The sequence below is a fragment of the Rhodococcus sp. ACS1 genome (assembly GCF_002300155.1).
Taxonomy (GTDB): domain Bacteria; phylum Actinomycetota; class Actinomycetes; order Mycobacteriales; family Mycobacteriaceae; genus Rhodococcus_F; species Rhodococcus_F koreensis.
Genome location: NZ_NSDZ01000001.1, coordinates 860,535 through 974,498, shown reverse-complemented (window position 1 = coordinate 974,498; position 113,964 = coordinate 860,535). Strand labels below are relative to the sequence as shown.

The 113,964-nt window shown below is 68.4% G+C and carries 111 protein-coding genes, 2 tRNA genes and 3 pseudogenes (2 of these 116 running past the window's edge); 84 read left to right on the top strand and 32 right to left on the bottom strand.

Going from position 1 to position 113,964, the window contains the following annotated elements; genetic code table 11:
* The 3 genes from ilvC to CJ179_RS04660 form a co-directional block, all read left to right on the top strand.
* Positions 1-337, top strand: the final stretch of a protein-coding gene (ilvC, locus tag CJ179_RS04670) for a ketol-acid reductoisomerase (protein WP_174705454.1). 665 nt of this gene lie to the left of the window's left edge; only the last 337 of its 1,002 coding nucleotides appear in the window; its start codon lies beyond the left edge, outside the window; it ends in the stop codon at positions 335-337.
* 224 nt (positions 338-561) lie between these two features.
* Entirely contained in the window at positions 562-2,157 is a 1,596-nt protein-coding gene (serA, locus tag CJ179_RS04665) for a phosphoglycerate dehydrogenase (protein WP_072937752.1), read from the top strand.
* A gap of 67 nt (positions 2,158-2,224) precedes the next feature.
* The gene (locus tag CJ179_RS04660) at positions 2,225-3,235 is read left to right on the top strand and encodes a 3-isopropylmalate dehydrogenase (RefSeq protein ID WP_095860790.1); all 1,011 of its coding nucleotides are present in this window, start codon (positions 2,225-2,227) and stop codon (positions 3,233-3,235) included.
* Here CJ179_RS04660 and CJ179_RS04655 read toward each other — a convergent pair.
* Positions 3,232-4,476 carry an MFS transporter gene (locus CJ179_RS04655; protein WP_095860789.1) on the bottom strand — a complete coding sequence of 415 codons (1,245 nt, stop codon included), beginning with the start codon at positions 4,474-4,476 and terminating at the stop codon, positions 3,232-3,234. The two genes, CJ179_RS04660 and CJ179_RS04655, sit on opposite strands and share 4 nt — an antisense overlap.
* A 115-nt stretch (positions 4,477-4,591) precedes the next feature.
* Here CJ179_RS04655 and CJ179_RS04650 point away from each other — a divergent pair, with 115 nt between their 5' ends.
* The 4 genes from CJ179_RS04650 (at position 4,592) to CJ179_RS04635 (ending at position 7,278) form a co-directional block, all read left to right on the top strand.
* On the top strand, positions 4,592-5,365 hold the full coding sequence (locus CJ179_RS04650; RefSeq protein ID WP_072937755.1) for a fumarylacetoacetate hydrolase family protein: 774 nt from the start codon (positions 4,592-4,594) through the stop codon (positions 5,363-5,365).
* Positions 5,366-5,438: 73 nt separating this feature from the next.
* On the top strand, positions 5,439-6,914 hold the full coding sequence (gene gltX, locus CJ179_RS04645) for a glutamate--tRNA ligase (protein ID WP_095860788.1): 1,476 nt from the start codon (positions 5,439-5,441) through the stop codon (positions 6,912-6,914).
* Between the two features lie 143 nt (positions 6,915-7,057).
* A tRNA-Gln gene (locus CJ179_RS04640) sits at positions 7,058-7,129 on the top strand.
* Positions 7,130-7,205: 76 nt separating this feature from the next.
* Positions 7,206-7,278, top strand: a tRNA-Glu gene (locus CJ179_RS04635).
* 63 nt (positions 7,279-7,341) lie between these two features.
* Here the strand turns inward: CJ179_RS04635 and CJ179_RS51280 are convergent.
* The 3 genes from CJ179_RS51280 to CJ179_RS04625 form a co-directional block, all read right to left on the bottom strand.
* Positions 7,342-7,509: a DUF5302 domain-containing protein gene (locus CJ179_RS51280; RefSeq protein WP_015890240.1), complete on the bottom strand. Its 168-nt coding sequence runs from the start codon at positions 7,507-7,509 to the stop codon at positions 7,342-7,344.
* Positions 7,510-7,595: 86 nt separating this feature from the next.
* On the bottom strand, positions 7,596-8,114 hold the full coding sequence (locus tag CJ179_RS04630; protein ID WP_095860787.1) for a pyridoxamine 5'-phosphate oxidase family protein: 519 nt from the start codon (positions 8,112-8,114) through the stop codon (positions 7,596-7,598).
* Between the two features lie 38 nt (positions 8,115-8,152).
* Positions 8,153-8,854, bottom strand: coding sequence for an IclR family transcriptional regulator (locus CJ179_RS04625; RefSeq protein ID WP_015890242.1), 702 nt, complete (start codon positions 8,852-8,854; stop codon positions 8,153-8,155).
* A 138-nt stretch (positions 8,855-8,992) separates the two neighbouring features.
* Between CJ179_RS04625 and leuC the strand changes: the two genes are divergently transcribed.
* The 3 genes from leuC to CJ179_RS04610 all read left to right on the top strand — a co-directional run bounded on the left by leuC (position 8,993) and on the right by CJ179_RS04610 (position 11,907).
* A complete protein-coding gene (leuC, locus tag CJ179_RS04620) occupies positions 8,993-10,414 on the top strand; it encodes a 3-isopropylmalate dehydratase large subunit (protein WP_072937758.1) in 1,422 nt (473 codons plus the stop codon).
* A 27-nt stretch (positions 10,415-10,441) separates the two neighbouring features.
* Positions 10,442-11,050 carry a 3-isopropylmalate dehydratase small subunit gene (gene leuD / locus CJ179_RS04615; protein ID WP_072937759.1) on the top strand — a complete coding sequence of 203 codons (609 nt, stop codon included), beginning with the start codon at positions 10,442-10,444 and terminating at the stop codon, positions 11,048-11,050.
* Between the two features lie 158 nt (positions 11,051-11,208).
* Entirely contained in the window at positions 11,209-11,907 is a 699-nt protein-coding gene (locus CJ179_RS04610) for an HU family DNA-binding protein (protein WP_072937760.1), read from the top strand.
* Positions 11,908-12,010: 103 nt separating this feature from the next.
* On the opposite strand, the gene CJ179_RS04605 is transcribed toward CJ179_RS04610, so the two are convergent.
* The 3 genes from CJ179_RS04605 to cofC all read right to left on the bottom strand — a co-directional run bounded on the left by CJ179_RS04605 (position 12,011) and on the right by cofC (position 15,956).
* On the bottom strand, positions 12,011-12,946 hold the full coding sequence (locus tag CJ179_RS04605; protein ID WP_072937761.1) for an NUDIX hydrolase: 936 nt from the start codon (positions 12,944-12,946) through the stop codon (positions 12,011-12,013).
* 35 nt (positions 12,947-12,981) lie between these two features.
* The gene (locus tag CJ179_RS04600) at positions 12,982-15,186 is read right to left on the bottom strand and encodes an RNA degradosome polyphosphate kinase (protein ID WP_095860786.1); all 2,205 of its coding nucleotides are present in this window, start codon (positions 15,184-15,186) and stop codon (positions 12,982-12,984) included.
* A 68-nt stretch (positions 15,187-15,254) separates the two neighbouring features.
* The gene (gene cofC / locus CJ179_RS04595; protein WP_306454235.1) at positions 15,255-15,956 is read right to left on the bottom strand and encodes a 2-phospho-L-lactate guanylyltransferase; all 702 of its coding nucleotides are present in this window, start codon (positions 15,954-15,956) and stop codon (positions 15,255-15,257) included.
* Between the two features lie 170 nt (positions 15,957-16,126).
* Here cofC and CJ179_RS04590 point away from each other — a divergent pair, with 170 nt between their 5' ends.
* The 3 genes from CJ179_RS04590 (at position 16,127) to CJ179_RS04580 (ending at position 19,456) form a co-directional block, all read left to right on the top strand.
* Entirely contained in the window at positions 16,127-17,125 is a 999-nt protein-coding gene (locus CJ179_RS04590; protein WP_072937764.1) for an NAD(P)H-dependent glycerol-3-phosphate dehydrogenase, read from the top strand.
* 4 nt (positions 17,126-17,129) lie between these two features.
* Complete coding sequence (locus CJ179_RS04585) at positions 17,130-18,254, top strand: cystathionine gamma-lyase (RefSeq protein ID WP_095860785.1); 1,125 nt, start codon at positions 17,130-17,132, stop codon at positions 18,252-18,254.
* 95 nt (positions 18,255-18,349) lie between these two features.
* Positions 18,350-19,456, top strand: a complete 1,107-nt coding sequence (locus CJ179_RS04580) for a D-alanine--D-alanine ligase family protein (protein ID WP_095860784.1) — start codon at positions 18,350-18,352, stop codon at positions 19,454-19,456.
* A gap of 19 nt (positions 19,457-19,475) precedes the next feature.
* On the opposite strand, the gene CJ179_RS04575 is transcribed toward CJ179_RS04580, so the two are convergent.
* Positions 19,476-20,072: a DUF3515 domain-containing protein gene (locus tag CJ179_RS04575; RefSeq protein ID WP_095860783.1), complete on the bottom strand. Its 597-nt coding sequence runs from the start codon at positions 20,070-20,072 to the stop codon at positions 19,476-19,478.
* A gap of 2 nt (positions 20,073-20,074) precedes the next feature.
* On the bottom strand, positions 20,075-20,308 hold the full coding sequence (locus CJ179_RS04570; protein WP_072937768.1) for an Lrp/AsnC ligand binding domain-containing protein: 234 nt from the start codon (positions 20,306-20,308) through the stop codon (positions 20,075-20,077).
* A gap of 192 nt (positions 20,309-20,500) precedes the next feature.
* Between CJ179_RS04570 and CJ179_RS04565 the strand changes: the two genes are divergently transcribed.
* The 3 genes from CJ179_RS04565 to CJ179_RS04555 are packed head-to-tail and all read left to right on the top strand — an operon-like array spanning position 20,501 to position 22,683.
* Complete coding sequence (locus tag CJ179_RS04565; protein ID WP_095860782.1) at positions 20,501-21,478, top strand: thiamine-phosphate kinase; 978 nt, start codon at positions 20,501-20,503, stop codon at positions 21,476-21,478.
* 9 nt (positions 21,479-21,487) lie between these two features.
* The gene (locus CJ179_RS04560) at positions 21,488-22,009 is read left to right on the top strand and encodes a gamma carbonic anhydrase family protein (RefSeq protein ID WP_072937770.1); all 522 of its coding nucleotides are present in this window, start codon (positions 21,488-21,490) and stop codon (positions 22,007-22,009) included.
* On the top strand, positions 22,006-22,683 hold the full coding sequence (locus tag CJ179_RS04555; protein ID WP_179377535.1) for a uracil-DNA glycosylase: 678 nt from the start codon (positions 22,006-22,008) through the stop codon (positions 22,681-22,683). The genes CJ179_RS04560 and CJ179_RS04555 overlap by 4 nt, the downstream gene beginning before the upstream one ends.
* Positions 22,684-22,769: 86 nt before the next feature.
* Here the strand turns inward: CJ179_RS04555 and CJ179_RS04550 are convergent, their stop codons facing one another.
* On the bottom strand, positions 22,770-23,558 hold the full coding sequence (locus tag CJ179_RS04550) for an enoyl-CoA hydratase/isomerase family protein (protein ID WP_072937771.1): 789 nt from the start codon (positions 23,556-23,558) through the stop codon (positions 22,770-22,772).
* A 148-nt stretch (positions 23,559-23,706) separates the two neighbouring features.
* Complete coding sequence (rpmB, locus tag CJ179_RS04545) at positions 23,707-23,898, bottom strand: 50S ribosomal protein L28 (RefSeq protein WP_005240429.1); 192 nt, start codon at positions 23,896-23,898, stop codon at positions 23,707-23,709.
* A gap of 236 nt (positions 23,899-24,134) precedes the next feature.
* Here rpmB and CJ179_RS04540 point away from each other — a divergent pair, with 236 nt between their 5' ends.
* The 10 genes from CJ179_RS04540 (at position 24,135) to mutM (ending at position 36,097) form a co-directional block, all read left to right on the top strand.
* The gene (locus CJ179_RS04540) at positions 24,135-25,820 is read left to right on the top strand and encodes a DAK2 domain-containing protein (RefSeq protein ID WP_095860780.1); all 1,686 of its coding nucleotides are present in this window, start codon (positions 24,135-24,137) and stop codon (positions 25,818-25,820) included.
* An 8-nt stretch (positions 25,821-25,828) separates the two neighbouring features.
* On the top strand, positions 25,829-28,087 hold the full coding sequence (gene recG, locus CJ179_RS04535; protein WP_072937773.1) for an ATP-dependent DNA helicase RecG: 2,259 nt from the start codon (positions 25,829-25,831) through the stop codon (positions 28,085-28,087).
* A gap of 134 nt (positions 28,088-28,221) precedes the next feature.
* Positions 28,222-31,626, top strand: a complete 3,405-nt coding sequence (locus CJ179_RS04530) for a pyruvate carboxylase (protein ID WP_095860779.1) — start codon at positions 28,222-28,224, stop codon at positions 31,624-31,626.
* A complete protein-coding gene (gene rsmD / locus CJ179_RS04525; protein ID WP_072937775.1) occupies positions 31,623-32,189 on the top strand; it encodes a 16S rRNA (guanine(966)-N(2))-methyltransferase RsmD in 567 nt (188 codons plus the stop codon). Before CJ179_RS04530 ends, rsmD begins: the two co-directional genes overlap by 4 nt.
* Positions 32,186-32,680, top strand: coding sequence for a pantetheine-phosphate adenylyltransferase (gene coaD / locus CJ179_RS04520; RefSeq protein ID WP_015890262.1), 495 nt, complete (start codon positions 32,186-32,188; stop codon positions 32,678-32,680). Before rsmD ends, coaD begins: the two co-directional genes overlap by 4 nt.
* Before the next feature lie 108 nt (positions 32,681-32,788).
* The gene (locus CJ179_RS04515) at positions 32,789-33,562 is read left to right on the top strand and encodes a DivIVA domain-containing protein (protein ID WP_095860778.1); all 774 of its coding nucleotides are present in this window, start codon (positions 32,789-32,791) and stop codon (positions 33,560-33,562) included.
* 149 nt (positions 33,563-33,711) lie between these two features.
* Positions 33,712-34,272, top strand: a complete 561-nt coding sequence (locus CJ179_RS04510) for a DUF177 domain-containing protein (RefSeq protein ID WP_072937777.1) — start codon at positions 33,712-33,714, stop codon at positions 34,270-34,272.
* A gap of 2 nt (positions 34,273-34,274) precedes the next feature.
* Positions 34,275-34,457, top strand: a complete 183-nt coding sequence (rpmF, locus tag CJ179_RS04505; protein ID WP_005240446.1) for a 50S ribosomal protein L32 — start codon at positions 34,275-34,277, stop codon at positions 34,455-34,457.
* A gap of 19 nt (positions 34,458-34,476) precedes the next feature.
* Entirely contained in the window at positions 34,477-35,235 is a 759-nt protein-coding gene (gene rnc / locus CJ179_RS04500; protein ID WP_072937778.1) for a ribonuclease III, read from the top strand.
* Positions 35,228-36,097, top strand: coding sequence for a bifunctional DNA-formamidopyrimidine glycosylase/DNA-(apurinic or apyrimidinic site) lyase (gene mutM / locus CJ179_RS04495; protein WP_072937779.1), 870 nt, complete (start codon positions 35,228-35,230; stop codon positions 36,095-36,097). Before rnc ends, mutM begins: the two co-directional genes overlap by 8 nt.
* Here mutM and CJ179_RS04490 read toward each other — a convergent pair.
* Complete coding sequence (locus tag CJ179_RS04490; protein ID WP_095860777.1) at positions 36,048-36,752, bottom strand: pyridoxamine 5'-phosphate oxidase family protein; 705 nt, start codon at positions 36,750-36,752, stop codon at positions 36,048-36,050. The genes mutM and CJ179_RS04490 overlap by 50 nt on opposite strands.
* Positions 36,753-36,899: 147 nt before the next feature.
* On the opposite strand from CJ179_RS04490, the gene CJ179_RS04485 reads away from it, so the two are divergent.
* From CJ179_RS04485 to trmD, 14 genes are all read left to right on the top strand, one after another.
* The gene (locus CJ179_RS04485) at positions 36,900-37,340 is read left to right on the top strand and encodes an OsmC family protein (RefSeq protein WP_072937781.1); all 441 of its coding nucleotides are present in this window, start codon (positions 36,900-36,902) and stop codon (positions 37,338-37,340) included.
* Positions 37,340-38,269, top strand: coding sequence for a hypothetical protein (locus tag CJ179_RS04480; RefSeq protein ID WP_083395557.1), 930 nt, complete (start codon positions 37,340-37,342; stop codon positions 38,267-38,269). The genes CJ179_RS04485 and CJ179_RS04480 overlap by 1 nt, the downstream gene beginning before the upstream one ends.
* Before the next feature lie 5 nt (positions 38,270-38,274).
* The gene (locus CJ179_RS04475; RefSeq protein WP_255314957.1) at positions 38,275-38,544 is read left to right on the top strand and encodes an acylphosphatase; all 270 of its coding nucleotides are present in this window, start codon (positions 38,275-38,277) and stop codon (positions 38,542-38,544) included.
* A 22-nt stretch (positions 38,545-38,566) separates the two neighbouring features.
* Complete coding sequence (smc, locus tag CJ179_RS04470; protein WP_095860776.1) at positions 38,567-42,172, top strand: chromosome segregation protein SMC; 3,606 nt, start codon at positions 38,567-38,569, stop codon at positions 42,170-42,172.
* Positions 42,173-42,238: 66 nt separating this feature from the next.
* On the top strand, positions 42,239-43,645 hold the full coding sequence (ftsY, locus tag CJ179_RS04465; RefSeq protein WP_174705453.1) for a signal recognition particle-docking protein FtsY: 1,407 nt from the start codon (positions 42,239-42,241) through the stop codon (positions 43,643-43,645).
* A 258-nt stretch (positions 43,646-43,903) separates the two neighbouring features.
* On the top strand, positions 43,904-45,223 hold the full coding sequence (locus CJ179_RS04460; protein ID WP_371851535.1) for an ammonium transporter: 1,320 nt from the start codon (positions 43,904-43,906) through the stop codon (positions 45,221-45,223).
* Positions 45,224-45,227: 4 nt separating this feature from the next.
* The gene (locus CJ179_RS04455) at positions 45,228-45,566 is read left to right on the top strand and encodes a P-II family nitrogen regulator (RefSeq protein WP_005240467.1); all 339 of its coding nucleotides are present in this window, start codon (positions 45,228-45,230) and stop codon (positions 45,564-45,566) included.
* A complete protein-coding gene (locus CJ179_RS04450; RefSeq protein ID WP_095860775.1) occupies positions 45,556-48,108 on the top strand; it encodes a [protein-PII] uridylyltransferase in 2,553 nt (850 codons plus the stop codon). The genes CJ179_RS04455 and CJ179_RS04450 overlap by 11 nt, the downstream gene beginning before the upstream one ends.
* A gap of 76 nt (positions 48,109-48,184) precedes the next feature.
* Positions 48,185-49,771, top strand: coding sequence for a signal recognition particle protein (gene ffh / locus CJ179_RS04445; protein ID WP_095860774.1), 1,587 nt, complete (start codon positions 48,185-48,187; stop codon positions 49,769-49,771).
* A gap of 3 nt (positions 49,772-49,774) precedes the next feature.
* On the top strand, positions 49,775-50,860 hold the full coding sequence (locus tag CJ179_RS04440; protein WP_095860773.1) for an amidohydrolase family protein: 1,086 nt from the start codon (positions 49,775-49,777) through the stop codon (positions 50,858-50,860).
* A 179-nt stretch (positions 50,861-51,039) separates the two neighbouring features.
* Positions 51,040-51,489: a 30S ribosomal protein S16 gene (gene rpsP / locus CJ179_RS04435; RefSeq protein ID WP_072937806.1), complete on the top strand. Its 450-nt coding sequence runs from the start codon at positions 51,040-51,042 to the stop codon at positions 51,487-51,489.
* Entirely contained in the window at positions 51,486-51,728 is a 243-nt protein-coding gene (locus tag CJ179_RS04430) for an RNA-binding protein (RefSeq protein WP_005240479.1), read from the top strand. Before rpsP ends, CJ179_RS04430 begins: the two co-directional genes overlap by 4 nt.
* A 13-nt stretch (positions 51,729-51,741) precedes the next feature.
* Positions 51,742-52,293 carry a ribosome maturation factor RimM gene (gene rimM, locus CJ179_RS04425; RefSeq protein WP_072937807.1) on the top strand — a complete coding sequence of 184 codons (552 nt, stop codon included), beginning with the start codon at positions 51,742-51,744 and terminating at the stop codon, positions 52,291-52,293.
* A gap of 10 nt (positions 52,294-52,303) precedes the next feature.
* Positions 52,304-52,996 (top strand): tRNA (guanosine(37)-N1)-methyltransferase TrmD, encoded by a 693-nt coding sequence (gene trmD / locus CJ179_RS04420; RefSeq protein ID WP_072937808.1) that lies wholly within the window; start codon positions 52,304-52,306, stop codon positions 52,994-52,996.
* Between the two features lie 21 nt (positions 52,997-53,017).
* On the opposite strand, the gene CJ179_RS04415 is transcribed toward trmD, so the two are convergent.
* The gene (locus CJ179_RS04415; RefSeq protein WP_257015318.1) at positions 53,018-54,076 is read right to left on the bottom strand and encodes a class A beta-lactamase-related serine hydrolase; all 1,059 of its coding nucleotides are present in this window, start codon (positions 54,074-54,076) and stop codon (positions 53,018-53,020) included.
* Positions 54,077-54,151: 75 nt separating this feature from the next.
* Between CJ179_RS04415 and CJ179_RS04410 the strand changes: the two genes are divergently transcribed.
* From CJ179_RS04410 to CJ179_RS04380, 7 genes are all read left to right on the top strand, one after another.
* Positions 54,152-56,491 (top strand): Tex family protein, encoded by a 2,340-nt coding sequence (locus tag CJ179_RS04410; protein WP_179377526.1) that lies wholly within the window; start codon positions 54,152-54,154, stop codon positions 56,489-56,491.
* Between the two features lie 73 nt (positions 56,492-56,564).
* Complete coding sequence (locus tag CJ179_RS04405) at positions 56,565-57,470, top strand: hypothetical protein (protein WP_072937973.1); 906 nt, start codon at positions 56,565-56,567, stop codon at positions 57,468-57,470.
* A 94-nt stretch (positions 57,471-57,564) separates the two neighbouring features.
* The gene (gene rplS, locus CJ179_RS04400) at positions 57,565-57,906 is read left to right on the top strand and encodes a 50S ribosomal protein L19 (RefSeq protein WP_005240490.1); all 342 of its coding nucleotides are present in this window, start codon (positions 57,565-57,567) and stop codon (positions 57,904-57,906) included.
* Between the two features lie 81 nt (positions 57,907-57,987).
* A complete protein-coding gene (gene lepB, locus CJ179_RS04395) occupies positions 57,988-58,770 on the top strand; it encodes a signal peptidase I (RefSeq protein WP_072937810.1) in 783 nt (260 codons plus the stop codon).
* Entirely contained in the window at positions 58,767-59,447 is a 681-nt protein-coding gene (locus CJ179_RS04390; RefSeq protein WP_072937811.1) for a ribonuclease HII, read from the top strand. The genes lepB and CJ179_RS04390 overlap by 4 nt, the downstream gene beginning before the upstream one ends.
* A gap of 37 nt (positions 59,448-59,484) precedes the next feature.
* On the top strand, positions 59,485-59,802 hold the full coding sequence (locus CJ179_RS04385) for a DUF2469 domain-containing protein (RefSeq protein WP_005240496.1): 318 nt from the start codon (positions 59,485-59,487) through the stop codon (positions 59,800-59,802).
* A gap of 34 nt (positions 59,803-59,836) precedes the next feature.
* Positions 59,837-60,880 carry a patatin-like phospholipase family protein gene (locus CJ179_RS04380; RefSeq protein ID WP_095860771.1) on the top strand — a complete coding sequence of 348 codons (1,044 nt, stop codon included), beginning with the start codon at positions 59,837-59,839 and terminating at the stop codon, positions 60,878-60,880.
* A gap of 51 nt (positions 60,881-60,931) precedes the next feature.
* Here the strand turns inward: CJ179_RS04380 and CJ179_RS53745 are convergent.
* A pseudogene (locus tag CJ179_RS53745) lies at positions 60,932-61,141 on the bottom strand (MFS transporter); the annotation flags it as partial.
* Positions 61,142-61,147: 6 nt separating this feature from the next.
* On the opposite strand from CJ179_RS53745, the pseudogene CJ179_RS53740 reads away from it, so the two are divergent.
* The 5 genes and pseudogenes from CJ179_RS53740 to dprA all read left to right on the top strand — a co-directional run.
* A pseudogene (locus CJ179_RS53740) lies at positions 61,148-61,398 on the top strand (Lrp/AsnC family transcriptional regulator); the annotation flags it as partial.
* A gap of 52 nt (positions 61,399-61,450) precedes the next feature.
* Positions 61,451-62,323, top strand: a complete 873-nt coding sequence (locus tag CJ179_RS04365) for an LLM class F420-dependent oxidoreductase (protein WP_072937813.1) — start codon at positions 61,451-61,453, stop codon at positions 62,321-62,323.
* A 198-nt stretch (positions 62,324-62,521) separates the two neighbouring features.
* Complete coding sequence (locus tag CJ179_RS04360) at positions 62,522-62,878, top strand: YraN family protein (RefSeq protein WP_072937814.1); 357 nt, start codon at positions 62,522-62,524, stop codon at positions 62,876-62,878.
* A complete protein-coding gene (locus tag CJ179_RS04355; RefSeq protein WP_095860770.1) occupies positions 62,878-64,386 on the top strand; it encodes a YifB family Mg chelatase-like AAA ATPase in 1,509 nt (502 codons plus the stop codon). The genes CJ179_RS04360 and CJ179_RS04355 overlap by 1 nt, the downstream gene beginning before the upstream one ends.
* Positions 64,383-65,537, top strand: a complete 1,155-nt coding sequence (gene dprA, locus CJ179_RS04350; RefSeq protein WP_072937816.1) for a DNA-processing protein DprA — start codon at positions 64,383-64,385, stop codon at positions 65,535-65,537. Before CJ179_RS04355 ends, dprA begins: the two co-directional genes overlap by 4 nt.
* Before the next feature lie 39 nt (positions 65,538-65,576).
* Here the strand turns inward: dprA and CJ179_RS04345 are convergent, their stop codons facing one another.
* Together CJ179_RS04345 and CJ179_RS04340 are read right to left on the bottom strand one after the other, a co-directional pair.
* On the bottom strand, positions 65,577-66,185 hold the full coding sequence (locus tag CJ179_RS04345; RefSeq protein WP_095860769.1) for an SRPBCC domain-containing protein: 609 nt from the start codon (positions 66,183-66,185) through the stop codon (positions 65,577-65,579).
* Positions 66,182-66,559, bottom strand: coding sequence for a helix-turn-helix transcriptional regulator (locus CJ179_RS04340; RefSeq protein WP_072937817.1), 378 nt, complete (start codon positions 66,557-66,559; stop codon positions 66,182-66,184). The genes CJ179_RS04345 and CJ179_RS04340 overlap by 4 nt, the downstream gene beginning before the upstream one ends.
* A gap of 359 nt (positions 66,560-66,918) precedes the next feature.
* Here CJ179_RS04340 and CJ179_RS04335 point away from each other — a divergent pair, with 359 nt between their 5' ends.
* Positions 66,919-67,698 (top strand): siderophore-interacting protein, encoded by a 780-nt coding sequence (locus CJ179_RS04335; protein WP_095860768.1) that lies wholly within the window; start codon positions 66,919-66,921, stop codon positions 67,696-67,698.
* 21 nt (positions 67,699-67,719) lie between these two features.
* Here CJ179_RS04335 and CJ179_RS04330 read toward each other — a convergent pair whose 3' ends face one another.
* Positions 67,720-68,889 carry a multidrug effflux MFS transporter gene (locus tag CJ179_RS04330; RefSeq protein WP_095860767.1) on the bottom strand — a complete coding sequence of 390 codons (1,170 nt, stop codon included), beginning with the start codon at positions 68,887-68,889 and terminating at the stop codon, positions 67,720-67,722.
* 109 nt (positions 68,890-68,998) lie between these two features.
* Here CJ179_RS04330 and CJ179_RS04325 point away from each other — a divergent pair.
* Together CJ179_RS04325 and CJ179_RS04320 are read left to right on the top strand one after the other, a co-directional pair.
* Positions 68,999-69,620 (top strand): annotated as a pseudogene (locus CJ179_RS04325) (site-specific integrase).
* 76 nt (positions 69,621-69,696) lie between these two features.
* Positions 69,697-70,734 (top strand): MinD/ParA family protein, encoded by a 1,038-nt coding sequence (locus CJ179_RS04320; RefSeq protein WP_373560122.1) that lies wholly within the window; start codon positions 69,697-69,699, stop codon positions 70,732-70,734.
* Positions 70,735-70,788: 54 nt separating this feature from the next.
* Here CJ179_RS04320 and CJ179_RS04315 read toward each other — a convergent pair whose 3' ends face one another.
* A complete protein-coding gene (locus CJ179_RS04315; RefSeq protein WP_373560121.1) occupies positions 70,789-71,406 on the bottom strand; it encodes a M23 family metallopeptidase in 618 nt (205 codons plus the stop codon).
* Positions 71,407-71,648: 242 nt separating this feature from the next.
* Between CJ179_RS04315 and rpsB the strand changes: the two genes are divergently transcribed.
* The 6 genes from rpsB to CJ179_RS04285 all read left to right on the top strand — a co-directional run bounded on the left by rpsB (position 71,649) and on the right by CJ179_RS04285 (position 76,683).
* On the top strand, positions 71,649-72,533 hold the full coding sequence (rpsB, locus tag CJ179_RS04310; RefSeq protein ID WP_095860765.1) for a 30S ribosomal protein S2: 885 nt from the start codon (positions 71,649-71,651) through the stop codon (positions 72,531-72,533).
* A gap of 112 nt (positions 72,534-72,645) precedes the next feature.
* Complete coding sequence (gene tsf / locus CJ179_RS04305) at positions 72,646-73,470, top strand: translation elongation factor Ts (protein ID WP_072937822.1); 825 nt, start codon at positions 72,646-72,648, stop codon at positions 73,468-73,470.
* Positions 73,471-73,648: 178 nt separating this feature from the next.
* Positions 73,649-74,377 carry a UMP kinase gene (gene pyrH / locus CJ179_RS04300; protein WP_015890300.1) on the top strand — a complete coding sequence of 243 codons (729 nt, stop codon included), beginning with the start codon at positions 73,649-73,651 and terminating at the stop codon, positions 74,375-74,377.
* Positions 74,378-74,458: 81 nt separating this feature from the next.
* Entirely contained in the window at positions 74,459-75,016 is a 558-nt protein-coding gene (gene frr, locus CJ179_RS04295) for a ribosome recycling factor (protein ID WP_015890301.1), read from the top strand.
* A gap of 28 nt (positions 75,017-75,044) precedes the next feature.
* Entirely contained in the window at positions 75,045-75,971 is a 927-nt protein-coding gene (locus CJ179_RS04290; RefSeq protein ID WP_095860764.1) for a phosphatidate cytidylyltransferase, read from the top strand.
* A gap of 10 nt (positions 75,972-75,981) precedes the next feature.
* Positions 75,982-76,683: a class I SAM-dependent methyltransferase gene (locus CJ179_RS04285; RefSeq protein WP_072937823.1), complete on the top strand. Its 702-nt coding sequence runs from the start codon at positions 75,982-75,984 to the stop codon at positions 76,681-76,683.
* A gap of 9 nt (positions 76,684-76,692) precedes the next feature.
* Here CJ179_RS04285 and CJ179_RS04280 read toward each other — a convergent pair whose 3' ends face one another.
* Positions 76,693-77,544: a CoA ester lyase gene (locus CJ179_RS04280; protein ID WP_174705456.1), complete on the bottom strand. Its 852-nt coding sequence runs from the start codon at positions 77,542-77,544 to the stop codon at positions 76,693-76,695.
* A gap of 83 nt (positions 77,545-77,627) precedes the next feature.
* Positions 77,628-78,041: a lipopolysaccharide assembly LapA domain-containing protein gene (locus CJ179_RS04275; protein ID WP_072937824.1), complete on the bottom strand. Its 414-nt coding sequence runs from the start codon at positions 78,039-78,041 to the stop codon at positions 77,628-77,630.
* A gap of 114 nt (positions 78,042-78,155) precedes the next feature.
* On the opposite strand from CJ179_RS04275, the gene rlmN reads away from it, so the two are divergent.
* Entirely contained in the window at positions 78,156-79,265 is a 1,110-nt protein-coding gene (rlmN, locus tag CJ179_RS04270; RefSeq protein WP_095860763.1) for a 23S rRNA (adenine(2503)-C(2))-methyltransferase RlmN, read from the top strand.
* A gap of 81 nt (positions 79,266-79,346) precedes the next feature.
* Here rlmN and CJ179_RS04265 read toward each other — a convergent pair whose 3' ends face one another.
* A complete protein-coding gene (locus CJ179_RS04265; RefSeq protein ID WP_072937825.1) occupies positions 79,347-79,616 on the bottom strand; it encodes a DUF2631 domain-containing protein in 270 nt (89 codons plus the stop codon).
* Positions 79,617-79,697: 81 nt separating this feature from the next.
* Here CJ179_RS04265 and dxr point away from each other — a divergent pair, with 81 nt between their 5' ends.
* The 9 genes from dxr to CJ179_RS04220 all read left to right on the top strand — a co-directional run bounded on the left by dxr (position 79,698) and on the right by CJ179_RS04220 (position 88,811).
* A complete protein-coding gene (gene dxr / locus CJ179_RS04260) occupies positions 79,698-80,894 on the top strand; it encodes a 1-deoxy-D-xylulose-5-phosphate reductoisomerase (protein ID WP_373560132.1) in 1,197 nt (398 codons plus the stop codon).
* 6 nt (positions 80,895-80,900) lie between these two features.
* A complete protein-coding gene (locus tag CJ179_RS04255) occupies positions 80,901-82,121 on the top strand; it encodes an RIP metalloprotease (RefSeq protein ID WP_095860762.1) in 1,221 nt (406 codons plus the stop codon).
* 87 nt (positions 82,122-82,208) lie between these two features.
* Positions 82,209-83,351, top strand: coding sequence for an RNA-guided endonuclease TnpB family protein (locus CJ179_RS04250; RefSeq protein WP_095860761.1), 1,143 nt, complete (start codon positions 82,209-82,211; stop codon positions 83,349-83,351).
* Between the two features lie 130 nt (positions 83,352-83,481).
* A complete protein-coding gene (gene ispG, locus CJ179_RS04245; protein WP_072937829.1) occupies positions 83,482-84,639 on the top strand; it encodes a flavodoxin-dependent (E)-4-hydroxy-3-methylbut-2-enyl-diphosphate synthase in 1,158 nt (385 codons plus the stop codon).
* 94 nt (positions 84,640-84,733) lie between these two features.
* On the top strand, positions 84,734-85,570 hold the full coding sequence (locus CJ179_RS04240) for a GNAT family N-acetyltransferase (protein WP_015890310.1): 837 nt from the start codon (positions 84,734-84,736) through the stop codon (positions 85,568-85,570).
* Positions 85,571-85,624: 54 nt separating this feature from the next.
* Positions 85,625-87,439: a penicillin-binding transpeptidase domain-containing protein gene (locus CJ179_RS04235; protein WP_179377534.1), complete on the top strand. Its 1,815-nt coding sequence runs from the start codon at positions 85,625-85,627 to the stop codon at positions 87,437-87,439.
* Between the two features lie 157 nt (positions 87,440-87,596).
* A complete protein-coding gene (locus CJ179_RS04230; protein ID WP_072937830.1) occupies positions 87,597-87,902 on the top strand; it encodes a hypothetical protein in 306 nt (101 codons plus the stop codon).
* A 1-nt stretch (position 87,903) separates the two neighbouring features.
* Complete coding sequence (locus tag CJ179_RS04225; RefSeq protein WP_095860760.1) at positions 87,904-88,386, top strand: GyrI-like domain-containing protein; 483 nt, start codon at positions 87,904-87,906, stop codon at positions 88,384-88,386.
* Positions 88,383-88,811, top strand: a complete 429-nt coding sequence (locus CJ179_RS04220) for a hypothetical protein (RefSeq protein ID WP_072937832.1) — start codon at positions 88,383-88,385, stop codon at positions 88,809-88,811. The genes CJ179_RS04225 and CJ179_RS04220 overlap by 4 nt, the downstream gene beginning before the upstream one ends.
* A 43-nt stretch (positions 88,812-88,854) precedes the next feature.
* Here CJ179_RS04220 and CJ179_RS04215 read toward each other — a convergent pair whose 3' ends face one another.
* Both CJ179_RS04215 and CJ179_RS04210 read right to left on the bottom strand, forming a co-directional pair.
* Complete coding sequence (locus CJ179_RS04215) at positions 88,855-90,276, bottom strand: APC family permease (RefSeq protein ID WP_072937833.1); 1,422 nt, start codon at positions 90,274-90,276, stop codon at positions 88,855-88,857.
* A gap of 53 nt (positions 90,277-90,329) precedes the next feature.
* Positions 90,330-91,196 carry a LuxR C-terminal-related transcriptional regulator gene (locus tag CJ179_RS04210; protein WP_072937834.1) on the bottom strand — a complete coding sequence of 289 codons (867 nt, stop codon included), beginning with the start codon at positions 91,194-91,196 and terminating at the stop codon, positions 90,330-90,332.
* 116 nt (positions 91,197-91,312) lie between these two features.
* Between CJ179_RS04210 and CJ179_RS04205 the strand changes: the two genes are divergently transcribed.
* A complete protein-coding gene (locus CJ179_RS04205; RefSeq protein ID WP_072937835.1) occupies positions 91,313-92,932 on the top strand; it encodes an AMP-binding protein in 1,620 nt (539 codons plus the stop codon).
* 62 nt (positions 92,933-92,994) lie between these two features.
* Here the strand turns inward: CJ179_RS04205 and CJ179_RS04200 are convergent, their stop codons facing one another.
* The 4 genes from CJ179_RS04200 to CJ179_RS04185 are packed head-to-tail and all read right to left on the bottom strand — an operon-like array spanning position 92,995 to position 96,866.
* Complete coding sequence (locus tag CJ179_RS04200; protein ID WP_095860759.1) at positions 92,995-93,780, bottom strand: ABC transporter permease; 786 nt, start codon at positions 93,778-93,780, stop codon at positions 92,995-92,997.
* A complete protein-coding gene (locus tag CJ179_RS04195) occupies positions 93,755-94,660 on the bottom strand; it encodes a 2-aminoethylphosphonate ABC transporter permease subunit (RefSeq protein WP_095860758.1) in 906 nt (301 codons plus the stop codon). Before CJ179_RS04195 ends, CJ179_RS04200 begins: the two co-directional genes overlap by 26 nt.
* Positions 94,657-95,826, bottom strand: a complete 1,170-nt coding sequence (locus CJ179_RS04190; RefSeq protein WP_095860757.1) for an ABC transporter ATP-binding protein — start codon at positions 95,824-95,826, stop codon at positions 94,657-94,659. The genes CJ179_RS04195 and CJ179_RS04190 overlap by 4 nt, the downstream gene beginning before the upstream one ends.
* Positions 95,827-95,828: 2 nt before the next feature.
* A complete protein-coding gene (locus CJ179_RS04185) occupies positions 95,829-96,866 on the bottom strand; it encodes a 2-aminoethylphosphonate ABC transporter substrate-binding protein (RefSeq protein WP_072937839.1) in 1,038 nt (345 codons plus the stop codon).
* 184 nt (positions 96,867-97,050) lie between these two features.
* On the opposite strand from CJ179_RS04185, the gene CJ179_RS04180 reads away from it, so the two are divergent.
* From CJ179_RS04180 to CJ179_RS04170, 3 genes are read left to right on the top strand one after another with little or no spacing between them, the layout of a single operon-like run.
* Positions 97,051-97,758: a GntR family transcriptional regulator gene (locus tag CJ179_RS04180; RefSeq protein ID WP_072937840.1), complete on the top strand. Its 708-nt coding sequence runs from the start codon at positions 97,051-97,053 to the stop codon at positions 97,756-97,758.
* Between the two features lie 58 nt (positions 97,759-97,816).
* Positions 97,817-98,674: a type I methionyl aminopeptidase gene (gene map, locus CJ179_RS04175; RefSeq protein WP_072937841.1), complete on the top strand. Its 858-nt coding sequence runs from the start codon at positions 97,817-97,819 to the stop codon at positions 98,672-98,674.
* Positions 98,671-100,209, top strand: coding sequence for a cobyric acid synthase (locus CJ179_RS04170; protein WP_095860756.1), 1,539 nt, complete (start codon positions 98,671-98,673; stop codon positions 100,207-100,209). The genes map and CJ179_RS04170 overlap by 4 nt, the downstream gene beginning before the upstream one ends.
* 377 nt (positions 100,210-100,586) lie before the next feature.
* On the opposite strand, the gene CJ179_RS04165 is transcribed toward CJ179_RS04170, so the two are convergent.
* Both CJ179_RS04165 and CJ179_RS04160 read right to left on the bottom strand, forming a co-directional pair.
* Positions 100,587-101,360 (bottom strand): ATP-binding cassette domain-containing protein, encoded by a 774-nt coding sequence (locus CJ179_RS04165; RefSeq protein ID WP_257015317.1) that lies wholly within the window; start codon positions 101,358-101,360, stop codon positions 100,587-100,589.
* A complete protein-coding gene (locus CJ179_RS04160) occupies positions 101,357-101,719 on the bottom strand; it encodes a GntR family transcriptional regulator (protein WP_095860755.1) in 363 nt (120 codons plus the stop codon). Before CJ179_RS04160 ends, CJ179_RS04165 begins: the two co-directional genes overlap by 4 nt.
* 103 nt (positions 101,720-101,822) lie before the next feature.
* On the opposite strand from CJ179_RS04160, the gene CJ179_RS04155 reads away from it, so the two are divergent.
* Complete coding sequence (locus tag CJ179_RS04155) at positions 101,823-102,389, top strand: alpha/beta fold hydrolase (protein WP_095860754.1); 567 nt, start codon at positions 101,823-101,825, stop codon at positions 102,387-102,389.
* Between the two features lie 31 nt (positions 102,390-102,420).
* Here CJ179_RS04155 and CJ179_RS04150 read toward each other — a convergent pair whose 3' ends face one another.
* Genes CJ179_RS04150 through CJ179_RS04140 form a run of 3 tightly spaced genes read right to left on the bottom strand, consistent with a single transcriptional unit; the run spans position 102,421 to position 105,139 of the window.
* Positions 102,421-102,750: a YnfA family protein gene (locus CJ179_RS04150; RefSeq protein ID WP_015890329.1), complete on the bottom strand. Its 330-nt coding sequence runs from the start codon at positions 102,748-102,750 to the stop codon at positions 102,421-102,423.
* Positions 102,747-104,132, bottom strand: a complete 1,386-nt coding sequence (gene mtr / locus CJ179_RS04145) for a mycothione reductase (RefSeq protein WP_095860753.1) — start codon at positions 104,130-104,132, stop codon at positions 102,747-102,749. The genes CJ179_RS04150 and mtr overlap by 4 nt, the downstream gene beginning before the upstream one ends.
* The gene (locus CJ179_RS04140; protein ID WP_095860752.1) at positions 104,129-105,139 is read right to left on the bottom strand and encodes an alpha/beta hydrolase; all 1,011 of its coding nucleotides are present in this window, start codon (positions 105,137-105,139) and stop codon (positions 104,129-104,131) included. The genes mtr and CJ179_RS04140 overlap by 4 nt, the downstream gene beginning before the upstream one ends.
* A 121-nt stretch (positions 105,140-105,260) precedes the next feature.
* On the opposite strand from CJ179_RS04140, the gene mqo reads away from it, so the two are divergent.
* The 8 genes from mqo to CJ179_RS04100 all read left to right on the top strand — a co-directional run.
* Positions 105,261-106,805 (top strand): malate dehydrogenase (quinone), encoded by a 1,545-nt coding sequence (gene mqo / locus CJ179_RS04135; RefSeq protein ID WP_072937847.1) that lies wholly within the window; start codon positions 105,261-105,263, stop codon positions 106,803-106,805.
* A 64-nt stretch (positions 106,806-106,869) separates the two neighbouring features.
* Entirely contained in the window at positions 106,870-107,445 is a 576-nt protein-coding gene (locus CJ179_RS04130; protein WP_072937848.1) for a GNAT family N-acetyltransferase, read from the top strand.
* 211 nt (positions 107,446-107,656) lie between these two features.
* Positions 107,657-109,570 (top strand): magnesium chelatase subunit D family protein, encoded by a 1,914-nt coding sequence (locus tag CJ179_RS04125; RefSeq protein ID WP_095860751.1) that lies wholly within the window; start codon positions 107,657-107,659, stop codon positions 109,568-109,570.
* Positions 109,571-109,605: 35 nt separating this feature from the next.
* Positions 109,606-110,220, top strand: coding sequence for a cob(I)yrinic acid a,c-diamide adenosyltransferase (gene cobO, locus CJ179_RS04120; protein ID WP_072937850.1), 615 nt, complete (start codon positions 109,606-109,608; stop codon positions 110,218-110,220).
* Positions 110,214-111,614, top strand: a complete 1,401-nt coding sequence (locus tag CJ179_RS04115; RefSeq protein ID WP_072937851.1) for a cobyrinate a,c-diamide synthase — start codon at positions 110,214-110,216, stop codon at positions 111,612-111,614. Before cobO ends, CJ179_RS04115 begins: the two co-directional genes overlap by 7 nt.
* Positions 111,607-111,987 (top strand): cobalamin biosynthesis protein, encoded by a 381-nt coding sequence (locus tag CJ179_RS04110; protein WP_095860750.1) that lies wholly within the window; start codon positions 111,607-111,609, stop codon positions 111,985-111,987. The genes CJ179_RS04115 and CJ179_RS04110 overlap by 8 nt, the downstream gene beginning before the upstream one ends.
* Positions 111,988-112,034: 47 nt before the next feature.
* Positions 112,035-113,261, top strand: a complete 1,227-nt coding sequence (gene cobA, locus CJ179_RS04105) for a uroporphyrinogen-III C-methyltransferase (protein ID WP_072937984.1) — start codon at positions 112,035-112,037, stop codon at positions 113,259-113,261.
* 101 nt (positions 113,262-113,362) lie between these two features.
* Positions 113,363-113,964: the start of an MFS transporter gene (locus CJ179_RS04100; RefSeq protein ID WP_072937986.1), read on the top strand. It continues 832 nt past the right edge of the window; 602 of the gene's 1,434 nt are visible here — the first part of the coding sequence; its start codon is at positions 113,363-113,365; the stop codon falls past the right edge of the window.

The following is a 113,964-nucleotide window of genomic DNA, read 5'->3' as shown; positions in this document are numbered from 1 at the left end:
CTTCGAGGTCCTGCACGAGCTCAAGCTCATCGTCGACCTCATGTACGAGGGTGGCATCGCCCGCATGAACTACTCGGTGTCCGACACCGCGGAGTTCGGTGGCTACCTGTCCGGCCCGCGCGTCATCGACGCCGGCACCAAGGAGCGCATGAAGGCGATCCTCGCCGACATCCAGTCGGGTGAGTTCACCCGCCGTCTCGTCGCCAACGTCGAGAACGGCAACACCGAGCTCGAGGGTCTGCGCAAGGCCAACGCCGAGCACCCCATCGAGGTCACCGGCAAGAAGCTGCGCGACCTGATGAGCTGGGTCGACCGGCCGATCACCGAAACCGCCTAGGTTTCACCGCTTTACAGCTCCACCGCAACACCGGCCCGATGTCGCGTCGGCCTCGTCGGAGGTCTCCGCAGCGACATCGGGCCGGTGTTGTTTCGTGCCCGTTTCCGTTGTTGCAGGCGTCCACTATGTGGTATCGCAGACCAGGATGCGGTTTCCCTGTGAGGGCGGACTAAGCTGTGTGTGGTTAAAACACCCCCACGCCCACCTATTCAGGGAGTTTGCACGTGAGCCAGCCAGGCCGTCCTGTAGTTCTGATCGCCGACAAGCTCGCGCCGTCCACCGTCGAGGCATTGGGCGACGGTGTGGAGGTGCGATGGGTCGACGGACCTGATCGCCCGGCCCTGCTCGCGGCGGTGCCCGAGGCCGACGCGATCCTCGTCCGTTCCGCCACCACCGTCGACGCCGAGGTCCTGGCGGCCGGTACCAAGCTCAAGATCGTCGCCCGCGCCGGCGTCGGCCTCGACAACGTCGACGTTCCCGCCGCCACCGAGCGCGGTGTCATGGTCGTCAACGCCCCGACGTCCAACATTCACACGGCCGCCGAGCACGCCGTCGCGCTGATGCTCGCCACCGCCCGCCAGATCCCCGCCGCGGACGCCACCCTGCGCGACCGCGAGTGGAAGCGCAGCAAGTTCAACGGCGTCGAGATCTTCGGCAAGACCGTCGGCGTCGTCGGCCTCGGCCGCATCGGGCAGCTGTTCGCGCAGCGCCTCGCCGCGTTCGAGACCCACGTCATCGCGTACGACCCCTACGTGTCGGCCGCGCGCGCCGCGCAGCTCGGCATCGAACTCGTCACCCTCGACGAACTGCTGAAGCGCGCCGACCTCATCTCCGTGCACCTCCCCAAGACCCCCGAGACCAAGGGGCTGCTCGGCACGGAGAACCTGGCGAAGACCAAGAAGGGCGTCGTCATCGTCAACGCCGCCCGCGGCGGCCTGATCGACGAGGCCGCGCTGGCCGAGGCCATCAAGTCGGGTCACGTGCGCGCCGCGGGCCTCGACGTGTTCGAGACCGAGCCGTGCACCGACAGCCCGTTGTTCGACCTGCCCGAGGTCGTCGTGACGCCGCACCTCGGCGCGTCGACGAGCGAGGCCCAGGACCGCGCGGGCACGGACGTCGCGAAGTCCGTACTGCTGGCTCTCGCAGGCGATTTCGTCCCGGATGCCGTCAACGTGTCCGGTGGCGCCGTGGGCGAGGAAGTTGCCCCGTGGCTCGAAATCGTCCGCAAGCAGGGTGTGCTTCTCGGCGCACTGTCGGGCGAACTGCCCGTCAGCCTGTCCGTCGACGTGCGCGGCGAGCTCGCATCCGAGGACGTCGAGGTGCTCGCGCTCTCGGCCCTGCGCGGCGTGTTCTCCGCCGTCATCGAGGACGCGGTCACGTTCGTCAACGCCCCCGCCCTCGCGGAGGAGCGCGGTGTCACGGCAGAGGTCACCAAGGCGGCCGAAAGCCCCAATCACCGCAGCGTCGTGGACCTGCGCGCCGTGTTCGGCGACGGCAGCGTCCTCAACGTCTCGGGCACGCTGACCGGCCCGCAGCAGGTCGAGAAGATCGTCAACATCAACGGCCGCAACTTCGAACTGCGCGCCGAGGGTCTCAACCTGCTGGTCAACTACACCGATCAGCCCGGCGCACTGGGCAAGATCGGCACGCAGCTCGGCAATGCCGGCATCGACATCCAGGCCGCGCAGCTCAGCCAGGACGCCGAGGGCGAGGGTGCGACCATCCTCCTCCGCGTCGACCAGGAGGTGCCGAGCGAGGTGCGGGACGCGATCTCCACCGCCGTCGGCGCCACCAAGATCGAGCTCGTCAACCTGGCCTAATCCCCACTGTGCGCGTGCCACGACCCTGTCGTGGCACGCGCACAGCTCTATGTGAAGTGAGGCGTTCATGAAGCTTGCGGTCATTCCGGGTGACGGCATCGGTGTCGAGGTCACGGCCGAGGCGCTGAAGGTGCTGCGGAAACTCGTCCCCGATCTCGAGACCACCGAGTACGACCTCGGTGCCCGTCGATACAACGCCACGGGGGAGTTGCTCCCGGACGCCGATCTCGCGGCGATCCGCGAGCACGACGCGATCCTGCTGGGCGCCATCGGCGACCCGTCGGTCACGCCGGGCGTGCTCGAGCGTGGTCTGCTGCTGAACATGCGGTTCGCGTTGGATCATCACGTGAATCTGCGTCCGTCGCAGCTGTATCCGGGATCGAAGTCGCCACTCGCGGCGCAGCCGGACATCGATTTCGTGGTGGTGCGCGAGGGCACCGAGGGCCCGTACACCGGTAACGGTGGCGCGATCCGTGTCGGCACTCCGCACGAGATCGCGACCGAGGTGTCGATCAACACGTGGTTCGGCGCCGAGCGGGTGGTGCGGTACGCGTTCGCCCTCGCACAGACCCGGCGCAAGCACGTCACCCTGATCCACAAGACGAATGTCCTCTCCAACGCCGGTGCGATCTGGACGCGTGCGGTGGAGACGGTGTCGGCCGAGTATCCGGACGTGGAGACGGCGTACTGCCACATCGACGCGGCCACCATCTACATGGTCACCGACCCGTCGCGCTTCGACGTGATCGTCACGGACAACCTGTTCGGCGACATCATCACGGACCTCGCGGGTGCGGTCACGGGCGGTATCGGCCTGGCGGCGTCGGGGAACATCGACGCCTCGGGGACGAACCCGTCGATGTTCGAACCGGTGCACGGCAGCGCCCCGGACATCGCGGGCCAGGGGATCGCGGATCCCACGGCGGCCATCCTGTCCGCGGCACTGCTGCTGCGTCACCTCGGCCGGGAGGGCGACGCGGCGCGCATCGAAGCCGCGGTCGAGGCCGATCTGGCGTCCCGGGGTGACTCGAAGGTCGTCACGTCGGAGGTCGGCGACCGGATCGCCGCGGCCCTCTAGGTCCGGGCTTCGGCCCTGTCTCCCTCGATCCCCGTGGACCGGTCTTCGGACCGGGCCACGGGGATCAGTGGTATCGAGGCGGCCGGGAATCCCGCGGCTATCGCGAAAGTCACCGGGAATCCGACGATTCCGATCAGTGCGCCGAACACCGGGGGAACGATCGAGGCCGCGACGAACTGTCCGGTGTTCTGGACTCCGAGGGCGCGCCCACCCCAGAACGGGCCCGCGATCTCGGCGACGGCGGTGAAGGCGAGCCCGTTCGGTGCCACCGTCGCGACGGACGCCGCGAGCAGCGCCACGATCGCGAGAGGCGAATCCATCGCGTCCGTCACGGCGAGCGCCGCCATCGACAGTCCGCCGCCGGCCGCGACCCAGCGGAGCGGACGCATGCGGCTGCCCACCACGTCGGACCAGAAACCGACGCCCATCCGGCCGAACGCGCCGAGGATCTGGGCGAGGGTCACGATCAGGCCCGCCGCCGTTGCTTCCCAGTGCCTTTCGGAGATCAGCCACACGAGTGCGTACGTCCACACCGTGTACTGCGGCACGACGAGCAGCACGGAGACGGCGTGGATGCGCCACAGTGTGCCGCTGCTGCGGTACGGATTCGTGAGCATGCCGAGATCCGCCGCGTCGCTGCGACTCGGCCGGGGCGGATCGACCACCCAGAGTGCGCAGGCCAGCGCGGCGGCGGCGCACAGGGCGGCGGGCAGCGCGAGCGCCCATCCGATGCCGTGGTCGTGGGCGACCGAGGGGAGCGTCAGCGCAGCGCAGGCGATGCCGAGCGGCAGTGACATCTGCCGGATGCCCATGGCCAGGCCGCGGCGCTCGGGAGGGAACCATCCGACGACGACGCGTCCGCTCGCGGCATTCGCCGAGGCCGCCGCCGTGCCGCCGAGCAGCAGGAAGACCGCGGTGGCCGTGAGCGATCCGGCGAGGGCCGCGCCCACGCCCGCAGCCGCGGTGGTCGCCATGCCTGCGGCCAGCACCCTGCGTTCGCCGTAGCGGTCGGCCAGTGCGCCCCACGCGATCAGCGTCACCATGACCCCGAGGGTGGGTGCGGCGACGACGAGTCCGGTGCGGGCGAGGCTGAGCCCGTGGTTCGCCTGGAGTTCGGGGATGAGGAAGGCGACGCCGTTGACGAAGACCGCCTGTGCGGCCTGGGCGAACATCCCGAGGGCGAGCATCCACCATCTGCGAGCAGTTCCGACGGCGGACGCGGTGTCGATCGATGCAGTCATGTCATCTCAATATCTAGGATTCGATTCTCATATAGTGGCGCTGGTTCGGAGTCTATACCCCGCGTCGTCCGGCGTCCCGGCACGGCGGTGAACCCGGGCCGATAGACTCGGCGCCATGCGTCTTGGTCGAGTGGCAAGTCCCGATGGTGTTGCGTTCGTCAGTATCGAAGGAGACGGGGAGTCCCGGATCGCGAAGGAGATCGCCGAGCATCCGTTCGGCAACCCGACTTTCACCGGCCGGAGCTGGCCGCTCGCCGATGTGCGACTGCTGGCCCCGATCCTCGCCAGCAAGGTCGTCGCCATCGGAAAGAACTACGCCGCCCACGCCGCCGAGATGGGGGGAGAGGCACCGGCCGATCCTGTGATCTTCCTCAAGCCCAACACCTCGATCGTGGGCCCCGACGCTGCGATCGTCCTGCCGAAGTCCTCCAACGAAGTTCACTACGAAGGGGAACTCGCGGTCGTCATCGGGCGCCCCTGCAAGGACGTGCCCGCGGCCAAGGCCCTCGACGTGGTGCTCGGCTACACGGCGGCCAACGACGTGTCGGCCCGTGACCATCAGCGCCACGACGGTCAGTGGACGAGGGCGAAGGGCCATGACACGTTCTGCCCGCTGGGGCCGTGGATCGAGACCCAGCTCGACGCGTCCGACGTCGACATCACCACCGAGGTCGACGGGGTGGTGAAGCAGCGGAGCAACACTTCGCTTCTGCTGCACGACATTCCGAAGATCATCGAATGGGTGTCGGCCGTGATGACGCTGCTCCCGGGCGACGTCATCCTCACGGGTACCCCGGAAGGAGTCGGTCCGATCGTCGACGGCCAGAGCGTCAGCGTGACCATCGGCGGCATCGGCACCCTCACCAACCCGGTGACCGCCAAGCGCTGACGGCTCTCGTGTCGACATCGGGAGCGGACTAGCCTGTAGGAGTCCGTTTTCCCAGCGTCGACCCAAGTGAGCCATGACCACAAGCGAAGTTCGCGTCCGTTTCTGCCCGTCGCCCACCGGAACCCCGCACGTGGGGCTCGTCCGAACCGCCCTGTTCAACTGGGCGTTCGCCCGACACAACGGCGGGTCGTTCGTGTTCCGCATCGAGGACACCGATGCTGCCCGTGACAGTGAGGAGTCGTACCAGGCGATCCTGGACGCGCTGCGCTGGCTCGGACTGAACTGGGACGAGGGCCCGGAGGTCGGGGGACCGTACGAGCCGTACCGCCAGTCCCAGCGACGTGACCTGCACCTGGACGTCGTCGCGAAACTGCTCGCAGCGGGCGAGGCGTACGAGTCGTTCTCGACGCCCGAGGAGGTCGAGGAGCGGCACAAGGCCGCCGGCCGCGACCCCAAGCTCGGCTACGACAACTTCGATCGTGACCTGACGCCGGAGCAGCGGCAGGCGTTCCTCGACGAGGGCCGCAAGCCCGTGGTCCGGCTCCGGATGCCCGACCACGACCTGACGTGGGACGACCTCGTGCGCGGTGAGACGACGTTCAAGGCCGGCACCGTGCCCGACTTCGCGCTGACCCGCGGCAACGGGATTCCGCTGTACACGTTGGTCAACCCCGTCGACGACGCGTTGATGAAGATCACACACGTCCTGCGCGGCGAGGACCTGCTGTCGTCGACGCCGCGGCAGCTCGCCCTCTACGAGGCGATGCAGCGGATCGGCGTGGCCGATTTCACACCGAAGTTCGGGCACCTGCCGTTCGTCATGGGGCAGGGCAACAAGAAGCTGTCCAAGCGCGATCCCGAGTCGAACCTCTTCATCCATCGCGACCGCGGTTTCGTCCCCGAGGGATTGCTGAATTACCTGGCGCTGCTGGGCTGGGGTATTTCGGACGACCACGACGTGTTCTCGCTGGACGAGATGGTCGCGGCCTTCGATATCTCCAAGGTCAATTCCAATCCGGCCCGGTTCGATCAGAAAAAGGCCGACGCGATCAACGCCGAGCACATCCGGCTGCTCGAGCCCGCCGATTTCGCCGCGCGCCTGCGTGCGTTCCTCACGCTCCACGGCCACCTCGGGGAGACGGTGGACGAGGCCGTCTTCGCGACCGCCGCCGATCTGGTCCAGACGCGCATCGTGGTCCTGTCCGACGCGTGGGATCTGCTGAAGTTCCTGTTCGTCGAGGAGGCCGACTTCGCGATCGATCCGGCCGCCGCGGCGAAGAACCTGGGGGCCGACTCCGCGCCGGTTCTCGACGCCGCCCTCGCATCGCTGGACGCAGTCGGTGCGTGGGACGCAGCGTCGCTGGAGGAGGCCCTCAAGACCGCTCTCGTGGACGAACTGGGCCTCAAGCCACGTAAGGCGTTCGCTCCGGTGCGGGTGGCCGTCACGGGCTCGCACATCAGCCCGCCGCTGTACGAATCGATGGAACTGCTCGGTCGCGACGTGTCGCTGTCCCGGCTGCGTTCCGCGCGGGCCGGCATCGCCGGCTGACACCGCCGCCCTCGGGCCGAAAAGGGTGCAAAAACAGCCTCTGACCATACGATTTGGTAAATCCCGGCAGTAGGCTGGTAATCTCTTCTTCGGCCCGAGGCGGGCCGCAGAGCCCAGAAGCTCAGCGGTTCGAGAACGGCCATTGGGGTATGGTGTAATTGGCAACACAGCGGTTTCTGGTACCGCCATTCTAGGTTCGAGTCCTGGTACCCCAGCGGAAGTTCGGCCGATTTTGACTCCGAACTTCTGGAAGCTATGCTTGCTGAGCTTCCAAAGCAAGACAAAGTTCCTGGCCCCGTCGTCTAGCGGCCTAGGACGCCGCCCTCTCAAGGCGGTAGCGCGGGTTCGAATCCCGTCGGGGCTACAAAGAGAAACACCCTCCGAGTAATCGGAGGGTGTTTCTTCATATAAACGGACGGTCCGTCGTTTATCCGGTCTTGCGGCGGAATTCGCGTTTGTGATCGGCAGGCCCGTGGGCCTCGTGCACCTTGGAATGCGCGTCCTTGTGATCGGCGGACAGACCGGCCTGATGATTCTTCCGCTCGAGTGCTTCGCGGAATTTCTTTTTCGTGTCCTCGTTATCGGCGTCAGTCACGGTGAACTCCCTCGGGTAGTCGGTTCACTCTGTGAAGCTACGCCGAGGGCACCGAGAATTCTCCTGTTTTTCCGCCCTGCCCGGTGTCAGGAGCGACGGTCGGCCGTCTCCAGGTACGCCGCGGTGGTTCCGCCCACCGGCATCGCGGGAAGGCCGAGCTTGGCGTGGTCCCAGCTCCTGATGCGTTCGGGAACGATCCGCACGACCACCCGCTTGTGCAGCAGCAGATCGATGGCGGGATGCAGATCGTCGGTGTAGGGCCCGGTGTAGCGCTCCCACACGCTGACGCCGACGGCGAACATCGCATCGGGGTCCTCCACGATCTCCGCCCGGCCCTCGACCGAAATTCCACGCAGAGTGTCATACGTCTGGCCGTCCTCGATCAGGACGGTGACCCGGTCGTCGCGGCGCAGGTTGACCGCCTTCTGCGATTTGGACTTCGTCTCGAACCAGATCTCGCCGTCGATCACTGCGTACCACATGGCGACGAGATGGGCCCTGCCGTCCGCTGCCACCGTTGCCAGGGTGGCGATCCGGCTCCGGTCCACGAATTCGGCGATCTCCGAATCCGTCATCGTGATCTGCGATCGTTGGTTCTTCCCCATCGGCTTCTCCTGTCGCGGTGCGTGTCGGTCGTGAGAGGTCAGAGTCTCTTGTGCAGCGCCTCCGCGGCGGCGAGGAGGTCGGCCGCCCACCGGGCGCCGGGGCGCCTGCCCATCCTGTCGATGGGGCCGGACACCGAAATCGCCGCGATGACAGCGCCCGCGGAGTCCCGCACGGGTGCGGCGACACTGGCGACGCCGGGTTCACGCTCGGCGGCGCTCTGTGCCCAGCCGCGGCGGCGGACCTCGAGCAGGACGCGCTCGCCGAACGCCGCGTCGGGAAGAACCGTGCGCTGGGTCTGCGGGTCGGCCCAGGCGAGGAGGACCTTGGCGCCCGAGCCCGCGCTCATCGGGAGGCGTGCCCCGACGAGAACGGTGTCTCGGAGGCCGGTGGGTGGCTCCATCGCCGCCACACAGATGCGTTGCGTGCCTTCCCGGCGGTACAGCTGCACGCTCTCGCCGGTGATCTCGCGCAGACGCGGAAGGACGAGAGCCGCCGCCGAGACGAGCGGATCGTTAGCCGTTGCAGCCAGTTCGGCGAGGCCGGGACCGGGGCACCACAGCCCGTCGGAGTCACGCGTCAGGAGGCGGTGGACCTCGAGTCCGACGGCCAGCCGGTGGGCGGTGGCGCGGGGGAGTCCGGTGCGCGAGCACAGTTCGGTGAGGCTGCAGGGCTTCTCGGCCACGGCGTGGAGTACGCCCACCGCTTTGTCAAGGACCCCGATGCCGCTATGCTGTCTCATAGGTCGATACCACTTTCTCGCATACTGGGATCATAGCGCACCTTCGTTTCACGTCGAGTGCGTGTCCGGGAAGAGGGTAACGACGACAAGCGCACGGCGGACCAGTCCGAAGCCCGCGGTGCGAGAGGACACACAGAGGTGGAGAAGATGGCCGAGAAAGCACGCACCCTGGCAGAGAAGGTGTGGGACGACCACGTCGTGGTCCGGGGTGAGGGAGACAACCCCGACCTCATCTACATCGATCTGCATCTCGTTCACGAAGTGACGAGTCCGCAGGCATTCGACGGACTTCGACTGGCGGGGCGCCCGCTCCGCAGGCCCGACCTGACGATCGCCACCGAGGACCACAACGTCCCCACCGTCGACATCGACAAGCCGATCGCGGACCCCGTCTCCAAGACTCAGGTGGACACGCTCCGGCGCAACTGTGAGGAATTCGGCGTCCGGCTGCACCCGATGGGAAACATCGACCAGGGCATCGTCCACGTCGTCGGCCCGCAACTCGGTCTCACCCAGCCCGGTATGACCGTGGTGTGCGGCGACAGTCACACGTCCACCCACGGCGCCTTCGGTGCGATCGCGATGGGTATCGGCACCAGTGAGGTCGAACACGTCATGGCGACGCAGACGTTGTCGCTGCGTCCGTTCCGGACGATGGCGATCACCGTCGACGGCGAATTGCCCGAAGGCGTGACGAGTAAAGATCTCATTCTGGCCGTCATCGCGAAGATCGGAACCGGCGGAGGCCAGGGCTACGTCCTGGAGTACCGCGGCGAAGCGATCCGGAAGATGTCGATGGAAGCGCGGATGACCATCTGCAACATGTCCATCGAGGCGGGCGCGCGGGCGGGCATGATCGCCCCCGACGAGATCACCTACGAATTCATCAAGGGACGCCCCCATGCGCCGAAGGGCGCCGACTGGGACGCCGCGGTGGAGGCCTGGGAGCAGTTGAAGACCGACGAGGGTGCGGTTTTCGACAACGAGGTCCACATCGACGCGAGTTCGCTGACGCCGTTCGTGACCTGGGGCACAAACCCGGGGCAGGGTCTGCCGCTCGGCGAGACCGTGCCGGATCCTGCGCAGATCGTGGACGAGAGCGAGCGTCACGCCGCGGAGAAGGCGTTGACCTACATGGGTCTCGAAGCCGGAACTCCGTTGCGTGACGTGGCGATCGACACAGTCTTCGTGGGTTCGTGCACCAACGGCCGGATCGAGGATCTGCGGGCCGTGGCCGACGTGTTGCGCGGAAGGCACGTCGCCGACGGGGTCCGGATGCTGATCGTGCCGGGTTCGATGCGCGTCCGCGCCCAGGCCGAAAAGGAGGGTCTCGGCGAGATCTTCACCGCCGCCGGCGCCGAATGGCGGCAGGCGGGCTGCTCCATGTGCCTCGGCATGAACCCGGATCAGCTCGCGCCCGGCGAGCGTTCAGCCTCCACGTCCAACCGCAATTTCGAAGGCCGTCAAGGCAAGGGCGGGCGGACTCACCTGGTTTCGCCGCTGGTCGCCGCCGCGACCGCAGTCCGGGGAACCCTGTCCGCGCCGACAGATCTGGCCTAGGACCCAAGGAATTTAGGAGATTTTTCGATGGAATCCTTTAGCACACACAAAGGTATCGGCGTTCCGCTGCGGCGATCCAACGTGGACACGGACCAGATCATCCCGGCGGTCTACCTGAAACGAGTGACCCGCACCGGTTTCGAGGACGGTCTGTTCGCCGCGTGGCGGAACGATCCGAACTTCGTCCTCAACGTCGCCCCGTACGACAAGGGCAGCGTTCTGGTCGCGGGACCGGACTTCGGCACGGGCTCCTCCCGGGAACACGCCGTGTGGGCGCTATCCGACTTCGGATTTCGGGTCGTCATCGCGTCTCGGTTCGCGGACATCTTCCGGGGCAACGCCGGCAAGGCCGGTCTGCTGGCCGCCCAGGTGTCCCAGTCGGACGTCGAACTGCTCTGGAAGTTGCTCGACGAACAGCCCGGTCTCGAATTGATCGTCGACCTCGAGAACAAGACCGTGACCGCCGGAACCACCGTGGTGCCCTTTGCGATTGATGACTACACACGGTGGCGTCTGCTCGAAGGTCTGGACGACATTGGATTGACATTACGGCAGGTAGAAGCCATTTCCGAGTTCGAAAAGGCAAGGCCTTCTTGGAAACCTGTGACTCTTCCGGAGCCCACTTCCGCCGACTGAAAGTTGGAATCGGAGCCCTGTCTCCCAGATAATAAGTTCCTGAGAATGGTGCCGCGTTGTTTGAGAATTGGCGTGGCACATAGACTCCTGCGGTATTCAGGTTTACCGTAGTTCGTAGTCGGTCCGATGATGGACCATTAGTTCGCGGAGGAATTTCAATGAATAAGGCAGAGCTCATCGATGTTCTGACCGAGAAACTGGGCACGGACAGGCGCACGGCAACGGAAGCTGTCGAGCATGTCGTGGACACGATCGTCCGGGCAGTGCACCGCGGCGACAGCGTGACCATCACCGGTTTCGGCGTCTTCGAGCAGCGGCGTCGCGCGGCACGTGTCGCACGTAACCCGCGCACGGGTGAGACCGTCAAGGTCAAGCCGACGTCGGTGCCGGCGTTCCGTCCGGGCGCTCAGTTCAAGGCGGTTATCGCTGGCGGCCAGAAGCTTCCGGCCACCGGTCCGGCAGTCAAGCGCGGCGCAGCGGCGCCCGCCACCAAGGCCGCCGCCAAGAAGGCTGCTGCCAAGAAGACGGCCGCGAAGAAGACCGCCGCCAAGAAGGCTGCACCGGCCAAGACGGTTGCAGCGAAGAAGACTGTCGCGAAGAAGGTCGCTCCCGCCAAGACTGCGGCAGCGAAGAAGACTGTCGCGAAGAAGGTCGCTCCGGCCAAGACGGTTGCCGCGAAGAAGACTGCAGCCAAGAAGGCTCCGGCCAAGACTGCGGCAGCGAAGAAGACCGTCGCGAAGAAGGTCGCTCCGGCCAAGACGGTTGCCGCGAAGAAGACTGCAGCCAAGAAGGCTCCGGCCAAGACGGCTGCAAAGAAGACCGCAGCAAAGAAGGCTCCCGCGAAGCGCGCCAAGTAAGACAGCGCACACGGGTCTTCCCGAACACAGACAGGCGCCGACCCTGGGGGTTGGCGCCTGTCTGTGTCGTTGTCGTTCCCGGACGAAATCCGGCCGGCGGCTCTCAGTCCTTGCGCGTGGGAGGCAGGGGACTGTCGAGGTGGTCGGCGGCGATGAGTTTGCCCCCGGACAGTGAGAGCACCCAGGTGCTCGCCTTTCTGTTCCGTGCCGGGGGGAGTGCGACGCCGTCGATGTCCGCCCACCAGTCGAGCAGATCGGGAATGACGCCACCCTGGCTGCAGATCACCTGAACCCCGCCGAGTGCGGCGATCTTGCGGACCCGGGTACGGGTGGCCGCCGGGTCGGCGGTGTAACTCTCCTCGGACAGCAGCGGATCCAACCGGACGGTCGTGTCCAGCGCGCGGGCCAGCGGCTCGACCGTCTGTGTGCACCGCGTTCTGTCGGCCGACGTGATGTCGGTGGCCCCGAACGCCTCGAGCTGGGCTACGAGGGCGTCGGCCTGGAGTATGCCGTTCGCATCCAGGGGCCGTGTGGCGTCGTCGCCCCTGTACCGTTTCCGGCTTCCCGCCTTGGCATGCCGGACCAGGAGGACGGTCGCGGTGTCGGGCGGTTGAGCCGTGAAACGGCGGAGCATCTTGCGATCCATGGGATAGGACAGCTGATCGGCCACGTCCGATACGGGAAGCCACCGCATCAGGTCCACCTCGCTGTTGGGGACGAATTCGCCCGCGCGGGCCTCGGCCGCCCAGTATTCGACTCGTTTCAATCGGCGGTGCCCGGGAATCGGATAGGTCAACGCGCCGAGATGCCTCCCGAGACGCCCGCGAATACCCGTCTCTTCTTCCACCTCGCGCAGTGCTGCCACCACCGCGGTTTCGCCGGGGTCGAGTTTTCCCTTGGGAAACGACCAGTCCTCATACTTGGGCCGGTGAATGACCGCGATCTCGATCTCGTCGGGATTCTCGGGAGACTTTCGCCACAACACTGCTCCCGCCGCGAAGATATTGGCTTTGACCGGTTTGCCGGGTGTGCTGCTCACCGAGTTCCTTCCCTACTGCCGCGGGTACGCCGCGATCAGGATCCGGTGCCCATTCGTTTGCGCATCATGGCCTCCTGGTGGTCCCGGACCTCCTCGCCGTGCGCGGGGGACGGAACCCACCGGCCGTCGGGTCCGAGCACCCAGCACCGCGTGACGGGATCGAGCGCCGAATCGACGATCTCGCCGATCTGAGCGGTGAGGCGAGGATCCTTCACCTGCGCCATGACCTCGACGCGTCGGTCGAGGTTGCGGTGCATCATGTCTGCGCTGCCGATCCAGAATTCGTCGGCGCCGCGGAAGTGGAAGACTCGCGAATGCTCGAGGAAACGGCCGAGGATCGACCGGACGTGGATGTTCTCGCTCAGTCCGGGAACTCCGGGCTTGAGGGCGCAGATGCCGCGGACGACGATCTCGACGGGCACGCCGGCCTTGGACGCGCGATAGAGCGCGTCGATCACCTGTTCGTCGACCAAGGCGTTGGCCTTCAGGAGGATTCCGGCGTCTTCGCCCCGCAATTTGTGCGCAATCTCACCGTCGATCCGCTCGATGATGCCCCGGCGCACACCGTACGGCGCGACGAGGAGGTTGCGATACTGCGTTTTCCGCGAGTAGCCGGTGAGCGAGTTGAACAGGTCGGTGAGGTCGGCGCCGATCTCCGGTGCCGCGGTGAGCAGACCGATGTCTTCGTACAGCCGGGCCGTCTTCGGGTTGTAGTTTCCGGTGCCGATGTGGCAGTAACGCCGGATGGTGGACCCCTCGCGGCGGACGACGAGGCACGTCTTGCAGTGGGTCTTGAGCCCGACCAGTCCGTACACCACGTGCACACCCGCGTGTTCGAGTTTGCGGGCCCATTTGATGTTCGCCTGCTCGTCGAATCGCGCCTTGATCTCGACCAGTGCGACAACCTGTTTGCCGGCCTCGGCGGCGGTGATCAGGGCGTCGACGATGGGGGAGTCGCCGGAAGTGCGGTAGAGCGTCTGTTTGATCGCGAGGACTTGGGGGTCGGCCGCGGCCTGCTCGATGAAGCGTTGCACGCTGGTGGAGAACGAGTCGTACGGGTGGTGCACGAGGACGTCGCCGTCGCGAAGGGTGGAGAAGACGCTCTTGGGTGTTTCCCGCTCGCCGAACGCCGGATGCGTTGCGGGCACGAACGGTGCGTCCTTGAGTGCGGGCCGGTCGACGGCGTACACCTGCCAGAGGCACGACAGATCCAGCAGTCCGGGCACCTGGATGACGTCGCCGGGGTCGACGTCGAGTTCGCGCAGCAGGAGGTCGAGCATGTGTTCGGTCATGTCGTCCGCGACCTCGAGCCGGACGGGGGAGCCGAATCGTCGCCGTGCGAGTTCCCGCTCGAGGGCCTGCAGGAGGTCCTCGTCGCGGTCTTCCTCGACCTCGAAATCGGCGTTGCGGGTGATGCGGAAGGCGTGGTGTTCGACGATCTCCATGCCCGGGAACAGCATGTCGAGGTGGGCGGAGATCAGATCTTCCAGGGGCAGGAACGCGTCGATGGAGGACGGTGTCTCGTCGCGGCGGACGCGGACGAACCTGCCCACGTTGTCCGGAACCTTGACCCTCGCAAAGTGTTCGCCACCGGTGAGTGCATCTTTCACTGTCACGGCGAGGTTGAGACTCAGGCCGCTGATGTAGGGGAACGGGTGGGCATGGTCGACGGCGAGCGGGGTGAGGACGGGGAAGATCTGGTCCTGGAAGTGCACCGACAGGCGGTCGCGGTCGTCGTCGGTGAGTTCGTCCCATTTGATGATGGAGATCCCTTCGGCGGCAAGCGCAGGACGCACGGAGTCGAGGAACACCCGCGCGGCCTTCTCCGAGATCTCCTGGGTGCGGGTCGCGATCAGCGAGAGTTGCTCGCGAGGGGAGAGGCCGTCGGCTGACCGCACGGACAGGCCGGTCTCGTCGCGGCGCTTGAGTCCCGCGACCCGGACCATGAAGAACTCGTCGAGGTTGGAGGCGAAGATGGCGAGGAATTTGGCGCGCTCGAGCAGCGGCAGCGACGTGTCCTCGGCGAGTGCAAGTACTCGTGAATTGAAATCGAGCCAACTGAGTTCACGGTTGAGGTAACGATCTTCGGGGAGCCCGTCCGTCAGCGCGCTCGTGAGGGCACTCGTCGCAGCGGGGGGAGCCATCGGAACGTTCGTGGGGCTGGCCGTCACGATGCCGTCGCGGGTTCCGTTCTTTCCGTCGACGTCGGTCGGGTGATCGAGTGCTTCTCGGTTGCTCACTCCACGATCATCCCTCGAGAATTCGGCGGCGGACAATTGATGGGGCAAATTCACTCGGCGTGCGCGGGCTACTCGTTTCCGCAGCGCGAGGGCGCGGTGTGTTCGAGGGCGTCGAGTGCGGCTCGCGTCGCAGGTCCGACGCCGAGCGCCTGCGCGGCATCGAGATCGTCGGCGGTGTCGACGTCGGTCCGCAGCCCCGGCCAGTGGCCGTCGAGGGGACGTGCCCCGGAGTCGAGATGCCGCTTCGCCGATCCCGGTCCGAACCGGGGATCGAGGGGAATCGCCGGGTCGCAGGAGAACAGTGCGGCCGTTCCGGTGCCGTGATGATCGACGACCACCGACCTGCCGCCGGTTCTCGCCGCGGCGAGTGCTTCGCCGAATTCGCCTCCGCGCAGTGACGGAAGGTCTGCCTGCAGTGCGACGACGTCGACTCCGCTCTCGTTGCGGCGGACGTGCTCGGCCGCGGCGGCCAGGGCCGCGTTGAGTCCGTGCTCGGTGCCGCCCTCGTCCGGCAGATTTTCGGCGTCGACGGGGGTGGGGTCGGCGTAGACGTTCGCGCCGACGCTGCGGGCGAGCCGGGCCACCGCGGGATCCGGCGTGACCACGGTGACGCCGACGACCGTCGCGACGTCGCTGACGACGGCCAGGGTGTCGCGCAGCATCGACAGCACCAGTCCGGTGCGGTCGTCCGTGTCGAAGACACCCGACAGTCGCGTCTTGGCCGCGTGGAGTTCCTTCACCGCGACGAGTACGTGCGCGCGCGGCGCCACGGATCGGGTCGCTGTGCTCATGCGGATATCTTGCCAGCCCGCGCGGGGTGGTGCGCCGGACGCCCGGTCGCGGCTGAGCAGCGGACGAGTTCGGTAGCGGAGCGGCGCCCGACCTCGGCATCGGCAATACTGTGGGCGACGCATCGGGTAACGAACGACGAGGGGGCTGTGTGAGCAAGGCTGCGGTACTGGGAGCGGGTTCATGGGGGACTGCATTTGCGAAGGTCCTGGCCGACGCCGGGACCGATGTCACCATGTGGGCGCGACGCGCTGAGGTCGCCGAATCGATCGTGTCGCGGCACGAGAACGAGGATTACCTGCCGGGCATCGCCCTGCCTCCGTCGTTGACCGCCACCGACGACGCGCGGGCCGCGCTCGACGGCGCCGACATCGTCGTCCTCGCGGTGCCGTCGCAGTCCCTGCGCGACAACTTGCAGGTCTGGAGTCCGATGATCCCCGCGAACGCGACCATGCTGAGTCTCGCCAAGGGCATCGAGACCGGCACCCTCATGCGGATGAGTCAGGTGATCATTCAGGTCACCGGCGCGGATCCGGGGCGCGTCGCCGTGCTGTCCGGGCCCAATCTGGCCCGGGAGATCGCGATCGGCCAGCCGGCGGCCACGGTCGTCGCGTGCACGGATTCGACGCGGGCGCTCGAATTGCAGAAGGCCTCGGCCACCGGATACTTCCGGCCGTACACGAATTCGGACGTCATCGGCTGCGAGATCGGCGGCGCCTGCAAGAACGTCATCGCCCTCGCCTGCGGTATGGCATCGGGAATCGGTTTGGGAGAGAACACGATTGCGAGCATCATCACTCGCGGTCTCGCCGAGATCATCCGGCTCGGAGTTGCGCTCGGCGCGAAACCCGCCACCCTCGCGGGTCTCGCCGGGGTGGGCGATCTGGTCGCCACGTGCACGTCGCCCCTGTCCCGGAATCGGTCGTTCGGGGAGCGTCTCGGTCAGGGCGGATCGATCGAGAGCGCTCAGGCGGCCACCCACGGTCAGGTCGCCGAGGGCGTCAAATCGTGCTCGTCGGTGCGTGCTCTGGCCGCCAGTTACGACGTCGAGATGCCGCTGACCGATGCCGTGCACCGAGTGTGCCACGAGGGTCTCGTGGTGCAGGACGCGATCGGACAGTTGCTCGGCCGCCGTACGAAGCCGGAGTGAACACGTGAGTGGTGATTCGACCCGCTGCGTCAAAGCTGTTGCAGCAGAAAAGATTCCTGGTTCGCCGATGCAGAGGGGCCCGGTCTTCGCGGCGCCCTACCAGCTGAGCGCGGACGAGGGGAGTGAATCCGACACCTACGCGCGGGCCTCCAACCCGGGCTGGCGCGACCTCGAGTCGGCACTGGCGGCGCTCGAGGGCGCCGCGGGCGCGCTCGTCGTCGGCTCCGGGATGTCGGCGATCACCGTCGTGCTGCGGAGTCTGCTCACCGCCGGCGACACCGTCGTCGTACCGTCCGACGGCTACTACCAGGTGCGCGCGTACGCGCGGGAGCGTCTGGAGCCGATGGGCATCACCGTGCACGAACTGCGGACCGCCGACATGGCCGGCGAGGCGGCCGCAGCACTGCTGGCCTCCGCCGAGGGGACGACGGTCGTGGTGGCCGAGACCCCGGCCAACCCGTCCCTGGACGTGGTGGATCTGCGGGCCGTGTCCGAGCAGTGCGCGAACGCGGGCGCCGTTCTCGTGGTGGACAACACGACCGCCACCCCGCTCGGCCAGCAACCACTCGAGCTGGGTGCAGACGTGGTAGTCGCCAGCGGCACAAAGACTTTGAGCGGTCACAGCGATCTGCTCATGGGGTACATCGCCGCGTCCGACGCCGACTTCCTGGCCGGCATGGAACGGGAGAGGGCGCTGTCGGGCACGGTGCTGGGCCCCTTCGAGACGTGGCTCGCCCACCGGAGCCTCGGAACGGCGGGGCTGCGATTCGAGCGGCAATGCGCCAACGCCCTGGCGCTCGCGACCCTGCTGGAGACGCACCCGGCGGCCCACCACGTCCGGTACCCGGGGCTGCCCGGTGACCCCGCGCATGCCGTCGCCGCCGGGCAGATGCGCCGGTTCGGCGGGCTGGTGACGTTCGAGGTGGACTCCGCCGAACAGTTCCACCGGCTGGTGGCCGGCAGCGACCTCCTCGTACCGGCGACGAGTTTCGGCGGTATCCACACCAGCGCCGACCGCCGGGCCCGATGGGGCGACCCCGTGCCCGACGGGTTCGTGCGGCTCTCGTGCGGAATCGAGGACACCGACGACCTCGTCGCCGATCTCGAGAGTGCACTGTCCGCATTGTGACGTGCGTGCCGCCCGTCGTGTCCTGAGGTCGGCGAAGAAAACGTGAGGAGAGGTGGGTGCGGTGAGTCGGTCACGGCGACGGTACGGTTTGTGTCGTGAGTAAACCGCGTACCCGGGTAGCCGTCATCTTCGGTGGCCGCAGCAACGAGCATTCCGTGTCCTGTGTGTCGGCCGGAAGCGTCCTGAAGAATCTCGACCCGGAACGGTACGAGGTGGTGCCGATCGGCATCACCACCGAGGGTTCATGGGTTCTCGGCTCCACCGACCCCGAGACGCTGTCCATCCGCGGCCGGGCGCTGCCCAGCGTCGATGCCGACGGGTCCGCACTGGCGCTCACCGCCGACCCGACGCGATCCGGCGACCTCGTCGCCCTCGACGACGGCGAAGCGGGCAAGATCCTGGCGTCCGTCGACGTCGTCTTCCCGGTCCTGCACGGCGCCTACGGTGAGGACGGCACCATCCAGGGCCTGCTCGAACTCGCCGGACTTCCGTACGTCGGTCCCGGCGTGCTCGCGAGCGCGGCAGGCATGGACAAGGAATTCACGAAGAAGCTGCTCGCCGCGGAAGGCCTGCCGATCGGGTTCCAGGTCGTCCTGCGTCCCGGCACTGCGACGCTGACCGACGAACAGAAGTCGCGCCTCCACCTCCCGGTGTTCGTGAAACCGGCCCGCGGCGGGTCGTCCATCGGCATCACCCGGGTGGCCGAGTGGGCCGCACTCGACGACGCCATCGCCCATGCCCGCCGGCACGATCCCAAGGTGATCGTCGAATCGGGGATCGCCGGCCGCGAGGTCGAGTGCGGAGTCCTCGAGTTCCCGGACGGCGAGGTGCGGGCCAGCGTCATCGCCGAGATCCGGATGCCGGAAGGCGCCGACGACGACGAGGCGTTCTACGACTTCGACAGCAAATACCTCGACGACGTGTGCGAGTTCGACGTGCCCGCGAAACTCGAGGACTCGGTCAGCGACGAGATCCGCGAACTCGCGGTGCGCGCATTCTCCGCGCTCGACTGCCAGGGACTCGCACGCGTCGACTTCTTCGTCACCGAGGACGGCCCGGTGATCAACGAGATCAACACGATGCCGGGATTCACGTCTATCTCGATGTACCCGCGCATGTGGGACGCGGTGGGCGTCGACTACGGCACCCTCGTCTCGACGCTGGTCGACACCGCCCTCGCGCGCGGCACCGGCCTTCGATAGCGAAACGGCGGTCCGGCGGTCAGGGATTCGCGACCGGCGCCGGATCGAGGGGCTTCTGCGGCAGTGCCTGCGATACCGCGCCGGAGATGTCCTGGAGCGGAGTCGGGCCCACACCGGTGGGAACGGTGAGTCCGACGTACACGCCGCGGTCGACGGCGAAATAGCTGCTCGCGTCGATTCCGGCGCTCGCACCGGAGATCTCGAACCACTGCACCCCGTCGATCACCTGAAGCGCGGACGCCTGATCGAACTCCGCGGGACGGTCCAGGCCGCACCGCAGCACGAGGGGTTCGCCCTCGGCCGGCTGCCACGCAGCGGTCGCCTCGGGTGCGGGTTCGGTGAGTTCCGCCCGGGTGTAGTCGCCGAGCGCGTCGGGGAGGCCCGCCATCAGGGCGGCGCACTCCGCGGACCCGGACGCCGGCGCCGGCACCGGCCCCAGCGACACGGGTTCCTTGGCAGGGTTCCGGCCGGCGAAGACCGCGGCGACGACGATGCCGATGATCAGGGCAACGGGCAGTGCCACGGCCGTCGCGATGAGCGCCGGATTCCGTCGCTCCGCGGGGGCCGGGCCTGGAGTGCCGTCGGATGCATTCTGTTCGGGTTCGAGATCGGACATGCTCAGTTCTTGTTCGCAGACTTTTCGGGGACGTCGCAGGTGAGGGTGCGGGTGATGCCGGCGACCTGACGGATCTCCTTGACGACGGGAGCGACGTCGTCGGCGGACACCCGCACGATGACGTCGTACGGTCCGACCACGTCCTCGGCGGTCCGCACTCCGGTGATCTTCGCGATCTCGGTCGCGATCGCCGCAGCCTTGCCGACTTCGGTCTGGATCAGGATGAACGCTTGCACTCTCGCTCCGGCCCTTCCCTGCTCCGCCCCGCAGGTATCTCGGTAGAGTCGCGGGTGCTTCGGCGCGCTGATCGGTCACGTGCCGAGTAGTCCCGGCAACAGCTTGAAGGTACCGCAGTCGCACATTCCGTCGACCGGACCCACGGCCGTCGCGCGGGTCACCCGACACTACGGCGCGCCTGGAGGCACACCATCACACCGACGGATTCCCCGGACCCGACTCCGCCCCGCACCGTCGCCGACGTCGGCGAATTCGCCGTCATCGGCCGCGCGGTGCAGGGCCGGGTGCAGCCCCCGACCACCCTGATCGGCCCCGGAGACGACGCCGCTCTCGTTCGGGCGGCCGACGGTCGGGTGGCGGTGTCCGCCGACATGCTGGTGCAGGACAGGCATTTTCGACTCGACTGGTCTTCGCCGCGAGACATCGGTCGCAAGGCGGTGGCCCAGAACGCCGCCGACGTCGCGGCGATGGGTGCGCGACCGACAGCTTTCCTGGTGTCCCTCGGCCTGCCGCCGGACACGCCGATCGACGTGGCGGACGGCATCTCCGCGGCGATCGGGGAGAGCGCCGAGGAACTCGGAGCCGGTGTGGTGGGCGGGGATCTGGTGCAGGCCGCCCAGGTCGTGATTTCCGTCACCGTCCTCGGTGATCTCGGCGGCAGGAGCCCGATCCGGCGGTCGGGCGCGCGGCCGGGTGACGTGGTCGCGGTGGCCGGGGAACTCGGCCGATCGGCGGGCGGTCTCGCGTTGCTGCTCGGCGGATCCACGGATTTCCCGGACCTTCTCGCCGCGCACCGGGTCCCCACCCCGCCGTATGCCGCGGCGTGGGCCGCCGCGCACGGCGGTGTTCACGCGATGACCGACATCTCCGACGGGCTCCTCGCCGATCTCGGCCACATCTGCGAACAGTCCGGAGTCGGGATGTCGCTCAGCCGATCCGACGTGACCGTGTCGCCGGAACTGGTGTCGGCGGCGAAGGGTCTCGGCGCCGACCACTGGGAATGGGTGCTCACCGGGGGAGAGGACCACGGCTTCGCCGCCACCTTCCCCGGCGACGTCCCGCTCCCGGCGGGGTGGACCCGGATCGGTGTCGTCCACGACGGGTCCGGCATCTCGGTCGACGGCGAGACCTGGCCGGGGGCCGGCGGCTGGCAGAGTTTCGCGGTATAGGTTGCACGCATGGCTATCTACGCGCTCGGGGACCGCGAACCCGACATCCATCCGGACGCCTACGTCCACCCCGACGCCGTGGTGATCGGAAACGTGACCCTGGCGGCGGGAACCTCGGTGTGGCCGCAGGCCGTGCTTCGCGCCGACTACGGCACCATCACCGTCGGCGCCGACACCAACATCCAGGACGGCACCGTGATCCACTGCACGGTGTTCGATCCCACCGTCATCGGCTCGGGCTGCGTCGTCGGCCACGCGGCGCACATCGAGGGGTCGACGATCGGCGACCACTGCCTGATCGCGTCCGGTTCGATCGTGCTCAACGGTTCGGTCATCGGCGCAGGGTCGATCGTCGGAGCAGGTGCCGTCGTCCCGTTCAAGTTCGAGGTTCCGCCGCGGAGCATGGCGCTCGGTGTCCCCGCGAAGATCCGGCAGGGCTACGAGGTCCCCGAGGGGCACCTCGACAGGAACGTGAAGATGTACGCCGCGAACGCGGCCTACTACCGCGAGTCGCTGCGCAGGCTCGACTGATGGCGGCGCCGCTGTCGGACCTCGTCGAGGCAGGATGGGCCGAGGCGCTCGAACCGGTGGCCGGGCGGATCACGGAGATGGGCGCGTTTCTGCGCGCGGAGATCGCCGACGGTCGTGAGTACCTGCCCGCCGGGGAGAACGTCCTGAGGGCGTTCACCCACCCGTTCTCCGAGGTCAAGGTCCTGATCGTGGGCCAGGATCCGTACCCCACACCCGGTCACGCCGTCGGTCTCAGCTTCTCGGTGGCTCCGGAGGTGAAACCGGTGCCGCGCAGTCTCGGCAACATCTTCACCGAGTACAGCAAGGACCTCGGTTACCAGACGCCGACCACCGGCGACCTCACCCCGTGGTCCCGTCAGGGCGTGCTCCTGCTGAACAGGGTTCTCACCGTGCAGCCCGGACTCCCGGCCTCGCACCGGAAGAAGGGCTGGGAGGCGGTCACCGAACAGGCCATTCGCGCCCTCGTGGCGCGCCCCGAACCCCTCGTCGCGATTCTGTGGGGCCGGGACGCGTCCACCCTGAAACCGATGCTCGGCGACGTGCCGACGATCGAGTCGGCGCACCCCTCACCGTTGTCGGCGTCGCGCGGATTCTTCGGTTCGCGGCCGTTCAGCCGCGCGAACGAACTCCTCGACGGCCTGGGCGCGGAACCGGTGAACTGGCAGCTGCCGTAAGCCGCCCGCCCGCGGGACGGCGAGGGCGGCGCGGAGGGACCGTCAGCCCTGCGTTTCCTTCACCGATGCGAAATCCGCACGACGCTTCACTTCACTGATGCGAAATCGGCACGCCTCTTCTCCACGAACGCGTCGACGCCCTCGCGTCCCACCGGGCTGTCGGCCGCGGCGGCGATCGACTCGGCCTCCGCGTCGAGTTGCTCGGCGAGCGTGCGTGACCGCGAATCGCGCACGAGTGTCTTGATCCCCGAGTACGACGACGTCGGGCCGGCCGCGAGGGTGCGGGCGAGCCGGAGCGCCTCGTCCTGGACGACGTCGTCGCCGACGAGGCGGCTGAGGATGCCGAGGCGAACGGCCTCGTCACCGCTGAGAACGGCGTCGGTGATCAGGATCTCACGCGCACGGGCGTCGCCGACGATGCGCGGCAGCGTCCAGGACATTCCGCCGTCCGGCGTGTAGCCGATCGACGGGTAGGCGGGGCGCAGCTTGGTGCCGGGGCCGCCGATCGCGACGTCCGTGAGGCAGACGAGGCTCATGCCGGCGCCCGCCGCCCAGCCGTGGACACCGGCGATCACCGGAACGGTCACGGCGTCGAGCGCCCGAACGAAGTCGTGGAAGACGCCCGCCACCTCGGCGACGCACTCGCTGCGCACCGGTGCGGACGCGAAGGCGCGGACGTTGCCGCCCGCGCAGAAGTTCGGGCCCTCCCCGACGAGGAGGACGCTGCCGATCCGGTCACCGACCGCTTCGAGCGCGCGGGCACCCTGCACCAAACCCTCGCCGTCCAGCGAGGTGCCGTTCTCCGCCGTCGCGATCGTGACGCGCAGGACGCCGTCTTCGAGCTGTACTTTGCTGAATCCATCGAGAGAAGTCACCGTTGCACCCTACGTGGGCCCCTGCCGGTGCCCGTCGTGCCCCGATGCGCTGCGACGATGCCGAATCGGGCCGCAGTCGCGACAGAAAAGAACTGCGCCCCCGACACCGAAGTGTCGGGGGCGCAGTGACATCGCACACAGCGTCGGGTCAGCCCCGAGCAACCTTTCCAGCCTTCAGGCAGGACGTGCAGACGTTGACCTTCCGGGTGTTTCCGGGGGCAACCTCGGCACGAACAGTCTGGATGTTCGGGTTCCAGCGACGGTTGGTACGCCGGTGCGAGTGCGAGACCGACTTACCGAAGCCGGGCCCCTTGGCGCATACGTCGCAGACGGCAGCCATAGTCGCGAACTCCTTCAAGATAGTGAATTGTGAAATTTGCTGGCCTCGTGGAAACAGGGCACAGCAAGTGCGCCCGTAACGAGGCAACCGTGCAAGAGTAGCCGCTCGAGTGGGGAATGGCCAAACCCGGTCCCGAACGGCTCGGACCGCGGGCCCGATCACCGTCCCCCGACTAGTCTGGCGGCACCTTCACCATTCCCCGGCCGGAGAGGACGACTGTGGCCCCTGAGCTCCCGATGGACGGTCGAGTGCTCGAGTTGTGGGCGCGGACCGCCGTCGCGGGACTGGAACGGCGGTGCGAGGAGATCAACAGCCTCAACGTCTTTCCGATCCCGGACTCGGACACCGGCACCAACCTGCTGTTCACGATGCGCGCGGCGCTGGGTGCAATCGACGAGTACGCGGGCGCCGACGGCGGCACCAAGGACGTCCGCCAGGTGGCGATCGCCCTGGCGCGGGGTGCGGTCGCCGGCGCCCGCGGGAACTCCGGGGTGATCCTGTCCCAGGTGCTGCGGGGGGTCGCGGAAGCGGCCGTCGCGTCCGCCGTCGACACCCGGACGGTCCGGACCGGACTGCTGATGGCCACCAACCTGGTGACGGACGCGGTGAGCTACCTGGTGGAAGGCACCATCGTCACCGTGCTGCGCTGTGCCGCCGACGCTGCGGCGGAGTTCCCGGACGAGGCTCCGGTCGCGGACACCGCCCGTGCCGCCGCCGACGCGGCGGCGGCCGCGCTCACCAGGACGCCGTCGCAACTCGAGGTGCTGGGCACCGCAGGCGTCGTCGATGCGGGCGGACTCGGACTCGTGGTCATCCTCGACGCGCTCGTCACCGCCGTCACGGGCGCGCCGCCGGACCGCCCGCCGATCGCACTCCACGTCCCGCGACGCACCCCGTCCGCGCGCCGCGCCGAACCCGTCGCCGTCGGCGAGGTGCAGGCAGCGCACGCGCATCCGGGACCCGGACCCGACTGTGATGAGGGCTCGGACCAGGACTTCGAGGTGATGTACCTGGTCGCGGAGTCCGACGAGGCCCGGATGGCCGGGCTGCGCGGCGCGCTGAACGACCTCGGGGACTCGATCGTGATCGTCGGCGACGGCGACGGCGGCTGGTCGGTGCACGTGCACTGCACGGACGCGGGCGCCGCCGTGGAAGCGGGACTCGCGGCGGGACGCATCCACGGAATCCGGGTCAGCAGCTTCCTCGTGGACGCCCGGGACCAGGGGCTGCTCGTTCCGCCGGTCCGGACACGGCCGGATCAGGGCGAGCGGGGAATCGTCGCCGTCGTGGCCGGAGACGGCGCCGCCGAACTGTTCGCGAGCGAGGGCGCGACGATCCTGCGCTGCGACGACGCCCCCGTCACCCGCGCCCAGCTCCTCGGCGTCATCCGGCAGATGGGACGCACAGAGGTGCTCGTCCTCCCCAACGGCGCGTTGACGGCGCAGGAACTCGTCGCGGTCAGCGCCGCGGCGCGCGACGCCCGGCACGAGGTCCTGTTGCTCGCGACGTCCGCGATGGTGCAGGGACTCGCCTCCCTGGCGGTGCACGATCCCGAGCGCGAGGCGGTGGACGACGCGTTCGCGATGTCCGAGGCCGCCGCCGCCACCCGCTGGGGGTCGCTGCGGATCGCCCGCGAACGTGCCCTCACCTACGTGGGCACGTGCGATCCGGGAGACGGCATCGGACTGATGGGTCACGAGGTGATCGTCATCGAACCGGACGCGGTCGCCGCCGGACGCCGGCTCGTCGACCTCGTCCTCGGCGCTGGTGGAGAACTGGTGACACTCCTGATGGGCTCGGAAGCGCCGGAGGGGCTCGACACCGAACTGGCCGATCACATCTCGCAGCGGCACCCCGGCGTCGAGGTGATGATCTACCACGGAGGACAACCTGGAGATCTGTTGCAACTCGGGGTGGAATGAGGAATTCGATGGCCACATTGTCCGACCGGCTCGATCATCTGCTGGGGAAGAAGACCGCCGACGCGCTCGAGGAGGCGTTCGACATCAGCACGGTCGAGGACCTGCTGCGGCACTACCCGCACCGGTACGCCTCGCAGGGCCGGGAGCTCGCCGAGAAGGACCCGCCGGAGGGCGAGCACATCACGATCATCGCCCGGGTCACGTCCGCGGCCGTCGTGAAGATGAAGAACCGGCCGGGCAGCATGCTCAAGGTGGTCCTGTCGACCGACACCCAGAACGTGGACGTCACCTTCTTCAGCCCGCAGAAGGTCAAGCACGTGATCAAGCCCGGCGTGCGCGCGATGTTCTCGGGAACGGTGAAGTACTTCCGCAGCAAGTGGAGCCTCACCCACCCGAGCTACCTCGTCCTTCCCGAACCCCGCGCGGGCAGCGAGGACCCCGTCGTCAACGTCGGCCGGATACGCGGCGCCGGCGACCTCGCGGGCATCGCCCGGGCGTCGCAGGAAGCCGGAGCCGGGGTCGACATGTCGGTGTTCGACCGCGCGCTGATCCCGCTCTACCCCGCCACCCGGGACGTCGAGAGCTGGACGATCATGAAATGCGTCCGCCAGATCCTGGACCAGCTCGACCACGTCGACGACCCGCTGCCGGAGAACGTCCGGGCCGAACGGGACCTGATCGGACTCGACGAAGCCCTGCGGTCGGTCCACCTGCCCGACACCCGCGAGGACGTCGAGAACGCCCACGACCGGTTGCGGTTCGACGAGGCGACCGCGCTGCAACTGGTGCTCGCCCGTCGCCGCCACGACAACGCCGAGCGGGTCGCACCGGCGTGCTCGCCCGTGCCCGGCGGGATCGCGGACGTGTTCGAGAGCATGCTCCCGTTCCAGCTCACCGACGGTCAGCATTCGGTCGCCGACGAGATCTCCGCCGATCTGGCGCAACCACACCCGATGAGCAGGCTGCTGCAGGGTGAGGTCGGTTCGGGCAAGACGATCGTGGCCCTGCGCGCCATGCTCCAGGTGGTCGACGCCGGCTACCAGTGCGCGCTGCTCGCGCCCACCGAGGTGCTCGCCACGCAGCACGCCCGGTCGCTGCGGGCGATGCTCGGCGCCCTCGCGACCGCCGGGGAACTCGGCGCGCACGAGAAGGCGACACGGGTGGCGCTGCTGACGGGGTCGATGGGCGTCGCCGCCAAACGAACGGCCATGAACGAGGCGATCACCGGCGACGCCGGAATCGTCATCGGCACGCACGCCCTGATCCAGGACAACGTCGAATTCTTCAACCTCGGGATGGTGGTCGTCGACGAGCAGCACCGGTTCGGTGTCGAGCAGCGCGACCGGCTGCGGTCGAGGGCGCGGGAGGGCCTGAGCCCGCACCTGCTGGTGATGACGGCGACGCCGATTCCCCGCACCATCGCGATGACCGTGCTCGGCGATCTGGAGGTGTCGACGCTGCGCCAGCTGCCGAAGGGGCGTTCCCCGATCAAGAGCAGTGTGGTACCCGCGTCCCAGAAGCCGCAGTGGGTCGCGCGGGCGTGGGAACGGATCCGCGAGGACGTGGCCGACGGGCGGCAGGCGTACGTCGTGTGCTCACGGATCGGCGACGGCGAGAAGGGCGACGGCGAGGACGCGTTCGACGAGAAGGCGCCCGAGACGAAGTCCGCCGTCGACGTGTTCGAGGAACTGAGCGGCGACATCATGCCCGACCTGCGGGTGGGACTGCTGCACGGCAGGCTGCCCGCGGACGAGAAGGACGCGGTGATGCGCGACTTCACGGCCGGCGACATCGACGTCCTCGTGTGCACCACGGTGGTCGAGGTCGGAGTCGACGTCCCGAACGCGACGATCATGGTGATCGTCGACGCGGACCGTTTCGGCGTCAGCCAGCTGCACCAGCTGCGCGGACGCGTCGGCCGTGGCAAACACCAGGGGCTGTGCATTCTCGTCACGGAAATGAACCCGGGCGGCCCCGCCTACGAGCGACTGTCGAACGTGGCGTCGACCAACGACGGCTTCGAACTCGCGCAGCTCGACCTCGCCACCCGTCGCGAGGGCGACATCCTCGGTGCGGCGCAGTCGGGCACGACGTCGACGCTGCGGCTGTTGTCGCTGCTCGGCCACGAGGACGTCATCGCGGCGGCGTCCGAGTTCGCGCGGTCGGTGATCGCGGACGATCCGCGGCTCGAGAATCACCCGGGGCTGTCGGCGATGGTGACGTCGGCGCTCGACGCCGACCGCATCGAATATTTGGAGAAAACGTGAGAACTTCGCACGTCTGTTTCGGGTCTGTTGCAGAATTCGCACACGTCAGGGGGGTCTTTGTGAAGTTTGTGGAGAATCTTGCAATGTGGGATGCCTGTTCTCCACGGCCGTCTTCGACGGGGTAGTTTGCTCCAATGTTCTCCAAAGTCCTGGTCGCCAACCGTGGCGAAATTGCGATCCGCGCTTTCCGTGCCGCCTACGAACTAGGTGCTGGAACGGTTGCGGTGTTCCCGTACGAGGATCGGAACTCGATCCACCGTCTGAAGGCCGACGAGAGTTATCAGATCGGCGAGGAGGGACACCCGGTTCGGGCGTACCTCTCCGTCGACGAGATCGTCTCCGCGGCCAAGCAGGCAGGCGCCGATGCCATCTACCCCGGCTACGGCTTCCTTTCCGAGAACCCGGATCTCGCCGCCGCGTGCGCCGAGGCGGGCATCACGTTCGTCGGTCCCTCCGCCGAGGTGCTCGAGCTCACCGGAAACAAGGCGCGCGCGATCGCCGCGGCGAAGGCGGCCGGTCTGCCGGTGCTGGCGTCGTCGGAGCCGTCCGCCGATGTGGACGAGTTGCTGGCCGCGGCCGAGACCATGCAGTTCCCGCTGTTCGTGAAGGCCGTCGCAGGCGGCGGTGGCCGCGGCATGCGCCGGGTCGCCGAGCGGGCACAGCTCAAGGAGTCCATCGAGGCGGCCGCCCGCGAGGCCGAGTCGGCGTTCGGTGACCCGACGGTGTTCCTCGAGCAGGCGGTCGTCGACCCGCGGCACATCGAGGTCCAGATCCTGGCCGACGGTCAGGGCAACGTCATCCACCTGTTCGAGCGGGACTGCTCGCTGCAGCGCAGGCACCAGAAGGTCATCGAACTCGCGCCGGCCCCGAACCTTCCGGAAGAGCTGCGGGCGAAGATCTGCGCCGACGCCGTCGCGTTCGCGAAGGAGATCAACTACTCCTGTGCGGGCACCGTCGAATTCCTCCTCGACACCCGCGGCAACCACGTGTTCATCGAAATGAACCCGCGCATCCAGGTCGAGCACACCGTCACCGAAGAGGTCACCGACGTCGACCTCGTGCAGTCCCAGCTGCGGATCGCGTCGGGGGAGACCCTCGCCGATCTGGGCCTGAGTCAGGACAAGATCACGCTGCGCGGTGCGGCGTTGCAGTGCCGCATCACCACCGAGGACCCGGCCAACGGGTTCCGTCCGGACACCGGCCGGATCACCGCGTACCGCACACCGGGCGGCGCCGGCATCCGTCTCGACGGCGGTGCCACCCTCGGCGCCGAGGTGGGCGCGTACTTCGACTCGATGCTCGTCAAGCTCACCTGCCGCGGCCGCGACCTCGAAACCGCGGTCGCCCGGGCCCGCCGCGCGGTCACCGAGTTCCGCATCCGCGGCGTGTCGACGAACATCCCGTTCCTGCAGGCCGTGCTCGACGACCCCGATTTCAAGGCGGGCCGGGTCACCACCTCGTTCATCGAGGAACGCCCCGAGCTGCTCACGCTGCGCAGCTCCGCCGACCGTGGCACCAAGATCCTGTCCTACCTCGCCGACGTGACGGTCAACAAGCCGCACGGCGAGCGGCCGTCGGCGGTGTACCCGCGCGACAAGCTGCCCCAGATCGACCTGTCCGCCCCGCCGCAGGACGGCAGCCGCCAGAAGCTCCTCGCCCTCGGGCCGGAGGGATTCGCCAAGGCACTGCGGGAGCAGAAGGCACTCGCGGTCACCGAGACCACGTTCCGCGACGCCCACCAGTCGCTGCTCGCGACCCGTGTGCGCACCAGCGGTCTGCTCGACGTCGCCGGGCACGTCGCCCGGATGACCCCGGAACTGCTCTCGATCGAGGCGTGGGGCGGTGCCACCTACGATGTGGCGCTGCGGTTCCTGCACGAGGACCCCTGGTACCGGCTGTCGGCGCTGCGTGAGGCCGTGCCCAACATCTGCCTGCAGATGCTGCTGCGCGGCCGGAACACCGTCGGGTACACCCCGTACCCGGAGAAGGTGACGCGGGCGTTCGTCGAGGAGGCCACGAACAGCGGCATCGACATCTTCCGCATCTTCGACGCCCTCAATAACGTCGACCAGATGCGGCCGGCCATCGACGCCGTCCGCGAGACCGGCACCTCGGTCGCCGAGGTCGCCCTGTCCTACACCGGCGACCTGTCGAACCCGAACGAGAAGCTGTACACCCTCGACTACTACCTGCGCCTGGCGGAGGAGATCGTCGAGGCCGGTGCGCACATCATCGCGATCAAGGACATGGCCGGACTGCTCCGCGCCCCGGCCGCCACCACGCTGGTGACCGCGCTGCGGAAGAACTTCGACCTGCCCGTGCACGTGCACACCCACGACACCCCGGGCGGACAGCTCGCGACGTACCTGGCCGCGTGGCAGGCGGGCGCGGACGCCGTCGACGGCGCGTCGGCCGCACTGGCGGGCACCACCAGCCAGCCGGCGTTGTCGGCCATCGTGGCCGCGGCGGCGCACTCGGAGCACGACACCGGCCTGGACCTGCAGGCCGTGTGCGACCTCGAGCCGTACTGGGAGGCGCTCCGCAAGGTCTACAAGCCGTTCGAGTCCGGGCTGCCCGCCCCCACCGGGCGTGTCTACACGCACGAGATCCCGGGCGGTCAGCTGTCGAACCTGCGCACACAGGCAGTGGCCCTCGGGCTCGGCGACAAGTTCGAGGAGGTCGAGGCCAAGTACGCGGCCGCCGACCGGATGCTCGGCCGCCTCGTGAAGGTCACCCCGTCGTCGAAGGTGGTCGGCGACCTCGCCCTGCACCTCGTCGGCTCCGGTGCCTCCACCGAGGAGTTCAAGGAGAACCCCGCGAAGTTCGACATCCCCGACTCGGTGGTCGGGTTCCTGCGCGGCGAACTGGGCACCCCGCCCGGTGGCTGGCCGGAACCGTTCCGCACCCGGGCACTCGAAGGCCGTGGCGACGCCAAGCCCGAGGTGCCGCTGTCCGCGGAGGACGAGAAGGCCCTCGCGGGCACGTCCGCGGAGCGCCGCGCGACGCTGAACCGGCTGCTGTTCCCCGGCCCGACGAAGGAATTCCTCGAGCACCGGGACAAGTACGGCGACACCTCGCAGCTGTCGGCGAACCAGTTCTTCTACGGACTGCGCCGCGGCGACGAGCACCGGGTCCGCCTCGCGCAGGGTGTCGAGCTGCTCATCGGGCTCGAGGCCATTTCCGAACCCGACGAGCGTGGATACCGCACCGTCATGGCCATCCTCAACGGGCAGTTGCGTCCGGTGTCGGTGCGTGACCGGTCGATCTCCAGTGAGATCCCGGCCGCGGAGAAGGCCGACAAGAACAACCCCGGCCACGTGCCGGCGCCGTTCGCCGGTGTGGTGACCCTCGCCGTCACCGAGGGCCAGCATGTCGCCGCCGGCGACACGATCGCCACCATCGAGGCCATGAAGATGGAAGCGGCCATCACCGCACCCCGCGGTGGCACCGTCTCCCGGCTGGCCATCGGTTCGGTTCAGCAGGTGGAGGGCGGCGACCTCCTCGCCGTCGTGGCGACGGGGGAGTCCGCGAGCGAGTGACTCGGATCATCGCGGGACTCGCAGGCGGTCGACGCCTGCGGGTCCCGCCGAGCGGGACCCGGCCCACCTCGGACCGGGTCCGCGAGGCATTGTTCAGCGCCCTGCACAGCAGGATGGACCTCGAGGGCGCGTCCGTCCTCGATCTCTACGCGGGATCGGGGGCGCTCGGCCTCGAGGCGCTGTCCCGGGGTGCGGATCGCGTCGTCCTCGTCGAGTCCGACTCGAAGGCGACAGGCATCATCAAACACAACGTGACGACGGTCGGCCTGCCCGGCGCGGAAGTCCGCGGCGCCCCGGTGGCCGCGGTGCTCGCGGGCACCGCCGACCGGCCGTACGACCTGGTGATGGCGGATCCGCCATACGCCGTCGACGATGCGGCGGTGCAGACGGTCCTCGGTCACCTGCGGGTGAACGGCTGGGTCGGCGACGGCTCGATCGTGGTGCTCGAGCGGTCGTCGAGGTCACCCGAGACGGCCTGGCCCGACGGCTTCGCGCCCGTCAAGGCGAAGAAGTACGGTGAGGCGAGAATCGAATTGGCGACCTGCTACGGTCTGGACTCATGACTGGCGCTGTCTGCCCCGGATCCTTCGACCCCGTGACCAATGGCCACCTTGACGTGATCGGCAGAGCTGCCGCGCAGTTCGACGAGGTCATCGTGACGGTCATGGTCAACAAGAACAAGCGTGGCCTTTTCACCGTCGAGGAACGCATCGAGATGCTCGAAGACTCGACCGCCGATCTGCCCAACGTGCGGGTCTCCTCCTGGCACGGCCTGCTGGTGGATTACGCCAAGCAGCAAGGGATCACGGCGATCGTCAAGGGCCTGCGCGGTGCCAACGACTTCGACTACGAGCTGCAGATGGCGCAAATGAACCAGAAGCTCAGTGGTGTCGACACCCTCTTCATCCCGACCAACCCCACTTACAGCTACCTGTCGAGTTCGCTCGTGAAGGAAGTGGCCACCTTCGGTGGCGACGTCTCCGACATGCTCCCGGAGAAGGTGCACGCCCGCCTTCTCACGAGGATCGCCGAGCGCGCCGCCGAGAGCAGCTGATACCCGACACACCGGCTGCCAGGACCCGCCCGCGGCGTCCGGTCGTGCAGACTTGCACGAGGAAGGCTGCGCCGACCTGCTGAGGGTCACGGACGATTGGGGTTGCTTGTGTACCGGGTTTTCGAGGCGCTCGACGAACTTGTCGCGATTGTCGAAGAGGCACGCGGCGTACCGATGACCGCCGGCTGCGTGGTTCCCCGCGGCGACGTCCTCGAACTGCTGGACGACGTGCGCGATGCGATTCCCGGTGAACTCGACGACGCCCAGGACGTCCTGGACCACAAGGACAAACTGGTGGGGGACGCCCGCGCCAACGCGGAGAAGACCGTCTCCAGCGCCAACGTCGAAGCGAACTCCACCATCGAGAACGCCCGCGACGACGCCGACCGCATCCTGGCGGATGCGAAGGCGCAGGCCGACCGGATGGTCGCCGAGGCCCGCGCGCACGCCGAGCAGTTGGTCGCCGACGCGCGTGCCGAGGCCGAGTCCTCCGTCGCCGAAGGCCAGCGCGAGTACGACACGCTCACGGGTCGGGCGCGGTCCGAGGCCGATCGCATGATCGAGTCGGGCAAGGCGTCCTACGAGAGGTCCGTCGCGGAGGGCACGGCCGAGCAGGCGAGGCTCGTCTCGCAGACGGAGGTCGTCCAGGCCGCCCACGCCGAGTCGGCCCGGGTGATCGACTCCGCGCACGCCGAATCGGATCGTCTCCGCTCGGACTGCGACCTGTACGTCGACACGAAGCTCGCGGAGTTCGAGGACTTCCTCAACGGCACGGTCCGGTCCGTGGGGCGGGGGCGTCAGCAGTTGCGGACGGGTTCGGGTGTTCCCGACTACGCATCCGACTACGACGTCGACGACCGCCGCGCCGAGCGTCGACGCTGAGCGGCGGAACCCTCGATCGAATTTGGCTCCACCGCGCTCATTGCGTATCGTGGAGTGGTTGCCCTTTGTCGTTTTCCTTTTCTCGAAAGTGAAGCCTGTTGTCATCCCATCGCCACAGCTCATCGCGTTCCCGTCGGGACGCGGACTTCGTGCTGGACACGGTCAAACTCGGCCGTCGTCCCGGTTCGATGCGCACCGTGGACCGGGTGGTGACGGCGCCACAGCGCATCGGTCTCGACCTGATCGCCATCGAGGAAGGATCGGAGATCGATCTGGATCTCCGGTTGGAGGCCGTATCCGAGGGGGTCCTGGTCACCGGTTCCTTGCGAGCCGACACCGTCGGGGAGTGCTCGAGATGTCTCGAGCCGTTCTCCGGCACGGTGGACCTGACCCTCACGGAACTGTTCGCGTACCCGGACAGCACCACGGAAGAGACCACGGAGGAGGGGGAGGTCTATCACGTCGTCGACGACGAGATCGACCTCGAACCCGTCGTGATCGACGCCGTCGGCCTTGCACTGCCATTGCAGCCGCTCTGCAGTGACGACTGCCAAGGATTGTGCCCAGAATGTGGCGTTCGCCTGGCGATTGCCGAATCTGGCCACGGGCATGACATACTTGATCCTCGCTGGGCTGGTCTTGCAGCCAAATTTGGCGTGGATTCGGAACCCAGCAAGAATCTTGTGAACAACGAAGCCGAGGAGAAGTAGAAGTGGCTGTCCCCAAGCGCAGAATGTCGCGATCCAACACGAGGTCGCGTCGCAGCCAGTGGAAGACCACTGTGCCTACCCTCGTCACCTGCCCCAACCGTGGCTGCGGCGAGAAGACGCTGCCCCACGTCGCGTGCCCGTCGTGTGGCACATACAAGGGCCGCCAGGTCACTGCCGCCGTCTAATTCTCCACGGAGAGGCGTTGTGACGAGCGACATCAGTAATACACCCGCCGGCGGCGAGGAGGATCACGCATCCCTCCTCGCCGCCCTCGGCGTAGAAATCGAGCCTTCACTGCTCACCCTGGCGCTGACGCACCGCTCGTATGCGTACGAGAACGGTGGTCTGCCCACCAACGAGCGTCTCGAGTTTCTCGGTGACTCCGTACTCGGAGTCACCGTCACGGAGAAGCTCTACCTCGCGCACCCCGATAAATCCGAGGGCGACCTCGCGAAGATCCGGGCGAGCATCGTGAACATGCACGCGCTCGCGGAAGTGGCGCGCAGCCTCGGTGAGGGCGGTCTCGGTGCCCATCTCCTACTCGGGAAGGGCGAGGAGATGACCGGCGGCCGCGACAAGCCGAGCATCCTGGCCGACGGCATGGAGTCGATTCTCGGCGCCATCCACCTCGAGCACGGAATCGAGACGGCGCGACGCGTCGTACTCGATCTCTTCAGCGACCTCCTCCAGCGAGCCCCCCGCCTCGGCGCGGGCCTGGACTGGAAGACGAGCCTGCAGGAGCTGACCGCGGAGCGTGGCGTCGGAGTTCCGGCGTACGAGATCACCGCGACGGGTCCGGATCACGACAAGGAGTTCACCGCCACCGTGATCGTCGGCGGCAAGCCCCTCGGCGTCGGTATCGGCCGCTCCAAGAAAGAGGCCGAGCAGAAGGCCGCGAGCACGGCGTGGAACGCGTTGTCCGACGCGGGCCCCGACGTAGCGACCGACGACGTCAGTGCCTGAACTACCCGAAGTCGAGGTGGTCCGGCGCGGACTCGAACGCCACATCGTGGGGGCGTCGATCGATTCCGTGGACATCCTGCACCCGCGGGCGATCCGGCGTCACCTGCCCGGCGCGGCCGACCTCGCCGGACAGCTCACCGGCGAACGTATTGCAGGCGCCGACCGCCGCGGAAAGTATCTGTGGCTGGTCCTCGAACCCAGCACGGTCGCACTCGTGGTCCATCTGGGTATGAGTGGTCAAATGCTCGTGCAGCCACCGGAATTGCCGACCGAGAAGCATCTGCGCATCCGGGCCCGGCTCGATTCCGGTCTCGACCTCCGGTTCGTGGACCAACGGACGTTCGGAGGCTGGGCGCTCGCGCCCCTCGTCGAGGTCGACGGCTCACTCGTGCCGGACTCGGTGGCGCACATCGCCCGCGACCCACTGGATCCGCGTTTCGACCTCGCGGCCACCGTGAAGGTGGTGCGCGGCAAGCACACCGAGATCAAACGTGTGCTGCTGGACCAGACCGTCGTCTCCGGCATCGGCAACATCTACGCGGACGAGGCGTTGTGGCGCGCGCAGATCCACGGAAATCGGCTCACCGACAGGCTGACCGGTCCCCGGATTCGTGCTGTGCTCACCGCCGCCCAGCAGGTCATGCGCGAGGCACTCACCCAGGGCGGCACGTCCTTCGACGCGTTATACGTGAACGTCAACGGCGAGTCGGGCTACTTCGACCGCTCCCTGTCCGCCTACGGTCAGGAGGATCGCCCGTGCCCTCGCTGCGGCACCGCGATCCGGCGGGAGAAGTTCATGAACCGCTCGTCGTTCAGTTGCCCGAAGTGCCAGCCGGCGCCACGGAGAAGCCCGGCGCGATGACCTGGGTGAGTTCGGCGGGCGCGGGTTCCTCGACGACCTGTCCGTCGGAGTCGTGGCGCGGCGTCGCCTTGGCGTCGAAGTAGTCGCCGCCCTTGCGTTTCACGTCGTCGGTTCCCCATTCGCGGTGGCGGGGAACCGGTGCCATCCTCGGAATGTGCTTGCGGCAGTGGATGTATGCCTCCTCCACGTCCACCACCACCCAGCGTTCGGGGATCCGCCCGCCGGAGTGGTCCATCGGCAGGTCCGCGATCTCGGAGCGAAGGACCTCGTCGTCGACGATCCGGGCCGAACCGTTCACGTGCAGTCCGATGAGGTCCTGCACGAAGTCCACGAGAATGATTCCGACGTGCGGGTTTTCCAGGATGTTGCCGAGGCTCGCCATGACGCCGTTGCCACGGTACTCCGGGTACGCGAGGGTTTTCGAGTCGATGACGTGCATGAATCCCGGTGTCCCGGCACGCAGGCTGTTGTCGCACTCGCCGGACGCGTCGGCGGTGGCGATGAACGCGATCTCCTGGCGTCCGACGAACTCGATCATCGTCGGATTGAGATGGTCCAGCATCTGATCCGAGTAGAACTTGGCGGCCCGATCCCCGGTGCCGTACTCGGATTGGAGTCGGCGTTCTCCCGCACTACCGATCTGGCCCATCTGCATTCCCCGCTACGTCTCGGCGTCATTGGTCGGTTCACCCTACGGCCCACCGGTTCCCACTGCCGAGAATCGGCGTTCACAAATCAGTGGAAACCGCTGCCGCCCACCCGCCTACCTGGCGTTGTGCCCGTCGGTGGCAGGATTGAGCGCATGGCAGAACAGACTTCCGACACGACGGCGCCCACCTCACTGTGGGTCGAGCGAACGGGCACCCGGCTGTACACCGGCCGCAGCTCCCGCGGCGCCGAGGTCCTGATCGGCTCCGAGGGCGTGGAGGGCGTGTTCACTCCCGGGGAACTCCTGAAGATCGCGCTCGCCGCGTGCAGCGGAATGAGCTCGGACTTCCCGCTGTCGCGGCGCCTGGGCGACAACTACGAGGCCACCATCCGGGTGTCCGGCGCCGCCGACCGGGAGAACGAGGTGTACCCGCAGCTCGACGAGGTGCTCGAGCTCGATCTCAGCGAACTCGACGCCGACGCGCAGGAGCGTCTGGTCACGCTCGTGGAACGGTCGGTCGACAAGGTGTGCACGGTCGGGCGGACACTGAAGGCCGGGACGAAAGTGACGTTGACCGTCGAGAAGGAACAATGATGCGGCGTGAGCTCGCCGCACTCGCGGGCGGGTCTGCCCTCTGCGCCGGTCTGCTCGTGGTCGCGCCTGCTGCGGCCGGGCCCGCGTTCTCGCCCCCCGGCGGCGCCTGCACCCCGTGGTCGGTGTCGGAGGTGACGTCCGGCGCGGGCGTACTCGAGAACCTGGCCTTCGACGGCGCGGGCACCATGCTGGTGTCGCGGACGGGCCTGGTGGGCGGCGGAGCCCTGGACGGCGTCAGCCCCGACGGCACCGTCACCCCGATCGTGCCCGAGGTCGAGTCGCCGGGCGGGATCGCCGTGGACGGCGCCGACGCGTACTTCGCCACGGGGAATTCCTTCGCCTCCGGGGTCACGGGTTCGACGACCGGCACCGTCGACGTCGTGAACATCGACACCGGTGACACCAGCACCGTGGCCGAGGGGCTCGTCATGCCGAACGGGCTCGTCCGGCTGAGCAACGGCGACATCCTCACCGCGCGGAATCTCGGCTCCGGCGCCGGACTGACCCGCGTCCCGGCCGAGGATCCCCACACACCGGAGGTCGTGCGCACCGATCTGGGAACGGTCGACGGACTCGCCGTGCACGACGGCAACGTGTACACGGTCACGACGTTCGACACCACGACCACGCTGCGCATCCTCCGCGAGGACGACCTGCGCGGTCCCGTCGTGTCCGTCGAGTTGCCCGGCTCCGGGCCACTCAACGCGGCCGACGACCTCACCGTCGGACCGGACGGGATCGTGTACGTCGCGTACAACGGCGGCGGCAAGGTGGTCCGCGTCGATCCGGCGACGGGGGAGAGCTGCGCGCTGGCGTCCGGACTGCCCCTCGTGTCCTCGGTGCGCTTCGGCGCCGGACCGGGCTGGGACCCGGACGCGCTCTACGCCACCAGCTTCACGGGGAAGATCTACAAGCTCGAACGGTCGTGACGGACATGGAGAGAATGACCGCATGGGTGCACGGGTACGTGCAGGGCGTCGGATTCCGGTGGTGGACCCGCGCCCGCGCACTCGAGCTCGGCCTCGTCGGATACGCGGCCAACCAGAAGGACGGGCGGGTACTCGTCATCGCCGAGGGACCCCGGGACAAGCTGGACACCCTGCTGACGCTGTTGCGGTCGGGAGACACGCCGGGCGCGGTGGATCTCGTCGTGGAGCAATGGGATTCCCCCCGCGGCGACCTCACCGGGTTCGTCGAACGGTGAACCGAAGGTAAAGTTCTCCGTCATGCATCTGAAGAGTCTGACGCTGAAGGGATTCAAATCCTTTGCGTCCGCAACGACTCTGCGATTCGAGCCGGGAATCACCTGTGTCGTAGGGCCGAACGGGTCGGGTAAGTCCAACGTCGTCGACGCCCTCACCTGGGTCATGGGTGAGCAGGGGGCGAAGGCGCTGCGCGGTGGCAAGATGGAAGACGTCATCTTCGCCGGCACCGCCGGGCGGGCGCCCCTCGGGCGCGCCGAGGTGACGCTGACCATCGACAACTCCGACGGCGCCCTGCCGATCGACTACTCCGAGGTATCGATCACCCGGCGCATGTTCCGTGACGGCGCCGGCGAATACGAGATCAACGGCAGCTCGTGCCGGCTGATGGACGTGCAGGAACTGCTCAGCGACTCCGGTATCGGCCGGGAGATGCACGTGATCGTCGGGCAGGGCCGCCTCGCCGCCATCCTCGAATCGCGCCCGGAAGACCGGCGCGCGTTCATCGAGGAGGCCGCCGGGGTGCTCAAGCACCGCAAACGCAAGGAAAAAGCGGTCCGCAAACTCGACGCGATGCAGGCCAACCTGGCGCGCCTGAACGACCTCACGGCGGAACTGCGGCGCCAGCTCAAACCACTCGGGCGGCAGGCCGAGGTGGCGCGCCGCGCGCAGACCGTGCAGGCCGACCTGCGCGATGCGAAGCTGCGGCTCGCGGCCGACGACCTGGTGACGCGGCGTGAGGAGCTGGCCGACCAGGCGCAGGACGAGAAGGTCGCCCGCGAACAGCACGACCAGGTCACCGAGGCGCTCGACGAGGCCAATCTCGAGTTGGGACGGCACGAGCAGGAACTGTCGAGGCTCACACCGGGTGCCGAAGCGGCCGCGCAGACGTGGTTCCAGCTGTCGGCGCTCGCGGAGCGCGTCAACGCGACCATCCGCATCGCCCGCGAGCGGGCGCGCCACCTCGACTCCGAGCCGTCCGCGAACCGCGGTCAGGATCCGGACGAGATGGAGACCCGCGCCGACCGGATCGCCGCGGAGGAAATGGAACTCGTCGAAGCCGTCGAAATGGCCCGCGCGGCGCTGGACGCGGCCAAGGAGCAACTGGCGCTGGGGGAGGAGACCGCTGCCGACGCGGAACGGGCCCACATGGCGGCGGTGCGGGCGATCGCCGACCGCCGGGAAGGCCTGGCCCGGCTGTCCGGGCAGGTCGACACGCTGCGCACCCGCGCCGACTCCGTCGACGCCGAAGTGTCCCGGCTGACCGTCGCGATCGACGAGGCCCGGCAGCGCGGCGACGCCGCGCAGTCCGAGTTCGAGGTCGTCCAGGACGAGATCGGCGACCTCGACGCCGGTGAACTCGGGCTCGACTCCCACCACGAGCGTGCCGTCGAGGCGCTGCGTCTGATCACCGAACGCGTCACCGAACTCCAGGCCGAAGAACGCGCCGCCGGGCAGGAAGTGGCGTCGCTGCGCGCCCGGATCGACGCGCTGTCGATGGGCCTCGAACGCAAGGACGGCGCCGGCTGGCTCGTCGAGAACCGGGGCGAGCACGGAATCCGGGGACCGATCGGTGGCCTCATCACCGTCGAGAAGGGGTACGAGGGTGCCGTCGCGGCAGCGATGGGCCCCGCCGCGGACGCCGTCGTCGCCGAATCCCTCGATGCCGCCCGCGGCGCGGTCGGTGCGCTGAAGGAGACGGACAGCGGTCGGGCGTCCCTGGTCATCGGCACCGATCAGGCCGTGTCGAACGGCGGGCACCTGGATTCCGGTGCCCGGTGGGCCGTCGACGTCATCGACTGCCCCGCCGAACTGCGGACCGGGCTCGCGGCTCTTCTGGGCGGAGTGGTCGTGGTCGACTCCCTCGACGACGCCGTCGCACACGTCCGGCGCAGACCCGACGTGCGTGCCGTCACCCGCGACGGTGATCTCCTCGGGGCGGGCTGGATGAGCGGCGGCTCGGACCGCCAGCCGAGCACCCTCGAGGTCCAGGCCGCCATCGACAACTCGGTGCAGGACCTCGCCCGCGCCGAACGTCGCGCCGAGGAATTGTCCGCGGCACTGTCCGGTGCCGTCGCGGAACAGGCCGACCGCCAGGAGAACGCCGAGCAGGCACTGGCCGCGCTGAACGAGTCCGACGCCGCGATGTCGGCCATCTACGAACGCCTCGGCCGCCTCGGCCAGGCCGCCCGCGCCGCGCACGCCGAATCCGATCGACTCATGGCGCAGCGGGACAAGGCCGAGAGCGGTCGCGAGGACACGCTCACCGCGCTGGCCGAACTCGAGGAACGGTTGCGGATGGCGGAACAGGACGCCTCGCCCGCCGGCGCCGACACGGGTGGTTCCGATTCGACGAGCATCGATCGCGAGATGGCGGCCGCGGCCCTGGCGGAAGTGCGGGCCGTGGAGGTCGAGGCGCGGCTGTCCGTGCGCACGGCCGAGGAACGGGCCGAGTCCGTGCGCGGCAAGGCCGATTCGCTGCGCCGCGCCGCCCAGGTGGAACGCGACGCGCGTGCCCGCGCGGAACGCGCGATGAAGGCCCGGCAGAACGCCGCCGCCGTCGCAGCGGCGGTCGCCGAGTCAGGACAGCGGGTCGCCGAGCACCTCGGAGAGGTCGTCGACTCGGCGATGGCACACCGGGACGAACTCGCCCGGGCCCGCACCGAGCGGACGACCCAACTCGAACAGGTGAAGGAGAGGGTGCGTCAGCTGGCCGGACAGCTGGCGTCGCTCACCGACGCTGTGCACCGCGACGAGGTGGCCCGCGCCCAGGCCGCACTGCGCATCGAACAACTCGAGGAGGCGATCCTCGACCAGCACGGGATCGGCCTGGACGATCTGATCGCCGAATACGGTCCCGATGTCGCGCTGCCGCCGTCCGCACTCGAGATGGAGGAGTACGAGCAGGCGAAGGAGCGCGGCGAACAGGTCACGATGCCCGCACCGGTTCCGTACGACCGAACCACGCAGGAACGTCGCGCCAAACGTGCCGAGAAGGACCTGGCGACGCTCGGGAAGGTCAACCCGCTGGCGCTCGAGGAGTTCGCCGCGCTCGAGGAGCGCTACAACTTCCTCTCGACACAGCTCGAGGACGTGAAGACCGCCCGCAAGGACCTCCTCGGTGTCGTCGCCGACGTCGATGCCCGCATTCTGCAGGTGTTCACCGAGGCCTATGCGGACGTCGAACGCGAATTCGTCCAGGTCTTCGCGAAACTGTTCCCCGGCGGCGAGGGCAGGCTGGTGCTCACCGACCCGTCCGACATGCTGACGACCGGCATCGAGGTGGAGGCCCGGCCGCCCGGCAAGAAGGTCAAGCGGCTGTCGTTGCTCTCCGGCGGTGAGAAATCGCTCACGGCCGTGGCGATGCTCGTGGCGATCTTCCGCGCCAGGCCGTCTCCCTTCTATGTGATGGACGAGGTGGAAGCCGCGCTGGACGACACCAACCTGCGTCGCCTCATCGGATTGTTCGAGCAGCTGCGGGAGAAGTCCCAGCTGATCGTCATCACCCACCAGAAGCCGACGATGGAGGTGGCCGACGCGCTGTACGGCGTCAGTATGCGCGGCGACGGCATCACCACCGTCATCTCCCAGCGGCTCCGTGGCCAGGACATGGTGGCCGCAGACGCCTGATTCCGGCACCGACGGGGACCCTGCGCCCGGCGAGGCAGTGCGCGACGGAATCCGGAGCCTGAAACAATGGGCGGCGTGACTACCGGAGCTTGGATTGCCATCGCGGCCGCACTGGCCGTACTTCTCGTCGTTCTCGTCGTCGGGTCCCTGCTGTATCGGCGTCGCCGGATCTCCCTCAAGGCGCCGGACACCCCGCAGGTCACCACGGCGGAGAAGGACCGTTCGGGCAGTTACCGCGCCGACGGCGGCTTCAACTTCAGCCAAGGGTCGACGGCGACGGCGCCGCCCCGCGAGGTGGTGCCGGAGCCGGTGCTGCCCGAACCGGTGCCGGAACCCACGATCACCCCCGAACCGGAGGTCGTGGCGCCTCCGGAGCCGGAGAAGGCCCCCGCACCGGAGAAGGCACCCGAAAAGGAACCCCAGAAGCCGACTGCCCCGCCGGAGCCGGTCACGTACGAACCGGTGGTCTCCCCGGAGGTCGAACCGGAACCCGAGGTCGCGCCCACGCCCGAGCCCGAACCGGCTCCCGCGGCACCCGCGCTCGACGTCATCGCTCCCACCGAAGGCCGCCTCGACCGTCTGCGTGGGCGTCTGTCCCGTTCGCAGTCCGCGGTGGGCAAGAGCCTCCTGGGACTGCTCGGCGGCGGTGACCTCGACGAGGACTCCTGGGAAGAGGTGGAGGACACGCTCCTCATCGCCGACCTCGGCTCGGCGACCACCACGAAGATCGTCACTTCGCTGCGTGAGCAGATGGCGTCGCGCAGCGTTCGCACCGAGGCCGACGCTCGCGCACTGCTTCGCGAGGTCCTGGTCTCCGAACTCCGTCCGGAACTCGACCGCTCCATCCGCGCCCTTCCACACGACGACCACCCGGCGGTCCTGCTCGTCGTCGGCGTGAACGGCACCGGCAAGACCACCACCACGGGCAAGCTCGCACGTGTTCTCGTGGCCGACGGCAGGCGCGTCCTGCTGGGCGCCGCCGACACGTTCCGTGCGGCCGCCGCGGACCAGTTGCAGACGTGGGCCGAACGGGTCGGCGCCGAAGTGGTGCGCGGGAAGGAAGCCGCGGATCCGGCGGCCGTCGCGTTCGACGCGGTGGCCAAGGGGATCGACAACGGCGTCGATGTCGTGTTGATCGACACCGCGGGCAGGCTGCACACCAAGACGGGCCTGATGGACGAGCTCGGCAAGGTCAAGCGGGTCATCGAGAAGAAGGCGTCGGTCGACGACGTCCTCCTGGTCCTCGACGCGACCATCGGCCAGAACGGCCTGGCGCAGGCGCGGGTGTTCGCCGAGGTCGTCGACATCACCGGTGTCGTGCTCACCAAGCTCGACGGCACCGCCAAGGGCGGCATCGTGTTCCAGGTTCAGCACGAACTCGGGGTCCCGGTGAAGCTCGTCGGACTCGGTGAGGGTGCCGACGATCTGGCGCCGTTCGAGCCGGGAGCCTTCGTCGACGCGTTGCTCGGTTAGCGGGGATCCCGCGGTCTTCTCGGGGTCCCGGACGGCTCCGGGGACCTGAAACCGACTGCAAATCGCCTGGCGAAACGTGTACGCAACAAAATAGGCCAATGCGTTCACGCGCGCGAAACAGTGCAGTGGCACAGCCGAAACACCAACTGAGCACCCTTCTTCTCAGGTCGTCAGCCGCAACCGGCTGGGCAGAGAAGGAGGAGGCTCAAGGTGGATTTCCCCACTATCGGTGCACCGGACACCGGGGACACAGCGTGGATGCTGACCAGCGCCGCGCTCGTGTTGCTCATGACTCCGGGTCTTGCGTTCTTCTACGGCGGCATGGTGCGGGCCAAGAGCGTGCTGAACATGCTCATGATGAGCATCAGCGCGATGGGTGTCGTCGGCATCCTGTGGGTTCTCTACGGCTACTCCATGGCGTTCGGAGAGGACAAGGGGAACCTTGTCGGTGATCCGTTCCAGTACTTCGGCCTCAAAGGATTGATCGGCGGGTCCTACCTCGCCGAGACCGACGACGCCGGTTCGGTCATCGCCGATTCCGCGATCCCGCTCGTCGGCACCATCCCCGCGACGGTGTTCGTCGCGTTCCAGGCCATGTTCGCGATCATCACAGTCGCCCTCATCTCGGGTGCCGTCGCAGATCGCCTGCGGTTCGGTTCCTGGCTGCTGTTCGCCGGGCTCTGGGCGACGGTCGTGTACTTCCCCGTGGCGCACTGGGTCTTCGCCTTCGACGGCGTCACCGCCGAGAACGGCGGGTGGATCGCCAACAAACTCGCCGCGGTCGACTTCGCGGGTGGTACCGCTGTCCACATCAACGCCGGCGCCGCAGGCCTCGTTCTCGCGATCATCCTCGGCAAGCGCAAGGGATGGCCGGGAACCCCGTTCCGTCCGCACAACCTGCCCTTCGTGATGCTCGGCGCAGGCCTGCTGTGGTTCGGCTGGTTCGGCTTCAACGCCGGTTCAGCCGTCGGTTCCAACGGAATCGCGGGCGCAACCTTCATCACGACGGTGATCGCAACGTGCGCGGCGATGCTCGCCTGGCTCCTGGTCGAGCGGATTCGCGACGGCCACGCCACCACGCTCGGCGCGGCTTCCGGAATCGTGGCCGGCCTGGTTGCCATCACGCCTTCCTGCTCCTCGGTGAACGTCCTCGGTGCACTCGCGATCGGCGTCGTGGCCGGCGCACTCTGCGCTCTCGCCGTCGGACTCAAGTTCCGCTTCGGGTTCGACGACTCGCTCGATGTCGTCGGTGTTCACCTGGTCGGTGGCATCGTCGGAACGCTGATGGTCGGCCTGGTCGCGACGGCCGAGGCGCCCGCGGGTGTTGTCGGACTGTTCTATGGTGGAGGCCTCGACCAACTCTGGCGTCAGGCAGTGGGCGCCGGAGCAGTACTGCTTTACTCGCTCGTCGGTACGGCCGTCGTCGCATTGATCGTGAAGTTCACGATCGGGCTGCGGCTCAGCGACGAGGGTGAATCACTTGGAGTGGACGAGTCGGAACACGCAGAAACCGCCTACGATTTCGCCGCTCTCGGCGGAAACTCGGCAGCCGCTCGTGTATCCGGCAAGGAGGGATGAGGAAATGAAGCTGATCACAGCAATTGTCAAGCCGTTCACTCTGGAGGACGTCAAGACGGGACTCGAGCAGGCGGGCGTCCTCGGCATGACTGTCAGTGAGGTTCAGGGGTACGGCCGGCAGAAGGGCCACACCGAGGTCTACCGAGGCGCCGAGTACTCGGTCGATTTCGTACCGAAGGTCCGGGTCGAGGTCGTCGTGGACGACGCTGCTGTGGACAAGGTCGTCGAGGTGATCGTCGAGGCGGCACGCACCGGCAAGATCGGTGACGGCAAGGTGTGGGTCTCACCGGTCGAGTCGGTCATCCGGGTACGCACCGGGGAACGCGGCGCGGATGCGCTCTGACCCCAACGGGTCCGGTAAGACCGGCCCTGGTCCCGTCGCCAAGGCGACGGAACCAGGGCCGGTTGCGTCAGGCGGATCGGACGAAGCGGCGGACCTGGCCCGCGCACGCAGGCAACTGCTCACCGGCGGCCCCGAGACCGGCCCCGGCACAAGGAATCCGGCAGGTCACGGACGTCGGCTCGACGCGGCTGCGCTGCGTCATGCGCTCGTCGACCTGCACGAGTTCTGGTTGACCACAAAGGGTGCCGAACTCGGCATCAAACCGGACAGCGGGTTCGCGCTCGTCGCGGTCGGAGGGCTCGGCAGGCGGGAGATGCTGCCGTACTCGGACCTCGACCTCCTCCTGCTCCACGACGACATGGATCCGGCGGTGGTCTCGCAGGTGGCCGACCAGCTCTGGTATCCGTTGTGGGACGCGCACATCAAGCTCGACCACAGCGTCCGCACCATCCCTCAGGCGCTGCAGGTGGCGGACACGGACATCACCGCAGCCCTGGGAATGCTCGAGGCGCGCCACATCGTCGGCGACGTCGAGCTGACCAATCTGCTCATCAGCGGGGTGCGCAGGCAGTGGCGCACCGACATCCGCAACCGCTTCGACGGCCTCATCGAACAGACGCAGGCCCGCTGGGAACGCAGCGGCCAGATCGCCCACCGCGCCGAGCCCGACCTCAAGAGCGGTCGCGGTGGACTGCGGGACGTGCAGTTGCTCAACGCGCTGTCCATCGCGCAGCTCACCGACGGCATGCCCGGACTCGGTCCGGAGTCGCCCGGCGGGGGACTGGCGCTCGCGCATCGGCGGCTCCTCGACGTCCGCACCGAACTGCACCGGGTGGCGGGACGCTCGCGCGATCAGTTGCGGGCGCAGGACGCCGACGAGATCGGCGCCGCACTCCGGATCGGCGATCGGTTCGACCTCGCGCGCATGCTCAGCGACGCCGCGCGCACCATCAGCTACTCCGTCGACGTCGGGGTACGGACGGCAGGCCATGCACTGCCGCGGCGCGGACTGGCGCGGTTGCGCCGACCACCGGTGCGGCGGCCCCTCGACGAGGGAGTCGTCGAGCACGCCGGTGAAGTGGTGCTGGCCCGCGACGCCCGGCCCGCGAAGGACCCCGGCCTCGTGCTGCGGGTCGCGTCCGCGTCGGCGACGACGGGGATGCCGATGTCGGCGTCCACTCTGAATCGCCTGGCCGACAACGCCCCCGAGCTGCGTGAGCCGTGGCCGAAGGAGGCCCTGAACGACCTGCTGGTGATGCTCGGTTCCGGTAGCCGTGCCGTCGCCGCGATCGAGGCCCTCGATCGCACCGGACTGTGGGGCAGGCTGCTTCCCGAGTGGGGTGCCGTCCGGGACCTGCCGCCGCGGGACGCGGTGCACACGTGGACGGTGGATCGCCACCTCGTCGAGACCGCGGCCTACGCCAGTGGGTTCACCACCCGCGTCGCCCGCCCGGATCTGCTGATGCTCGGCGCGCTGCTGCACGACATCGGCAAGGGCCGCGGCGGCGACCACAGTGTGGTCGGCGCGGAACTGGCCACCCAGATCGGCAAGCGGCTCGGTTTGTGGCCGTCCGACGTCGCGCTGCTGACGGCGATCGTGCGCCACCATCTTCTGCTGCCGCACACCGCGACGCGGCGGGACCTCGACGATCCCGAGACTGTCGAGAGGGTGGTGGAGGCGCTCGGCGGTGACGGCGTTCTGCTGGAACTGCTGCACGCGCTGGCGGAGGCGGATTCGCTGGCGACCGGTCCCGGGGTGTGGGGCGACTGGAAGTCCTCGCTCATCGGGGAACTCGTGCGCCGCTGCCGTCTGGTCATGGCGGGGGAGGTGCTTCCCGCACCCGATCCGCTCGATCCGGAGCACGTCGCTCTGGCGGCGACGGGGGGCGTGCACGTCGCACTGGTCCCCGCCGACAGTCCGCACACGTTTGTGGTCACGGTCATCGCGCCCGACCAGCGCGGTCTGCTGTCGAAGGCGGCGGGCGTGCTCGCGCTGCATTCCCTGCGGGTCTATTCCGCCTCGCTGGGCGGTGCCGAGGGTTCGGCGGTCAACTCGTTCGTCGTGTCCCCGCGGTTCGGGGCGCCGCCGCAGGCGGGACTGCTGCGGCAGGAGCTGATCCGCGCACTGGCGGGGGAGCTGAACCTCTTGGAGATGCTGACCGCCAAGGAGGAGGAGGCCCGCGAGAGCCAGCGCGTGGCCGCCGTCGAGGAACGGGGCGAGGCCGCGGTTCCGGTGCAGTACGCGCAGGCGCCGCCGCGGGTCATCTGGTTCGACACGGCGTCGCCCGGCGAGGTGATCCTCGAGCTCAGGGCCGAGGACCGGCTGGGGCTGCTGTGCAGGCTGGCCGACGCGTTCGACACGTGCGGCGCGGACGTCCGGTGGGCGCGGGTGACCACTCTGGGTTCGTCGGTGATCGACTCGTTCTGCCTCGATGTCGGCGGCGGGGACACCCGGGCGAGCCGGGAACAGGTCGAGAGCGCGATCCTCGGCGTCGTCCCGCTCACCAAGCCGAAGAAACGGGAGGGCAGCGGGGGAGAATGAACGACCGGACGTGAGCGGCTAGGCTGGTGCCCGAGAATATCCACCGCACACTCGTATGACTTCAGGAGCGCACTCGGTGTTCGAATCCCTTTCCGACAGGTTGACCGGAGCCCTCAAGGATCTGCGTGGCAAGGGTCGCCTTTCCGGAGCCGACATCGATGCCACCTGCCGTGAGATCCGGTTGGCCCTGCTCGAGGCAGACGTCGCGCTGCCCGTCGTCCGCTCGTTCATCGCCAAGATCAAGGAACGCGCCAAGGGCGTCGAGGTCTCGGCGGCGCTGAACCCGGCGCAGCAGGTCGTCAAGATCGTCAACGAGGAACTCGTCGGGATCCTCGGTGGCGAGACCCGCCGGCTGGTGTTCGCCAAGACACCGCCGACGGTCATCATGCTCGCCGGTCTGCAGGGTTCCGGTAAGACCACCCTCGCGGGCAAGCTCGCGAAGTGGCTGCGCGACCAGGGGCACACCCCGCTGCTCGTCGCCTGCGACCTGCAGCGTCCCGGCGCCGTCACCCAGCTCCAGATCGTCGGTGAGCGCGCGGGCGCCACGGTGTTCGCGCCGCACCCCGGCACGTCCATCGGCGGCGGCGACAACGAGCTGGGTATCACTGCGGCCGACCCGGTCGAGGTGGCCCGGGCCGGTGTCGAGGAAGCCCGCACCAAGCAGTTCGACGTGGTCATCGTCGACACCGCGGGTCGCCTGGGTATCGACGCCGACCTGATGGCGCAGGCCGCGGGGATCCGCGACGCCGTGAACCCCGACGAGACGATCTTCGTTCTCGACGCAATGATCGGTCAGGACGCGGTCAGCACCGCCGAGGCGTTCCGCGAAGGTGTCGGATTCACCGGTGTCGTGCTCACGAAGCTCGACGGCGACGCCCGCGGTGGCGCCGCGCTCAGCGTCCGCGAGGTCACCGGGCAGCCCATTCTGTTCGCGTCCACGGGTGAGAAGCTCGAAGACTTCGACGTCTTCCACCCCGACCGCATGGCCAGCCGCATCCTCGGCATGGGTGACGTGCTCAGCCTCATCGAGCAGGCGGAGCAGGTCTTCGACCAGAAGCAGGCCGAGGCCACCGCGCAGAAGATCGGCTCCGGCCAGCTGACCCTCGAAGACTTCCTCGAGCAGATGATGGCCGTCCGCAAGATGGGTCCCATCGGCAACCTCCTGGGCATGCTCCCGGGTGCGGGGCAGATGAAGGACGCTCTGGCGAACGTCGACGAGAAGCAGCTCGACCGGGTGCAGGCGATCATCCGCGGTATGACTCCCGCCGAGCGCGACGACCCGAAGATCATCAACGCGTCCCGCCGCCTGCGGATCGCCAACGGTTCCGGCGTGAAGGTCTCCGACGTCAATCAGCTCGTGGACCGCTTCTTCGAGGCCCGCAAGATGATGGCCGCGATGGCCGGGCGCATGGGCATGCCGGGTGCCCGCAAGCCGCAGCGCAGCAAGAAGGGCAAGAAGGGCAAGAAGGGCGGCAAGGGGCCGACGCCGCCGAAGGTGCGCGGAGGATTCCCCGGTGGCCTGCCCGGCGGGTTCCCGGGTATGCCGCCCGGAGGTCTCCCCGCGGGGATGCCCGACCTGTCGAACATGCCTAAGGGCCTCGACGAGTTGCCGCCCGGACTGGAGGGCATCGACCTGTCCCGGCTGAAGCTGCCGAAGAAGTAGCCGATGGCTGCACTGCATTTCCGGGGCACCGGTCTGCCCGACGAACAGCCGGTCGAGTTCTGGGTCGACAGCGGTGTGATCTCGACGGAGCCGATTCCGGGCGCCGATACTGTCTGCGAGTCTGGGTGGATCGTTCCCGGTCTCGTCGACGCCCACTGCCACGTCGGCATCCGGTTCGGCGGCGGTGGTGGTGAGAGCGTCGAGGGGTTGATCGCGCAGGCGGAGACCGAGCGCGACTGCGGTGTCCTGCTGATTCGCGACGCCGGTTCGCCGGTCGACACCCGCTTCGTCGACGACCGCCCCGACCTGCCGAGGATCGTCCGCGCCGGGCAGCACATCGCCGCCCCCAAGCGATACATCCGCGGACTGCCGGTCGATCTCGAGGACGAGTCGCAGCTGCCGGACGAGGTGGTGCGCCAGGCCCGGGCCGGCGACGGGTGGGTCAAGCTCGTCGGCGACTGGATCGACCGCTCCGCGGGCGACCTGGCGCCGTTGTGGAGCGACGACATCCTGGTCGAGGCGATTGCGGCGGCGCACCGCGAAGGGGCTCGCGTCACCGCGCACGTCTTCGCGGAGGATGCGCTCCCGGGCCTGATCAACGCCGGGATCGACTGCATCGAGCACGGCACCGGGCTGACCGACGAGACGATCGAGCTGATGGTCTCGCACGGGACCGCGCTCGTCCCGACGCTGATCAACATCGCGACGTTCCCGGATATCGCCGAGTCCGCCTCGCGGTTCCCGGTCTACGCCGCGCACATGCGCGACCTGCACTCACGGGTGAAGGACACGATCGGCGCCGCGCACGATGCGGGGATCCCGATCTACGCAGGCACCGACGCGGGCGGATCCATCGTCCACGGACGCATCGCCGACGAAGTCGAGGAACTGAAGGCGGTCGGGCTGACCCCGTCCGAAGCACTCGGCGCCGCGTGCTGGGATGCGCGCGCGTGGTTGGGGCATCCGGGTGTCGAAGCGGGTGCGCCCGCGGATCTGCTGGTCTTCCGGAACGACCCGCGCGCGAGCAGCGACACCCTCGCCGCGCCCGACGTCGTGGTGTTGCGGGGCGTCGTCGTCAAGACCCGGTGACCTGGTTTCCCCCGGACGGGGTTCGTCTGGCAGAATGAATCGCTGTTCGTCGCATCCGGTTACGCACCGCGCGGCGGTCACAGATTAGAGGCAAAACCGGGCGCGCTATTCCTGCGCGTCGCCGAATTGCACGTGACACGTGGGCACATTCGTGTGCGCACTGAAGGAGAAGTACAGCAGTGGCTGTCAAGATCAAGCTCACCCGGCTCGGCAAGATCCGGAACCCGCAGTACCGCATCGTCGTCGCCGACTCCCGCACCCGCCGCAACGGCCGTGCAATCGAGACCATCGGCAAGTACCACCCCAAGGAAGAGCCCTCGCTGATCGAGGTCGATTCCGAGCGCGCGCAGTACTGGCTCGGCGTCGGCGCCCAGCCCACCGAGCCCGTCGAGGCCATCCTCAAGATCACCGGTGACTGGCAGAAGTTCAAGGGCCTGCCGGGCGCCGAGGGCACCCTCCGCGTCAAGGAAGCCAAGCCGTCCAAGCTGGAGCTGTTCCAGGCTGCGCTCGCGCAGGCCGAGAACGAGCCCGTCGGCGAGGCCATCACGCCCAAGAAGAAGAAGGCGAAGGCCGAGGACGCCGACGCTCCCGCCGAGGCAGCTGCAGAGTCCGAGGCTGCTGACAAGTGAGTGCCGTCGTCGCCGATGCCGTGGAGCACCTCGTTCGTGGCATCGTCGCCAACCCCGACGACGTTCGTGTCGAGCTGATCACCGGGCGTCGGGGGCGCACTGTCGAGGTGCACGTCAACCCTGACGATCTCGGCAAGGTCATCGGCCGCGGTGGTCGCACCGCGACCGCTCTGCGCACGCTGGTCTCCGGTATCGGTGGCCGCGGGATCCGTGTCGACGTCGTCGACACCGACCAGTAGAGGCCTTACAACAGTGGAGCTCGTGATCGGCCGTGTCGCCAAGTCGCACGGCATCAAGGGTGAGATCGTGGTCGAGGTTCGCACCGACGAACCCGAGGATCGATTCGCCGTGGGTGCCGTGCTGCGGGGACACAAGCCGCGCGAGCAGACTGTGAACACGTACACGGTGGAAGCCGCCCGGGAGCATTCCGGGCGGCTTCTGCTGCGCCTCGAGGGCGTCCCGGATCGCACCGCCGCGGATGCCCTGCGGGGCACGTTGTTCGTCATCGACAGCGCCGAACTCGTGCCCTCCGACGACCCCGACGAGTTCTACGATCACGAACTCGAGGGACTCTCGGTGCGCCTCGCGGACGGCACCGAGGTGGGTACCGTCATCGAGGTATTGCATTCCGCGGCAGGCGAATTGCTCTCGATCCGTCGATCCGGTGAACAGTCCGGCGAACTTCTGGTCCCGTTCGTGGCCGCGATCGTCACGTCGGTGTCCGTGGCCGACGGCGTCGTCCTGATCGATCCGCCGGAAGGGCTGCTCGATCCCGACTTCGGTGAATCCGCCGACGGGAAGTGAGTCGGTAGGCATGCGCCTCGACGTGGTCACCATCTTTCCCGAATACCTCGAACCGCTTCGCGCGGCGTTGCTCGGCAAGGCCATCGACAAGGGCCTCATCTCGGTCGAGGTGCACGATCTGCGGGATTGGACGCACGACGTCCACAAGGCGGTCGACGATTCGCCGTACGGCGGCGGGCCGGGGATGGTCATGAAACCCACCGTGTGGGGGCCCGCGCTGGACGATGTCCTCACCGCCGGCGGCGAGAACACCGACACGCTGCTCGTCGTCCCCACACCCGCCGGTGTCCCCTTCACGCAGGCCACCGCCGAGCGCTGGGCGGGGGAGAAGCACATCGTCTTCGCCTGCGGGCGTTACGAAGGCATCGATCAGCGGGTGTTCGACGACGCCGCCCGCCGGGTGCGCGTCGAAGAAGTGAGCATCGGCGACTACGTCCTCATCGGCGGGGAGGCGGCCGTGCTGGTGATGACGGAGGCGTTCGTGCGCCTGATTCCCGGAGTCCTCGGCAATCAGCAATCGCACCAAGAGGATTCGTTTTCCGACGGCCTCCTCGAAGGTCCCAGCTACACCCGGCCCGCCACGTGGCGCGGACTCGACGTCCCGCCCGTCCTCCTGTCGGGCGATCATGCGAAGGTGGCGGCGTGGCGACGCGAGCAGTCGCTGCACCGCACCGCCGAGCGTCGTCCGGACCTGTTGCCCTGAAACGTTTTCCGGGCCCGGGGGCTAACCCTGGGGCTGCGTCCAGTCGTCGACGACTCCGGTGGGGAACAGGGACTTCACGATCCCGGTCATCGTGTCCCGTGCGTGCTGCGCACTCGAATCCTCGGTGACATCGGTGATCGCGGTGTCCGGATACGACTCCTCGTCGTCCTCGTACCGGATGTCCTCCCGCGACGCGACCGTCACGATGTAGCGGTTGTCCTCCCCGATCACCCCGGTCGACGCGTGGATCCACCGGTCACCCACACAGCACATCCAGCCCTGCTTCACCCCGACGACGTTCTCGCCCGGCAACCCGTCGGGGATGCCGAACCGCTGGTCGTAGCCGTCGATGCCCTCGGGTGTCGACGCGCGCAGGTAGCCCACGAACTCGGCGATGCGCCCGGGGCCGAGGCCGTCACGGTCGTCGAGGAGCCCGGTGTAGAACGTCACGAGGTCAGCGGCCGTCGTCTCGGTGTTCCACCACAACCCGTCCCCGGGCGGTGCGGTGGCGGCGAGTCCGTATCGCCGCGCGATGTCGACGACCAGGTCCGAGCCGCCGAGATCGTCCCAGAGGGTGTTGGCCGCGTCGTCGTCGGAGGATTCGAGCATCCGCTTCAGGAGGAGACGGTCGAAGTCGGACAACGGCCGCTCACCGAGCGCGTCGAGGTGATACATCTGGGCGGCGACGAAGAGCTTGGCCAGCGACGCCGTTTCGACCGGTTCGGTGGCGGCGTCCTCCAGATAGCTGCCGGTGGCACGGTCCAGGACGGCAATCGACACGTCGGCGCCGCGCTCGGCGGCCGCCGTCGCGACTGCCGCCGAGATGCGTTCGGCGAGGGGTGCGGAGACGGGAACCCGCGCGGAGGGGAACGGCTCGGGGTTCACGGTCACGCCGTCACCGGCGGGTTCCTCGGCGGGTTCCTCGGCGGGTTCCTCGGCGGGGAGAACGTCGGGGGTGGCGACCGCCGGTGAGGTCACCGGGATGTCGACCACGGAGTTCGTCTCGGTCGGGATGGTGCAGGCCTGCGTCGCACCCAGCAGGAGGACCATGACCGTCAGGCAGCGGATCAGCCTGGACATGAAATTCTCCCGAGATTTCCGTGACGGCCTCACCGCCGACGATATTGTCCCAGAGTAGCGGTAGGGTCCATTTCCGTGACTCTCAAGACCGTGAACCAGCGCATTGCCGAGGAGCTCGACGTCCGGGAGGGACAGGTCGCGGCCGCCGTGGACCTCCTCGACGGCGGAGCGACCGTGCCCTTCATCGCCCGGTACCGCAAGGAAGTCACCGGAACGCTCGACGACGCTCAGCTCCGCCAGCTCGAGGAACGACTGCGGTACCTGCGGGAACTGGACGAGCGCCGGGACGCCGTGCTCGAGTCGATCGACTCGCAGGGCAAGCTCGACGATCAGCTCCGCGGGCAGATCATGACCGCCGACACGAAGGCGCGCCTCGAGGACATCTACCTGCCGTTCAAGCCGAAGCGGCGCACCAAGGCGCAGATCGCACGCGAAGCCGGTCACGAGCCCGTCGCCGACGCGCTGATCACCGATCCCAGGGCCGATCCGGCGTCCTACACGGCGGAACAGCTCGAGGGTGCGCGCGCGATCCTCGTCGAACGCTTCGCCGAGGACGCCGACCTGGTGGGCGAGCTCCGTGAGCTGATGTGGACCCGCGGGCAACTGGTGTCCGCAGTCCGTAAGGGCAAGGAAACCGAGGGCGCGAAGTTCGCCGACTACTTCGAGTTCTCCGAACCGTTCGGCAAGCTCCCCTCACACCGGATCCTCGCGGTTCTGCGCGGCGAGAAGGAAGAGGTGCTCTCGCTCACCCTGGCACCCGACACGGAAGAAGCCGTCCCGGGCGAGCCCACCGTCTACGAGGGCCGGATCGCCGGACGGTTCGGCATCGCCGACCGCGGCCGACCGGCCGACCGGTGGCTCCTCGACACCGTGCGGTGGGCGTGGCGCACCAAGATGATCGTCACCCTGGGCATCGACACCCGGATGCGGCTGCGGCAGTCGGCGGAGAAGGACGCCGTCGACGTGTTCGCCACCAACCTGCGCGACCTGCTTCTGGCGGCGCCGGCAGGCACCCGCGCCACGATGGGCCTGGACCCCGGTTTCCGGACCGGCACCAAGGTCGCGGTCGTGGACGCCACCGGCAAGGTGGTGGCCCACGAGACGATCTACCCGCATCAGCCGCAGAACAAGTGGGACGCCTCCCTGGCCACACTCGCCGGCCTCGTCGCCAAGCACGGCGTGGAGCTGATCGCCATCGGGAACGGCACCGCCTCCCGGGAGACGGACGCGCTCGCGAGCGAGCTGATCGCCAAGTCCGGCGCCACCAACCTGACGAAGATCGTCGTGTCCGAGGCCGGCGCATCCGTGTATTCGGCGTCCGCGTACGCCTCGGCGGAACTGCCGAACCTCGACGTGTCGATCCGCGGCGCCGTCTCCATCGCCCGGCGTCTGCAGGATCCCCTCGCCGAACTCGTGAAGATCGACCCGAAGTCGATCGGCGTCGGCCAGTACCAGCACGACGTGTCGGAGACACTGCTCGCACGTTCGCTCGGCGCCGTCGTCGAGGACGCGGTGAATGCGGTCGGCGTCGACGTCAACACCGCGTCCGTGCCGCTGCTGTCCCGCGTGTCCGGCATCGCCGGGTCCCTGGCCGAGAGCATCGTCGCGCACCGCGACCAGAACGGCCCGTTCCGCAGCCGCAAGGGTCTCAAGGACGTCGCGCGACTCGGGCCGAAGGCGTTCGAGCAGTGCGCCGGCTTCCTGCGCATCCCCAACGGCGACGACCCACTCGACGCGTCCAGCGTCCACCCCGAGGCCTACCCGGTGGTGCGCAAGATCGTCGAATCCAGCGGCACCGGCGTGCGCGAGATCATCGGCAACACGTCCGCGCTGCGCAGTCTGAACCCTGCCGACTTCGTCGACGACCGGTTCGGACTCCCGACCGTCACCGACATCATCGGTGAACTCGAGAAGCCCGGCCGTGACCCCCGCCCGGAATTCAAGACGGCCACGTTCGCGGCAGGCATCGAGAAGGTGTCGCACCTGAAGCCCGGAATGACCCTCGAGGGCGTCGTCACCAACGTGGCGGCGTTCGGCGCGTTCGTCGACATCGGTGTCCACCAGGACGGCCTCGTCCACGTGTCGGCGATGTCCCACAACTTCGTCAAGGACCCGCGGGACGTCGTGAAGTCCGGTGACGTGGTGACGGTGAAGGTCCTCGAGGTCGACGAGGCGCGTCAGCGCATCGGGTTGACGCTGCGACTCGACGACGAGGTCGGGGCGGGCGGCCGCAAGAACGACGGGCCCCGCGGTGGCGGGCAGCGGCAGGACCGGCGGGGAGGCGGGCAGCCGCAGGACCGGCGCGGCGGAGGCAAGCCGCAGCAGCAGGGTGGACGCGACCGCGGGCGGGACAATCGCCCGGCGCCCGGCGGGTCGATGGCCGACGCGCTGCGAAAGGCGGGGTTCGGCAAGTAGGAGGTCACCATCCCGACACGAGCGACCACTTTCCCGTGGAGTGACCAGTTCTTTACTGGGATAGTGGATGCCGATGTACGAATGGCTGGATAGGGAAATCGTCGGGCACGGGCGCCTGCCTCTGCTCTTTTTCCTGCTCGGGTTTCTCGCGGCATTCCTCTTCATCCGGCTGAGCGTGCGGATGATCCGCGCCGAGGTCTCGTGGTGGCCGGGCAACGTGAAACCCGGCGGGCACCACGTCCACCACGTGGTGTTCGGCGTCGTGACGATGCTCATGTCCGGTGTCGCCCTCATCGCCGTGTACGAGGACGGCACCCAGACCACCGGCGCCGTCCTCGCCACGTTCTTCGGGATCGGCGCCGCGCTGGTGCTGGACGAGTTCGCGCTGATCTTCTACCTGCAGGACGTGTACTGGGCGGACGAGGGCCGGACGTCCGTCGATGCCGTGTTCGTCGCGATCGCCGTCACCGGTCTGCTGCTCCTCGGGCTCCGTCCGCTCGAACTGATCAACGTCACCGACTTCCGGGACTCCCCGGATCCCTGGGTACGGGTAGCGATCGCGCTGTCTTCGGTGATCAACCTGCTCATCGCGGCGGTGGTGCTGCTCAAGGGGAAGATCTGGACCGGACTGCTCGGATTGTTCGTCTTCCCGATCCTGCTGATCGGGGCGCTCCGGCTGAGCAGGCCGAGCGCGCCGTGGGCACGGTGGCGCTACACGTCCAAGCCGAAGCGGATGCTGCGGGCGCTCGAACGGGAGCGCAAGTGGCGGCGTCCGGTCATCAGGGCCAAGATCTTCGTGCAGGACTTCATCGCCGGCACTCCCAGCGCGGTGCACGTGAAGGAAGCCGCGGAGCATGCCAAGGTGGCGGCCGAGGTGGAACTCGACCACGTGGTGCATGCGGCGCCACCGCCGATTTCGCTTCACCCCGTGGCGTCTGGCACAATGGACGGGTTGCCTGGACCAGGCAGCAGTACTTGATCTGGGCACGAACCAGACGAGCACCGGTGTTCTCCGAACGTCCGGGTGCCGCTCGGTTCCTCTGCTCCTGCGAAAACGCAAGGATGGAACACCGATGAACACTCTCGATTTCCTGGACAAGAAGTCCCTCCGCGACGACATTCCCGAGTTCCGTCCCGGCGACACCCTCAACGTGCACGTCAAGGTCATCGAAGGCTCCAAGGAGCGCGTGCAGGTCTTCAAGGGCGTCGTGATCCGCCGTCAGGGCGGCGGCGTCCGCGAGACCTTCACCGTCCGCAAGGTCTCCTTCGGTGTCGGCGTCGAGCGCACCTTCCCGGTTCACAGCCCCAACCTGGCGCAGATCGAGGTCGTCACCCGCGGTGACGTCCGTCGCGCCAAGCTGTACTACCTCCGCGATCTGCGTGGCAAGGCCGCCAAGATCAAGGAAAAGCGCTGACCTTTCCGATGAGCCCGGCACTGCGTACGCGCAGTGCCGGGCTAATCTGATTTCGTGACAGATTCTTCGAAGGAGCGGGCATTGTCGTCGGAATCCGAGACCACCGGCGATTCGGCCGCCACCTCCGCAGCGAACGGCGGTGCGGCGGAGCCCGAGAAGAAGCCCCGCTCCTTCCTCCGCGAGTTGCCGATCCTGATTCTGGTCGCGCTCGTCCTGAGTTTTCTGCTGCAGACGTTCGTCGCGCGGGTCTATCTCATTCCGTCGGAATCGATGGAACCGACGCTGCACGGCTGCGCAGGCTGCACCGGCGACCGCATCGTGGTCGAGAAGATCGGTTACCGCTTCGGTGATCCGAAACCGGGTGACGTGATCGTGTTCCGCGGCCCCGATTCGTGGTCACAGGATTTCGTCTCCACCCGCTCCTCCAACGTGGTGATCCGCGGTGCGCAGGAAGTCGGTTCCCTCGTCGGACTCGTCCCGCCGGACGAGAACGACCTCGTCAAGCGTGTGATCGCCACCGGCGGTCAGACCGTCGAATGCTGCGACGACCAGGGTCGCATCCTGGTGGACGGTCAGCCACTCGACGAGCCCTACGTCGTCATGGACTTCCCGTTCGTCCCCGGCTCCCAGACCTGCGACACCGCGCTGAAGTCGGCGCGCTGCTTCGGTCCCGTCACCGTCCCCGAGGGGCACCTGTGGATGATGGGCGACAACCGCAGCAACTCCGCGGACTCGCGGTACCACGTGGGCGACGACATGCAAGGCACCATCCCGCTCGACAACGTGATCGGAAAAGCGGTCTTCATCGCGTTGCCGCCGTCGCGGATGGGCACGATCAGTTCACCCGATATCCAGGGCAAGTGACTTCCTGGCCTCCACGCATCGTCATTCGCAGGTCGTCCGGTCTGCGGACGATGGAGTCGGCCCTGGTCCGCAGCGGACTCGGGCCGGTGGCCGGTGTCGACGAGGCCGGGCGGGGTGCGTGCGCGGGCCCGCTCGTCGTGGCGGCGTGTGTGCTCGCACCGAAGCCGTATCCGGCGCTGGCGCGGCTCGACGATTCGAAGAAGCTCACCGAACGCACGCGCGAGGAGCTGTTCCCGGCCATCACCCGGCTGGCAGTGGCGTGGAGCGTCGTGTCCTTCCCGGCGGAGGAAGTCGACCGCATGGGCGTCCACGTCGCCAACATCGAGGGCATGCGGCGTGCGGTCGCCGGGCTCTCGATGACCCCCGGTTACGTTCTCACCGACGGTTTCCGTGTCCCGGGGCTCCCGGCCCCGTCGCTGCCGGTGATCGGCGGCGACGCCGCGGCGGCATGCATCGCGGCGGCGAGCGTCCTGGCCAAGGTGTCGCGGGACCGGGTGATGGTCGCGATGGACGAGACGCACCCGGGTTACGGTTTCGCGATCCACAAGGGGTACAACACGCCCGCCCACCTGGCGGCGCTCGAGGAGCTGGGCCCGTGCCCGGAGCACCGCCGCTCGTGGTCGAATGTCGCGGCGCTGCTACACCGAGTGGATAACAGTTCCGGAAGTGCGAGATGATGACAATTCACACCAGAGCAGGAGGACTCCGAGACCGATGAGTGCCGAGGATCTCGAGAAGTACGAAACCGAGATGGAGCTGTCGCTCTACCGCGAGTATCGGGACATCGTCGGTCAGTTCTCCTATGTCGTGGAGACCGAGCGCCGGTTCTATCTGGCCAACTCGGTGGAGTTGCTGCCGCACAACGCAGACGGCGAGATCTACTTCGAGCTGCGCATGTCCGATGCCTGGGTGTGGGACATGTACCGTCCCGCGCGGTTCGTGAAGTATGTCCGCGTCATCACGTTCAAGGACGTGAACATCGAGGAACTCGACAAGCCGGACCTGCGGCTCCCGGACAACGGTCTGTCCTGACGATCCGAAGTTCCCGGCCGCGTACGATCATCCGATGACCGGACCGAGGCGCGTCGCGCTGGCTCTGGGGAGTGGCGGCGCCAGGGGATACGCCCACATCGGCGCGATTCAGGTACTCGAGGAGCGCGGATTCGAGATCGTCGGAGTCGCAGGATCGTCGATGGGCGCCCTCGTGGGTGGCCTCCACGCCGCGGGGAAGCTCGACGACTTCACCCGGTGGGCGATCGGTCTGACCCAGCTGGACGTCGTGCGGCTTCTCGACCTGTCGGTGTCGGCACCTGGCGCCATCCACGCCGAGAAGATCCTGCACCGGGTTCGGGAGATCCTCGGCGAGATCCGTATCGAAGACCTTCCCATTCCGTATACCGCCGTGGCCACCGATCTCGCTGCGGGCCGGTCGGTGTGGTTCCAGCGCGGCCCCGTCGACGCGGCGATCCGCGCGTCGATCGCCATCCCCGGCGTCATCACGCCGTATGTGCTCAACGGCAGGGTCCTCGCGGACGGTGGGGTGCTCGACCCGCTGCCGATGGCGCCGCTGGTCTCGGTGAGCGCCGACCTGACCGTCGGGATCAGCCTGGGCGCGGAGGATCGGGACGGTCGTTCGCTGGCCCCGGAGAACGTCAGCGCGGACTCGCGGCCGGTGGACGAGTGGATGGCCCGCTTCCGTCGCAGCGCCGCGCAGCTGCGTGACCTGGACATCGTGCGGTCGGTGGTCGGACGGTTCGGCGCCGCGCACACCGACCCGGATCCGTCGGAGGAGCCGGACGGCCCCCTGATCGGTGATCAGCCCGTGGTCGAGGGCGACGCGGTGGCCGTCCCGAAGTTCAGCCGGTTCGCGGTGATGAACCGCTCGCTCGACGTGATGCAGGCGACGTTGGCCCGGTACCAGCTCGCCGCGTACCCACCGGACGTGCAGGTCCGGGTTCCCCGGACCGCGTGCCGCAGCCTCGACTTCCATCGGGCCGCCGAGATGATCGAACTGGGCCGGGTGCTCACCGGGCGCGCGCTCGACGACGCCGGACTCACCTCGACGACGGTCGCCGCGTCTCCGGCCGATTCGGACGGCGAGCCCGGCTGACGGCGGAAGGGCCGGTGCTTCGCAGCACCGACCCTTCCCGTCACGGGGGTGTCAGCTGGTGGCCCGCGCCCGCGCGGCGCCGAGGTCACCCACGGATTCGTCGTCGGCGTGATCGACGTGCTGCGGAGCCACGAGCAGGCAGAGGATGCTGACGGCGCACATGCCGATCAGGAGTCCGATCACCGGCCACACGCTGCCGGTGGCCTGGTACATGAGTGTCGAGACCAACGGCGACAGTCCACCGAAGAGCGCGCCGGCACCATTTGCATCGGTGTGAACCCCGGATCGCGGGACCGGGAAGCGTGCGCGCAGATCGAGGCCCTGCCGGGTATCGAATTCCTGATGCGATCGCTCGGCAGATTCGACCTGATCGGCACCGTCGCCGCCGATTCGTCGGGCGATCTCTACTCCCTCGCCGAGCAAATCCGGACGATCGACGGGTGGTGGCGCTGGAGACCTGGACGCACCTCGAGGTGTTCAAGGAGCACTACGCCAGGAGCCTCGACGTGCGCGGATAGGTGCGTCCCGGAACCGGGCACGTCGGCCGGGCAACTGTGAGACGATCGGCCGATGCGCCTCGGGTTGCACGCCCTCGGAATCGGCACCGGCGCTCGCCGCGCCGTGATCGACGCGGTCGCGGTAGCCGCCGAGAACAGCGGATTCGCCACGCTGTGGGCCGGCGAACACGTCGTGATGGTGGACCGATCGGCGTCGCGGTACCCGTACGCGGACGACGGAAAGATCGCCGTCCCCGCTGTCGCGGACTGGCTCGACCCGATGATCGGGCTGAGCTTCGCCGCGGCAGCCACCCGGACGATCGGCGTCGCCACCGGGATAGTGCTGCTGCCCGAACACAATCCCGTGCTCATGGCCAAGCAGGCGGCGACGCTGGATCTGATGAGCGGTGGCAGGCTGACGCTCGGCGTCGGCATCGGCTGGTCCAGGGAAGAATTCGCTGCGCTCGGCATTCCGTTCGAGCGCCGCGGCGAGCGCGCCGCCGAATACGTCGCGGCGATGCGCACCCTGTGGAGTGACGACGTTGCGACGTTCGACGGCGAGTTCGTCCACTTCGACTCGATTCGGGTCAACCCGAAACCCGTCCGCGAGCGCCGGATTCCGGTCGTGCTCGGCGGCAACACCGATGCCGCTCTTCGTCGGGTCGCGGCGTGGGGCGACGGCTGGTACGGCTTCAACCTGGACGGCGTCGACGCCGTCGCCGAACGGATCCGCACGATCCACGCACTGTGCCGCGACGCGGGGCGCGATCCCGCCGGCTTGCGCCTGGCCGTTGCCCTGCGCGAAGTGGACCCGTCCGACGTCGGCGCCCTGGCCGGTGCGGGAGTCGACGAACTCGTCCTGGTCGAATCACCACCCGAGGATCCGGGTGAGGCCGCCGAGTGGGTGGCCGGTCTCGCACGCCGCTGGATGCCGGCCGTCGGCTGACCGTCTTGACAGCCCTGGCCTGGCGTTTCCTCGCGCACGGCCGTCGCGGAATGCCGAGTTGTCCACAACGTGTGATCCATCCACAGCCCAAAGTGTTCGCCCAGTTCGAGCACTTCTTCCGGAATCCGGGTCGGCCACGGTGGTGCGAGAGGCGCGGTTCGCATCGGTGGGCCGCCGCGGGACGGGGTGGAGGCTGCTGTGGCGCACAATCTCGCGCTTGGTGCACATGGGGAGGATCTGGCCGCCCGGTACCTCACCGAGGCGGGCATGGAGATCGTCGAGCGCAACTGGCGATCCCGGTACGGTGAGGTCGATCTCATTGCGACGGAGGGGGACTGGCTCGTCTTCGTCGAAGTGAAGACACGGCGCGGTCTGGGATACGGCACTCCGGCCGAGGCGGTGACGTTCTCCAAGCAGCGACGCATCCGTTTGCTGGCGGTGGAATGGTTGCGGGAGTCGAGCCGGCACTGGTCGCGGGTGCGGTTCGACGTCGTCGCGATCATGATCGGGCACGGTCCGCAACCCCAGATCGAGCACGTCCGGGACGCGTTCTGATGGCATTGGGGCGCGCGCATTCGGTGGCGGTGACCGGGGTGGACGGTCAGCTCGTCGAGATCGAGGCCGACATCGGCCGTGGGCTTCCCGCAGTGCATCTGGTCGGGCTGCCGGACACCGCGCTGTCGGAGGCGCGTGACCGGATCAGGGCCGCGGTCGCGAATTCGGGTGAGGAGTGGCCGGATTCGAAGGTGATTCTCGCGTTGTCGCCGGCGACCCTGCCGAAGGTCGGGTCGGTCTACGATCTCGCGCTCGTCGCCGCCGTGCTCGATGCGGCCAAGCAGGTGAAGCGGCAGCGGCTGCGCGAGACCGTTCTGCTCGGCGAACTGGCGCTGGACGGGCGGCTCCGGTCGGTGCGCGGGATCCTGCCCGCGGTGCTGGCAGCGAAGAACGCGGGATGGGCGACGGTGGTGGTCCCGGTGCAGTCCCTGCCCGAGGCGGGGCTGGTCGGTGGTGTCGAGGTGCTCGGCGCGCACGATCTGAGGGCGGCGATCGCGTGGCTGCGAGAGGAGCGTGAACTCGAGTACCCAGAGCCGGCGCAGTGGGTCGCGCAACCGGTGCGTGCCGATCTGAGCGAGGTGGTGGGTCAGACGGAGGCGCGCTGGGCCATCGAGGTCGCGGCGGCCGGAGCGCACCACCTCATGCTCACCGGCCCACCCGGCGTCGGGAAGACGATGCTCGCGCAACGTCTTCCGGGAGTTCTGCCGCCGCTCACCGAGAGTGAATCGCTCGAGGTGACGGCAATCCACTCGGTGGCGGGGCTTCTGCCGCCCGAGCGCCCCCTCATCGACGTGCCGCCGTTCATCGCACCACACCACACCGCGTCGGTGAGTGCACTCGTCGGCGGCGGCAGCGGTGTCGCGAAACCCGGTGCGGTCAGTCGCGCCCACCGCGGGGTGCTGTTCCTCGACGAGTGCGCCGAGATCGGAACCAAGGTGCTCGAGGCTCTGCGGACCCCACTCGAGGACGGGGAGGTGCGGATCGCGCGACGGGATGGGGTCGCCCGCTACCCGGCGCGTTTCCAGCTGATCCTCGCGGCCAATCCGTGCCCGTGCGCGCCGCCGCGGGAGGCGGACTGCGTGTGCGCGCCGACCGCCCGGCGACGCTATCTCGGAAAGTTGTCGGGACCACTGATGGACCGCGTTGACCTGCGTGTGCGAATGCAGGCCGTCGCGACCGGAGCGTTCATCGACGACGTCGGCGAGAGCACCGAGGACGTCCGGCAGCGGGTGGCCGAGGCGCGCGCCGCCGCCGGCGAGCGGTGGAGCGACTACGGGTGGCGCACCAACGCGGAGGTGCCGGGCCCGGCCCTGCGGCAGAAGTTCCGGTTGGCGCGCCCGGCGCTGGCGCCGGTGGAGCGAGCGCTGCGCAAGGGGCTGATCACGGCCCGGGGGGCCGATCGCGCATTACGAGTGGCGTGGACGGTGAGCGATCTGGCCGGGCTGGGCATGCCGGGCCCGGAGCAGGTGGTCACCGCGTTGGGTTTTCGTGATCGGAGCTTTCAATGACGGTGGAAATTCGAAGTGACGCAACGGATCCGAGTGGAGTTCACGATCCGCGCCGGTTGGCGTGGGCGTATCTGTCGAAGGTGGTGCAGGGGCCGTGTCCGGCGCTGTCCCGTCTCGTGGAGGAGGTGGGGCCGGAGGAGGCTGCGCGGGCCGTGCGGGAAAGGGATCTGTCGGACATGCTGGGGGAGCGGACGGTGGCCCGTGCCCATGTGGACACGGCCGCGGACGATCTCGAACTGGTGGCGGGAATGGGTGGCCGGATCGTGACGCCGGACGACGACGAGTGGCCTCAGTGGCGGCTCCTCGGTTTCGGGAATCTGTCGCGGTCGCGGGACGAGGGTCCGCCGCTCGCTCTGTGGGTGCTCGGTTCGCGCCCGGTGGCCGAACTCACCGATCGGGCAATCTCGATTGTGGGGACACGGGCGGCGAGCGGGTACGGCGAGCACGTGACAGCGGAGATTGCGGGTGATCTCGCCGTCGACGGGTGGACGATCGTGTCGGGCGCAGCATTCGGGGTCGACGGCGCCGCGCATCGTGCGGCGCTGAGTGTCGGGGGCCTGACGGTGGCGGTGCTGGCGTGTGGTGTGGATCGCGCGTACCCGGCGGGGCATGCGCGCTTGCTGCGGCAGATCGCGCAGAACGGTGCGGTGATCAGCGAGTACGCGCCGGGCACGACTCCGGCGAAACATCGGTTCCTGGCGCGGAACCGGTTGGTGGCGAGCCTGTCCGACGGGGTGGTCGTGGTGGAGGCCGGCTGGCGCAGCGGCGCCCGGAACACCGTGAGCTGGGCGCGCAAACTGGGGCGTCCGGTGATGGCGGTGCCCGGTCCGGTGACGTCGGCGTCGTCGACCGGGTGCAATCGGATGATTCGGGAGGGTGAGGCGAGGTTGGTCGCGAACGCCGGTGACGTGGTGGAGGAGGCCGGGCCGATCGGGCTGCGGGACGGCCCCGAGGTGGTCCGCGATCTCGACGCGCTGTCGGGCGACGCCCTGCTGGTGTACGAGGCGTTGCCGGCCGCCGGACCGCGCGGGGTCCGGGAACTGTCCGAACTGTCCGGAGTCGCGGTGGAGCAGGTCCGCGCCGTGCTCCCGCTGCTGGAGATGGAGGGCTTCGTCGGCTCCGACGACACCGGATGGTCGCGGCAGCGGTGAGACGGGGCCGGCTCGGGGGCAGGCGACCTGAATGCATTCTCAGGCGTGGCCGGTGTTCCGCGCGTGCTGTGCCTCGACTTTCGCCCATTCCGTGCCGCGGTAATTGGCGAGGCGCAGTTCCTCGGCTTCGTCGAAGGTGTACCACTCGGTGCTGGGGCGGTCCGGCAGGACGCCGCGCAGGTACTCGCCGAGATAGTGCAGGGGACCTTCCCAGCCCGTTCCGACGCCGTAGCAGCCCGTGTCCGGGTCGTTGCGGAAGACGTCGGCGACGGAGGCGTGTTCCAACTCCAACCACGTCGCGTCCGGACCGTCGGCGGTCAGCCGGACCTCGACCTGGTCGCTGTAACCAGGGTCGCCGGGCGGAGTCCACTGCAGCCGCAGCAGATGTGGGGCGTCGCAGGCCAGGATCTCTCCACTGGCCTGGCCCTGCAGGGCGAAGGAACCGCCCGCGCGCAGATCGCCGCTGAGCGGGAGGAAGAAGCGGTCGACGCGGTCCGGGGCCGTGATGGCATTCCAGACGTCGTCGATCGGCGCGTCGTAGCGTCGCCTGAGCACCGCCGTTCGCGCTGCACCCTCGGCGATGTCCCGGTTGCCCATCCTCCGCTGCACTGTCGTCAGGCTGGTGTCCTGACCGGCGATCTCGTTCACTGTCGGTCTCCTTCTGTCGATGATTCGGGGTGTGCGGCTCGGCTCGGCCGGGGATCCTGACGACTCCCGCGGGCGAGTTCGGTGGCCAGGGCGTCGAGCGGCTGGCTCCAGAACCGGCGGAACCCGTCGAGCCATCGATCCACTTCCTGCAGCGGTGCAGGCTCGACCGCGTAGAGACGTCTGGTGCCTTCGCGCCGGACCGTAGCGAACCCGTTCTCCCGAAGCACCCGCAGGTGTCCGGACACCGTCGGCTGTGAGATCCCGAACTCGGCGGCTGCGACTTCGGTCACCTGACCGGCCGAGAGTTCGCCCTCGGACAGGAGTTCCATGATCCGCCGCCGAACGGGGTCGCCGAGTACGTCGAACGCATGCACACACCCTTTATATCGGTTGTCGCCAATATAGGCAAGGACCGAAGTGTGGCGCGGTTCGACTCTTCGTCACGCTCCGGCCTGCGCAAAGGGTGAGTCGAACCGACCGATCGGCGACGAGGTGGAGTAGAAACGTCTCTGGAACGCACCTCGCAAACCGCATGCGATACCCACAGGTGGATCAGCGTCACGTCAGGAGTGAGATATGGGGTCAGCCGAGGATTTGTGGCGGAACTTCGTCGCGCACGTGTTGAGCTTGTTGTTCGCTTCCGGCTCGTAAACGACTCCGGCCGTTGCCGGCAGTCTCTCCTGTACCGTAGTTAGGTAACACTAACCAACTTGAGTTCATTGGAGAGATGCCTGTGGCAAAGCCGACCGCAACACTGACCGTGCTCCGGACCGAATGGCTGACCCCGCACATGGTGCGGGTCATCCTCGGCGACCCGGGATTCGACAGCTTCGTTCCCAACGCCTGCACCGACGCGTACGCGAAACTCGAATTCGGAAGCCCCGCAGCGCCGGTCCTGCGCACCTACACGATCCGGTCGGTGGACCCGTCGGCGCGGGAGATCGCGATCGACTTCGTGGTCCACGGCGACGCCGGCGTCGCCGGACCGTGGGCTGCGGCCGCGGCGGCCGGTGACATCCTGACGCTGCGCGGCCCCGGAGGGGCGTTCGCACCGGACCCGGCGGCCGACTGGTACCTGTTCGCGGGCGACGAGACCGCGATTCCCGCCATCTCGGCATCCGTCGAGAAACTCGACGCGTCGGCGGTGGGGAGGGTGATCATCGAGGTCGCAGGCTCGGACGACGAGATCGCCTTCGACGCGCCCGCGGGTGTCGACGTCACGTGGATCCACCGCGGCGACACGGCGGACCGGATCGGGGACAAGGCGTCGGGAGACAACGCCCCCCTCGTCGCCGCGGTCCGCGACACCGAATGGCTGCCCGGAGACGCGCAGGTGTTCATTCACGGTGAGGCGCAGGCCGTGATGCACAACCTCCGCTCCTACGTGCGCAACGAGCGGGGCGTCCCCGCTCGTTCCGCGTCGATCTCCGGATACTGGCGCCGCGGTCGCACCGAGGAAGGCTTCCGGGTGTGGAAGTCCGAGCTCGCCGCGAGCGAGGGTGCCTCCCGCTGACACGCTGACCCGGCGGACGCGCTACGACGTGCGCGTCCGCCGCGTCAGCACCAGCAGCGACAGCATGGCCACGGCGCCCGCCGACGGGATCGCGACAGCCATCGGGACGGCACTGTCGGGTCCGGCGATCCCGACCAGCGGCGAGACCACCGCGGCGAGACCGAACTGACCTGCCCCGAGGAGCGCGGACCCGGTGCCGGACGCCTTGGTCACCTCGCCCTGAGCCAGCGCCGTCGCGTTGCCCATCACGAAACCGATGCTCGACACCGAGACGAACAGCGGGATCAGGATCGCCCACCAGGGCGGCGAATCGATCGTTGTCGCGGCGAGCAGCAGTACGGCGCCCGCCGCCAGGAGCAGCGTGACCCCGAAACCGAGCAACTGCCGGGCATGGAACGTGCCGACGAGCCGTGTGTTCACGATCGCGGCGCTCACCATGCCCGCCGCGTTCACGGCGAACACCATCGAGAACTGCCCCGGACTGAGGCCGAGGACGTTCTGCACGACGAACGGGGACGCGGAGATGTACGAGAAGAGCGCGACGAACCCGAACATGAACGTGAACGCGTAACCCAGGTACACGCGGTTGCCGACGACGTAGTGCAGGTTCCGGACGAGTGCCGTGAGCCCGCCGCCGTGCCGGTTCTCCTCGGGAAGCGTCTCCGGGACGAGGATCAGCACGCCCGCGAACATCGCCACCCCGGCGGCGGTGAGGACCCAGAAGATCCCTCGCCAGCCGACCGGCCCGAGCAGGGCCCCGCCCAGCAGCGGCGCGACCACCGGTGCGACGCCGCCGATGATCATCATGATGCTGAAGAGCCGGGCGGCGCTGTCGCCGCGGGCCCGGTCGGCGATGCAGGCGCGGGCGAGCACGATCGCCGCGCCGCCGCTCAGTCCCTGGAAAAGTCGTGCGGCGATGAGGGTTTCGACGGTCGGGGCGAGAGCGCAGGCCATCGCGGCGAGCGTCGTCACGACGGTGGCGCCGATCAGCAGGCGACGGCGACCGAGGCCGTCCGACAACGGTCCGACCACGAGCTGGCCGATCCCGAGCCCGGCCATGAATGTGGTCAACGTCAGCTGCACGCTCGGCGCCGACGTGTTCAGGCTCTCCGTCATCAGGGGGAGACCGGGGAGATACATGTCGGTGGCGAGTGGAGCGATCGCGGACAGTAACGCCAGAACACACAACATCGGGATGGAGATCGTTCGCTGCACAAAAGAACTCTAGCGGCGCGGCTGCTTGATTCATGTCCCGCCCGAGTCGACTGCTGCCTCTGTGAGCAGCGACCTGCCGGCACCGTTGGAGCTGGTACTCGAGGCGTACACCCGGCATCTCGGGCTCGAACGGGGTCGATCGCCGCACACCGTGAAGGCGTACGCCCCGGACGCGAAGTCGCTGCTGCAGCAATGGTTGTCGACGGCACCGGACGAATACCTCGGAGAGCTCGACATCCAGGTGCTGCGGTCGTGGCCGGCGAGCCGGTCCGCGGCCGGCATCGCCGGACCACACTCGCCCGGCGGACGTCGTCGGTGCGCAACTTCACAGTCTGGCTGCTGCGGACCCGGCGCATCGCCACCGATCCCGGCGCCCGGCTGGGCGCCGCGAAGGCCCATCGGGCACTGCCCCCGGTGCTGCGGCAGTCGCAGGCGGCCGACGTGATGGACGCCGCCGAATCGGGCGCGCAGCAGAACGATCCGATCACGCTGCGGGACCGCCTCATAGTGTCCCCGGTGCGCCGAACCTTGAGCCCGCACGGGCCGCGTCACACGGCGGCGACGCACCGACTCGAGGGGCACCGCCGACCTGCGCGTGGTGCAGGAACTGCTCGGGCACGCCGGCCTCGCCACCACCCAGCTCTACTCGCACGTGTCCGTGGCGAGGCTGCGGTGCGGTGCACGATCAGGCGCATCCCCGGGCCTGATCCGGTTTGGTAGCGTCGCCCCACGAATCTGCAGTTGTTTCTGCACTATCCCGGGGGAACAGTGGACCGCGAAGACTTGACTCGATCGCAACCGTCCTGGCTGAACGACGGTGGCGGCACCCCGGTGGGCGATGCCACCGCTCCTGCGCCGAGTCAGCATCAGGTGACCAATCAGGATCTGGTTGCGGATGCGCTCCTCGAGCGAGCGCGCAAGGCGCCGAGCCGGGGATGGCGGCGCGGGCTGCACCGGCTCACCGGGGGAACGGTGAACCTGGGTGAGTCGGCCGGGGAGGCTCGTGACGCCGCACTCCTCGACCGGATCCGGCAGCCGATCCAGGGGGACTATCGAATTGCGTTCCTGTCCTTGAAGGGCGGCGTCGGGAAGACGACCACCACGATCGGGCTCGGATCGACGTTCGCGTCGCTGCGCGGCGACTGCGTGATCGCTGTCGACGCCAACCCCGACTTCGGGACGCTCGCGCAACGGGTTCCAGTGCAGACACATTCGACCGTCCGCGACCTCATCGCGGCCGAGGCGGACATCCGGCGCTATTCGGACGTGCGGGCTCACACGTCGCAGGCGCCGAGCCGCCTCGAGGTGCTCGCGAGCGAGCAGGACCCGGCGATCTCCGAGGCGTTCAGCGAGGACGACTACCGGCGGGCCATCGACATCCTGCAGGTGTACTACAACATCATCCTCACCGACTGCGGCACCGGGATCATGCATTCGGCGATGAACGGCGTTCTGCAACTCGCCAATTCCCTGGTGCTGGTGAGTTCGCCCGCGATCGACGGCGCCCGCAGCGCCGCCGCCACGCTGGACTGGCTGCAGCACCACGGTTACGGGCACCTCGTGTCCCGCACCGTCGTCGTGATCAGTGCCGCCCGGCCCGGCTCGAGCATGATCGACATGACGGAACTGACCAACCATTTCCTGCTCCGGTGCCGTGCGGTGAAGGTGGTGCCGTTCGACGAGCACCTCGCCGAGGGCTCGATCGTGGATCTGGATCTGCTGCGTCCCGAGACGCGCAAGGCGTTCGTCGAACTCGCCGCGATGGTCGCGGACGATTTCCCGGAGTCGGCGGGCAGACACGCCGTCGCTGAGTGGCGCTAGCCGCGACGATCTGCGCTGAGTGGCGCTAGCCGCGACGATTTGCGCTGAGTGGCGCTAGCCGCCGCGATCACGGGGCACGACGGGGAGGAGCCGGACCGGCGCCACCCGGACGAGTCCGAGTGGGTCGAGGTATTCGCGGTCGCGGCGCAGACCCCAGTGCAGGCACGCGGCGACGGGGGCGATGCAGCCCGGGTGCCCGGGTTCGAGTGTGCCGAGGACGGTGCCGCGGCCGACGCGCAGCCCGGCGGTGACCCGGGCGGTCACCGGTTCGTACGTGGTGCGCAGACCTCCCGGGTGGTCGACGGAGACGACGGGTTTACCCGCGACCGTGCCTGCGAACACCACCACGCCCGCGCCCGCGGACAGCACCGCCTCGTCGGGCACGCCACCCAGATCCACGCCGCGATGGCCGGGAAGCCAGTCGTGCTCGGGATTGTCGAAGGCCCGCACCACCCGAGGCCGCGGGTGCAGCGGCCAGTCGAAGTCGCCGGTCGGCGCAGCTTCGGCGGCCGGGGAGAGGAGTACCGCGGCGCTCAGGAGGGTCGTCGCCGTGACCGTCGCGGTCAGGACCCGCAGGATCGCCCCGAACTTCGTCATGGCTCGACGATCCCGCACGTCCGGGGCAAATATCGGGCGGCGGGTGACATTGTGGATGGATCCCGATCCGTCCACAGATTCCGCAGAACCCTTGCACGCGTGGACCGGGTGTGGCAGGGGCGGTTAGGGCGTGGAACGTGGAGGCCGTACACTGATCGAGCGGTCTGTGTTCGCACAGTCCGACTTCGCGCGTCCGCGCAGTATACGGATCGTCGGCTGGTCTCGCATTTCGATGTGAGTCCGACGGTTCACGGGCGCCAGGGCAGAACGTCACCGACGTTCGGCATCAACCGGCAATGAAAGAGAGATACACAGCCATGGCTGTCGTAACAATGAAGCAGCTGCTGGACAGCGGCACGCACTTCGGTCACCAGACCCGTCGCTGGAACCCGAAGATGAAGCGATTCATCTTCACCGACCGCAACGGCATCTACATCATCGACTTGCAGCAGACGCTGACGTACATCGACAAGGCGTACGAATTCGTCAAGGAGACCGTTGCCCACGGCGGCACCGTCCTCTTCGTCGGCACCAAGAAGCAGGCCCAGGAGTCCATCGCGGCCGAGGCCACTCGCGTCGGGATGCCCTACGTCAACCAGCGTTGGCTCGGCGGCATGCTCACCAACTTCACCACCGTCCACAAGCGTCTTCTCCGCCTCAAGGAGCTCGAGGCGATGGAGCAGACCGGTGGCTTCGAGGGTCGCACCAAGAAGGAAATCCTCATGCTCACGCGTGAGATGACCAAGCTGGATCGCACTCTCGGTGGTATCCGCGACATGGCCAAGGTCCCCTCCGCGGTGTGGGTCGTCGACACCAACAAGGAGCACCTGGCCGTTGCCGAGGCTCGCAAGCTGAACATCCCGGTCATCGCGATCCTGGACACCAACTGCGACCCCGACCTCGTCGACTACCCGATCCCGGGCAACGACGACGCCATCCGCAGCGCCGCCCTGCTCACCAAGGTCGTCGCTTCCGCAGTGGCCGAGGGCGTGCAGGCCCGTGCCGGACTGAGCGCCGACAAGGACGCGAAGCCCGAGGCCGGCGCCGGCGAACCCCTCGCCGAGTGGGAGCAGGAACTGCTCTCACAGGCAGCGCCCGCACCAGAGGCCGCTCCCGCAGCGGAGGCCGCTCCCGCAGCTGAGGCACAGGCGGCTCCGGCTGCCGAGGCCCCCGCAGCAGAGGCTCCCTCCACCGAGGCCTGATCCGATGCACACGGCCCTGACCAAGAGATCTTTGGTCAGGGCCGTTTCACGGTCTGCCCCGAGTACTACCCTGACTTACGTCCCAACAGACATATGAGGAGGCTCGCTCACCATGGCGAACTACACCGCCGCTGACGTCAAGCGGCTCCGCGAGCTCACCGGCTCCGGAATGATGGCCTGCAAGAACGCTCTCGCTGAGGCCGAGGGCGACTTCGACAAGGCTGTCGAGCAGCTGCGCATCAAGGGCGCCAAGGACGTGGGCAAGCGTGCCGAGCGCACCACGGCCGAGGGCCTGGTCGTTTCCAAGGACGGCGTCCTGCTCGAGCTCGACTGCGAGACGGACTTCGTCGCGAAGAACGAGGACTTCCTGAAGCTCGCGGAGTCGATCGTCACGGTCGCCGCAGCAGCGAAGCCCGCCGACGTCGACGCCCTCAAGGCACTCGAACTCGACGGCAAGACGGTCGACACCGTCATCCAGGAGCAGTCCGCGAAGATCGGCGAGAAGCTCGTCCTGAGCAAGATCGCCTCCTTCGACGGACCGGTCGCGGTCTACCTGCACAAGCGCAGTGCCGACCTGCCGCCCGCCGTCGGCGTCCTCGTCGAGTACACCGGTGAGGGCGACGCTGCTGCGGAGGCCGCTCGCGGCGCCGCGATGCAGGTCGCGGCGCTCAAGGCCAAGTACGTCACGCGCGACGAGGTCCCCGAGGACATCGTCGCCAACGAGCGTCACATCGCCGAGGAGACCGCGCGCGCCGAGGGCAAGCCGGAGCAGGCTCTGCCGAAGATCATCGAAGGCCGCGTCAACGGCTACTTCAAGGACGTCGTGCTGACCGAGCAGTCCTCGGTCCAGGACTCCAAGAAGTCCGTCAAGGCGATCCTCGACGAGGCCGGTGTGACCATCAAGCGCTTCGTCCGCTTCGAGGTCGGTGCTTCGTAACTGCTCGTGTGAGTCGTATGGCCCCGTCGGACGAGTGCGCTCGCCCGGCGGGGCCTACGTATACCGCCACCGTCCTGATGAGGCAGGATGAGGATGGCCGTCTGAATGGGCCGGGTAGCCGCGTGGGTGCGCTCGGCCGCTGTCGAAATCGACGAGTGCTGTGGAACTGAGGAGAGCAATGTCCGAACCAGCCAACGAACGTACGGGATTCCATCGAGTCCTTCTCAAACTCGGCGGAGAAATGTTCGGTGGTGGCAAGGTCGGTCTCGACCCCGACGTGGTGACCAAGGTCGCGGAGCAGATCGCCGAGGTCGTGCGATCCGGGGTGCAGGTGGCGGTGGTCATCGGCGGCGGCAACTTCTTCCGTGGTGCGGAACTGCAGCAGCGAGGTTTGGACCGCGCGCGTTCCGACTACATGGGCATGCTCGGCACCGTCATGAATTGCCTTGCTCTGCAAGACTTCCTGGAGAAAGAGGGCATCGACAGCCGCGTGCAGACGGCGATCACCATGGGTCAGGTGGCGGAACCGTACATTCCGCTGCGCGCCCAGCGTCACCTCGAGAAGGGACGCGTCGTGATCTTCGGTGCCGGCATGGGCATGCCGTACTTCTCGACCGACACGACCGCGGCGCAGCGGGCCCTCGAGATCGGCGCCGAGGTGGTGCTGATGGCCAAGGCCGTCGACGGTGTGTTCACCGCGGACCCGAACCTCGACCCGAACGCCACGATGTACACGCAGATCACGCACCGTGAGGTCATCGAACAGGAGCTGAAGGTGGCCGACGCGACGGCCTTCAGCCTGTGTATGGACAACCAGATGCCGATCATGGTGTTCAATCTGCTGACCGAGGGGAATATCGCTCGGGCGGTGTCCGGTGAGAAGATCGGAACGCTCGTCAAGTCATGACGCGCGTGCCACGCTCGACACAGGGTTTTCTCGAAACAGAGGCAGTGACGAATCGATGCAGAACGACATGGAGGAACAGCCGTGATTGATGAAGCTCTCTTCGAAGCCGAGGAGAAGATGGAGAAGGCTGTCACGGTGGCCAAGGACGATCTCGGATCGATCCGTACGGGCCGCGCGAATCCTGGCATGTTCAACCGCATCGGAATCGACTACTACGGCGCGTTCACCCCGATCACGCAGCTCGCCAGCATCAACGTGCCGGAAGCGCGTCTCGTCGTCGTCAAGCCGTACGAGGCCTCGCAGCTGAATGCCATCGAGACGGCGATCCGGAACTCCGACCTGGGCGTGAACCCGTCCAACGACGGAAACCTGATCCGCATCTCTGTTCCCCAGCTCACCGAGGAACGCCGCCGCGAACTGGTGAAGCAGGCCAAGTCCAAGGGTGAGGACGCGAAGGTGTCCGTGCGGAACGTGCGCCGCAAGGCGATGGACGAGCTGTCCCGGATCCAGAAGGACGGCGAGGCCGGCGAGGACGAGGTGGGGCGGGCCGAGAAGGAACTCGACAAGACGACCGCCCGGTATGTCGCGCAGGTGGACGAACTGGTGAAGCACAAGGAAGCCGAGTTACTGGAAGTTTAGTCACGAGACGAGGAGTGGATCGGGGACAGTGACCGTGCCAGCAGAACACGGGACCCCAGGGGGACCCATCTCCGAGGGCGACCCCTCGGGACCGGTCTCCGAGGGGAAGCCCGCGCCGGAACCGGCCACGGCCGCGAAGTCCAAGGCCGGGCGTAACCTCCCCGCGGCGATCGGCGTCGGCGTCGGGCTCGGCGTCGCGCTCATCCTGATCCTCGTCTACGTGCCCCTCGTGTGGATCGGGGTGGTCGCGGTCGCGATGGCCGTCGCCACGTGGGAGGTCACGAAGCGGCTCCGCGAGGCCGGCATCAGCGCCCCCCGGATCCCGCTGATCGCCGGAGGGCAGGCGATCCTGTGGCTCGGGTGGCCGTTCGGCCCGGTCGGAGTGCTCAGCGCCTTCGCGGGCACGGTGCTGGTCTGCATGGTCTGGCGCCTGTTCGACCACGGGTTGAAGGCGACACCGCAGAACTTCCTCCGGGACACCGCGATCACCGTGTTCGTGGCGTCCTGGATTCCGTTGCTGGCGTCGTTCGCCGTGCTGATGGTGCTGCAGGACGACGGCGCCGGGCGAGTGTTGTGCCTGATGATCGGCGTGGTCTGCTCCGACGTCGGTGGTTATGCGGCGGGTGTGCTGTTCGGCAAGCATCCGATGGTGCCGGCGATCAGCCCCAAGAAGTCGTGGGAAGGGTTCTTCGGCTCGCTGCTGTTCTGCGTGATCGGAAGCCTGCTGACGGTCACGCTGATCCTCGACGAGAACTCAATGATCGGTGTGCTCCTCGGTGTCGTGCTGGTGGTCACCGCCACGCTCGGCGATCTCATCGAATCCCAGGTCAAGCGCGAGCTGCAGATCAAGGACATGGGCACTCTGCTTCCCGGGCACGGTGGGATCATGGACCGTCTCGATTCCCTGCTGCCGTCGGCGTTCGTGACGTGGCTGGTGCTCACGGTCCTCGTGTGACCGCGCTGTCGTGACCATTCCCAGCCCGAACATCTGGCACTGGCCGGAGTGGTACGAGGTGGAGAACCGTGCCCAGGACGTGGACGGTGCGATCTTCCGGCACCTGCGCGGGGCCGTAGACTGGACGGGCGGCGTCGTCGCCGACGTGGGCTGCGGCTCCGGTTTCCATCTCCCGGTCTTCGCGGAGTCCGCGGCCACGGTCTACGGCATCGAACCCCATCCGCCGCTGCTGGAACGGGCCCGCGCCCGCGTGGGGCACCTGCCGAACGTCCGCGTGCTCGACGGCTCCGCGGAGGGCATACCCCTGTGCGATGCGTCCGTCGACGTCGTGCACGCGCGGACCGCGTATTTCTTCGGACCGGGCTGCGGCCGTGGAATTCGTGAGGCGATGCGGGTGCTGCGCCCGGGCGGCGCACTGGTCGTCGTCGATCTCGACGCGACGGCCCATCCCTACGGGGAATGGATGCGAGCCGACCTGCCGCACTACCACCCGGCGGCCGTGGAGGCCTTCTTCGCAGCGCAGGGGTTCGACCTGGCCCGAGTGGAGACACGATGGCGCTTCCCGAACCGGGAAGCGCTGCGCGCAGTCCTCGGCATCGAGTTCACCAAGAAGACGGCGTCCACGGCATTCGCGCAGACCCCCGGCGTGGCTCTCGACGTGCGCTACCGCGTGCACGTCCGCCGAAAGCCCGCCGGGCTGGAATTGCTCTGACCGGTGTCGTTACCGCGGTGCGATGTGGAAGAGCTTGGCGAGCGCGTTGATCTTCTTGGCCTTCGCCAGCCTGGGGAGGTCGCTGCCGTCCCGCACCCGGGAACCGTCCTCGCCGAGGTCCGCGATCACGTCGCGTGCCCATTCGGCCTCGGCCGGGGACGGACTCAGTGCGTCGTTGACCGGAGCCGTCTGCGCGATGGTCATGCACAGCTTCCCGGTCATCCCCATCGACAGGGTGAGCGCCGACGCGCGGATCAGCGCGTCGATGTCGGTGCCGAGGGTGGGGCCGTCGATCGGCGGTGCGATCCGGGCGGCCCGGCTGGCGACCGTCAGCCGGGAGCGGGGATACGCCATCGCCAGCGGTGAGTCGTCCATGCCGGTGTCGCGACGGAAGTCGCCGCTGCCGAACGCCAGGCGGAAGGTGGCCTCCGTCCGGGCGATCTCGGGTGCGGCCTCGAGCCCCATCGCGGATTCGACGAGAGCGAGCACCTTCGTGCCCTCGGGGAGTCGCTCGGCGGTCGCGTCGACCTGCATCCCGCTCTCGGTCTTGGCGAGCATGACGCCCTCGAGTCCGGGCACACCGTGCAAGGCTGCCAGGTCGTCCGCCCAGTAGGGCGTGGTGGCGTCGTTGATCCGCACCCACGCGCGGCGGTTCTCGCCGAGCCAGGCGACCACGTCGGCCCGGGCCCGGGGTTTGCGGTCGGGAGTGACGGCGTCCTCGAGGTCGAGGATCACCGCGTCGGCGGCGCTGGTGTGTGCCGCCTCGAAACCCTCGGGTTTGCCGGCGGGAACCAGCAGCCAGGATCGTGCTTGTTCAGCCGCGATGCGCGGTGCCACAGTCGTCTCCATGTCGGCCTTCACAGTCGTGCCGTTCCGGTGATATCCACGACAGTAATTCTGCTCGCAAGGCGGCGGCGCAATCCACTTGCGTAACTATTGTTCAGTTAGAAATTACTGTTCAGGCGCCGCTGCCGGTTCGCCGCCCGCCGGATCTGGATGATGCGGACACCGCCCGCGAGGGCCATGATCACCGCGCCCGCAATCGCCGCGAACAGCAGAGTGACGCCCAGCGGGAGCGTGAAATCCCAGCCGAACAGTTCGAGGGTCACGCTGTCGAGGTTCTGCAGAATGAACACGAGAAGCAGTACCAGAACGACGATTCCGATCACCAGGCCGGTCCAGGTGGCACCCACCCGCGTGTGCTTGATGCCCTTGCGGCGGGCGACGTCGGGATGCTCGGTGCCTGCCGGTGACGTGTCGGGCTGTGTCGGGTCCGTGGGCGCCGCTCCGGTACCGGGACCACGACCGGCCGGGACGTCCGGTGGGAAGTTCGAAGGGTCGTCCGGTGTTGTCGACATGAGTTGATCTTCACCCACCTGGGCGGGTTCCGCATGCGCATCGGGCGGCGAAACAACGTCGATCAGGCATCCGCACGACAACGACCCCCGAATCAATGGGACAATGGAGAAACTATGGCTGTCTCGCTTCCCCTCGTTTTCACCGCGCCCCGGCGTGGGATGCCCCCCAAGCATCTCGCGGACCTCGACTCCACCGAGCGGCGGGAGGCCGTCAAGGAGCTGGGACTGCCCGGGTTCCGGGCCGACCAGCTGGCCCGGCAGTACTACGCGCGGCTCGAGGCGGATCCGGAGAAGATGACCGACCTCCCGGCCGCCGTGCGCGAACAGGTGGGCGCGGCGCTGTTCCCGACGCTGCTCACCCCCGTCAAGCACCTGGCCTGCGACGGGGGCGACACCCGCAAGACGCTCTGGAAGGCGAACGACGGGACGCTGCTGGAAAGCGTCCTCATGCGCTACCCCGACCGCGCGACGCTGTGCATCTCCAGTCAGGCCGGGTGCGGAATGGCGTGCCCGTTCTGCGCGACCGGTCAGGGCGGGCTGCAACGCAACCTGTCGACCGCCGAGATCGTCGACCAGGTGCGTGCCGCCGCGGCCGCCCTGCGCGACGGTGACGTCCACGGCGGTCCGGGCCGGTTGTCGAACGTCGTGTTCATGGGCATGGGGGAGCCGCTCGCCAACTACAAGCGCGTGGTCGCCGCCGTCCGCCGCATCACCTCGCCCGCCCCCGACGGCCTCGGGTTGTCGCAACGCTCGGTGACGGTGTCGACGGTGGGGTTGGCGCCCGCGATCCGCAAGCTCGCGGACGAGGACCTCAGCGTGACGCTCGCCGTGTCCCTGCACACCCCGGACGACGAACTGCGCGACACCCTGGTCCCCGTGAACAACCGCTGGTCGGTGGCGGAGGTCCTCGACGCCGCCCGCTACTACGCGGACAAGTCCGGTCGCCGGGTCTCCATCGAGTACGCGCTGATCCGGGACGTGAACGATCAGCCGTGGCGCGCCGACCTGCTGGGCAAGAAACTGCGCAAGGCGCTCGGACCGCTGGTGCACGTGAATCTGATCCCGCTGAACCCCACACCGGGCAGTGAGTGGGACGCGAGCCCGAAGCCGGTGGAGAAGGAATTCGTCCGGCGCGTGCTGGCACAGGGTGTGTCCTGCACGGTGCGGGACACCCGCGGCCAGGAGATCGCCGCCGCCTGCGGCCAGCTCGCCGCCGAGAACTGAGTATTTCGTCACGCAGGCCCATACGACGAAACCCCTCGTCCCCGAGTGATCGGGGCGAGGGGTTTCGTTCGTGGTTCGGTATTACCGGGGCTTGCGCCGCAGGACGATGTCACGAATGAGGATGAAGAACATCACGGCCGCGCAGCCGATCAGCCACAGGTCCTCGACGAAACCCCTGTGGTTTCCGATGATCATGAGCAGCAGGAACACGGCGAAGAACCATCCGAAGAACCGGAACGTCTTCGGCGCCTCACCGCTCCAGCCCCATGCCGCCGACGGGACCTCCGCGGTGTCGATGTGTGCGGCCACGATGGGGTCGCTGGACGAGGGCTCCAACTGGGTACCGGCCACGATCGATCCTCCTGCAGATTCGGTTGCGCTACTCGACATATCGTGACATACGACTGCCCGTCGTATGTAGTGGGGCCATCCATGGCGGGCGGTCCGCATTCGATCAGGAACAATGGGCGGGTGGATGAAAACAGGCCCACTCGCGTCCTGCTGCTCGGCAGCACAGGTTCGATCGGCACCCAGGCGTTGGAGGTGGTGGCCGCCAACCCGGACAAGTTCACGGTGGTGGGGCTCGCAGCCGGTGGCGGAAACGTCGAACTGCTGGCCCGGCAGATTCGCGAGACGGGTGTGTCGTCCGTCGCAGTCGCGGATCCGGGCGCGGCCGCAGCGCTGGATCTGCCCGGGGTGCTGAGCGGATCCGGCGCCGTCACCGAACTCGTGCGCACCACGGAAGCGGACGTCGTGCTCAACGCACTGGTCGGTTCGCTGGGCCTGGAGCCGACACTGGCCGCGCTCGAGTCCGGTGCGCGGCTCGCCCTGGCCAACAAGGAGTCGCTCGTCGCAGGCGGGCCACTCGTGACGGCGGCCGCGGCGCCGGGACAGATCGTGCCGGTCGACTCCGAGCATTCGGCGCTGGCCCAGTGCCTGCGCGGCGGCAGCGCGGACGAGGTGGACCGCCTGGTCCTCACCGCCTCCGGCGGACCGTTCCGCGGCTGGACGGCCGACCGGCTGGAATCGGTGACACCCGAGCAGGCCGGCGCCCACCCCACGTGGTCGATGGGGCCGATGAACACGCTGAACTCGGCGACCCTCGTCAACAAGGGGCTCGAACTGATCGAGACCCACCTGCTGTTCGGCGTCGACTACGACCGGATCGACGTCACCGTGCACCCGCAGTCCATCGTGCACTCGATGGTCACGTTCACCGACGGCTCGACGCTCGCGCAGGCCAGCCCACCGGACATGAAGCTCCCGATCGCGCTGGCCCTCGGCTGGCCGCACCGGGTGGCGGGCGCCGCCGCGGCCTGCGACTTCAGCACCGCGTCCACCTGGGAGTTCGAGCCACTCGACTCGCAGGTTTTCCCCGCCGTCGACCTCGCCCGCGAGGCGGGCAAGGGTGGGGGATGCCTCACCGCCGTCTACAACGCTGCGAACGAGGTCGCCGCTCAGGCATTCTTGGACGGGATCATCCGGTTCCCGCGCATCGTCCGCACCGTCGCCTCCGTGCTGTCCGAGGCGGACGAGTGGTCGGCGCCACCGGCTACCGTGGAAGACGTACTGGCCGCCGACGGCTGGGCACGTGAGCGAGCACGTCAGCTCGTGAAGCAGGAAGGCTAGAACTGCATGGTGTTCGCAGTGGGCGTTGTTCTCTTCGCCCTCGGGATCGCGTTGTCGATCGCACTTCACGAAGCGGGGCACATGTGGGTGGCGCAGGCCACCGGCATGAAGGTCCGCCGGTACTTCATCGGCTTCGGACCCAAGGTCTTCTCCTTCCGCCGCGGTGAGACCGAGTACGGGCTCAAGGCGCTCCCGCTCGGCGGGTTCTGCGACATCGCCGGGATGACGGCGCTGGACGAACTCGAACCGGACGAAGAAGACCGGGCCATGTACAAGAAGCCCACCTGGAAGCGCCTCGCGGTGATGTCCGGCGGCATCGGCATGAACTTCGTCCTCGGCCTCGTGCTGGTGTACGTCCTCGCCGTCGGCTGGGGCCTGCCCGATCTGAACCGGTCCACCGACGCGGTCGTCGGGTCGGTCGGGTGTGCGGCGCCGACCCAGGGGCCCGGCCCCGACTTCGCCCTGTCCGAGTGCACCGGCCCGGGCCCCGCCGAGCAGGCGGGCATCAGGACCGGCGACGTCATCACCGCGGTCGACGGCAAGGACACGCCGACGTTCGCCGACGTGGCCGCCGCGACCCGTTCGCTGTCCGGTCCGGTCGACTTCACGGTCGAGCGGGACGGCGAGGAACAGACGATCGTCGTCCCGGTCCAGCAGGTGCAGCGCTGGGTCCAGGAGAAGGGCGAGACCGAACCGCACGAGGCGACGGTCGGTGCGATCGGCATCGGCGCGACCCCGAGCGTCGTCGAGCACTCGGCCCTCTCCGCGGTTCCTGCCTCGTTCGAGTTCACCGGCGACATGTTCGTGATGACCGCCGAGCGGATGGTGCAGATGCCGAGCAAGGCCGTCGACCTGTGGCACGCGGTCACCGGCGGCGAACGCGACCCGGAGACCCCGATCTCGGTGTACGGCGCGAGCGTCATCGGCGGTCAGATCGCCGAACAGGGCATCTGGGAAGCATTCGTGCTGCTGCTGGCGAGCCTGAACTTCTTCCTCGGAATGTTCAACCTGCTTCCGCTGCTGCCGCTCGACGGCGGGCACATGGCGGTCACCGTCTACGAACGGGTCCGGGACTGGTTCCGCAGCAGGCGCGGGCTTCCGCGCGGCGGACCCGTCGACTACATGAAGCTCCTGCCCGTCACCTATGTGGTGATCGTCATAGGCGGCGCATACATGCTCCTCACGCTGACCGCCGACATCGTCAACCCGATCAAGCTCTTCCAGTGATCGCTGGGCCTTTCGGCGCTATCCCGGTCCTTGTGGTCCGGGATGGCCGATCTGGTTTTGTCGGACCGTGGGGTTAGTGTCTGGGTTATGGCGGGGAGGGTGGTGAGGCGGGCGTTCAAGTACCGTTTCTATCCGACTGCGGTGCAGGCGGAACAGCTTGCTCGGACGTTCGGGTGCACCCGGTATGTTTACAACCGGGCGTTGGCCGAGCGGTCGCGGGCGTGGTCGCAGGAGCGGCGTCGGGTGACCTATGCGGATACCTCGAAGATGCTCACGGGATGGAAGCGGGATGCCGAGACGGAGTGGTTGGCGGAGCCGTCGAAGGGGCCGTTGCAGGAATCGCTGCGGCAGTTGCAGGGCGCGTTCGAGAGGTTCTGGCGCAAGCGGGCCGGCTACCCGAAGTTCAAGAGGAAGGGCCGGTCGAAGGATTCGGCGACCTACTATTCGAACTGCTTCACCTACCGGGGTGGGCAGGTCCGGTTGGCCAAGCAGTCCGAACCTCTGGATATTCGGTGGTCGAGGCCGCTACCGGAGGGGGTGACACCGTCGCAGGTGACGGTGTCGCGCAATGCTCGCGGTCAGTACCACATTTCGATCCTCGTCGAGGACACGATCAGCGAACTCGAGCCGGCCGATCGGGTGGTCGGGCTCGATGCCGGGATCACCAGCCTGTACACGCTCTCGACGGGGGAGAAGATCACCAACCCGCGCCACGAGCGCGCGGACCGTGCGCGGTTGGCGAAGGCGCAACGGGTGCTGGCCAAGAAGCAGAAGGGATCCCGGAACCGGGCCAAGGCCCGACTGAAGGTCGCGAAGATTCATGGTCGGATCGCCGATCGGCGGCGCGATTATCTGCACACACTCTCCACTCGGCTGGTGCGCGAAAATCAAGTGATCGCCATCGAGGATCTGAGTGTGCGGAACATGGTCAAGAATCGGTCGTTGTCTCGGGTGATCTCGGATGCGGGGTGGTCCGCGTTCCGGTCGATGCTCGAGTACAAGGCCGACTGGTACGGGCGGCGGGTGGTGGCGGTCGATCGGTTCTGTCCGTCGTCGAAGACCTGCTCGGTGTGCGGGGTGATCGCCGGGGCGATGCCGCTGAACGTGCGGGAGTGGACATGCCGATGCGGCGTCGTCCACGATCGGGATGTGAACGCGGCAAGGAACATTTTGGCCGTCGGACTGGCGGTGGCAGCCTGCGGAGATGGTGTGAGACCACCTCGCACCTAAGGTGTGGGGAGGCGACTGTCGGTGAAACAGGAACCTCGGGACGCGAGTCCCGAGGAGAATCTCGGTCGTTCACGGCCGAGAGGACGTCAACGCTAAACTCGGACTTGAAGCTACGAAAGAAGGCACCCACGTGACCAGCCCTGTCGGATTGGGTATGCCCGAAGGCCCGGCCGCCGTTCTCGCACCTCGCCGCAAGACTCGCCAGCTCCAGGTCGGATCTGTCGGTGTCGGCAGCGACTTCCCGGTATCCGTGCAGTCGATGTGCACCACCAAGACGCACGACGTCAACGCCACGCTGCAGCAGATCGCCGAACTCACGGCATCCGGTTGCGACATCGTGCGCGTCGCCTGCCCGCGGCAGGAGGACGCCGACGCGCTCGCGACCATCGCGAAGAAGAGCCAGATCCCGGTCATCGCCGACATCCACTTCCAGCCGCGGTACATCTTCGCCGCGATCGAGGCCGGCTGCGCCGCCGTCCGCGTGAACCCCGGCAACATCAAGGAGTTCGACGGACGCGTCAAGGAGGTCGCGAAGGCGGCAGGCGACGCCGGCATCCCGATCCGGATCGGCGTCAACGCCGGATCCCTCGACCCGCGGCTGATGCAGAAGTACGGCAAGGCCACGCCGGAGGCGCTCGTCGAGTCCGCGCTGTGGGAGGCGGGACTGTTCGAGGAACACGGGTTCGGCGACATCAAGATCTCGGTGAAGCACAACGACCCGGTGATCATGGTCGAGGCCTACCGGCAGCTGGCGGCGCAGTGCGACTACCCGCTGCACCTGGGTGTGACCGAGGCCGGTCCCGCGTTCCAGGGCACGATCAAGTCGGCGGTCGCGTTCGGCGCGCTGCTGGCCGACGGCATCGGCGACACCATCCGGGTGTCGCTGTCCGCCCCGCCCGCCGAGGAGATCAAGGTCGGCACGCAGATCCTGCAGTCGCTGAACCTGCGGCCCCGCAAGCTCGAGATCGTGTCGTGCCCGTCGTGCGGGCGCGCCCAGGTCGACGTGTACACGTTGGCCGACGAGGTGACCGCCGGACTCGAGGGCATGGAGATCCCGCTGCGCGTGGCCGTCATGGGGTGCGTCGTCAACGGTCCCGGTGAGGCCCGCGAGGCCGATCTGGGCGTCGCGTCCGGCAACGGCAAGGGACAGATCTTCGTCAAGGGCAAGGTCATCAAGACGGTGCCGGAGGCGCAGATCGTCGAAACGTTGATCGAGGAAGCGATGCGGATCGCCGAGGAGATGGAGGGCGACGCGACGTCCGGATCTCCCGTCGTGACGGTCAGCTGACCCGGCGCCCGCAGCGGGCGACGAAACGTCTCCCGTTTCCGGCGAGTTCGTGGCAATCTGGTGGGCAGGTCCACTAGCTGACAAGGTTGGGTAGATGCTCAAGCTCCTCGGTGCCAAACAGTTGAGCAGTCGGGACGCAGCACACGTGCTCCGCGTTCTCGACGCCGATCCTGTCGCCGCCTGCATGGTTGCCGCTCGCGTGGAAGAGGGCGGTATCGATCCCCGGATGATCCACGGAGAGTTGTGGAGTCGGGGCGGGCCGCTCGAATCGTTGTGCTTCTCCGGCGCGAATTTCGTGCCGCTGCGGGGCAGCATCGACGACATGCGGGCGTTCGCCGACCGCGCCTGTCGCACGCCGCGCATGTGCTCGTCGCTGGTCGGGCGGGCCGAGTTGACGTTGCCGTTGTGGGAGATGCTCGAGCTGGATTGGGGGCCTGCCCGCGAGGTCCGGCCCGATCAGCCGCTGCTGGCGCTGGCGAGTACGCCGCAATGCCGCCCGGATCCGTTGGTCCGGCAGGTGCGGATGCACGAACTCGAGCAGTATCTGCCTGCCGCGGTCGCGATGTTCATCGAGGAGGTCGGCATCGACCCCCGCGCCAACGACGGCGGTCGAGGATACCGGCGCCGCGTCGCCAATCTCATCGCCGCAGGCCGGGCGTGGGCGAGATTCGAGGACGATCAGGTGGTGTTCAAGGCCGAGGTCGGTTCGGTGTCCGCGCGGGTCGGGCAGATCCAGGGCGTCTGGGTGCACCCGATGTACCGCGGGCACGGGTTCGGCGCGGCGGGCACCGCGACGGTCGCGGAGGCCGTCATCGCGGAGGGCCGCATCGCCAGTCTCTACGTCAACAGTTTCAACACGGTGGCCCGCAGTGCGTACGCACGCATCGGCTTCAGGCAGGTCGCGACGTTCGCCACAATTCTCCTGGACTGACGCGCTGGCCCGCCTACCGTGTCGGCGGTGTCCGCCGACATAGCATGGGCGGCGATGAACCTGCGGCCACACTCTCGCTCCCGCGTCGTCCAGTCGATCGCCCTCTGCGGCGCCGCTGTGCTGACGGCGGGTCTCGCCGCGTGCACGCCGAGACCGGACGGTCCGGAACCGGCGGCGCAGGCGTTTCTGACGGCGTTCGCCGAGCAGGATTCGGAGCAGGCCGCCGACCTGTCGGATCGCCCGGACGTGGCCCGCCAGGCCCTCGAGTCCGCGTGGACGTCGCTGCAGGCCGAGTCGCTCGACGCCCGGACGACGGACGTCGACGTCAGCGGTGACACGGCCACCGTCGGGTACACGTACGAATGGCATCTGCCGAAGAACCGGGTCTGGGCGTATTCGGGTGAACTGCAGATGGGGCGGCGCGGCGGCGACTGGGCCGTGCGGTGGAGTTCCACGAACGTCCATCCCCGGCTGGGGGACCGGCAGACGATGTCGCTGCGGTCCACCGCAGCTCCCCGGGCGCGAGTCAACGAGCATTCCGGTTCGGACGTCCTCGTCCCCGGCGTGGTGTACCGCGTGAAGTTCGATGCGGCGCAGTCGGGCAACGTGATCGGCAGCGCCCAGTCCCTCGCGTCGGCGCTCGTCACGTTCGACAACACGCTCACCGCGCAGTCGATCGCCGAATCGGCGACGGCGGTCAAGGGCGACTACCTCGTCACCCGGTTGCGGTCGGACGATTACGAACAGGTCGCCGGTGTGCTCGGCGCCATTCCCGGGGTGAGCGTGTCCGACGAGGCGGACCTCGTCGCCACCGACCGGAACTTCGCACCGGATTTGGTCGGCCAGGTGAAGAAGACCGTGATCGACGAAGTCGACGGCAAGGCCGGCTGGAGCGTGGTCACGGTCAACCAGAACGGGGTGGACACGGACGTGCTCACCGAGACGGCGCCGCAGACCTCCCCGTCGTTCTCGATCAGCCTGGACCGTCCCATCCAGATCGCCGCGCAGAACGCCGTCAACGCCCGCACCGACCAGACCATGATGGTCGTCATCCAGCCGTCGACCGGCGACGTGCTGGCCGTCGCGCAGAACAGGGCGGCGGACAAGGACGGACCGGTTGCGCTCACCGGCCTGTATCCGCCCGGTTCGACGTTCAAGATCATCACCGCCGGCGCCGCGATCTCCTCGGGCATCGCGACACCCGACACGATGGTGCCGTGTCCCGGACGCATCGAGATCGGTGAACGCAGCGTCCCGAACTACAACGAATTCGCGCTCGGCACCGTGCCCATGGCGACGGCGTTCGCCCGTTCGTGCAACACGTCGTTCGCGAAACTCGCCAGCGAGATGCGGCCCGACGCACTGACGGTCGCGGCATCGCAGTACGGAATCGGGCCCGACTACGACGTGGTCGGCCTGCCCACCGACTCGGGTTCGGTGCCGCCCGCCGACGACCTCGTGCAGCGGACCGAGGACGGGTTCGGTCAGGGCAAGGTGGTGGTCAGTCCGTTCGGGATGGCGTTGGCCGCGGCGACCATCGCGCACGGCACGACGCCGGTGCCGCGGTTGATCGCGGGGCGGGAAACCAAGATCGACGGGGAGCATCCGCCGATCAGCCCGGAGATGGTCGACGGGCTGCGCGGAATGATGCGCCTCGTGGTGACGAGCGGTACCGCCGAGCGGATCGAAGACCAGGGCGAGGTGTACGGCAAGACCGGTGAGGCCGAGGTCGAGGGCGGCTCGCACGCCTGGTTCGTCGGATACCGCGGCGACCTGGCGTTCGCGACACTGGTGGTGCGCGGCGGCAGTTCCGACAACGCCGTCGCCGTCACCCGCGACATGTTCGCCGCCCTGCCCGAGGGGTACTGACCCGGCGGCTGTCCACCGATCGGGGGACGCGGAATTCATCCTGTTCGGGGGCTGATCGGTGGACAGACTTCACCGTCGGCGCCGTCCATAGTTGGTTGCAGAAGGAAGAACCCGCACAGCCGGGATCGAAAAGCCAACGTGGACAGGAAGTCGGACCATGACCATCAGTGCAGAAGTGAATTGCGTGGAGACAGCGAACCGCACCCGGCGGGTGTTGTTCGTCGGGCGCCCGGGCGCCGGCACCGAGCTGACGCGGTGGGTTGCGTTGCGGCAGTGGGCTTCCGACCGTGGAGTCGAATCGATCACCGAATGTGAGGGTGACGTCGTCTGCGCGATCGCGACCGAGGACGTTCTGGACGGACTCTGTTCGCCATCCGATGCGATGGCGATGCAGCTGGCGCGGGCTCGAGGGGTGCCCTGCGTCGGCGTTCGCGACGCACACGTGCTCGAGGACGCGATCTGACATGTCATTCGAGATCATCGAGCGCGGCGAAACCCTCGTGGCCGGGCTCCCCGTGCGCAGCCCCCGGCGGGCGTTGGGACAGCTGAGCGACCCTCGTCTCGACCGCGCCTGGACGAGGGTGCTCCACCACGAGGTCGGCGGGCCGCTCGCGTCCACCTACATCGACTTCGCGCCCGACGTCGAGTCGTATTACACCCAGATCGTCGGGTACGAGTGCGCGACGGTGGACGACGCCACGCGGGGCCACGTCATTTCGCGGATCCCGCCCGGCACGTACGCGAAGTTCTCCTCGCGGGGCATGTTCCCGGACGTCATGTTGCGGCTGTGGGCGCAGGTCAGCGAGGCGGAGGCGCACGGCGACATCGAGCGGACGTACACCGGCGACCTCGAGGCGTATCCGCACGCCTACGCCGTCGACCTGTACATCCCTATCCGCGTGGACGAGTCCGCCGGACCGTCGAATGCAACAGGTGAGAAGTTATGATCGAGATCGTCAAGAGGCAGGCCGAATCGTTCGTGGGCCTGACCATCCCCGAAGGAAAACCCGGACGTCCCGGGCAGGGCCGGGAACTCGTCGACTTCACCGTGGAGCGGATCAGGGATCGGGGGATCTCCGAGATCTTCGTCGTCTACGCGGCATCCCCGCCGCCGCGCACGTTCACGGTCGTCGTCGGGTACCCGTGCGATTCGACCGACAAGATGGAGCCCGGCGACGTCCTGGTCGGCGTTCGTTCCGGCTATTTCGCCCGATTCCGGTGCGAGGACGAATCGGAACCGGACGCGCTCGCCGAGACGTGGAGCGTCGCGGACTACGCGGCGGCGCGCGGCCGGATCGAACGCGCTTTCACCGAGGATCTGGAGGTGCATCATCCGGACGGGTCGGTCGAACTGTTCCTCTCGCTGTGCTGAGCGGCGAACGGCCGGTCGCGGAAGCGAAACCAGTACTGCCGTGTCACTCGTGCTCGGCGAGTTTCTCGGGGTCGATCTCGGGCCCGCCCTTGCCGAGCCTCTTGTTCACGACGACGGTCCCGGCCCACAGCACGACACCGATTCCGAGGAGGATGCCCGCGATCTGGTACTGCACCGCGGGGCGGTCGGCGAAAGGTGTGACGAGGAAGCCGCACGTGAGGGCGCCGATGATCGGCAGGATGGTCGGTACCCGGAAATGCTTGTGCTCCACCGGTTGCCTGCGCAGGACGAGCACGGTGATATTGACGATGGTGAACACGCCCAGCAGCAGCAGCGCCGTCGTGCCGCCCAGTTCGGGGACCTCACCGACGAACGTGATGAGGCCGAACGCGAGGAGCGTCGTGAAGACGATCGCCACGTACGGGGTGCGCCTCGTGGAGTGCACGCGGCCGAGCGGGGGTGGCAGGACGCCCTCCCGGCTCATGCCGTACAGCAGCCGGCTCGCCATCAGCATGTTGATCAGCGCCGTGTTGGCGACGGCGAACATGGTGATGAACGCGAAGATCCCGATCGGGAAGGCGGGCGCCCCGGCCTGAACGACCTTCAGCAGCGGAGTGTCGCCCTCGCCGAGTTCGCTCACCGGCACCAGCGCGATCGCGGTGACCGACACGAACACGTAGATGCAGCCGGTGATGATGAGACCGGTCAGCAGGACCTTCGGGAAGATGCGGCTCGGTTCCTTGCATTCCTCGGCCATGTTGACCGAGTCCTCGAACCCGACCATCGCGAAGAACGCGAGGGCGGTCCCTGCGACGACCGCGCCGAGCGCGGATCGGTCGCCCGTGTCGAACGTGGTGACCCGCGAGAAGTCGCCGTCGCCGACGCCGAGGGCCCACAACCCGATCATGATGATGATCAGGAGTCCGGACAGTTCGACGCAGGTGAGCACGACGTTGGTCTTGACGCTCTCGCTGACCCCGCGGAAGTTGACGAGACCCACCAGCGTCATGAATCCGAGACCGAGCAGGGTGATGCCGATCCCGGTGGAGAAGTCGAGGTGGAACGCCTCGACGAAATTGGCTGCGAACGCCCGCGACGCCGTCGACGCGGACGTGATTCCCGAGCACATCACGGCGAACGCGACCATGTACGTGAGGAAGTGCACCCCGAACGCCTTGTGCGTGTACAGCGCGGCGCCGGCGGCCTTCGGGTACTTCGTGACCAACTCCAGGTAACTGAACGCGGTGATGATCGCGACGACGAACGCCACCAGGAACGGCAGCCACACCGCGCCCCCGACCTGATTGGCCACCTTGCCGGTGAGCGCGTAGATGCCGGTGCCGAGGATGTCGCCGACGATGAACAACAGGAGCAGACCCGGGCCCATGACCCGCTTGAGGCTCGGTTGTTCGGGCGAGTTCGAACCCGGGGTGTTCGAATTCGTGGCGTCCGTTGTCGATCCCATCACCCACCGCCTTTCGCTACCGCCTGCGTCCCTCGTTCGAGAAGACGCGTTCGCTAGGGGAGCAGCCCGAGCCTGCGCGCGGTCACCACCGCCTCGTGCCGCGACCGTGCGTCGAGCTTGCTCATGGCGCTGCGCAGATAACTCTTCACCGTCTCGGGCCCGACCGAGAGTCGCTGGGCCGCTTCACTGTTGGTGCACCCCAGGGCGACGTGGGACAGGACGTCGATCTCACGTGGAGTGAGGTGGACGCCGGGGTCCTCGTCGGCGCCACCGGCGTCCGGCCGCAGGATCCCGGCCAGCCTCTGCGACAGCCCGCGGAGTCGGGCCTGCAGCGAGGTGTCGGTGACGGTCTGCGCGACACTCCGCAGTTCCGCGTGGATGTCCCGGAGTTCCTCGGTGGTGGCGCCACCTGCGCCGTTGCCCTCGAGCGTCTTCATCATCTCGAGGCGGCGATCGACCTCGTCCCGGATGGCGATCTCGGTACCGAGGCGTCGCGACGCCGCGACGACGATGTCCGCGGTGCGGTCGCCGATCGGCGCGCAATCACGGATGGCGGCGTACAGCACCGCGCGCGAACTGCCGTGCACCATGACGGGCACTGCCAGGATGGACCGGAGTCCCTCACTGAGGACGGGCCGGTCGTAGTGGTGCGTGATGGTCGAGGCTCTGCCGTAGTCGTTGACCGACGCGGGTGTGCGCTGGGCGACCACGCGCCCGCCCAGTCCGGACCGCGCCGGGATGGCGAGCCCCTTGAGGTTGTTGGTGCGGGTGCCGACGAACTCGCTGAGGTGGAGTGTGTCGTCCTGGACCTCGCCGGCGAACAGGACCGGCGCAACGCCGTGAGCTGCGATGGCGCGCAGCTCACCACGTAGTGCGTCCCCGTCCCGAGGGCGCAGCAGCGACGGTGCACGAGCAACCAAGTCGTCACCCCTTTCCGGGGGTAGTCACAGCGGTCTGTGAGCTAGATCATAACCGTAGTGGGTTCGGGCGACGGCCCGACCTCTTTACCTGGCCATGAGAACACGAGGAGTACCGCATGACCACCGATCCCGCCGCACGCGTGCGTGAACTGCTGGACCAGTACGACACGCCGACGGCGTCCGCCGCGGAACTGCTGTGTGATCGACACCCCGCCGACGACGTGGCGTTCACCGTCGTCGAAGCCGACCTGTCGTCGACGGACCTCACCTACGGCTACCTGCGCGAGCAGTCGTCACGCTTCGCCGCCGCACTGGCGGACCTCGGGGTGGAGCCGGGTGACCACGTCGCGACGCTGATGGGCAAGTCGGCGGAACTGGTGGTCGCACTGCTCGGGATCTGGCGCCGGGGCGCCGTCCACGTCCCCCTGTTCACCGCGTTCGCGCCGCCGGCGATCGCGTTCCGGCTCGGTGCCAGCGGCGCGAAGGTCGTCGTCTCCGACGCCAATCAGGTCGAGAAGCTGGCGCCCGGGGAAGACATTCCCGCGGATGCGCCGTGGCAGGTCGTCGTCGTGGGCGGCGGCTCCGGCGCTCTCGATTTCGCGACGCTCGTGGAGTCGCGCGACGCGGCGGATGTGAAGGGCGCGGCTGTCACGGTCGGCGGCGCGGGACCCCTCGTCCAGTTGTTCACCAGTGGCACGACCGGGACCCCGAAGGGCGTTCCGGTGCCCCTGCGCGCACTCGCGTCGTTCCACGCCTACCAGGAGTTCGGCCTCGACGTCCGCAAGGACGATGTGTTCTGGAACGCCGCCGACCCCGGCTGGGCGTACGGCCTGTACTACGCGCTGCTCGGGCCCCTTGCCGCGGGCACCCGCAGCATCCTGCTGCACGCCGGGTTCTCCGCACCCCTCACCTGGCAGGTGATGGAGCGGTTCGGCGTCACCAACTTCGCTGCCGCGCCCACGGTCTACCGCAGCTTGCGGGCCGATCCCACTCCGATCCCCGAGACGGTGAAACTGCGGCGCGCGTCGTCGGCGGGTGAACCCCTCACCCCCGACGTGATCTCGTGGGCCGAGGCCAACCTGAACGTGTTCGTCCGCGACCACTACGGCCAGACCGAACACGGCATGTTCATCGCCAACGCCTGGGCCGACGGGCTGCGGGACGAGGTGCGCGAGGGCTCCATGGGCAAACCCTTGCCGGGGTGGGCGTGTGCCGTCCTCGAGGACGATTCCGACGCCGTCGCCCCGCCGCGCACCCCGGGGCGGGTCGCCATCGACACCCTGGGCAGCCCGCTGATGTGGTTCACCGGCTACGTAGACGCACCGGAGAAGACCGCGCAGCGGTTCACCGCCGACGGGCGCTGGTACCTCACCGGCGACGCCGGCCAGACCGACGAGGACGGCTTCTACTTCTTCTCCGCCCGCGACGACGACGTGATCATCATGGCCGGCTACCGGATCGGGCCGTTCGACGTCGAGAGCGTGCTCGTCATGCACGACCACGTCGTCGAGGCCGCGGTCGTCGGGATGCCCGACGAACTGCGCGGTGAGGTGCTCGAGGCGTTCGTCGTCCTGCGCGACGGCATCGACGGGACCGGCGAACTGGAGGTCGAACTGCAGACGCTGGTGAAGAAGAAGTTCGCCGCGCACGCCTACCCGCGCACCGTGCACTTCGTCCCGAGCCTGCCGAAGACCCCCAGCGGCAAGGTGCAGCGGTACCTGCTCCGCCAGAAGTAGGCGGCTCCGCCGCCCGTGCGCGGTTGAGGAGTGTCAGGACTCGTTAACCACGCACGGGTGCGTCAGCGCCTGCGGAGGCGGCCGACGACCAGCAGGGCGAGCAGGGTGACCGTCAGGAGCAGGGTGGTGTCGGCCGCGGCGAGGAACACCCGGCCGCGGTCGGTGAGACCGAAGATGCTCACCGGCAACGTCTTCCAGGTCGCCGGGTACACCATCACGGTCGCGCCCAGTTCGCCCATCGACAGTGCGATCGACAGGCCGGCCGCGGCACCGAGGGCCGGGAGCAGCAGCGGCAGAGTGATCCGCAGCAGGACGCGGGCGGGGCCGGCGCCGAGGGATTCGGCGGCCTGCCGGTACGCGGGATCGAGCCGGTCCAGTGCCGCCGAGACGGCGCTGAACGTGAACGCCAGCACGAGGATGGTGTGTGCCAGGATCACGATCCACTTGGTTCCGCCGAGCAGCAGCGGCCGCGAGTTGAACGCGATCAGCAGACCGAGACCGATCGCGACGGACGGGATCGCGATCGGCAGGTGGAAGACGGCGTCGGTGACGCGGCGCAACCACGCCGGCGCCTCCCGCGCCGCCAGTGCTGCCCACGTCCCGACCGCGAGTGCCAGTGCACCCGCGATGAACGCCGTCTGCAGGCTGACGGTGAGGCCGGCGAGATTCTCGTCGGACAGTGCCACCGCCAAGTTCCGGCCACCGAGGTCCGAGGGCAGTGGACCCGTCCAGGATCCGGCGAGGCCCGCGGCGACCACGGTGGCGATCGGTGCTGCGAAGACGACGGTCACCACGAGGCCGAACAGGCTCAGGGCCAGCGCCCTAGATCTTGTCGTCCACAGCAGCACGGCTGCCTCCCGTCAGTGTCGCGAACAGAATTCGGTACGTGCAGTACAGGGTCAGCGACAACGCCACCTGGACCGTGGCGATCACGGCCGCGCCGGGCAGGTCGAATGTGACGATGCCGCGTGTGTAGATCAGGACGGGCAGTGTCACCACGTCCTTGGCGCCCGTGAACAGGACGATGCCGAACTCGTTGAGGGTGAGCAGCAGCACCAGCGAGCCACCGGCCAGCAGCGCGGGCCAGGCCTCCGGCATCACGAAGGTCCGCAGCACCCGCAGCGGCGACGCCCCGAGACTGGCGGCGACGTCGAGTTGTTCGCGGGGGATCTGGGTGAACGCGGCGAGCAGGGGGCGGACGACGAACGGGGTGAAGAACGTGATCTCGGCGGCGATCACTCCGAGTGGGGTGCCGACGAAGTTCAGCGGCCCGTCGGCGTCGCCGGTGATCCGCGTGATCAGTGCGTTGACCGCCCCGGCGGTGCCGTAGAGGAAGGTGAACGCGAGGGTGATCAGGAACGACGGCAGCGACAGCACCGCGTCGATCAGCCGGCCCACGACGGTCGATCCCGCGAACGGGACGAACGCCAGGACCAGCGCGAGGAATGTACCCAGGACCAGGCAGCCGAGCGTCGAGAGGGCGGCGATCTGCACCGTCCGCCACAGCGCCGTGCGGAACAGTTCCGAGCCGAGGACGCCGGACCAGGTGTCCAGACCGGAACCGGTGCCGGAGTCGAGGGATTCGGTGAGCACCCGCGCCATCGGGTAGACGGCGAATCCGAGGACGAGCAGCAGGGGTGGGAGTGTCCAGGCGATGGCGCGCCACCGGACCGGTTCGGGACGGGGCGGGGCCGCCTCGGTGGGCGGACGTTCGAGTGTCGCGGTCATGCCGCCGGCACCAGGACGCTGCCGTCGGAGGGGAACTGGACGCCGACGACGGCGCCCGGTGTGCGCTGGTCGTGACCGGCGACGTCCGCGTCCACCTGCACGCCCTCGAGTTCGTCGACGGTGAGGGTGATCCGTGTGGTCGACCCGCGCCACACCGTCGAGACGATCCGCGCCGCGAACGATCCCTTCGCGCCGGGCGCCGTCAGCGTGACCGCGTGCGGGCGGACGCACAAGAATGCGGGCAGGTCCGACTCCCACGCGACGTGCCCGATGTCGGGTTGCGGGGCCGTCGCGGTGACGGGGACGCCGCCGATGGACACGAGCGCCGACGTTCCGATCACCCAGGTGACGGTGCACGGCAACAGGTTGGCGCCGCCGAGGAATTCCGCGGTGAAACTGCTGGGCGGCCGCTTCCACAGGTTCTCGGCGGTGTCGACGTCCGCGAGCCGGGAGTTGCGCATGACGGCGATCCGGTCGGCCAGCGCCAGCGCCTCGCCCTGGTCGTGGGTGACGTAGAGCATCGCCGTGTCGGGCAGGGCCGCCCGCAACCGGGTGAGCTCGCCGAGCATGGTCTCGCGCAACTGCGCGTCGAGGGCGGCGAGTGGTTCGTCGAGCAGCAGGACCGCGGGCCGGATCGCCAGAGCCCGGGCGATCGCGATCCGCTGCTGCTGTCCGCGGGACAGTTCGCGGGGCAGGCGCTTGCCGTAGGCGGCCATGCCGACCATCTCGAGGGCCTCGGTCACTCGCGCGCCGATCTCCGCGCGCGGTACCCGCCGGGCGCGGAGCCCGAACGCGACGTTGTCGGCGACCTTCATGTGCGGGAACAGCGCGTAGGACTGCACGACGACACCGATTCCCCGTTTCGCAGGCGGAAGCCCGGTGACGTCGCGTGATCCGAGCCGCACCGAACCCGAAGTGGGACGGACGAATCCGGCGAGGGCCTTCAGCGCGGTCGACTTTCCGGAACCGCTCGGTCCGAGGAGGGCCACGGTTTCACCGCGGGCGACGCGGAGGGTGAAGTCGACGAGGGCGTGGGTGACACCCCTGCCGCGTCCGTAGGCGACGGTGACCCGGTCGAACGTAATGGCGGGTGCGGAGTACTCGGTGGCCCCGCGGACCGCGGGGGTGTGGGACGGGTGCGTCCGCCCGGTGGGAATTCCCGACACGATCAGCTCCCGGTGGCCTTCTGGTACGCGGCGACGTCCGAATCGAGTTCGGTGAGTACGTCGTTCCAGTTCGGCGACCACACCTGGACGCCCTGCAGGGCGCGCGCCGGGGCGCTGTCGCTCGCGGCGGCGCGCACGTCCTCGCGGACCGACACGCCGCGCGCCTCGTCGGCGACCGTCTTCTGTGACTCCTCGGACAGCAGGAACTCCATCAACTGCCTGCCCTGCTCGCTGCGCGGCGCGCCCTTCGCCAGGCCCATCACGTATGGCAGGGCGACGGTGGTGCGGGTGCCGTCGGCGGCGGCGGGGAAGAAGAGGTCGAATGTCGAGCCGTCGTCGGCGATGGAGGTGAGGTTCATCTGGACGTCGCCGTTGGCCACGAGCAGTTCGCCGTTGCTGACCTTCGACTGCAGCTTGCCCGTCGAGGACGACGGTCCCACGTTGTTGGCCTGGAGCTTCGCGAGGTAGTCGAGCGCGCCGTCCTTGCCTATCAGGTGCTGCAGGAGCAGCAGCACCGCGGTGCCGTCGCCGGCCTGACCGGGGGTGGAGTACTGGATCCTGCCCTCGAGCCGGTCGGACAGCAGGTCGTCCCAGGTGCGGGGAGCGGGCGACGCCGCAGGGTTGGCGATGAAGGACAGGTAGTTCCCGACGACGGGAACGAAGCGGCCGGCCGGGTCGGTCTCGGCAGCGGGGACGGCGGAGGTGTCGACGCCGCTGGGGACGAGCAGTCCCTGGGCGTCCGCCTTCTGGATGAACGGCGGGAGCGTGACGACGACGTCGGCCTGCGGGTTCGACTGTTCCTTGTCGAGGCGGGAGACGACTTCGCCGGATCCGGCTTCGACGAGGTTCACCGCGATCCCGGTCCGTTCGGTGAAGGCGTCGAAACGCGACTGGTACCACCCGGAGAGTCCGTCGGCGCTGTACACGGTGACGGTGTCGGTGCCCGAGTTTGCGGCGGTACCGGTTCCGCCGCAAGCGGTTCCGAGGGTGAGGACGGTCGCGGCCAGGGCGGCGGCGGCGATCCGTGGGCGAAGACGCATGGCGAATTCCTAACGATGAGGGGGTCGGTGCCGAGGAGCCTGCCGTTTGGTCTAGACCATTGGGCCACCGTTGGGGGAACGCCAGGTGAACAATTGGTATAGACCATTTTTCGGGTACGCTCGGCCGCATGAACGACGACGGCGACGCGTCCGGTGAGTCCGTGCCGATCGGCACCGTCACGCGATGACCCGGACGCCGAACGTCCCCAAGTACTACCGCGTCCGTACCGAACTCGAGTCCATCCTCGCCGAACTCGAGGTGGGGGACGCGGTGCCCGCGGAGCGGGAACTGGCCCTGCGGTTCACGGTGTCCCGCGAGACGGTGCGGCAGGCCATCCACGAGTTGCTGGTCGAGGGACGCGTCGAGCGTCGAGGCCGCGGCACCGTCGTCGCCAGCCCCAAGCTCGTGCAGCCGCTGTCGCTGCGGTCCTACACCGAGGGTGCCGTCAGCCAGGGGCGGGTGCCCGGGCGTGAACTGGTCACGTTCGAGGAACTCGGCGCCGACGCCGACCTCGCCGAGGCGCTCGGTCTCGCGATCGGCGCGCCGGTGATCCACCTCGAACGGGTCCTGCTCGCGGACAACGAGAAGATCGGGCTCGAGAGCACCCATCTGCCCGCAGGCCGCTTCGGGGAGATGGCGCGCGCATTCGACCCGGGCACCTCGCTGTACGCGGCGATCCGCGAGACGGGAGTGGTGTTCGCGTCCGCCACCGAGCGGATCGAGACCGTGCTGGCCTCGCCGCGGGAGGCCGCGCTGCTCGACTCGACCACCGCCATGCCGATGCTGCTGCTCCACCGGCTCTCGCTCGACACTGCGGGTGTTCCGATCGAACGGGTGCGTTCTCTCTACCGCGGCGACCGGATCGCATTCCTCACGACCCTGCGGGACTGAGAACCCGCGCGGCGGGTCCCGAGGCGCCCCGGCCAGGTGCGGGTCTAACCTGGTACCCATGTCTGTCCGCACAGCACTGAGCCCCGGAACCGTGTCTCCCGTCCTCGCCGTACCGGCGGGGATCGAGCGTCCCGAGTACGCGTGGAAGCCCACGGCCAAGGAAGGCAACGAGCCGTGGGTCCAGACCCCGGAGACCATCGAGGCCATGCGGGTGGCGAGCAAGATCGCCGCGCAGGCCCTGCAGGAGGCCGGTAAGGCGGTGGCGCCGGGCGTCACCACCGACGAACTCGACCGCATTGCGCACGAGTACATGATCGATCACGGCGCCTATCCGTCGACGCTCGGCTACAAGGGATTCCCCAAGTCGTGCTGCACCTCGCTGAACGAGGTGATCTGCCACGGCATCCCCGACTCGACGGTGATCCAGGACGGTGACATCGTCAACATCGACGTCACCGCCTACATCGGCGGCGTGCACGGAGACACCAACGCCACGTTCCTCGCGGGCGACGTCGCCGAGGAGAACCGGTTGCTGGTGGAGCGGACCCACGAGGCGACGATGCGCGCCATCAAGGCCGTCAAGCCGGGCCGGGCGCTCAACGTGGTCGGCCGTGTCATCGAGTCGTACGCGCACCGCTTCGGATACGGCGTGGTCCGTGACTTCACCGGACACGGCATCGGCACCACGTTCCACAACGGCCTCGTCATCCTCCACTACGACGAGCCTTCCGTGGACACGGTCATCGAACCCGGCATGGTGTTCACGATCGAACCGATGATCAACCTCGGTGACATCGGCTGGGACATGTGGGACGACGACTGGACCGTGGTCACCAAGGATCGCAAGTGGACGGCCCAGTTCGAGCACACCATCGTGGTCACCGAGACCGGCAACGAGATCCTCACCCTGCCTTGATCGAGAGCCGGTGGAGGGGCGCCCTGCTCGTTGCCGGCACCACGTCCGACGCGGGCAAGAGTGTGCTCGTGGCCGGACTGTGCCGGATGCTGGCGCGGCGGGGTGTCCGGGTGGCGCCGTTCAAGGCGCAGAACATGTCGAACAACTCCGTCGTCACGCTGGACGGCGGCGAGATCGGCCGGGCGCAGGCCCTGCAGGCCGCGGCCTGCGGACTCGAGCCGAGCGTCCGCTTCAACCCGGTTCTGCTGAAACCGGGCAGTGACCGCACGTCACAACTGGTGGTACGGGGGCGTGCCGTCACGTCCGTCGGGGCCCGCGACTACATCGAGCATCGGCAGCACCTGCGCGCGGTCGTGGCCGAGGAACTGGAATCGCTGCGCGCCGAATACGACGTCGTGCTGTGTGAGGGCGCGGGGTCTCCCGCCGAGATCAACCTGCGGGCCACGGACCTCGCGAACATGGGGCTCGCCCGCGCGGCGGACCTCCCGGTGCTCGTCGTCGGCGACATCGACCGCGGTGGGGTGCTGGCTCACCTGTTCGGCACGGTGGCGGTTCTCGCGCCGGAGGACCAGGCGTTGATCGCGGGTTTCGTGATCAACAAGTTCCGCGGCGACGTGTCGTTGCTGGCGCCGGGTCTGGAGCAGTTGACGGCGATGACGGGTCGCCCGACGCTCGGCGTGATTCCCTTCGCCGAGGACCTGTGGCTCGACGCGGAGGATTCGCTGGGTGTGGTGGGGGACGCCCCGGTCGGACGTCCGGCACCGCCGGTCGGCGACGACTGGTTACGCGTGGCCGCGATCCGCCTGCCCCGCATCTCCAATTCGACGGACGTCGAGGCGCTCGCGTGCGAACCGGGCGTGTCGGTGCGCTGGGTCGGCGATCCGTCGCGGCTCGAGGACGCCGACCTGATCGTGCTGCCCGGCAGCAAGTCGACCGTGTCGGATCTGGAGTGGTTGCGCCGCACCGGCATCGCGGATGCGATCGCCGTGCATGCGAAACGCGGCGGCCCGGTTCTCGGTGTGTGCGGCGGCTACCAGATGCTCGGGTCCGTCATTGTCGACGACGTCGAATCCGGCTGGGGTGCGGTACCCGGGCTGGGACTGCTCGACCTCGAGGTGGAGTTCGCCCCGGACAAGGTGCTCGCGCAGGTCCGCGGCGACGCCCACGGAGTTCCGGTGTCCGGGTACGAGATCCATCACGGGCGGGTGCGCCGCAACGGCGATCCGCCGCTGCTCCACGCGAGCAGCGGCGCCGCGGAGGGCAGTATCCGCGGCGCCGTGTACGGCACGCACTGGCACGGTCTGCTCGAGACCGACCGGTTCCGCCGGCTTCTGCTGGACGACGTGGCCGAGCACGCGGGGAGAACCGGCTTCGTCACCGCCCCGGACACGGACGTCGCTTCGATCCGGACCGCTCAACTCGATCTGCTGGCGGACCTGGTGGAGCAGAATCTCGATCTGCACGCCCTCGAGGCGCTGCTCGGGGCGGGCGCCCCTACTGGGCTGCCTGCCATCGCGTCGACCCTGCTGCGCTAGGCCGTCGCGCGGCGGACGACCGTCCACCCGCGGCGAGGATGCCCCGCCGCGGCGGCCAGCGCGGGCAGCCACACCATCGGCACCGATCGGGGGCGCATCGGCGAACCAGTGGCCGATGTCCGGCCACCACTTCTGCCACGTGATCACGAATGCGGCGCCGCCTGCGGCGAGGAGAGTGCCGACGCCGAGCGTGAACAGGCCCACCACCCGCCACCGGTGATGCAGTGCGCCCAGGAACAGTCCCGACGCCGCGGTCAGCGACAGGCCGTAGAGCAGTATCCCGAACACGAGAACCTGGACGGCGGCGAGCAGCAGGGTAGCCGCGAAGTAGTCGCGCCGGGTGACGCTCGTTCCCAATGCGAACGGGAACGTCTGCGTCATGGCCTGCAGGTAGAACGCGAGGGCGAACCCGAACAGGGAGAAGACGCCGCCGCTGAAATTGATGTCGCTGCCGGTGTCGCCGACCATCGCGAAGATGGCCGCACCGATCGTGAACGATCCGACGAGCACAGGCCCTCGTCCACCGCCCGGTCCCGTTCGGCGTCCGACAGCGTGGTCTGCACCGTCGCCCGTTCGTGACTGCCGAGCGATTCCCGGTGTAGCACGGTCTTGTTCGAGGTGAAGGCGGCCACCAGTGGCGCCAGACCGGAGACGACGACGGCGCCCTCGCGGAGTGCGCCGGCGTCCTCGTCGAGGACGATCCGCCCCTTGTCGATCAGGATCACGTGTTCGATCAGGTCGCTGACCTCGTCGATGAGATGCGTGGACAGCACCACCGTGCGCGGGTGTTGGGCGTAGTCGGCGAGCAACCTGTCGTAGAAGAGGTGCCGTGCGCTCGCGAGGGCGTGCCGGACTTTGAAGTCGTCCGGGTACTTCTGGCTCTCCTTGACGTAGCAGACGTCGGTGAGCACCCGAGCATTCTCGTGCGGCGCCTGTCCGAAGACCTCGACCGCGCCCGAGGTCGGGAACTCCTGGCCGGTGAGGATCTGCATGAGCGTGGTCTTGCCTGCGCCGTTGCGGCCGAGGAGGCCGTAGATCTTGTTCTCCTGCAACGAGAAATCGATATCGTCGAGTGCGGTGACGTCGCCGAATCGCTTGCCGAGGCTCCGCGCCGAGGCGATGGTCGTCGTGTCGGATACCGTGCCGATCATCGTGCTCCCTCCCGTTGGTCGAGCATGGTCTCGAGTTCGGCGATGCTGACGCCGAGTTTGTCCGCCTCGGTGACGAGCGGATCGATGAACTGTTGCGCGAACCGCTCGCGTCGCCTGAAGCGCAGCGCGTTCCGGGCGCCGGAGGTGACGAACATCCCGATTCCCCGCTTCTTGTAGAGGATCCCGTCGGCAACGAGTTTTTCCAGGCCCTTGGCCGCGGTCGCCGGGTTGATCCGGTGGAATGCGGCGAGTTCGTTGGTGGACGGCACCTGGCCTTCCTCGGGAAGGGTTCCGTCGATGATCGAGTTCTCGATGAGTTCCGCGATCTGCCGGAACAGCGGTCTGCGGTTGTCGATCATCGACGCCCGCCTCGTCGGTTGATCGGTTCATTACTCATGTAAGGAACCAGAGAACTAGGGCGGTTCGAGCGCAAGAGGTCCCCGATCGCGTAGTTTTTAGCCCATGGAACTGACGCACGTGGCGGTGGGAAATGGAAATTGCACGGTCCGGATCGACGGACCGGAGAGCAAACACACCGTTCTGCTGCTACCGGGGGCCGGCGACGGGCCGGATGTCTACGACGGTGTCTGCGAGCGCCTGCACAATTCGGACCTGCGCACGATCGTGCCCGAGGACATCACCGGTCTCGACGAAGCGGCGGTCATGGGCCTGCTCGACGAGCTGAAGGTCGGATGGGTCAACCTCGTCGGCAGCCGGGAAGGGGCCGAACTGGCCTGGTCGCTGGCGGCGCGCCAGTTCGGGCGCTTCGCGAGCCTCGTCGTCGCCGACCGGGGGCATCCGGCGGCGCCCGACGCTGCGGGTGCGGTGCGCGGATCCGACTGTCCGGCGGTCGAACTCCCCACGACCGTGATGGTCGGGGACCCCGACCGGCGCGCCGAGGCGGATGCCAGCGGACGCTTCGTCTACTCCGACTTCCGCGTCGTCCAACTCGACGGCGTCAGCAACGTCCCCGCGGCCGCGGCCGCGGAGCTGGCCACCGAGATCGTGCTCCGCACCAGCCCCTGGTAGACCTGCGGCCCCACGCCGAGCCCGGCCGGGCTCAGCGTGGGGCGTACATGATGACGGCCATGCCCAGCAGGCAGATGAGGGCGCCCGAGACATCCCAGCGGTCCGGGCGGAAACCGTCGGCCACCATGCCCCAGATCAGCGAACCCGCGACGAATACCCCGCCGTAGGCGGCGAGGATGCGGCCGAAGTTGGCGTCCGGCTGCATCGTCGCGACGAACCCGTACGCTCCGAGCGCCGCGACACCGGCGCCGATCCAGATCCAGCCCCGGTGTTCGCGGACGCCCTGCCACACCAGCCACGCGCCGCCGATCTCGAACAGCGCCGCGACGGCGAACAGCGCGACGGATTTGGCGACCGTCACTCGAACGGCAGGTCGAGGCCGAGGAGAGCGTTCTCGACCACCTCGGGCATCGCCGGGTGGATCCAGTACTGTCCCCGCGCCATCTGCTGCGCCGTCAACCCGAAGCTCATCGCCTGGATCAGCGGCTGGATCACCGTCGGCGCCTGGGCGCCGATCACGTGTGCCCCCAGCAGACGCCCGGTGCCCCGTTCCGCGACGACCTTGCAGAGACCCTCGTCGTCCTCCATCGCCCACCCGTACGCGACGTCGCCGTACGCCTGTACCTTCACCGTGACGTCCCAGCCGGCCTCCCGGGCCTCGGCCTCGGTCAGCCCGACGTGCGCGATCTGCGGGTCGGTGAACACGGCGGCGGGAACGAACCGGTGGTCCGAGGCGCGCAGCCCCGACGTGTCCTTCCACGCGTCCTGCAGCAGATTGTGCTGAACGACCCGGGCCTCGTGGTTGGCGACGTGCTTGAGCTGGTACGGCGAGGAGACGTCGCCGAGCGCGTAAACGCCTTCGGCACTGGTCCGTTGGAAGTCGTCGACCACGACGCGTCCCTCGTCGTCGAGATCGATGCCGCCGGCGGCGGCCCCGACGGCGTCGCCGTTCGACTGCCGTCCGGTGGCCACCAGGAGAACGTCGCCCGAGACGACGGTGCCGTCCGCGAGTTCGACGGCGACGCCGTCACCGTCCCGGCGCACGGCCGTCACGGCGTGCCCGCGGTGCACGTCCCACTTCTGCTCGGCGAGATCCGTGAATCGGCGGGATATGTCCTCGTCGAGGTGGCGCAGCAAGCGTGTGCTGCGCGCGATCAGCGACACCCGGGTGCCCAGCGCGGAGAACACGTGCGCGAACTCGGCGGCGATGAATCCCGCGCCGATGATCACCATCCGCTGGGGCAGTTCCGGCAGCCGCATGATGTCGTTGTTCGTGTAGAACGGCACGCCCGACTCCCGGACGACGTCGGGAATGATCGGCCGCGATCCCGCGGCGACGACCACCTGGTCGGCCGTGATCACCTCCCCGGTCCCGGTGTCGAGGGTTCGCGGGCCTGTGAACGTCGCGTGCCCGCGGAACAGCGTCGTGTTCGGGCTGTCCTCGGCGCGGTAGCGTTCCCCGCCGGCCGAGATCGGGTCGATGCGGCCGAAGACCCGTTTGACGATGTCGGGCCAGCGCACACCCTCGAGTTGGGCGTCGACGCCGTACTTGGCGGAACCGGTGACCGTGCGGGCCACCTCCGCGGCGTACACGAACATCTTCGTCGGGATGCAGCCCACGTTCAGGCACGTCCCGCCGTATGTGCCCTCCTCCAGGATCGCGATCTTCCTGTCCGCGAACCGTTCGTCGGGCAGCGAGTTGCCGGACCCCGAACCGATGATCGCCAGATCGAAATGTGTCACCGGTTCGCCTCCGCCGCGTTGTGGCCGTGCAGCCACTCGAGCCACAGGTCCACCTCGGCGAACGCCTCGGCGCGGGGCTGGTCGGCGGACAGGAACACGTCGTGCCGGGCGCCCGCGATCGGCACGATCGTGGTGCGGTCGCCGAGACACCCCGCCCAGCGTGCGATCTGCCGGACGTCGAGGACGGCGTCCGCGGTGTCGACCCGGGGGTCGTACCGCGGCGCGAAGTACGACGCCTTGGAACGCAAGACCAGGGCGGGAACCCCGATGTCGAGTCCCCGGTGCAACTGCGCGTGCCCGCGGCGCACCGCGCGCAGCCACCCGAATGTCACGGGGAAACCGCTCAGCGGCTTCCAGTCGAGGTTGTAGTTCCAGATGCCGTTGCCCTCGACATGCAGGCTCACGCCGTACGTGTCGAGCCCGGTCTTCGGGATGATCGACTTGCGCTTGACCCGCCCGACCGCGTCGACAGCCACCGTCCCGACGTTCCGCAGGTACGACGGACCCTGCAGGTCGAACCACGGGCTGTTGAGGATGACTCCGCTGATGCCGAGGGCTGCGGTGCCGCCCGTCTTGCGCTGCAGGCGGTGCAGCCACAGCGGCAGCACCAGGCCGCCCGTCGAATGCGCGACGAGCAGGACCTCGCCGTCGGCGGTCTGTTCCCGGACCTGGCGCAACGCCTCGTCCAGTTCGGCGTCGTACAGGCTCAGGTCGGAGACGAAGTGCGGCGTCTGCCCCGGTTCGAGCGAGCGCCCGCACTTGCGCAGATCGAGTGCGAAGAACGCGTAACCCTGTTCGGCGAAGTGCTCGGCCAGGTGTTTCTGGAAGAAGTAATCGGTGAATCCGTGGACGTAGAGCACGGCGCGGCCGGTCTTCTTCGTCTCCTGCGGGGGCTGGTAGCGGATCAGCGTCGCCTTCACCTCGCCCTCGCCGTCGGGGTCGGTGCCGAGAGGGATGGTCAGCTGTTGATAACCGTCGCCGAGAACGTCGGGAGCCCAAGTAGTCACAGATCACAATCTAATGTGCGTTTCGGGGGTGCGGGGAGGCGCACAATTGGGGCAGGTGATTTTCGCTCATACGCGCGGGTAACCTATCCGGCGAACACGGCAGGCGTATGCGCGTACGGCTATGGACAAGGAAGTCGATACTCCAGTGTCAGATCAGAATGCGGTAGAGACGAAAACGGATGTAGTGCTGGTTGGCGCGGGCATCATGAGCGCGACGCTGGGAGCGATCCTGCGTCAGGTGCAGCCCGATTGGTCGATCACCACATTCGAGCGGCTCGACGCAGTAGCCGCCGAGAGCAGCGACCCGTGGAACAACGCGGGCACCGGCCACTCCGCACTGTGTGAGCTCAATTACACCCCGCAGAACGCCGACGGCACCGTGGACATCACGAAGGCCGTCAACGTGAACGAACAGTTCCAGGTGTCGCGGCAGTTCTGGGCGCACGGCGTCGAGAGCGGTGTGCTGACGCAGCCCAAGGAGTTCATCAACCCCATCCCGCACGTGAGCTTCGTGCACGGCGAGGCCAACGCGAAGTACCTGCGGGCCCGCTACGACGCCCTCGCCGGTCACCCCCTGTTCGCGGGCATGGAGTACATCGACGCCCCCGACGAGTTCACCCGCCGGCTGCCGTTGATGGCGAAGGGCCGCGACTTCAGCGATCCGATCGCCCTCAACTGGACCCAGGACGGCACCGACGTCGACTTCGGCGCCCTCACCAAGCAGCTCCTCGGCTACGTCGGCGCGTCCGGCGGCGTCGTCCACTTCGGGCACGAGGTCACCGACCTCACCAAGCAGTCCGACGGCAGCTGGGTGGTCAAGGTCACCAACCGCCGCAACGGTGCCAAGAAGGTCGTGCGCGCCAAGTTCGTGTTCGTCGGCGCCGGCGGCGGTGCACTGCACCTGCTGCAGAAGTCCGGGATCGCGGAGGCCAAGGGATTCGGCGGGTTCCCCGTCAGCGGCGCGTTCCTGCGCTGCACGAACCCGGAGCTCATCGACCAGCACCGCGCCAAGGTCTACGGCAAGGCCGCTGTCGGCGCGCCCCCCATGTCGGTGCCGCACCTCGACACCCGCGTGATCGGCAGCAAGCCCGGACTGCTGTTCGGTCCGTACGCCGGCTGGTCGCCCAAGTTCCTCAAGCAGGGCCGGGTCACCGACCTGCCCAGCTCGGTCAAGCCGAACAACCTGCTGTCGATGCTCGGCGTCGGCGTCAGCGAACTGGGTCTCGTCAAGTACCTGATCAGTGAGCTCGCGATGTCCGAGGCCGGCCGCATCGACACCCTCCGGGAGTTCGTCCCGAAGGCGCTCGGCAAGGACTGGGAGCTGATCACCGCGGGCCAGCGCGTCCAGGTCATCCGCCGCGCCAAGGGCAAGGGCGGCGTCCTCGAATTCGGCACCGCCGTCGTCAACGCCGGCGACGGCAGCATCGCAGGCCTCCTCGGCGCGTCGCCGGGTGCGTCCACCGCGGTGCCCGCCATGCTCGACGTGCTGCAGCGCTGCTTCCCGACGCAGTACGAGTCGTGGAAGCCGAAGCTCCAGGAAATGGTGCCCTCGCTCGGCGTCAAGCTCTCCGACGACACCGGCCTGTTCTCGCAGGTGTGGGACTGGACGTCGAAGGTGCTCCAGCTCGACACCAGCAAGGTCGAGGACGCGTCGGTCGCGGTCTGACGGACCGCTCGGCCCGGGTCCACGGGCGCGCGCACTCACGGGTGCTGTGCGATAGTTGCCTGTCATGACGGCAACTGCAGCACTCAAGCGTTCGTGGGCACTCGATCTCGACAACAAGACGCTCTACGAGTTGCTCCAGCTCCGCGTAGAGGTCTTCGTCGTCGAGCAGGCGTGCCCGTACCCGGAACTCGACGGCCGGGACCTGCTGGCCGAGACGCGCCACTTCTGGTTGGAGCAGGACGGTCAGGTGGTCTGCACGCTCCGCCTCCTCGAGGAGCACGCCGACGGCAACAAGTCGTTCCGCATCGGCCGGCTGTGCACGGCGCGGCCGGCGCGCGGTCAGGGGCACACGACGCGTCTGCTGCGCGCCGCGCTCGCCGAGGTCGGTGACGCGCCGTGCCGGATCAACGCGCAGACGTACCTGGTGGACATGTACGCCAAGCACGGTTTCCGGCCGGACGGCGAAGAGTTCGTCGAGGACGGCATCCCGCACGTCCCGATGCGGCGCGGCGGCGGTGCCGCCCATGATGCCGGCGGCGGTGCCGCCCATGATGCCGGCGGCGGTGCCGCCCATGATGCCGGCGGCGGTGCCGCGGCGTCGGAGGTGGCGGAGGCGGCCCCGTCGAGCGCCGGGCAGTGAGCGCCGACTAGGGTCGTCAGGTGAATGTCCGCGGGGAAGTCCTGTTCGAATCAGGCGCGGTCCCGCCACTGTGACGGATCTCTGACCGGCTGCCACCACCCTGGTTGCCGATCCGGTCTCCCAGCCAGATTGCCGCGGCGTTCGTACCGGCCAAAGCTCTCGGCGAGGAAACCGGGACGTGAAGGGATGCAGCGTGCGTACGGATCGTGAAGTGGATCAGGTTCGACCCGACTTTTCGTGGGGATTTCCGTTCAGTGCGGTGGTCGGTCAGGACCGGTTGCGGCTGGCCCTCGTCCTCTGCGCGGTCCATCCCGGTATCGGCGGCGTCCTCGTCCGCGGTGAGAAGGGTACGGCCAAGTCGACGGTCGTTCGCGCTCTCACCGCCCTGCTGCCTGCGGTACAGGACGAGAACGGCACCCGCCCGGCGCGGCTGATCGAACTGCCGGTCGGAGCCACGGAAGACCGCGTCGTCGGTTCCCTCGATCTCGAGAAGGTGCTGCGCGACGGTGAGCGCGCGTTCCAACCCGGACTGCTGTCGGCTGCTCATCAGGGTGTGCTCTACGTCGACGAGGTCAACCTCCTGCACGACCATCTGGTCGACGTGCTCCTCGACGCCGCGGCGATGGGCCGCGTCCACGTCGAACGGGACGGCATCTCGCATTCGCACGCCGCCCGGTTCGTCATGGTCGGCACGATGAATCCGGAGGAGGGCGAGCTCCGGCCGCAGCTTCTCGACCGGTTCGGGCTGGCCGTCGACGTCGCGGCGTCGCGGGAGGTGGACGTGCGCATGGAGGTGGTCCGGCGGCGGCTGGACTTCGAGCGTGATCCCGCAGGGTTCGTCGAGCGCTACGCCGCGCAGGACGCCGCCCTCGCCGCCGCCATCCTCGAGGCCCGCGACCGGCTCGACTCCGTCGTGCTCGACGACGTCGAGTTGCGCCGAATCGCTTCTCTCTGTGCGTCGTTCGACGTGGACGGCATGCGCGCCGATCTCGTCCTCGCCCGCACCGCGACCGCGCACGCCGCATGGCGGGGCGCCGGCGCCGTCGAGGCGGAGGACGTGCGGGTGGCCGCTGAACTGACCCTGCCGCACCGTCGCCGCCGGGATCCGTTCGACGAACCCGGTCTCGACGAACAGCAACTCGACGACGCGCTCCGGCAGGCCGACGAGGACGCGCGGTCCGGTGCCGGGGAACCGCCGGAGCAGGAACCCGGATCTTCGCCCGGCGCACCGCCCGCGGCGGACGGCACGGATACCGACCCGGAGGGACCCGACGATCCCGACGGGCCCGGAGGCGGCGCACCGGCGCCGCCGGAGCGCCCGGCCGGACCGACCGGCACCCAGTTCACCACCAAACTTCTCGAGGTACCCGGGGTCGGGGAGGGCGCGCCGGGGCGGCGTTCCCGTTCCCGTTCGTCGCGCGGTCGCGCGGTGCGCTCCACCGCCGAGTCGGGGCACGGACTCCACCTGGTCGGCACGCTCTTCGCCGCAGCCGGGCAGCAGGTTGCCCGCGGCCGGACCGCCGGACGGATGATCCTCGATTCCGTCGATCTGCGCGGAGCGATCCGCGAAGGCCGCGAGGGCAATCTCGTGGTGTTCGTCGTCGACGCATCCGGGTCGATGGCGGCCCGTGACCGGTTGTCGGCCGTGACCGGCGCCGTCGTCTCGCTGCTCCGCGACGCCTACCAGCGCCGCGACAAGGTGGCGGTGATCACGGTCCGCGGTCGGGCCGCGGAACTCGTCCTGCCGCCCACCTCGTCGGTCGACATCGCCGTCCGTCGTCTGCAGGGAATGAAGACGGGTGGCAAATCGCCACTGGCAGAAGGATTTCTGCGTGCGCGCGAGGTCGTGCTGCGGGAACGGCTCCGCGACCCGCAGCGCCGCGCTCTCGTCGTCGCGCTGACCGACGGACGGGCGACCGGCGGCAAGGACGCACTGCACCGGGCGAAGGTGGCCGCGGGCCTGCTCGCGGACAGCGCGGTCGCGTCGGTGGTCGTCGACTGCGAGACCGGGATGGTCCGGCTCGGGCTTGCCGCGGAGCTGTCCCGCCGGCTGCGGGGTGGTTACGTCCGGCTCGGCGAATTGTCCGCGCAGCAGGTTGCGGGCGTCGTCCGCGCCGCGGCGTGACCCGGACGCGGATTCGGTAGGGAGAGAGAAGGCACATGCCCAAGGGTGTTCCCGAGAACGTTCCGAACGACGGCCTCACCACGCGTCAACGGCGCAACGCTCCCGTGCTCGCGGTCCACACCGGACCGGGCAAGGGGAAGTCGACGGCCGCGTTCGGCATGGCGCTGCGCGCCTGGAATCAGGGATTCGACGTCGGAGTGTTCCAGTTCGTCAAGAGCGCCAAGTGGAAGGTGGGGGAGGAAGCCGCCTTCCGTGCCCTCGGCCAACTGCACGACGACACCGGTGTCGGCGGGGCGGTGCAGTGGCACAAGATGGGCGAGGGCTGGTCGTGGACGCGTAAGCACGGCAGCGAGGAGGACCACGCCGCCGCGGCCGCTGAGGGGTGGGCTGAGATCGCGCGCCGGCTGGGCGCCGAGGAGCACCGCTTCTACGTGCTCGACGAATTCACATACCCCCTGAAGTGGGGATGGGTCGACGTCGACGAGGTGGTCGAGGTCCTGCGGAACCGGCCGGGCAACCAGCACGTGGTGATCACGGGCCGCGACGCCCCGCAGGCGCTGATCGACGCCGCGGATCTGGTGACGGAGATGACCAAGATCAAGCATCCGATGGACGCGGGCCGGAAGGGCCAGCGGGGAATCGAGTGGTGACCACCCTCGCCGCTGTGCCCGCGGTGGTCATCGCCGCCCCCGCATCGGGTAGTGGAAAGACCACCGTCGCAACCGGTTTGGTGGGGGCGCTGCGTGAGTCCGGCTACGCGGTGGCACCGTTCAAAGTCGGCCCCGACTACATCGACCCCGGGTACCACGGGCTCGCGGCCGGACGTCCGGGACGCAATCTCGACCCGGTCATGGTCGGCGCGGAGCGGATCGCCCCGCTGTACCGGCACGGGAGTTCGGGGTGCGACGTCGCGGTCGTCGAGGGTGTCATGGGCCTGTTCGACGGCAAGATCGACGCCGCGTCCCACGAGCCGTCGGCGGAGGGATCGACGGCCCAGGTGGCAGCGCTGCTCGGCGCCCCCGTGGTGCTCGTGGTGGACGCTCGCGGCCACAGTCAGAGCCTGGCCGCCGTCCTGCACGGCTTCTCGACGTACGACTCCGGGGTTCGCATCGGCGGGGTGATCCTCAACCGGGTGGGCAGCCCGCGGCACGAACAGGTGCTGCGGCAGGCGTGCGAGCGCGTCGGGCTCCCCGTGCTCGGCGCCGTGCCGCGGATGGCCGAACTGGAGGTCCCGTCCCGCCATCTCGGGCTGATCCCGGCCGCGGAGCACGGAGCCGACGCGGTGGACGCCGTCGACGCCATGACCCGATTGGCAGCCCGCCACCTCGACCTCCCCGCCATCCGCGCACTCGCGTCCTCGGCGGTCGACGGGCCGGCGTGGGACCCCGCCGACGAGGTCGGACCGATTCCGCCCGGCCCGCGCCCGACCGTGGCGATCGCCGGGGGCCGCGCGTTCACGTTCGGGTACGCCGAGCACCGCGAACTCCTGGACGCCGCCGGTGCGGACGTGATCACGTTCGACCCCCTGCACGACGCGTTGCCGACCGGCACGAGCGGCGTGGTGCTGCCCGGTGGTTTCCCCGAGGAGCACGCCGTCGCGCTCGCGGAAAACTCTGCGCTCCTGTCTCAGATACGCGCACTCGCCACATCGGGGGCACCGATCCATGCGGAGTGCGCCGGTCTGCTCTACCTCGCCCGCAGCCTCGACGGGCACGCGATGGCCTCCGTGGTCGGGGTCGACGCCTCGTTCGGGTCTCGTCTCACGCTCGGGTACCGCGAGGCGGTGGCGGTCACGGACTCCACGCTCTTCGCGGCCGGTGAGCGGGTGGTCGGCCACGAGTTCCATCGCACGTCGCTCACCGCGGCGGAGGCGGACGGCTTCGCGCCGGCCTGGGGCTGGCGGCCCTGGGACGGTGACCCTGCGCGCGAGGGATTCGTGCGCGACGGCGTGCACGCCTCGTACCTGCACACCCACCCCGCGGGCCACCCGGCGGCGATCACCCGTTTCGTGGCCGCGGCCCGCACCTTCGCCGCGCATGGGTGATCTCTGCGTCGGCGTCGGGTTCCGCGCGGCCGCGGGCAGCACGGACATCCTCGCCGCCGTCCGGCACGTGCTGACGTCCGCGGGCCCGGATTCGGACGGGACTCTGGACTGCCTGTGCACCCTCGACCGTAAGTCCGTGGACCCGGCTGTCCGGGATGCGGCGGCGGCGTTGGGTGTCCCCGTCCGCGGATTCGCGGCGGCGGAACTCGCCGCCGTCGAGGTGGCGAACCCGTCGGACCGGGTTCACTCGGCGACGGGATCGCCGAGCGTCGCGGAAGCGGCGGCCGTGCTCGGCGCGGGCGGCGGGCCCCTGATCGTGACCAAGTGGTCCGCGAATGGCGTCGTCGTCGCGGCAGCCCGTAAAGTTTCGTAGGTTCGAGACAAGACGTGCAGGATTTTCTGGAGAAACGGGGAGAGCGCGTGACTGCTGCCACCGGAGACGAGACCAACTACCTGGTCGGACTCAATTTGGCCGATCGTCGTGTGGTCGTGGTCGGTGGCGGAACAGTCGCACAGCGCAGGCTCGGGCTCCTGATCGCATCGGGTGCACGGGTCCACCTGATCAGCCGCGCGGTCACGCCGGCCGTCGAGGGAATGGCCACTGCGGGACAGATCACAGTGGAACTTCGCGAGTACCGGGACGGCGACCTCGCCGACGCCTGGTACGCCATCGCGTGCACGGACGAACCGGACACCAACGCGGCGATCGTCGCGGAGGCCGAGCGGAACCGTGTCTTCTGCGTCCGCGCCGACAACGCCCGCTACGGCACCGCCGTCACTCCGGCGAGCGCGAGCTACGACGGGATGAGCATCGGCGTGCTGGCCGGCGGCGACCACCGTCGGTCCGCCGCCGTGCGCACTGCCCTCGTCGAGGGCCTGCAATCGGGTGCGGTCGCCGACACCGCCGACCATCCGGCAGCCGGTGTCGCGCTGGTGGGCGGCGGTCCGGGCGACCCCGACCTCATCACCGTGCGCGGCCGTCGACTGCTGGCCCGGGCCGACGTGGTGGTCGCCGACCGCCTCGCCCCGCCCGAACTGCTCGCCGAACTGGGCTCGGACGTCGAGGTCATCGACGCCGCGAAGATTCCGTACGGCCGCGCGATGGCGCAGGAGGCGATCAACGCCGCCCTCATCGACGGCGCGAAGGCCGGCAAGTTCGTGGTGCGGCTCAAGGGCGGCGACCCGTACGTGTTCGGGCGCGGCTACGAGGAACTGGAGGCGTGCGCCGCGGCGGGTGTGCCCGTCACGGTCGTCCCCGGGATCACCAGCGCCATCTCGGTGCCGTCGGCCGCCGGCATCCCGGTCACCCACCGGGGCGTCACCCACGAGTTCGTCGTCGTCAGCGGTCACGTCGCCCCCGACCACCCGGATTCCCTCGTCGACTGGTCGGCGCTGGCCCGGTTGAAGGGCACGATCGTGTTGCTGATGGCCGTCGAACGCATCGAGGCGTTCGCGACCGTCCTGATGGACGGCGGGCGTCCCGTGGACACCCCGGTCACGGTGATCCAGGAGGGCACGCTGCGGACGCAGCGCACCCTGCGGGCCGATCTCCAGACCGTGGCCGCGCGGGTCAAGGAAGAGCAGATCCGTCCCCCCGCCATCGTGGTCATCGGGCCCGTGGCCGGGTTTTCTGTGGACGCTGGGTAACGTGAACCCCCGTGTCTGAATCCCGAGTACCCGAAGGCGCGCCGGCGTCGAACCAGTCTGCGGCGAGAGCCACGGTGAATCCGCCCGCCGCCACCCGCGTGATGGGGCTGGCGATTGTCGTGCTGAGCGGGCTGCAGATGATGGTGGTCCTCGACGGCACCGTCGCGAATCTGGCGCTCGCGCCGCTGCAGGCCGACCTGGGTCTGAGCGACAGCGGCCGCAACTGGGTGCTGACGTCGTACGCGCTTGCGTTCGGTGGCCTCATGCTGCTGGGCGGACGGCTCGGTGACGCGTTCGGCCGGAAGAAGATGTTCGTCGGCGGTGTCGCCCTGTTCACGATCGCCTCGCTGCTGTGCGGTCTGGCGGTGGGCGAGTTCATGCTGATCGCGGCCCGGTTCCTGCAGGGCGTCGGCGCCGCGGTGGCCTCGCCGACGGCACTGGCCCTGGTGGCGACCACATTCGCGGCCGGACCCGCACGCAACCAGGCCATCGCGATCTTCGCGGCCATGACGGGCATCGGGTCGATCGCGGGCCTGATCATCGGCGGCGCGCTCACCGAGGTGTCGTGGCGCCTGATCTTCCTCATCAACGTGCCCATCGGCGTCGTCATCGTGGGGTGCGCGTTCGTGGCGCTGAAGGAGACGGCGGGCGAGCGCCTGGCCCTCGACGTTCCCGGCGCGGTCCTCGCGACGGTCGCGGCGAC

What these genes read in the sequence shown, in the direction of transcription:
- CJ179_RS04660 (WP_095860790.1), top strand. Translation starts at nt 2,225, where the DNA reads ATGAAGCTTGCGGTCATTCCGGGTGACGGCATCGGTGTCGAGGTCACG.
- CJ179_RS04655 (WP_095860789.1), bottom strand. Translation starts at nt 4,476, where the DNA reads ATGACTGCATCGATCGACACCGCGTCCGCCGTCGGAACTGCTCGCAGA.
- CJ179_RS04650 (WP_072937755.1), top strand. Translation starts at nt 4,592, where the DNA reads ATGCGTCTTGGTCGAGTGGCAAGTCCCGATGGTGTTGCGTTCGTCAGT.
- gltX (WP_095860788.1), top strand. Translation starts at nt 5,439, where the DNA reads ATGACCACAAGCGAAGTTCGCGTCCGTTTCTGCCCGTCGCCCACCGGA.
- CJ179_RS04630 (WP_095860787.1), bottom strand. Translation starts at nt 8,114, where the DNA reads ATGGGGAAGAACCAACGATCGCAGATCACGATGACGGATTCGGAGATC.
- CJ179_RS04625 (WP_015890242.1), bottom strand. Translation starts at nt 8,854, where the DNA reads ATGAGACAGCATAGCGGCATCGGGGTCCTTGACAAAGCGGTGGGCGTA.
- leuD (WP_072937759.1), top strand. Translation starts at nt 10,442, where the DNA reads ATGGAATCCTTTAGCACACACAAAGGTATCGGCGTTCCGCTGCGGCGA.
- CJ179_RS04610 (WP_072937760.1), top strand. Translation starts at nt 11,209, where the DNA reads ATGAATAAGGCAGAGCTCATCGATGTTCTGACCGAGAAACTGGGCACG.
- CJ179_RS04575 (WP_095860783.1), bottom strand. Translation starts at nt 20,072, where the DNA reads ATGTCCGATCTCGAACCCGAACAGAATGCATCCGACGGCACTCCAGGC.
- CJ179_RS04560 (WP_072937770.1), top strand. Translation starts at nt 21,488, where the DNA reads ATGGCTATCTACGCGCTCGGGGACCGCGAACCCGACATCCATCCGGAC.
- rpmB (WP_005240429.1), bottom strand. Translation starts at nt 23,898, where the DNA reads ATGGCTGCCGTCTGCGACGTATGCGCCAAGGGGCCCGGCTTCGGTAAG.
- CJ179_RS04540 (WP_095860780.1), top strand. Translation starts at nt 24,135, where the DNA reads ATGGACGGTCGAGTGCTCGAGTTGTGGGCGCGGACCGCCGTCGCGGGA.
- recG (WP_072937773.1), top strand. Translation starts at nt 25,829, where the DNA reads ATGGCCACATTGTCCGACCGGCTCGATCATCTGCTGGGGAAGAAGACC.
- CJ179_RS04530 (WP_095860779.1), top strand. Translation starts at nt 28,222, where the DNA reads ATGTTCTCCAAAGTCCTGGTCGCCAACCGTGGCGAAATTGCGATCCGC.
- coaD (WP_015890262.1), top strand. Translation starts at nt 32,186, where the DNA reads ATGACTGGCGCTGTCTGCCCCGGATCCTTCGACCCCGTGACCAATGGC.
- CJ179_RS04490 (WP_095860777.1), bottom strand. Translation starts at nt 36,752, where the DNA reads ATGCAGATGGGCCAGATCGGTAGTGCGGGAGAACGCCGACTCCAATCC.
- CJ179_RS04485 (WP_072937781.1), top strand. Translation starts at nt 36,900, where the DNA reads ATGGCAGAACAGACTTCCGACACGACGGCGCCCACCTCACTGTGGGTC.
- CJ179_RS04480 (WP_083395557.1), top strand. Translation starts at nt 37,340, where the DNA reads ATGCGGCGTGAGCTCGCCGCACTCGCGGGCGGGTCTGCCCTCTGCGCC.
- CJ179_RS04475 (WP_255314957.1), top strand. Translation starts at nt 38,275, where the DNA reads ATGGAGAGAATGACCGCATGGGTGCACGGGTACGTGCAGGGCGTCGGA.
- smc (WP_095860776.1), top strand. Translation starts at nt 38,567, where the DNA reads ATGCATCTGAAGAGTCTGACGCTGAAGGGATTCAAATCCTTTGCGTCC.
- ftsY (WP_174705453.1), top strand. Translation starts at nt 42,239, where the DNA reads ATGGGCGGCGTGACTACCGGAGCTTGGATTGCCATCGCGGCCGCACTG.
- CJ179_RS04460 (WP_371851535.1), top strand. Translation starts at nt 43,904, where the DNA reads ATGCTGACCAGCGCCGCGCTCGTGTTGCTCATGACTCCGGGTCTTGCG.
- CJ179_RS04455 (WP_005240467.1), top strand. Translation starts at nt 45,228, where the DNA reads ATGAAGCTGATCACAGCAATTGTCAAGCCGTTCACTCTGGAGGACGTC.
- CJ179_RS04450 (WP_095860775.1), top strand. Translation starts at nt 45,556, where the DNA reads ATGCGCTCTGACCCCAACGGGTCCGGTAAGACCGGCCCTGGTCCCGTC.
- CJ179_RS04440 (WP_095860773.1), top strand. Translation starts at nt 49,775, where the DNA reads ATGGCTGCACTGCATTTCCGGGGCACCGGTCTGCCCGACGAACAGCCG.
- trmD (WP_072937808.1), top strand. Translation starts at nt 52,304, where the DNA reads ATGCGCCTCGACGTGGTCACCATCTTTCCCGAATACCTCGAACCGCTT.
- CJ179_RS04415 (WP_257015318.1), bottom strand. Translation starts at nt 54,076, where the DNA reads ATGTCCAGGCTGATCCGCTGCCTGACGGTCATGGTCCTCCTGCTGGGT.
- CJ179_RS04405 (WP_072937973.1), top strand. Translation starts at nt 56,565, where the DNA reads ATGTACGAATGGCTGGATAGGGAAATCGTCGGGCACGGGCGCCTGCCT.
- rplS (WP_005240490.1), top strand. Translation starts at nt 57,565, where the DNA reads ATGAACACTCTCGATTTCCTGGACAAGAAGTCCCTCCGCGACGACATT.
- CJ179_RS04385 (WP_005240496.1), top strand. Translation starts at nt 59,485, where the DNA reads ATGAGTGCCGAGGATCTCGAGAAGTACGAAACCGAGATGGAGCTGTCG.
- CJ179_RS04380 (WP_095860771.1), top strand. Translation starts at nt 59,837, where the DNA reads ATGACCGGACCGAGGCGCGTCGCGCTGGCTCTGGGGAGTGGCGGCGCC.
- CJ179_RS04365 (WP_072937813.1), top strand. Translation starts at nt 61,451, where the DNA reads ATGCGCCTCGGGTTGCACGCCCTCGGAATCGGCACCGGCGCTCGCCGC.
- CJ179_RS04355 (WP_095860770.1), top strand. Translation starts at nt 62,878, where the DNA reads ATGGCATTGGGGCGCGCGCATTCGGTGGCGGTGACCGGGGTGGACGGT.
- dprA (WP_072937816.1), top strand. Translation starts at nt 64,383, where the DNA reads ATGACGGTGGAAATTCGAAGTGACGCAACGGATCCGAGTGGAGTTCAC.
- CJ179_RS04330 (WP_095860767.1), bottom strand. Translation starts at nt 68,889, where the DNA reads ATGTTGTGTGTTCTGGCGTTACTGTCCGCGATCGCTCCACTCGCCACC.
- rpsB (WP_095860765.1), top strand. Translation starts at nt 71,649, where the DNA reads ATGGCTGTCGTAACAATGAAGCAGCTGCTGGACAGCGGCACGCACTTC.
- tsf (WP_072937822.1), top strand. Translation starts at nt 72,646, where the DNA reads ATGGCGAACTACACCGCCGCTGACGTCAAGCGGCTCCGCGAGCTCACC.
- pyrH (WP_015890300.1), top strand. Translation starts at nt 73,649, where the DNA reads ATGTCCGAACCAGCCAACGAACGTACGGGATTCCATCGAGTCCTTCTC.
- CJ179_RS04275 (WP_072937824.1), bottom strand. Translation starts at nt 78,041, where the DNA reads ATGTCGACAACACCGGACGACCCTTCGAACTTCCCACCGGACGTCCCG.
- rlmN (WP_095860763.1), top strand. Translation starts at nt 78,156, where the DNA reads ATGGCTGTCTCGCTTCCCCTCGTTTTCACCGCGCCCCGGCGTGGGATG.
- dxr (WP_373560132.1), top strand. Translation starts at nt 79,698, where the DNA reads ATGGCGGGCGGTCCGCATTCGATCAGGAACAATGGGCGGGTGGATGAA.
- CJ179_RS04255 (WP_095860762.1), top strand. Translation starts at nt 80,901, where the DNA reads ATGGTGTTCGCAGTGGGCGTTGTTCTCTTCGCCCTCGGGATCGCGTTG.
- CJ179_RS04250 (WP_095860761.1), top strand. Translation starts at nt 82,209, where the DNA reads ATGGCGGGGAGGGTGGTGAGGCGGGCGTTCAAGTACCGTTTCTATCCG.
- CJ179_RS04240 (WP_015890310.1), top strand. Translation starts at nt 84,734, where the DNA reads ATGCTCAAGCTCCTCGGTGCCAAACAGTTGAGCAGTCGGGACGCAGCA.
- CJ179_RS04235 (WP_179377534.1), top strand. Translation starts at nt 85,625, where the DNA reads ATGAACCTGCGGCCACACTCTCGCTCCCGCGTCGTCCAGTCGATCGCC.
- CJ179_RS04230 (WP_072937830.1), top strand. Translation starts at nt 87,597, where the DNA reads ATGACCATCAGTGCAGAAGTGAATTGCGTGGAGACAGCGAACCGCACC.
- CJ179_RS04225 (WP_095860760.1), top strand. Translation starts at nt 87,904, where the DNA reads ATGTCATTCGAGATCATCGAGCGCGGCGAAACCCTCGTGGCCGGGCTC.
- CJ179_RS04220 (WP_072937832.1), top strand. Translation starts at nt 88,383, where the DNA reads ATGATCGAGATCGTCAAGAGGCAGGCCGAATCGTTCGTGGGCCTGACC.
- CJ179_RS04215 (WP_072937833.1), bottom strand. Translation starts at nt 90,276, where the DNA reads ATGGGATCGACAACGGACGCCACGAATTCGAACACCCCGGGTTCGAAC.
- CJ179_RS04205 (WP_072937835.1), top strand. Translation starts at nt 91,313, where the DNA reads ATGACCACCGATCCCGCCGCACGCGTGCGTGAACTGCTGGACCAGTAC.
- CJ179_RS04195 (WP_095860758.1), bottom strand. Translation starts at nt 94,660, where the DNA reads ATGACCGCGACACTCGAACGTCCGCCCACCGAGGCGGCCCCGCCCCGT.
- CJ179_RS04185 (WP_072937839.1), bottom strand. Translation starts at nt 96,866, where the DNA reads ATGCGTCTTCGCCCACGGATCGCCGCCGCCGCCCTGGCCGCGACCGTC.
- CJ179_RS04180 (WP_072937840.1), top strand. Translation starts at nt 97,051, where the DNA reads ATGACCCGGACGCCGAACGTCCCCAAGTACTACCGCGTCCGTACCGAA.
- map (WP_072937841.1), top strand. Translation starts at nt 97,817, where the DNA reads ATGTCTGTCCGCACAGCACTGAGCCCCGGAACCGTGTCTCCCGTCCTC.
- CJ179_RS04165 (WP_257015317.1), bottom strand. Translation starts at nt 101,360, where the DNA reads ATGATCGGCACGGTATCCGACACGACGACCATCGCCTCGGCGCGGAGC.
- CJ179_RS04160 (WP_095860755.1), bottom strand. Translation starts at nt 101,719, where the DNA reads ATGATCGACAACCGCAGACCGCTGTTCCGGCAGATCGCGGAACTCATC.
- CJ179_RS04155 (WP_095860754.1), top strand. Translation starts at nt 101,823, where the DNA reads ATGGAACTGACGCACGTGGCGGTGGGAAATGGAAATTGCACGGTCCGG.
- mqo (WP_072937847.1), top strand. Translation starts at nt 105,261, where the DNA reads ATGGACAAGGAAGTCGATACTCCAGTGTCAGATCAGAATGCGGTAGAG.
- CJ179_RS04130 (WP_072937848.1), top strand. Translation starts at nt 106,870, where the DNA reads ATGACGGCAACTGCAGCACTCAAGCGTTCGTGGGCACTCGATCTCGAC.
- cobO (WP_072937850.1), top strand. Translation starts at nt 109,606, where the DNA reads ATGCCCAAGGGTGTTCCCGAGAACGTTCCGAACGACGGCCTCACCACG.
- CJ179_RS04110 (WP_095860750.1), top strand. Translation starts at nt 111,607, where the DNA reads ATGGGTGATCTCTGCGTCGGCGTCGGGTTCCGCGCGGCCGCGGGCAGC.